The 93,045-nt window shown below is 60.8% G+C and carries 79 protein-coding genes and 1 pseudogene; 21 read left to right on the top strand and 59 right to left on the bottom strand.

Features of this window, described 5'->3' with window-relative positions; translation table 11 throughout:
* Positions 1-44: 44 nt before the first annotated feature.
* From KHO31_RS09825 to KHO31_RS09905, 17 genes are all read right to left on the bottom strand, one after another.
* Positions 45-1,922 (bottom strand): polysaccharide biosynthesis protein, encoded by a 1,878-nt coding sequence (locus KHO31_RS09825; RefSeq protein ID WP_211623155.1) that lies wholly within the window; start codon positions 1,920-1,922, stop codon positions 45-47.
* A 5-nt stretch (positions 1,923-1,927) separates the two neighbouring features.
* Positions 1,928-2,944, bottom strand: coding sequence for an MraY family glycosyltransferase (locus KHO31_RS09830; protein ID WP_211623157.1), 1,017 nt, complete (start codon positions 2,942-2,944; stop codon positions 1,928-1,930).
* On the bottom strand, positions 2,941-3,900 hold the full coding sequence (locus tag KHO31_RS09835; RefSeq protein ID WP_211623158.1) for a UDP-glucose 4-epimerase family protein: 960 nt from the start codon (positions 3,898-3,900) through the stop codon (positions 2,941-2,943). The genes KHO31_RS09830 and KHO31_RS09835 overlap by 4 nt, the downstream gene beginning before the upstream one ends.
* Positions 3,897-4,760 (bottom strand): glycosyltransferase, encoded by an 864-nt coding sequence (locus KHO31_RS09840; RefSeq protein ID WP_211623160.1) that lies wholly within the window; start codon positions 4,758-4,760, stop codon positions 3,897-3,899. Before KHO31_RS09840 ends, KHO31_RS09835 begins: the two co-directional genes overlap by 4 nt.
* 525 nt (positions 4,761-5,285) lie before the next feature.
* A complete protein-coding gene (locus KHO31_RS09845; protein ID WP_211623162.1) occupies positions 5,286-6,527 on the bottom strand; it encodes a glycosyltransferase family protein in 1,242 nt (413 codons plus the stop codon).
* Positions 6,524-8,059 carry a glycosyltransferase family 4 protein gene (locus KHO31_RS09850; protein ID WP_211623164.1) on the bottom strand — a complete coding sequence of 512 codons (1,536 nt, stop codon included), beginning with the start codon at positions 8,057-8,059 and terminating at the stop codon, positions 6,524-6,526. Before KHO31_RS09850 ends, KHO31_RS09845 begins: the two co-directional genes overlap by 4 nt.
* A gap of 253 nt (positions 8,060-8,312) precedes the next feature.
* Positions 8,313-9,467, bottom strand: a complete 1,155-nt coding sequence (locus KHO31_RS09855; protein WP_211623166.1) for a DegT/DnrJ/EryC1/StrS family aminotransferase — start codon at positions 9,465-9,467, stop codon at positions 8,313-8,315.
* Between the two features lie 258 nt (positions 9,468-9,725).
* Positions 9,726-10,961 carry a glycosyltransferase family protein gene (locus tag KHO31_RS09860; RefSeq protein ID WP_211623167.1) on the bottom strand — a complete coding sequence of 412 codons (1,236 nt, stop codon included), beginning with the start codon at positions 10,959-10,961 and terminating at the stop codon, positions 9,726-9,728.
* A complete protein-coding gene (locus KHO31_RS09865) occupies positions 10,958-12,352 on the bottom strand; it encodes a glycosyltransferase family 4 protein (protein WP_211623168.1) in 1,395 nt (464 codons plus the stop codon). Before KHO31_RS09865 ends, KHO31_RS09860 begins: the two co-directional genes overlap by 4 nt.
* A 746-nt stretch (positions 12,353-13,098) precedes the next feature.
* A complete protein-coding gene (locus KHO31_RS09870) occupies positions 13,099-14,598 on the bottom strand; it encodes a hypothetical protein (RefSeq protein WP_211623169.1) in 1,500 nt (499 codons plus the stop codon).
* 552 nt (positions 14,599-15,150) lie between these two features.
* Positions 15,151-16,239, bottom strand: a complete 1,089-nt coding sequence (locus KHO31_RS09875) for a glycosyltransferase family 4 protein (RefSeq protein ID WP_211623170.1) — start codon at positions 16,237-16,239, stop codon at positions 15,151-15,153.
* Positions 16,240-16,319: 80 nt separating this feature from the next.
* Entirely contained in the window at positions 16,320-17,399 is a 1,080-nt protein-coding gene (locus KHO31_RS09880; RefSeq protein WP_211623171.1) for a glycosyltransferase family 2 protein, read from the bottom strand.
* Entirely contained in the window at positions 17,396-18,481 is a 1,086-nt protein-coding gene (locus KHO31_RS09885; protein WP_211623172.1) for a DegT/DnrJ/EryC1/StrS family aminotransferase, read from the bottom strand. Before KHO31_RS09885 ends, KHO31_RS09880 begins: the two co-directional genes overlap by 4 nt.
* A gap of 112 nt (positions 18,482-18,593) precedes the next feature.
* Positions 18,594-19,229, bottom strand: a complete 636-nt coding sequence (locus KHO31_RS09890; RefSeq protein WP_211623173.1) for a NeuD/PglB/VioB family sugar acetyltransferase — start codon at positions 19,227-19,229, stop codon at positions 18,594-18,596.
* Between the two features lies 1 nt (position 19,230).
* Entirely contained in the window at positions 19,231-22,686 is a 3,456-nt protein-coding gene (locus tag KHO31_RS09895) for a glycosyltransferase (RefSeq protein WP_211623174.1), read from the bottom strand.
* Between the two features lie 531 nt (positions 22,687-23,217).
* Positions 23,218-24,135, bottom strand: a complete 918-nt coding sequence (locus KHO31_RS09900; protein WP_211623176.1) for a rhamnosyltransferase — start codon at positions 24,133-24,135, stop codon at positions 23,218-23,220.
* Positions 24,136-24,194: 59 nt separating this feature from the next.
* Positions 24,195-26,864, bottom strand: coding sequence for a glycosyltransferase (locus tag KHO31_RS09905; RefSeq protein WP_211623178.1), 2,670 nt, complete (start codon positions 26,862-26,864; stop codon positions 24,195-24,197).
* A 249-nt stretch (positions 26,865-27,113) separates the two neighbouring features.
* Between KHO31_RS09905 and KHO31_RS09910 the strand changes: the two genes are divergently transcribed.
* The 3 genes from KHO31_RS09910 to KHO31_RS09920 are packed head-to-tail and all read left to right on the top strand — an operon-like array spanning position 27,114 to position 27,971.
* On the top strand, positions 27,114-27,458 hold the full coding sequence (locus KHO31_RS09910) for a hypothetical protein (protein ID WP_211623180.1): 345 nt from the start codon (positions 27,114-27,116) through the stop codon (positions 27,456-27,458).
* A gap of 9 nt (positions 27,459-27,467) precedes the next feature.
* Positions 27,468-27,773 (top strand): hypothetical protein, encoded by a 306-nt coding sequence (locus KHO31_RS09915; protein WP_211623181.1) that lies wholly within the window; start codon positions 27,468-27,470, stop codon positions 27,771-27,773.
* A 24-nt stretch (positions 27,774-27,797) separates the two neighbouring features.
* Positions 27,798-27,971 carry a hypothetical protein gene (locus KHO31_RS09920; protein ID WP_211623183.1) on the top strand — a complete coding sequence of 58 codons (174 nt, stop codon included), beginning with the start codon at positions 27,798-27,800 and terminating at the stop codon, positions 27,969-27,971.
* Positions 27,972-28,087: 116 nt separating this feature from the next.
* On the opposite strand, the gene KHO31_RS09925 is transcribed toward KHO31_RS09920, so the two are convergent.
* The 9 genes from KHO31_RS09925 to KHO31_RS09965 all read right to left on the bottom strand — a co-directional run bounded on the left by KHO31_RS09925 (position 28,088) and on the right by KHO31_RS09965 (position 36,124).
* Positions 28,088-28,837: an ABC transporter ATP-binding protein gene (locus tag KHO31_RS09925; protein ID WP_211623185.1), complete on the bottom strand. Its 750-nt coding sequence runs from the start codon at positions 28,835-28,837 to the stop codon at positions 28,088-28,090.
* The gene (locus tag KHO31_RS09930; protein ID WP_211623187.1) at positions 28,834-29,646 is read right to left on the bottom strand and encodes an ABC transporter permease; all 813 of its coding nucleotides are present in this window, start codon (positions 29,644-29,646) and stop codon (positions 28,834-28,836) included. The genes KHO31_RS09925 and KHO31_RS09930 overlap by 4 nt, the downstream gene beginning before the upstream one ends.
* The gene (locus KHO31_RS09935) at positions 29,633-30,142 is read right to left on the bottom strand and encodes a GNAT family N-acetyltransferase (protein WP_211623188.1); all 510 of its coding nucleotides are present in this window, start codon (positions 30,140-30,142) and stop codon (positions 29,633-29,635) included. Before KHO31_RS09935 ends, KHO31_RS09930 begins: the two co-directional genes overlap by 14 nt.
* Positions 30,139-31,269 carry a DegT/DnrJ/EryC1/StrS family aminotransferase gene (locus KHO31_RS09940; protein ID WP_211623189.1) on the bottom strand — a complete coding sequence of 377 codons (1,131 nt, stop codon included), beginning with the start codon at positions 31,267-31,269 and terminating at the stop codon, positions 30,139-30,141. Before KHO31_RS09940 ends, KHO31_RS09935 begins: the two co-directional genes overlap by 4 nt.
* Positions 31,270-31,291: 22 nt before the next feature.
* Positions 31,292-31,843, bottom strand: coding sequence for a dTDP-4-dehydrorhamnose 3,5-epimerase (gene rfbC, locus KHO31_RS09945; protein WP_211623190.1), 552 nt, complete (start codon positions 31,841-31,843; stop codon positions 31,292-31,294).
* Positions 31,840-32,721: a glucose-1-phosphate thymidylyltransferase RfbA gene (gene rfbA / locus KHO31_RS09950; RefSeq protein WP_211623191.1), complete on the bottom strand. Its 882-nt coding sequence runs from the start codon at positions 32,719-32,721 to the stop codon at positions 31,840-31,842. The genes rfbC and rfbA overlap by 4 nt, the downstream gene beginning before the upstream one ends.
* Positions 32,722-32,754: 33 nt before the next feature.
* Positions 32,755-33,696 carry a dTDP-4-dehydrorhamnose reductase gene (gene rfbD, locus KHO31_RS09955; protein WP_211623192.1) on the bottom strand — a complete coding sequence of 314 codons (942 nt, stop codon included), beginning with the start codon at positions 33,694-33,696 and terminating at the stop codon, positions 32,755-32,757.
* Entirely contained in the window at positions 33,689-34,741 is a 1,053-nt protein-coding gene (gene rfbB / locus KHO31_RS09960) for a dTDP-glucose 4,6-dehydratase (RefSeq protein ID WP_211623193.1), read from the bottom strand. The genes rfbD and rfbB overlap by 8 nt, the downstream gene beginning before the upstream one ends.
* A 471-nt stretch (positions 34,742-35,212) precedes the next feature.
* Positions 35,213-36,124 (bottom strand): GDP-mannose 4,6-dehydratase, encoded by a 912-nt coding sequence (locus KHO31_RS09965; protein WP_211623194.1) that lies wholly within the window; start codon positions 36,122-36,124, stop codon positions 35,213-35,215.
* A gap of 193 nt (positions 36,125-36,317) precedes the next feature.
* Between KHO31_RS09965 and KHO31_RS09970 the strand changes: the two genes are divergently transcribed.
* Positions 36,318-37,208 (top strand): symmetrical bis(5'-nucleosyl)-tetraphosphatase, encoded by an 891-nt coding sequence (locus tag KHO31_RS09970; protein ID WP_211623196.1) that lies wholly within the window; start codon positions 36,318-36,320, stop codon positions 37,206-37,208.
* Between the two features lie 8 nt (positions 37,209-37,216).
* Here the strand turns inward: KHO31_RS09970 and KHO31_RS09975 are convergent, their stop codons facing one another.
* The 9 genes from KHO31_RS09975 to KHO31_RS10015 all read right to left on the bottom strand — a co-directional run bounded on the left by KHO31_RS09975 (position 37,217) and on the right by KHO31_RS10015 (position 45,463).
* The gene (locus KHO31_RS09975) at positions 37,217-38,077 is read right to left on the bottom strand and encodes a lysophospholipid acyltransferase family protein (protein ID WP_211623198.1); all 861 of its coding nucleotides are present in this window, start codon (positions 38,075-38,077) and stop codon (positions 37,217-37,219) included.
* 37 nt (positions 38,078-38,114) lie between these two features.
* A complete protein-coding gene (locus KHO31_RS09980; RefSeq protein WP_211623200.1) occupies positions 38,115-39,395 on the bottom strand; it encodes a dihydroorotase in 1,281 nt (426 codons plus the stop codon).
* Positions 39,396-39,409: 14 nt separating this feature from the next.
* On the bottom strand, positions 39,410-40,435 hold the full coding sequence (locus KHO31_RS09985) for an aspartate carbamoyltransferase catalytic subunit (protein ID WP_201080462.1): 1,026 nt from the start codon (positions 40,433-40,435) through the stop codon (positions 39,410-39,412).
* A 49-nt stretch (positions 40,436-40,484) separates the two neighbouring features.
* Positions 40,485-41,015 carry a bifunctional pyr operon transcriptional regulator/uracil phosphoribosyltransferase PyrR gene (gene pyrR / locus KHO31_RS09990; RefSeq protein WP_211623202.1) on the bottom strand — a complete coding sequence of 177 codons (531 nt, stop codon included), beginning with the start codon at positions 41,013-41,015 and terminating at the stop codon, positions 40,485-40,487.
* Positions 41,002-41,442, bottom strand: coding sequence for a Holliday junction resolvase RuvX (gene ruvX / locus KHO31_RS09995; RefSeq protein ID WP_201080466.1), 441 nt, complete (start codon positions 41,440-41,442; stop codon positions 41,002-41,004). Before ruvX ends, pyrR begins: the two co-directional genes overlap by 14 nt.
* A gap of 10 nt (positions 41,443-41,452) precedes the next feature.
* Positions 41,453-42,031 carry a YqgE/AlgH family protein gene (locus KHO31_RS10000; RefSeq protein ID WP_020069822.1) on the bottom strand — a complete coding sequence of 193 codons (579 nt, stop codon included), beginning with the start codon at positions 42,029-42,031 and terminating at the stop codon, positions 41,453-41,455.
* 260 nt (positions 42,032-42,291) lie between these two features.
* Positions 42,292-43,701 carry a hypothetical protein gene (locus tag KHO31_RS10005; RefSeq protein WP_211623203.1) on the bottom strand — a complete coding sequence of 470 codons (1,410 nt, stop codon included), beginning with the start codon at positions 43,699-43,701 and terminating at the stop codon, positions 42,292-42,294.
* 257 nt (positions 43,702-43,958) lie between these two features.
* Complete coding sequence (locus KHO31_RS10010) at positions 43,959-44,129, bottom strand: rubredoxin (RefSeq protein ID WP_006047743.1); 171 nt, start codon at positions 44,127-44,129, stop codon at positions 43,959-43,961.
* Between the two features lie 116 nt (positions 44,130-44,245).
* Positions 44,246-45,463 (bottom strand): RNA-guided endonuclease InsQ/TnpB family protein, encoded by a 1,218-nt coding sequence (locus KHO31_RS10015; RefSeq protein WP_211623205.1) that lies wholly within the window; start codon positions 45,461-45,463, stop codon positions 44,246-44,248.
* 583 nt (positions 45,464-46,046) lie between these two features.
* Here KHO31_RS10015 and KHO31_RS10020 point away from each other — a divergent pair.
* Positions 46,047-46,907, top strand: coding sequence for a hydroxymethylpyrimidine/phosphomethylpyrimidine kinase (locus tag KHO31_RS10020; protein ID WP_201080472.1), 861 nt, complete (start codon positions 46,047-46,049; stop codon positions 46,905-46,907).
* Positions 46,908-47,100: 193 nt separating this feature from the next.
* Here KHO31_RS10020 and groL read toward each other — a convergent pair whose 3' ends face one another.
* The 3 genes from groL to KHO31_RS10035 form a co-directional block, all read right to left on the bottom strand.
* The gene (gene groL, locus KHO31_RS10025) at positions 47,101-48,741 is read right to left on the bottom strand and encodes a chaperonin GroEL (RefSeq protein WP_172310826.1); all 1,641 of its coding nucleotides are present in this window, start codon (positions 48,739-48,741) and stop codon (positions 47,101-47,103) included.
* A 54-nt stretch (positions 48,742-48,795) separates the two neighbouring features.
* Positions 48,796-49,086 (bottom strand): co-chaperone GroES, encoded by a 291-nt coding sequence (gene groES / locus KHO31_RS10030; protein WP_007178996.1) that lies wholly within the window; start codon positions 49,084-49,086, stop codon positions 48,796-48,798.
* 381 nt (positions 49,087-49,467) lie between these two features.
* On the bottom strand, positions 49,468-49,695 hold the full coding sequence (locus tag KHO31_RS10035; RefSeq protein ID WP_201084794.1) for a winged helix-turn-helix domain-containing protein: 228 nt from the start codon (positions 49,693-49,695) through the stop codon (positions 49,468-49,470).
* 367 nt (positions 49,696-50,062) lie between these two features.
* Between KHO31_RS10035 and KHO31_RS10040 the strand changes: the two genes are divergently transcribed.
* On the top strand, positions 50,063-50,344 hold the full coding sequence (locus KHO31_RS10040; RefSeq protein WP_201080475.1) for a hypothetical protein: 282 nt from the start codon (positions 50,063-50,065) through the stop codon (positions 50,342-50,344).
* A 28-nt stretch (positions 50,345-50,372) separates the two neighbouring features.
* Positions 50,373-50,777: a DUF2471 domain-containing protein gene (locus tag KHO31_RS10045; protein WP_201080476.1), complete on the top strand. Its 405-nt coding sequence runs from the start codon at positions 50,373-50,375 to the stop codon at positions 50,775-50,777.
* Between the two features lie 123 nt (positions 50,778-50,900).
* Here KHO31_RS10045 and KHO31_RS39200 read toward each other — a convergent pair whose 3' ends face one another.
* From KHO31_RS39200 to KHO31_RS10060, 3 genes and pseudogenes are all read right to left on the bottom strand, one after another.
* The gene (locus tag KHO31_RS39200) at positions 50,901-51,200 is read right to left on the bottom strand and encodes an IS66 family transposase (RefSeq protein ID WP_268963804.1); all 300 of its coding nucleotides are present in this window, start codon (positions 51,198-51,200) and stop codon (positions 50,901-50,903) included.
* Positions 51,172-51,387: an IS66 family transposase gene (locus tag KHO31_RS39985; RefSeq protein WP_407945929.1), complete on the bottom strand. Its 216-nt coding sequence runs from the start codon at positions 51,385-51,387 to the stop codon at positions 51,172-51,174. Before KHO31_RS39985 ends, KHO31_RS39200 begins: the two co-directional genes overlap by 29 nt.
* Positions 51,388-51,654: 267 nt before the next feature.
* A pseudogene (locus KHO31_RS10060) lies at positions 51,655-51,867 on the bottom strand (AAA-type ATPase lid domain-containing protein); the annotation flags it as partial.
* A 230-nt stretch (positions 51,868-52,097) separates the two neighbouring features.
* Between KHO31_RS10060 and KHO31_RS10065 the strand changes: the two are divergent.
* The 3 genes from KHO31_RS10065 to KHO31_RS10075 all read left to right on the top strand — a co-directional run bounded on the left by KHO31_RS10065 (position 52,098) and on the right by KHO31_RS10075 (position 54,749).
* A complete protein-coding gene (locus KHO31_RS10065; protein WP_201080482.1) occupies positions 52,098-52,724 on the top strand; it encodes a phosphatase PAP2 family protein in 627 nt (208 codons plus the stop codon).
* Positions 52,725-53,061: 337 nt separating this feature from the next.
* The gene (locus tag KHO31_RS39205) at positions 53,062-53,664 is read left to right on the top strand and encodes a hypothetical protein (RefSeq protein ID WP_236071131.1); all 603 of its coding nucleotides are present in this window, start codon (positions 53,062-53,064) and stop codon (positions 53,662-53,664) included.
* Between the two features lie 80 nt (positions 53,665-53,744).
* The gene (locus KHO31_RS10075) at positions 53,745-54,749 is read left to right on the top strand and encodes a hypothetical protein (RefSeq protein WP_211623209.1); all 1,005 of its coding nucleotides are present in this window, start codon (positions 53,745-53,747) and stop codon (positions 54,747-54,749) included.
* Between the two features lie 48 nt (positions 54,750-54,797).
* Here KHO31_RS10075 and KHO31_RS10080 read toward each other — a convergent pair whose 3' ends face one another.
* Both KHO31_RS10080 and KHO31_RS10085 read right to left on the bottom strand, forming a co-directional pair.
* On the bottom strand, positions 54,798-55,877 hold the full coding sequence (locus tag KHO31_RS10080) for a glycosyltransferase (RefSeq protein WP_201080551.1): 1,080 nt from the start codon (positions 55,875-55,877) through the stop codon (positions 54,798-54,800).
* The gene (locus KHO31_RS10085) at positions 55,877-57,130 is read right to left on the bottom strand and encodes an oligosaccharide flippase family protein (protein ID WP_201080488.1); all 1,254 of its coding nucleotides are present in this window, start codon (positions 57,128-57,130) and stop codon (positions 55,877-55,879) included. The genes KHO31_RS10080 and KHO31_RS10085 overlap by 1 nt, the downstream gene beginning before the upstream one ends.
* A gap of 360 nt (positions 57,131-57,490) precedes the next feature.
* On the opposite strand from KHO31_RS10085, the gene KHO31_RS10090 reads away from it, so the two are divergent.
* Positions 57,491-58,681, top strand: a complete 1,191-nt coding sequence (locus KHO31_RS10090; protein ID WP_201080490.1) for a glycosyltransferase — start codon at positions 57,491-57,493, stop codon at positions 58,679-58,681.
* Positions 58,682-58,801: 120 nt separating this feature from the next.
* Here KHO31_RS10090 and KHO31_RS10095 read toward each other — a convergent pair whose 3' ends face one another.
* A complete protein-coding gene (locus KHO31_RS10095; RefSeq protein WP_201122931.1) occupies positions 58,802-59,950 on the bottom strand; it encodes an acyltransferase family protein in 1,149 nt (382 codons plus the stop codon).
* A 281-nt stretch (positions 59,951-60,231) separates the two neighbouring features.
* Between KHO31_RS10095 and KHO31_RS10100 the strand changes: the two genes are divergently transcribed.
* Both KHO31_RS10100 and KHO31_RS10105 read left to right on the top strand, forming a co-directional pair.
* Positions 60,232-61,725 carry a hypothetical protein gene (locus tag KHO31_RS10100; protein WP_211623210.1) on the top strand — a complete coding sequence of 498 codons (1,494 nt, stop codon included), beginning with the start codon at positions 60,232-60,234 and terminating at the stop codon, positions 61,723-61,725.
* Positions 61,722-62,936, top strand: coding sequence for a glycosyltransferase (locus KHO31_RS10105; RefSeq protein ID WP_201108263.1), 1,215 nt, complete (start codon positions 61,722-61,724; stop codon positions 62,934-62,936). Before KHO31_RS10100 ends, KHO31_RS10105 begins: the two co-directional genes overlap by 4 nt.
* A gap of 45 nt (positions 62,937-62,981) precedes the next feature.
* On the opposite strand, the gene KHO31_RS10110 is transcribed toward KHO31_RS10105, so the two are convergent.
* On the bottom strand, positions 62,982-64,724 hold the full coding sequence (locus KHO31_RS10110) for an FAD-dependent oxidoreductase (RefSeq protein ID WP_211623211.1): 1,743 nt from the start codon (positions 64,722-64,724) through the stop codon (positions 62,982-62,984).
* Between the two features lie 231 nt (positions 64,725-64,955).
* The gene (locus KHO31_RS10115; RefSeq protein WP_201108261.1) at positions 64,956-65,576 is read right to left on the bottom strand and encodes an LbetaH domain-containing protein; all 621 of its coding nucleotides are present in this window, start codon (positions 65,574-65,576) and stop codon (positions 64,956-64,958) included.
* 176 nt (positions 65,577-65,752) lie between these two features.
* On the opposite strand from KHO31_RS10115, the gene KHO31_RS10120 reads away from it, so the two are divergent.
* The gene (locus tag KHO31_RS10120; RefSeq protein WP_201080502.1) at positions 65,753-66,253 is read left to right on the top strand and encodes a hypothetical protein; all 501 of its coding nucleotides are present in this window, start codon (positions 65,753-65,755) and stop codon (positions 66,251-66,253) included.
* Positions 66,254-66,284: 31 nt separating this feature from the next.
* Here KHO31_RS10120 and KHO31_RS10125 read toward each other — a convergent pair whose 3' ends face one another.
* The 9 genes from KHO31_RS10125 to KHO31_RS10165 all read right to left on the bottom strand — a co-directional run bounded on the left by KHO31_RS10125 (position 66,285) and on the right by KHO31_RS10165 (position 78,705).
* Entirely contained in the window at positions 66,285-67,625 is a 1,341-nt protein-coding gene (locus KHO31_RS10125; protein WP_211623212.1) for a glycosyltransferase WbuB, read from the bottom strand.
* A 55-nt stretch (positions 67,626-67,680) separates the two neighbouring features.
* Complete coding sequence (locus KHO31_RS10130) at positions 67,681-68,823, bottom strand: glycosyltransferase family 4 protein (RefSeq protein WP_201122927.1); 1,143 nt, start codon at positions 68,821-68,823, stop codon at positions 67,681-67,683.
* 113 nt (positions 68,824-68,936) lie between these two features.
* A complete protein-coding gene (locus KHO31_RS10135) occupies positions 68,937-69,896 on the bottom strand; it encodes a GDP-L-fucose synthase family protein (RefSeq protein WP_201080508.1) in 960 nt (319 codons plus the stop codon).
* Positions 69,897-69,901: 5 nt separating this feature from the next.
* Positions 69,902-71,020: a GDP-mannose 4,6-dehydratase gene (gmd, locus tag KHO31_RS10140; RefSeq protein WP_201080510.1), complete on the bottom strand. Its 1,119-nt coding sequence runs from the start codon at positions 71,018-71,020 to the stop codon at positions 69,902-69,904.
* Positions 71,021-71,111: 91 nt separating this feature from the next.
* On the bottom strand, positions 71,112-73,346 hold the full coding sequence (locus KHO31_RS10145) for a polysaccharide biosynthesis tyrosine autokinase (RefSeq protein WP_201080512.1): 2,235 nt from the start codon (positions 73,344-73,346) through the stop codon (positions 71,112-71,114).
* A gap of 49 nt (positions 73,347-73,395) precedes the next feature.
* Positions 73,396-74,535, bottom strand: coding sequence for a polysaccharide biosynthesis/export family protein (locus tag KHO31_RS10150; RefSeq protein ID WP_211623213.1), 1,140 nt, complete (start codon positions 74,533-74,535; stop codon positions 73,396-73,398).
* A 65-nt stretch (positions 74,536-74,600) separates the two neighbouring features.
* Positions 74,601-75,986 (bottom strand): undecaprenyl-phosphate glucose phosphotransferase, encoded by a 1,386-nt coding sequence (locus tag KHO31_RS10155; RefSeq protein WP_201080516.1) that lies wholly within the window; start codon positions 75,984-75,986, stop codon positions 74,601-74,603.
* A 57-nt stretch (positions 75,987-76,043) separates the two neighbouring features.
* Positions 76,044-77,615, bottom strand: coding sequence for a sugar phosphate nucleotidyltransferase (locus KHO31_RS10160; protein ID WP_201108257.1), 1,572 nt, complete (start codon positions 77,613-77,615; stop codon positions 76,044-76,046).
* 103 nt (positions 77,616-77,718) lie between these two features.
* A complete protein-coding gene (locus KHO31_RS10165; protein WP_201080553.1) occupies positions 77,719-78,705 on the bottom strand; it encodes a helix-turn-helix domain-containing protein in 987 nt (328 codons plus the stop codon).
* Positions 78,706-79,504: 799 nt separating this feature from the next.
* Here KHO31_RS10165 and KHO31_RS10170 point away from each other — a divergent pair.
* From KHO31_RS10170 to KHO31_RS10185, 4 genes are all read left to right on the top strand, one after another.
* A complete protein-coding gene (locus KHO31_RS10170) occupies positions 79,505-81,802 on the top strand; it encodes a hypothetical protein (protein WP_201080521.1) in 2,298 nt (765 codons plus the stop codon).
* Between the two features lie 172 nt (positions 81,803-81,974).
* The gene (locus KHO31_RS10175; protein WP_211623215.1) at positions 81,975-82,124 is read left to right on the top strand and encodes a hypothetical protein; all 150 of its coding nucleotides are present in this window, start codon (positions 81,975-81,977) and stop codon (positions 82,122-82,124) included.
* 88 nt (positions 82,125-82,212) lie between these two features.
* Complete coding sequence (locus KHO31_RS10180; RefSeq protein WP_201080525.1) at positions 82,213-82,665, top strand: GDP-mannose mannosyl hydrolase; 453 nt, start codon at positions 82,213-82,215, stop codon at positions 82,663-82,665.
* A gap of 155 nt (positions 82,666-82,820) precedes the next feature.
* Entirely contained in the window at positions 82,821-85,202 is a 2,382-nt protein-coding gene (locus KHO31_RS10185; RefSeq protein WP_201122923.1) for a PIG-L family deacetylase, read from the top strand.
* 25 nt (positions 85,203-85,227) lie between these two features.
* Here the strand turns inward: KHO31_RS10185 and KHO31_RS10190 are convergent, their stop codons facing one another.
* Complete coding sequence (locus tag KHO31_RS10190; protein ID WP_201080529.1) at positions 85,228-86,313, bottom strand: glycosyltransferase family 4 protein; 1,086 nt, start codon at positions 86,311-86,313, stop codon at positions 85,228-85,230.
* Here KHO31_RS10190 and KHO31_RS10195 point away from each other — a divergent pair.
* On the top strand, positions 86,286-86,603 hold the full coding sequence (locus KHO31_RS10195; RefSeq protein WP_211623217.1) for a hypothetical protein: 318 nt from the start codon (positions 86,286-86,288) through the stop codon (positions 86,601-86,603). The genes KHO31_RS10190 and KHO31_RS10195 overlap by 28 nt on opposite strands.
* Before the next feature lie 549 nt (positions 86,604-87,152).
* On the opposite strand, the gene KHO31_RS39210 is transcribed toward KHO31_RS10195, so the two are convergent.
* Positions 87,153-87,548 (bottom strand): hypothetical protein, encoded by a 396-nt coding sequence (locus KHO31_RS39210; protein ID WP_236071133.1) that lies wholly within the window; start codon positions 87,546-87,548, stop codon positions 87,153-87,155.
* A gap of 16 nt (positions 87,549-87,564) precedes the next feature.
* On the opposite strand from KHO31_RS39210, the gene KHO31_RS10200 reads away from it, so the two are divergent.
* Positions 87,565-89,130: a glycoside hydrolase family protein gene (locus tag KHO31_RS10200; protein ID WP_236071135.1), complete on the top strand. Its 1,566-nt coding sequence runs from the start codon at positions 87,565-87,567 to the stop codon at positions 89,128-89,130.
* A 101-nt stretch (positions 89,131-89,231) separates the two neighbouring features.
* On the opposite strand, the gene KHO31_RS10205 is transcribed toward KHO31_RS10200, so the two are convergent.
* Together KHO31_RS10205 and KHO31_RS10210 are read right to left on the bottom strand one after the other, a co-directional pair.
* Positions 89,232-90,770, bottom strand: coding sequence for an amino acid permease (locus KHO31_RS10205; protein WP_211623219.1), 1,539 nt, complete (start codon positions 90,768-90,770; stop codon positions 89,232-89,234).
* Positions 90,771-90,846: 76 nt separating this feature from the next.
* Complete coding sequence (locus KHO31_RS10210; RefSeq protein ID WP_211623220.1) at positions 90,847-91,623, bottom strand: SDR family NAD(P)-dependent oxidoreductase; 777 nt, start codon at positions 91,621-91,623, stop codon at positions 90,847-90,849.
* 321 nt (positions 91,624-91,944) lie between these two features.
* On the opposite strand from KHO31_RS10210, the gene KHO31_RS10215 reads away from it, so the two are divergent.
* On the top strand, positions 91,945-92,928 hold the full coding sequence (locus tag KHO31_RS10215) for a helix-turn-helix domain-containing protein (RefSeq protein ID WP_074285288.1): 984 nt from the start codon (positions 91,945-91,947) through the stop codon (positions 92,926-92,928).
* The last annotated feature ends 117 nt before the right edge of the window (positions 92,929-93,045 follow it).

The raw sequence follows: 93,045 nt of genomic DNA on the forward strand, positions 1-93,045 counted from the left end.
CCGCCCCGTTGGCGTCCGAGCGAAATGGCTACAGCCAGTAACACTCAGGAAGCGCGCGTAACCGGTGCCACGCTGCGCAAGTCCGGCGCTGCAGCCGGCTGATATTCCGGCACCCACCGCCGGAGGTCGCGCCGAACCTCTTGGTCGCTCGGCACACGATGCTGCATCAACCAAGGAAGCAATTCGTCCAGTAGATTGTCGGGAGTTTCACGCGCCTGCGCAATGCGCAACTTGGGATGCGGCGTGCGAGTAGTCGCTTCGTCATCGGCCAGCAGTTCTTCGTATAGTTTCTCTCCCGGCCGCAAGCCGGTGAAGACGATGCGAATGTGCTCTTCGCTGAACCCATAAAGACGGATCAGGTCACGCGCCAAGTCGACAATTTTGACGGGCTCTCCCATATCGAGAATGAAAATCTCCCCTCCCTGCCCCATGCTAGATGCTTGCAGCACGAGTTGCGACGCTTCCGGAATCGTCATGAAAAAACGTGTGATCTCCGGATGCGTGACGGTGACCGGGCCGCCCTTCGATATCTGCTGCTGAAACTTTGGAATCACGCTTCCCGCACTGCCCAGCACATTGCCAAAACGGACGGTCTCGAACTGCGTACGCGTACTCGTTTGCTGCAACGCCTGGCAAGTCATCTCTGCGAGCCGCTTACTCGCCCCCATCACATTGGTGGGATTCACGGCCTTGTCTGTAGAGATCAGTACGAAGTGCTTTACGTCGTGACGAATTGCGGCGCGCGCAACCCGGTAGGTGCCCAGCACGTTGTTGCGCACAGCCTGCCACGCGTTCAATTCCTCCATCAGCGGCACATGCTTGTAGGCCGCCGCGTGAAATAAGATGTGAGGTGTATAGCGCGACAGTACCTGATCGAGAAGCAACGAATCTTTTGCATCGCCGATGACCGGCACGACTGAGAGCTTCGGAAAGCGCTCGTGCAACTCTTCCGTGAGGCGATACATTGCGTACTCGGATAAATCGAATGCGATCAGTTGGCCCGGCTCGAAGCGCAGAATCTGGCGGCAAAGCTCCGAACCAATCGAGCCGCCCGCACCGGTCACCATCACCACACGGCCACGCAGCAGCGCTTCGACGTGCGGCATGTCAATCTTAACGGGATCGCGTCCTAGCAGGTCTTCCAGATCTATCTGACGCACACGCGAGAGGAACGCCTCACCTTGCGTGAGCGTTGTCAAAGCCGGCAATACCATGGCTCGCACGCCAGCCCGAACGCAGAGTGTTGCCACGCGCCGCTGCGCATCCACCGATGCTGAAGGGATCGCGATGATCGCGTGTTCGACCTTCATGTCCGAGGCCCAGCGATGCAGATCGCCAATCGGCCCCCAAACCTTGTAGCCGTATATTTCTCGGCCTTGCTTGGCAGGGTCGTCGTCGAGCAGGCCCACTAGCCGCCACTCGCTCGAACGAGACAGTTCGCGGGCGAGACTGGCGCCTGCGTTGCCCGCGCCCAGCACCACCACAGGCTTGCCCTGCGCCACCAGGCCGCCGTAGAGATAGAACTCCTTGGATGCACGATAGAGCGCACGCGAGCCGCCCATGGCGAGGAACAGCAGAAGCGGAGAAACGACTAACACGGAGCGCGGGATGATCGGATCCGGCTGAACCATCACAGCGACCATCATCATCGCGAACGCGCCGGCCAGCACGGCCTTCGCGATGCGCATAAGGTCCGGCAGACTGGCGAAGACCCACATGCCTCGGTACAGGCCGAAGACACGGAACATCAGTCCGTAGACAGGAAGAAGCCAGACAAGTGTCTTGACGGCTCCGGACCAGAATTCGACCGGCACATAACCGTTGAAACGAATCAGGTATGCAGCCAGCCACGCACCCGCGACTGCGCACAGGTCGAACGCAAAGGCGCTAAAAGATAGCCACGAGGCTTTAAGTCGAAGCATCCGTTTTACACCTCAGGTTGTTCGCAATGTGCCAAATTGAATTGACGCCAGCGAGAATCGATACCGATGCCAATCAAGACGAGTACGATCACCCAAGCTCCAACGCTACACCACTGAACGACCGGGGGCCACCTCAAAATTATCACCGCAAGAATTGTGCCTGCTGCCATGACCAAATACCAGATCCTGGCTGTCTTCGCGTGTCCGAGTCCGCACCGGACCATGCGCTGATAATAGTGTTCGCGGTGAGCCTGCCAGATCTTCTCTCCGCGCAACAACCGCCTCAGCAGGGTGACCGAAGCGTCGCCGATAAACGGCGAGAACACCAGCGCCGGAAACCAGATAGGCCAAACCTGATCGCTCCACCCCAGATAGCCGAGTGCGCCGGCGAGGAAGCCCAGCGGAATCGAGCCCGCGTCACCCATGAAGACTTTGGCCGGGGGGAAGTTGAACAGCAGAAAGGCCGCCGCCGCGCCGGCCACCGCTGCGGAGGCCAACATGAGTTCGCGCGATGCATGCACGCTGATCATTGCCGCAATGGCATAGCCCGCAAAACCGAACACGGCCATCCCGCCGGCCAGCCCGTCCGCGCCATCCATAAAATTGTAAAGGTTGACCAGCCACAACAGTAAAAAAGACATGCCTACCAGCAGCCAAAGCGGCACGTGCGCCGGGTGAGCCCACACCAGCACCGCGACCGCAGCGAGATGGGCGGCGAACCTCACGCGCGCGGGCAGTCCGCGCCGATCGTCGACCTGAGATACCGCGGCGAGGAAGCACGCGCCGACTGCCGCGAGCCACAGCTTCGGCGCGGTGATCGCGATCGCCACCACCACCACCGGCACGATGCCCCAGCCGCCGACGCGCGGCGTGGGCAGCGTGTGAAGCGAGCGGTCGTTGGGAACGTCGGTCGCGAGGCGCCAGGCGATGCCGGTTTTCAGCAGCACGAACAGCATGAGCGCGCATGCCGCGAACGACGCGCCTGACACCCAGAGCGTTGCCGGCCAGTTAGCTAAATTCATGATGCGCGGCCTCGCTGCGTCGATCGGTACCATTGGGCGGTCTGAGCCAGACCTTCATCGACGGAGAATCGTGGCTGCCACTGCAACTTCTCGCGGATACGCGACGAGTCGACACGCAATGGTTCAACAAGTCGCTCGACCTGCGCCGACCGGCCGGTAAGCTTGCCCGCGGCAAGCAGCCAGTTTGCCGGCACCGGCGCCAGCCAGACGTGCTTGTGCAAGTGCCGCCCAAGCACTTTCGCCAGTTCGGCGACGGTAAGGTCGGCGCCATCGGTGATATGAAAGCACTCCCCCGCGGCACGTGGATCGGTCGCGCACAAAATCAGCGCGTCGGCAAGATTCTCGTTGTAGACGAGGCTGCGGCGCGCAGTGATAGCGCCCAGCGGAAGCGGCAAGCCTTTGGCGATGACGCTCATCAACTGCAGAAAATTCGCGCGAACTTCCGGGCCGTAGACCAACGGCGGCCGGGCAATCACGACCTCGAGCCCGGACTCCTCACCGAACCGAACTAGCGCCCGTTCCGCTTCGAGCTTCGACACACCGTACGGATCCTGCGGCTGCGGCGGGTCGTCTTCGCGCAAGGGGCGGCCGCCGTCTGTCTCCGCCAGTGCCTTGATACTGCTCACGAAGACCAGGCGCCGCACGCCGGCGCGATGAGCCGCTTCGGCGACCCTGAGCGCCCCAATCACATTGGCCTCGCGGAAAGCCGCCAGCGAGTCGGACGCATTCTCGCGCATGACATGCACGCGCGCGGCAAGATGAATCACGGCATCCGGCTTGAGGCCCGGGGGCCAGGCGGCGGCGCCTGCCTCGCCCACCACGCACTGCCTCACGCCGCCAGTTTCGCCCGCGCTGCGCCGGACGATAGCCGTGACCTCATGCCCGCGCGCCAACAGCGTCCGGACAACCGTGCGCCCGACGAAGCCATTTGCTCCCGTGACGGCGACATGGCTCATAGCCATCTCCATCCGAACCGGCTGAAGAACCGGACCATCGACGTGACAAACAGGCGCACATGCAGCCAGCCCTTGCGCGACGCGCCACCACCGTGGTGAAGGATGCGCACCGCCGGCAGATACACCACGTCCGACACGTCATGCGTGCGAAGCGACAGGTCGTAGTCTTCGAAATAGAGAAAGTAACGGTCGTCGAAGCCATTGAGACGCAGCAGAACTTCCGTACGAAAAAGCATGAAGCAACCGCTGACGATAGGCGGATTGATCACAGGGTCGCGCTCGTTGACCACGTCGCGCATCTCATAGCGCGCGAGACGCGAGGCAAACGGCGCACGCAGAGTCGCAGGGAAAAAACCTCGCACGAGCAGATCGAGCACCGTTGGAAAACGACGGCAGAGAAATTGCTGGTCGCCGGTTTCGTCGCAAATGTATGGCGTGAGTAATCCGTAGCCGGCGTTGGCATCGAGAAAAGCCAGCGCTTTCTCCAGTGCATCGGCGGCCAGTTCGACGTCCGGGTTGAGAACCAGATGATAGGTACTGTTCGATCGCACCAGCGCAAGATTATGGCCTGCCCCATAACCGACGTTGCCATGCCCCGCGATCACAGTAAACGGTATATCGAGCCCGGCAAATGCGCGAACTGTCGGCGTCATGTCAGGAGCGCCGCCATTGTCGACAAGGAAAACACTGGCGGATAAGCCCGGCGCAGCACGCCGCAGCACAGTCCAACTGTCGCGCAGCGTTGAAAGGGTGCGCTCGAGTTGAGCGACATCGGGTCGGTAGACCACCACGGAAACGGAGAGATTCACGGCCTGCGCGCGCCGCCCCTGGGCCCCTTGCGCAGCGCCTGATTGCCGCATCAAATTGCTGACATTACTTCGACCCAATTTACCCCCATTGCGAAGCCTCGTAGTTTGAAGGAAAAAGCGGATTTTGGGCAGTCCGATTGCGATTTGTTACCAAGAGCAGGTTCGGGAAACACTATGTGAGATACCGCCTGACAGTTCGGCAGGCCGTCAGGCCCACGTCGCAAAATGCAAGCCATTGAAAGGCAATAGATATTGCTCCACAGCCATTTCTTCTCGCACGTCCGAACTTGAATCGGGTTTCACATTAATAAATTCGTAGATTAATTATCTGAATTAAATCAAACAAGACATTAAACCCAGTTGATACAGAATTTCTGCGTGAGAGGCAGCAGACAATTGTGTCTGGCATATGTTGCCGCAGCCGGTAAGGTGAGGCAACAAAGCAGCGTCCCGCGGCTATCCGTGTGCGCATCAGTAGTATCGTAACAACAGCCCGTAGCTCCTCCACGCCGGGCAATCGACACATCGTCACGCTGCGCAACGATCGATCCCTCGCTTTTCCTGCTTCAGCTGGCTTCAGTCCGACTCCATCGCTCCCCACTGTGACAAGATGGTTTCCGCCAGGCGACGAGGTGAGAAGCGCTCATGCGCAACGCGCTCACCATTGTTCGCCATTAGTTGCAGATCAATGTCTCCAGCTAAAGCGCTCGCCAACAGTTTCGCCAGGTGATCGGGAGTTTTGTACGTCAACATGTCCCGTCCTTGCCGGAAATTGGTTTCGAGAACTTCATTCGGCGCGGCGAAGACTGCGGCCCCAGACGTAAAGGCAGCCAAGGGGCGCTCATGAAAGCCGGTGTGGTGAGGCAGCGGGCACAAAACGATCTTCGTGTCGCCCATGGCGTCGATCAGATCCGGAAATGGGCGGTCCTTCATCAACTTAAGATTTGAACCTGAAAACCGCTCCGATACATCGTGATCCGAAATGATTGTGACTGGCAGATGCGAGATCGCCCGCACGAGCCTGTCGCGTCGAGCGAACTTCACAAAATCGAGGACGGCCGTGATCAGGAAGCGCATGTCCGGATCGCGGAAATTCACGGCGATATTTGCGTCCTGACACGCGATGAGCGTCTGAGTCAACGGATCAGTCGCCAGATCATCGACCGCGACAGCCGTCACGCTTTCGAACAGTTCTCGGAATAGACGATCGCGGTACGAGACTGGTGGCTGGAATCTGTTGCGGACGGCTTGCGGATCGGAAAGCCCGACCGGGAGAAGAATTTCGATCGACCGGTCGGCAATACGTTTCAGCGGCGTTGTCACCGTCTGCGGAAAGGTGATGCTCGACACCGCCTGAACGCTTTTCGAGCCAAGCATCCGCGACAGGTGCGCATACGAATAGTCCGTGAACAGCGCCTTACGGAACTGTCCGACCGAGTTGAGCTGATGCTCCATTGATTCATGCACGGGGCAATCGTGCATAAGATCGAACAGCGGCTTGCGCCACACTTCAAAAGTGGAGTCGAGCTTGCCGGGCGTGCCCGACGCATTTACGAGCTCCGAACCGAAGCCATTGAAACAGATGAAGAAAGCGCAGTTCTCGTCGCGGATGGTTTCGGAGAGTTGCCGGACATCACGAACGTAATCCAGGCAGAGCATGCGCACGCCGAGCGACGAAAACGCTTCGGTCAACTCTCGCGCAAATGTTTGATTGTGCTTGTGCCGGTCTATGTCATCGCGAATAAGAAGGACCGCATAATCATCAGGAGAAAACGAGCGGACGGCGCCCACTGAAAGAGGAAATACTGCTCTGGTCATGACTGCTCTTGGTTCTGGACAATCAACTGTTGACGATTGGAGCTGGTAAGCCACGAATAGCCCGTACGGATCGACATCGAATACTTCGATCTGAGCATCCGGAGGATGCCCTTCTCGAGACGCCCGGATGCCGCTTCATGACGCTTGCTTTCCAGCAAATCGAGGTCATCCTTCATGCGCAAGAGGTTTTCATTAAGGCCGCCGACATTTTCGCGCAACGACACATTCTCGCGCTGAAGGCTCTCGAAGCCGCCCGCCAGAGTGCGGTATTCACCGAGCAGCCCTTCCTGTTGCTTCTCGTAGTATTCGGTTACCCGGTCGTACTCGGTCTTAAGGTCCCCATAGCCCGTCGCGAGCGTCTTGTATTCTCCGAGCAGATCGCCGTGCAGTTTCTCGTAGTAGTCGGTGACCTGACTGTAGTCGGCCCTCAATGCCTCATACGCTGTGGCGACCTTGTTGTACTCATCGAGCAGATTCCTGAAGTTGCGGCTCGCTTCCTCGACTCGATGGCGAAGTCCGTTGTCGCCGAATTCAGCATCCATCATGCTGCGGTTGGGCGCCGGACGGACAATGAGACTCTCAGTGCGCAAAAGCTCCGCGGTAATGACGCGCGTGCGACGCCACAACTGATGGTCCGTGTCGAACACCTCGAGAAATTTCTTCCAGTTCGCGTAGGCGATTTCGTAGAGACGTTCGGTGTTCTCAATTAGCGCCGAAAGCCGGCGAATCGTCTTCTGCGTGTCCACGTCGACGAGCACAAAATCGACGTCATCTGTAAACGCTACGTTGAGCTCCAGCGGGTCGCTGATGCAGTTGAGCACGCCGCGAAAACCCGCTTCCATGCATGCGCCCGTGGGAAATCCATCGAACGCGCCCTTGCCCGCTTCCGTCGGCCGGTTGACCGACAGAATCATGTCCATGCGCGCATAGAACTCCCGGAAAAAGGTGTTAGGTTGCTTGCCGTGAAATATTATCGTTCTTGCGGCAGCGCCCAGTGGAATCTGATCCGGCGTGTAGTCGCCCACGACATGGAAGCGCACCTGTTCATACCGCTCGCTCAGCGCTTGCGCGACCGCAACGAACTGGTCATAACCCTTCTTCTTTGTGTCGTTGCCGTAGCGATGCGCCACAAAGCAGATATCGACCGTGTCCTTGTGCATGCCAAAGCGTTGCTTGTCACGGGAAAAATCGAAGTCGTTGCGCGTGTCGTACACGCCGCCGTAGATGAGCTCAATTTTCGCGGGATCACATTTGATCTTGTCGAGCAAATAATCGCGCGAAAGGTTCTGCGTGACGATGATCTTCCGGCAGAGCGGCGAATGAGCGATTGCCATGAGCTTTTCATCGCTCGTTTCGACATTCGGCTCAAATCCGCCGCCGGGGTAAAGCTGCAGAATGAACGGAATTTTTCGCTCGGCCAGAGCCGGAAGCATTTGCCAAGCGTTGTGCAGGAACGTGATATACGCGAGCTTCGGCACCGTATCCTTGAAGAACGGAAACCGATGAATCCTCTCCTTGATCGACGAATCCATTTTGCTCGAAGCAAGGTGTTCCTCGAAGCGAAGATTCGACGCCCAGGAATGCCACCCCTCTGTGCAGATTAGCCGCCCCGTATTAAAGTGGGTCAGATAATGAGAATACTCGATCGTCCGGAATGGCGAGAAGTCGCACGGGAGCATTTCATCCACGATCAGAAGATCGCAGAAAACTGGCTCGCGGTTTGTATTCATGTGTGTCATGTCGATAATGTCAAGTGCGGCGCTTCTCCGTGGCGCCAGGGCGGACTCAAAGCGCCGTGACTTCCTGCTCGCTCAACTCATCGGCGAAGGAAGACGTGCTGTCGTTGTAATTTCGCTGTGGAAAGCACGCGACGATCCGGTCGAGGTCATCATCGGAGAGACCATCGTGGCACGGCACGCCGATCACGGTCGGCGCAAGCTTATCCGTGACCTCAAGACCGAAGCTCGGGCAATCGGCGAACGCGGGATGACGGTGACAACCGAGGCCCCACCAGTGACGCCATTGAATCTCCTGCGCATCGAGTCTAGCCAAGGTAGCTTCCACGTCTTCGGACTCGACGATGATGTTCAGGCTCATCGTGACCCAATCGCCTGCGCCGGCTTGCAGCCGCGCGCGACGCTCCGTCGCCTCGAGTCGCGTGCGGTATGCGAGCGCCACGTTACGAAGCATCTCAATCTTGGCAGGCAGCACATCGAGCGCGGCCAGCCCGACCGCGGCTGCGTATTCCGATATGCGATAGTTTCCGCCGCGAATGGCGGACATACGTTCCATGCCCATGAATCCGAAGCCGGTCATCGCGGTCGCGCGTTGTTCGAATTCCGCGTCGGAATTCAGGATCGCGCCGCCTTCGCCGATGCCGAGAACTTTCGTCGCATGCAGGCTCACGCACACGGGCAGGTTGCCGACGTTCGAGAGCGCAGAGATCGCTGCGGCCGCATCGAACACGACAGGAATGCCGGTGCGCGACTGGAACTGAGCCCAGACTTGCTGATCAATCGGCGCGCCGAACGCGCTGATCACAAGGACAGCGGCCGGCTGCTCCGGCAGTTGCGGCAGGACGCGCTCGACGATTTCTGGCGTCAGCACCAGCGAAACCGGGTCGATGTCAACGAAGACCGGCGTGAGGCCACCGTTACAAACGGCATGAGCGCTCGCCACAAACGTAAATGACGGCATAACGCACAACTTTCGACCCGGTAACGCCTTCAGACGCAAAGCGATTTCAATTGCTGACGTACCGTTCGACGTCAAAGTAACTGAAGCGGCACCTGCCAGCTTGCCGAGACGTTTGGCGAACTCAGTTGCAAGCGGACCAAAGTTGCTGTAAGTGCGCGTCACATCAATTTTGCGAAAATAGGGCTCGATCTGATGGGTCGACGGCAGCAACGGAACAAGTACCTTAATCGGTAAGTTTGACATTTAATTACTTACATTTAATTACATATTGCCTCCAGCGGGATTGTACTCGCCTCCTGGAAGTGCAAACTGATTTTTTTTAGTGTTCGTTTCAATGTTCTGACATCGCCTTGATTTGGTCATGATTTCGCTATTCAGCACGAGTAGCGGGATCACCGGCCCCGTTGGCCGGTGCGCGCGCCGAATGTGGTGATGTTTGATATTTGCATTAAGGCGGCTTCCCCTAGGCATCCTTCAAACCATTGCGCAACGTACGCGGTGTTAGCTGAGTTGACGCCGCCACACCGAGACGATCGTGTCGACGATCGTCGTGGAAGGAAATTGTGTGAGCGCGCGGTCGCGTCCGCTATGCGCCATGCTTTCGAGGTCGAGCCGGCCAGCGAGCACGTCTTCGAGTATGGCCGCGAGTTCCTCTTCGGACCGGTACGTCAGCATGTCGCGGCCCTGGACAAAGTGCGTCTCCAATATCTCATTGGGAGCTGCGATCACACTCGCGCCCGCCGTGAACGAGGCAAGCGCACGCTCGTGAAAGCCGGTCTGATGTGGCAGCGGACACACCACGCACTTCGCGTCGTTCATCGCGTACAACAGGTCCGGGAACGATCTCTGGCCGATGAAGTTCAGCTTGGTATGCGCGTAGCGCTCCCTTACGTCGTGGTCGGAGATGAGCGTCACCGGCAGGTGGTTGATTGCGCTGACGAGGCGATCTCGCCGCTCGAACTTCACAAAATCTAGGACGGAACTGATTAGAAAGCGCACGTCCGCATTGCGCATGTCGAAATGAATGCCACACTCCTGGCAAGCGAGAAGGGTCTGAATGAGCGGGTCGACATTCAGATCGCCAATCGCCGATTCCGTCACACTCTCGAAGATCTCACGAAACACGCGTCCTTTGTAAGCGCGCACCTCCGAGTATCGCTGGCGTGTATTGTCCGAACTGGACAAGCCGACTGGAAGCAGGATATCGAGCCCGCGCGACGCATGAGGGCGTTGCCCCTCGGTAACGGTGTTGGGAAACGTGATGCCGGACACCACACGCACGCTCTTCACCCCGAGCAACCGGGCAATATGCGCGTAGGTGTAATCGGTTGAGAGCAGCCTACGGAACTTGCCGACCGAATCGATCTGATGCGCCATCGACTCGTGCACAGGGCAATCGTGCATAAAGTCGAATAGCAACTTCCCGTAGTACTCGAAGATGGACTCGAGCGTGCCGGGCCGTCCTGCCGAGTGCATCAACTCCGAGCCAAAACCATTGAAGCAAACGAAAAAGAGGCAGCGATCGTCGCGAACTGCTTCCGCGACCGCCCTCACGTCGCGTAGATAGTCGAGGCTGCGCACGCGCAGACCTTGCGCCAGGAAACCCGGAGCAAGTTCATTGGCGAACGTCTCATTATGCCTGTGCTTGTCTTTATCACTGCAGGTGAGGATGACAGCATAGTCGTTGGAATCGAAATTGCGCATCGTCGTTGAAGCCGCATCGCCTTGTCTATTCATTTAGTGACCTTGCGTTTGCTGGAACCGCCCCTTGTCCGATTACCCGCCTGGGAGAACGTCGTGCGCAGCGACATGGCAAAGCGAGAGCGCAGTAGTTTGAACGCCACGCGCTCGAGCCTGCCACACGGAATCGCTTCGTGTGACTTACCTTCATTGTCCGCTGCGCCAATCGCCGGTAACAAACGAACGGGTGTTTCGGCCGAGACCTTGCATTCGTCCAAGACGCGCTGCAATTCACTCACATGCAGCGCTCTTGCCGCGTCCTGCGCCCGCATCGCCTCGAGTTCCGCCGTCATCGCTACGAGACTCGAGTTTAATGAAGCGTTTTCGCCGCTCACCGATTCGAAGCCCTTGGCGAGCATCGCGTAGGCGCCCACCAAATTGTCGTGACGCATCAATGCGTCTTGAAGATTGGCGTCGACCTGGCGCGACACTTCCTTTTGGATAGCGAGTTCCCGCCTTGCTTCGGCGCGGATCGGTTCGAAGATCGCGGAGTCGATCATGCTTGTCTGCGGTGCAGGACGCACGATCAACGCCTCGGTTCGCAATAGTTGTTCGGAGATGACCCGTGAGCGCGCCCATAGTTGGTGGTCCGTGTTGAATACTCCCACGAATCTCTTCCAGTTCGCATACGCGAGCGCATAGAGTTTCTCTGGATTGCAGACAAGCTCGGACAACTTCTCGATGGTTTTTTTTGTGTCGAAATCGACGAGAATAATGTTCTCTTCGTCGGTGAACTCAACGTTGAGGTCCAGTGGATCGCTCACGCAATTGAGCACACCGCGAAAGCCGGCTTCCATGCATGCGCCGGTCGGAAACCCGTCGAATGCGCCGCCGTCGAGATTAGACGGACGGTTCACGGACAAAATTATGTCCATGCGCGGATAGAATTCGCGAAAGAAACTATTCGGCTGCGTGCCGTGAAACGTAATGCGGTCCGCCGCTTGTTCAAGCGGTATTTGGTCCGGAGTGTAATCCCCCACCACGTGAAAACGCACGGCGGGAAATTGTGTGCTCAGGGCCTTCGCGACCGCCACGAATTGGTCATAGCCCTTCTTTTTTGTATCGTCGCCATAACGGTGCGCAACAAAACAGATGTCGAGCGTGTTCTTGCCTGCGCCGAAGAATTTCTTGTCCCGGTTGAAATCGAACTCGTTGCGCGTATCGTAGACGCCGCCATAGATAAATTCGATCTTCCTGGGGTCGCAATCGATCGTATCGCGCAGATAGTCCCGCGACAGTTTCTGGGTGACGATGATCTTGCGGCACAGCGGCGAATGAGCGATCTTGCGCAGCTTCTCGTCGCTCGAGTCCACGTTCGGCTCGAAGCCGCCCCCCGGATAAAGCTGCAGAACGAAGGGTATGCGGCGCTCCGTGAGGTGCGGAAACACCTGCCACGCGTTGTGCAGAAACGTGATATACGCGAGCCTCGGGACGATCGAAGCGAGACGCGAAAAACGGTCGATCTTGGCTTTCACAACCTCGTCAAGCTCGCTCTTCGCAAGCTGATCGTCAAAGCCGAGGTTCGACACCCACGAGTGCCAGCCTTCGGTACACAGAAGGGCGGATGAATCGAAATACGTCAGATAGTGTGCGTATTCGAGAGTTCGGAAAGGCGAGAAGTCGCACGGCAGCATCTCGTCGATTATTAATAGGTCACAATAGCGCAGTTTGTCGACTGATGGTGTATCGAACATGACCGGGGCATCTCGTGTACGAACGGTAGCGGTGTCTCGCAGGCGCTCCGCGAAACTTTTGCTGCCTTGCTTCGCGCATACGAACTAGTTGGCTCAATCAAGCACTATCTCGCCGACGATAGCCGGCCCTCCATTTGTCACGCTCCGGCCACTCACCGGTCTGGCAACGAATTTCCCGCCAGTCGAGCCACGAAGCAGGTAAACGCGTCGAGAGTATTCGCATTCCGGTTTTCAGCTCCGAAGTCGCACTCGTGGATGTATTTGTTCAATGCTGATCCGTTCTCCACACACCGGGGCGGATCGATAGAATGCCTCACTTGAGTCTACACCCCCATCGCCCGATCAGGTAGTCACTACATGCCCCATGCTGTGAAGCAGAATCCGTTGCGCCACGCGCATCGGAATGGGGACGTGGAAGCCGTTCCACATCAACGGCCTGACTACAAGCGCACCGCATTTGTTCGGTCGGTCGAATACAACGCGACGCCACTCCAGCGCACGCCCAGCCGTCCGTACGGCGCGTTCAACTCCTCCAGGAACTCGCTCGGAATCGCGTGGCCATCAATGTCGAGTTGAATGCCCGCCGCGCTGCGTGTGAGCCGAACCCGCCCACGCAGCGGCAAGCCCGCGATAAATTGCTCGCCTTGCGCGGCCCAGCCCCGTCCGTCGTGCAGCCACCTTGATAAGCTGGTTTCGGCGTCATTGATGCGCTGGATGAGCACCGCGCTCATATCAGTATCTTGACCTTTACCGCGATAGTCTACGACAGACAGATGCCCGCCCGCCGTAGACGCATCGAACTCGTAATCGAATTCAAGCCCGACTTCACTCGACTCCTTTGATTTCAGGTCGGACTGGATTATCAGACAAAGATGATCCGGGCCAACCTTTAACCCGCCATCGCCGCCAACTTCCGGCGTGCCAAAAACGACCTCGAACGACTTCCACGCCGCGCGCGACTGCTGTATGCGATTCGAGGCCAGAATGCGGCTCTGGGCCCGCTCCTTGTCGCGGTCACGCGCGAGGAGTGCCGCCGTCCCGGAAAACACGTGGCCATGATGTGCTTCATCGGGGACGTTCAGCAAGCGCACATCGTGCACGCCCCCATAGGGTCCGAGATGAATGAAATCGATCGGTTGCCATGTCTTCCGGTCGATCAACCACAGCCCGCTCATCGTCGCGCGCCGCATTTCCCGCGCCGATTTCTCGCTCTCGCCGACCAGCACGAAATCAGGCGTCGCAGCAACGCCGCGCGAATAGATCGGACGGCCGGACTCCCAAAGCACAGTGTTGGAATTCAGTTCGATCAGCGATCCGGATTCGCTATTGCAAGCGATACGCTGACCTTCGCCGGTCACCCAGATGTTGTGCAAGCCCGAGTGGTTCTTGACCGCCTCAATGCTCAGCAAATTCAGGTCGGGGTAACTGAACGTGACGAGCGCCGAGCCTTTGCTGTGACCGTGCGCGATCACATAGAGCACGCCGTCCGCCTCGAAAATGGAATTGAGGTGATCGCCGATGACACGATGTGTGTCCAGTCGATCCCAGCGCGCGGACGAAATCCGGGCCTCCTGAACAACATCGGGCCGCGCTAGGTCGAGCACGCAGATGGAGTTGCGGCCGGTGTTCGTGCAGATCACACGGCCATCGGAACCACACAGGATCTGATGCGGCTGCGAGAGGAAACCATGCGTCTGCCGGGCGCCTGCAGACAAAACGCCTACCTCGGATTGAGCGTAAGTCTCCACGTCGACGAGTTGAGCGTTATCGACGAGTGAATGCGTAAGAACGAGATCCTCGCTCCCCGGGAACCACGAGATGCCATAGTATTCTCCGCGATTCCACTCGAGCGCGGTCACACGTTTCGAATTTAGCTCAATCAACAACAGTGCGCGCGTCGACGAAACAAGCGCATATATTTCTTTCTCGGAACTGATCATTTATCTCTTCGGCACAAAGCGAGCATCAGGGGCTGAAACATGTCAGCACCCTCGAATGCTTGCAGAAACATTACCAAATTATAGGCAGTTTTCTTGTCATCGGGTCTTATCCATTGTTACTGGAAATTAACTCGGCTTGACTGGAGGAGTATTGTTTCGTGCGGCGCAAATCGACGCGCATGCTACCGGTCAGTCTGCCCATCTGAGCGATCTGGTTGCCAAGTTGGCCGCTGACGGGAGGCAATGAGGATCGTCCGTCGAATCGTGCGGCATAGATCCGTTCGTGGCTAAACAGGTCCTGCTGTCTATGGTGCCACCGGAAACGCCGCGGCCTTGCTGGTGGCAACAGTGGTACGATCAACGTTCCCAATTCACCGTCTCGGCGTGCTCGGAGGGAAGCGGGGTCACTCACACTCAGATCGTCGCAGACCGAGCGAGGCGCGCCGCAACGGGCGCACTCGACCGATTCGGTCTATAGGTATATTGCAATTGTCTCAGGACGGCACAAGCGGACCACTGGACAGACGCTGCGCAGCGGTCAGTGCAAGGTGCCTAAACCTGCCCTGCCGCTTCGCCAACGAAATTGCAAAAAGCATTCTCGTAGGCATCCAGCATAGTCGCGCGGCCGAAGCGCTCAAGCGCCATCTCGACAGATCTGCTCTTCAAACGCCGCAGCGTTTCCGGATGTTCAGACCATTCGAGCAGGAGTTCCGAGATTCGCTGTGTCTCCCCCGGCAAAGCGAGATCGCCGTTGCGCCCCACCTCGATCATCTCCGGCACGCCCCCTACCGGCGCCGCGATCACGGGCACGCCGCACGCGTTCGCTTCCATGACGATGTTGGGTCGTCCGTCGAACTTCGATGGCAGCACAAGTACGTCCAGGTTGTGCAGAGCATCAGGCGTATGCTCGACAAAACCTTTGTACTTGATGCGCGATCGCGCCTCGCTTTCCTCCACGCGTTGACGCACAAGATCGGCAATGCCGCCGCTGCCGTACATCTCGAACAACACGTTCGGCACGCGTTCGAAGAGTGCTTCGGCCATCGACACGAACCCTAGTGGGTTTTTTTCGTCTGACATGCGTCCAACGTAGCCGACGGTGAGCGGGCGTTTCACATCGCGCAGTTTCGCGGGCTGAAACACGTTGAGATCGACGCCGTTTGGCACGACAACCACGTTCGGGTCCTGCTTGAACGAGGAACGCTCAACGAAGCGACGCATGTACTCGCTCTCCACGATAACGCCGTCATAGCAGCTCTCGTAGAGAAAGTGGTTGATGGTGTGCCCGAATTCATTGTAAAGCGTGTCGACGAGGCGCACACCCGGCCGCCGTTCCTTGAGGTACGGCAACTGATGATAGAGATCGTCGGCGCCGATCTGCAAAACCAGATCGATGCCGCGACCGTCGATTTCCTTCAACAGCAGTTGCGGCCGCAGCGGATGATTCACGCCGATGAGGTCGATCGCGCATCCATCGGCGACGAAATCCTCCAGCGGATCCGGCTTGTAGACCGCCGAGGCGTCAGTGCAAAAGGCAATCGTTACTTCGAAGCCGCGTGCACGCATGGCGCGCATGACATTGATCGACAGTGCGCCCTGAACGAGAAAAGGAAGGAGTACGAGTATTTTCGGTTTGTTCATGATCCCGCAAGCGGAGGTTGACGGAAGATCCGACCGATTCCGGTCCACCTTGGAGTAGTCGATTGGACGAGATGAGCTACTCATGAAGCGTGTGCCGCGTTCAGGTATTCGCGCTCCCATGTCTGGCTGCGCTGTCGCCAATATTCGGCGGCGGCGACTTGCGCGGCCACTTCCTTGTGCAACGTCCGCACGTCCTGGTAAGGATCTGCGCCGTCGCTGAACAAGGCCATCGCGCGGCGTCCCGTCGTCGCCCATTCCGCATCATGGGTGGGATCGGAGAGCGCGGCCTTGAAGCTCGCAAAATCGCCGACTTCGGTCGCCTGCATCATCATGCCTATCAGCCGGTAGCGCTCGATGGGCAAAAGGCGGCTCAGTTCGTGATGCCGGCACACCCACGCCAGAATCCGCTGGATGGTCGGATACAGCGAGCGCCGTTCCGCAACCGGCACTAGGTTGCGCAACATGGCGTATGCGATCTCCAGCAGCGTACCGAGCGGATCGGCATGCGTCACGCCGCTCGAATGCAGCCGCAGATACGTGAGCTTTTCCGGCACCGTGGCTATGCCGCAGCCTTCGCGCAATGCACGCGTCCATAGCTCATAGTCGGGAGCCCGCGCCATGTTCGGATCATCCAGGCCGATGCGCATGTGCGCGGAACGCCGCATCATCACCGACGACCGGCACAGATTGTTCGTGCCGACCCACGTATCGACCCGGCCGAATTCGTGTGACTGGTTCACCGTGCCTTCCAGCACTTCGGCATTCGGATGCGGCGCGCCGTCGGCATCCAGAAACACGACGTAGCTACCGATGATGTCCAGATGCGGATTCTGCGCCGCGAACTCGAGCTGCGCCTCCGCCTTGTGGGGCGCGATCCAGTCGTCCGCGTCGAGGTTTACCAGCCACTCGCCCCGGGCTGCCGATACCGCGCGGTTATAGCTGCCCGCGCCGCCAAGATTCTTTTCATTGCAGAGCACCCGAATGCGCGGGTCCCGGAAGCTCCTCACGACTTCCACCGAATTGTCCTTCGAGCAATCGTCGACGACGACGATCTCGAAGTCCTGCACGGTCTGGCGCAGGATACTTCGGATCGTCTGGTCAATGTAGTGCTCGTAGTTGTAAGACAGAACGATGTACGACAGTAGCGGCGTATCGCTCATGGCAGGCACCGGGCGACTCGATCCAGATCGGTGTCGGAAAGGAGATTGTGGAAAGGTAGGCCGATCACGCGGGGCGAAACGGACTCTGTAGTCGACAGGTCGCCGCGAGGTACATCCGCGAACGCCGGATGTTTGTGGCAACCGAAGCCCCACCAGCGGCGCCATTCGACCTGCTCCTCATCGAGCCGTGCAATCGTCGCCTGCACCGCATCCTCCGGCACGATCACGTTAGGCGTCATCGTGAGCCAGGTCTCACCTATGCCTTCCTGCAAACGCGACCGCTTGTGTGCGCCGATACGCGTGCGGTAACCATCGGTTAGGCGCTGCAGTTCCACCAGCCGCGCGGGCAATGCATCAAGCACCGCCAGCCCGACCGCCCCGGCATATTCGGAGATACGGTAGTTGCCCGCACGAATGGCCGATACCCGCTCCGCACCGAGGAAACCGAAACCCGTCATGGCCGTGGCGCGCTCCGTCAGGCCCGTATCAGCACAAAGAATCGCGCCACCCTCACCGATGCCCAGCGCCTTCGTGGCGTGCAGGCTTACGCACATCGGCTGCTTGCCCACTTGCCTGATCGACGAGGCGGCAGCGGCCGCATCAAACACAACAGGGATGCCCGTTTCGTCTTCGAAGGCTCGCCAGGCGACCTGGTCGGGCGGGGCGCCGAACGCGCTCACGACCAGCACCGCTGCCGGTTGCTCGCCGAGATCGCGCAACGCCGCCTTCGCGATCTCAGGCGTCAGCGTGAGCGTGCGTTCAGACACGTCGAGCAGATAGGGTGTGAGGCCTGTGTTGCAAACGGCATGCGCGCTCGCGATGAACGTGTAAGAAGGCATCAGGCAGTAGCGGCGGTCCGGTATCGCCCGGATCCGAAGCGCCACTTCAATCGCCGTGGTGCCGTTGCTAGTGAACGTCACGCCCGCGGCTCCGGTCAGCTTGCCAAGTCGGTCGCGAAATTCGGTCGTGAGGGGACCATAGTTGCTGTAGGTTCGCTTCTCGTCGATGCGCCTGAGGTAGGGCAGGATCTCATCCGCCGAAGGCAGTTGGGGAATCAACACCTTGATCTTTTCGTTGCTCATTTTCACTCTGATATTCAATCAGGCGGGCGAGGTGCCCACTCTTCACATATTCACCAACCAGCCGCTCGGCACTTCCGTCGCGAGATGCTCACGCAAAACCGCCTTCCGCCCGTCATGCGTCCTTTGCTGGTTGTCTCCTGATAATTGGCCGCGCCGGAACTCCCACCACCGTGCTGCCCGGCTCGACGTTTCGGATCACCACGGCGCCCGCGCCTATAGTCGACCATGCACCCACGACGACGCCGGGCGCCACCACTGCGCCAACGCCGAGATTGGCGCCCTCTTCTATCGTCACCCTGCCGGCAAGCGAGACGCCGGGGCCAAGGCTCGCGAAGTCCCGAATTCTGCAGTCGTGCGAGATGTTGCAGCCGGGATTGATCAGCGCATGCCGGCCGACTGCAATATCGGTTGTCATGCTCACTCGGCCGATGACCATGGCGCCCGGCGAAATGTCGACATACGGACCAATGGTCGCGGCGGGATGAACAACGCACGCATATTCGGCACGCGGCCCCAGCGTCTGCACCAGCTTGCGGCGCGCTTCGTTGACGCCCACCGCCAGCACATAGCGAGCGTCACCTTGCGCGCCTTCGCCGCGGGCGATCTCGTGCACCGCGACGCCATGAACAGATTCCCTGATGAGTCCCGGTTCCACTAGAAAGCACAGTATTTCCTCGCCGAGCACGGAGAGCGCTGCGAATACTTCGCGGCCGAGCGCACCGGCGCCGACGATCCTGACCGGCTTCATCTCAACCCTCTAGGTCCGACGCCGAAGGCGTACCAAGATGACCGGGCGCATCGGCGATCAGCGCGTCGAACGCGCCGGCGTAAGCATTCAACATGACATTCATGTCGAATCGCTGTTCCGCGTAGCTGCGCGCCTTGCGCTTGAATTCGCCCAGCATACGCGGATTTACAACGAGCTCGTTCACGCGGTTCGCAAACGCCGCGTAATCGCCCGGCTCGCACAGATAGCCTACAACGCCGTCTTCCACCATCTCCGGCAATGCGCCGACGCGCGAAGCGACCACTGCCATGCCGCTGGCGAGCGCCTCCATGACGGCATTCGGCCTGCCGTCATGGCGCGACGGCAGGAGGAGCACGTCACAGGCTTGCATATATGGTTTCACGTCCTCGACCGGCCCGACAATGATGAACTTGTCGTTCGCCAGCCCCGCCTGCTGCACCGCATTGCGCACCTGGCTTTCCATGGGTCCCGTACCGAGCATGATGAAAGTAACGGGTAGATCGGCCGGCATCCTTTTCGCGATCTCAGCCACGGCGAGCGGGTCCTTCTCTTCCGACCAGCGCCCCGAGAATCCGACGACGACTGCACCCTTGGGAACACCGAGCTCGGCAAGAAAGGCCTCGTCCCTAGGGGCGGGATGAAAAGCTTCAAGATCCACTCCGCTCGTGATGAGTCGGATGCGAGCTGGCGACTCTCCCGCGTCGATCAGCCAGTGACGAACCTCGTTGTTCTCGACGAAATGTTTGTCGATGAGGCTCGCATAGCGCCGGTTGTTCGCCGTGTGGCCCACGGTATTAAAGAGCAGATCCGTGACCTTCAGATTGGGAAACCGGTGCTTCAGCGCGGGCAAATAATCATAGAAGAAGATGCTGCCGGCGTTCCACACGACGGAAATTTCGCGACTCTCAAAGAGATAGTCGACAAAATCCATCCAACGATCCTGCGTCAGGAAGCGCGGCAGATGATAGATTTCGCTCGTGTACGGCTGAAACCACTTGGTCGTGTCGCCGTGAATGGCGTCTACGGCCACGGTGGACACGATAATGACACGCCACCCCCGCTTCTTGAGGTGCCCGACGATCTTGCTCAAGAGACGCTCTGCGCCGCCGAGAATGAGACATGGCACCGTCAGCATAATGGTCGGACGGCTTTCGTCGGCCAATGGCACGCGCAAGAGGTTGCGCAGCGGGTTCGGCGAGCGTCGCACCATCGTGCTGCGTTGACGCGAGCAAGCGAGGGAATCGGACGAAAGCACATCCGCGTTGAACTTGCTGATGTAGTGCGCTTGTGTCTCGTTGTCGATTACAGCGTCGCTGTTGCTCAAGGTGCTGCCATGCGAGCGATAGAACAGAAGCGGCTCGTGGAAGTTGAGAAACCGTGCGCCCAGCGCGGCAAGTCGCGCCCAGAAGAGCCAGTCTTCGTGAATATGTCCGTATGCCGGATCCGAATCGCGAAAGCCACCTGCCGCCTTCCATAGCGCGCGTGGATAGACCGAGCACGTCAAGATGGAATTGGCCTTGAGCAGCGTGGCGAGATCCGGCTGATCCGCCGGCGAGAATACGTCCGCGCGTTCGCCGAAATACTTCATTCCCGGCGAAACGACGTCGTAACCGTAATATTCAAGCAGAAAGATGGCCTTCTCGAGGAACGTGGGATCGAGACGGTCGTCCGCGTCGAGACAGCAGACGTACTTGCCGCGCGCATGGCTAATGCCGAAGTTGCGGTTCGCGCCCGCACGCTGCGCTTTGTCCTGCAGGAGCACGCGTATGCGGACTGACGCGTCCTCGATCAGCGACACGAAATGCTGCCGCGACTGCGCCGAACTCGAGCCGCCCTCAACGACGATGATCTCGATGTCCTGAAAGGTTTGTGCTTCCACCGAAGCAATCGCCTCGCGCACGAGATGGCCGTAGTTGAAGCACGGAATCACGATGCTCACGAGCGGCCGCTCCTGCAGCCAAACGTCGCCGCGTACATCACTTTCCAGCTCAGGATGAAATCCCTCAGTGGGCAGCAGCCTGACCTCCGGACGTTCGACCGGAACCGCCTCACGGGCCGCGGCAGCCTGTTCCTCGGCAAATACCAGCCGGCGGCGCTTCACTTCGCGCAGGTTGGCGCGCAGCTTGAGCTTGGCGCTCCACCAAACAATGCGCGCGAATTGCCTCACCCTGCGCGCGGCCTGCGGATGGCGTACGAGGAAGTTGCGTAATGGCGACGTGGCGCGCCAGAACAAACTGTTGCGCATTGCCTCGTAGTCACCATAGATGGTCAGGAGTCGGTGCTCCGCCTGAATCGCTCGAAGCTCGGCACCATTCGCTCTTGCCTCAAAGATCGCGGACTTTTCCATCTCATAGACAACGGCTTGGTTCGCCTGCGCCGCGTTCAGCTTGCCGTCCCGCATGGTGACATCAAGCTTGGTCACGAGTCGCCGAGTCTGCGTCTCCAGTTGCTCCGATTTCTTTCGCCACGACTGCTCCCAGCGCAGGGCCCGATCGAATTGCTCGTCGCGACTCGCCTTGAGCGCCTCGATCTGCCCGGCATCATCGTGCAGTTGCTGCAGGTCGGATGCCCACAGCCGCGCGACCTCCGCGAGGAGCGCGCCGGTGACGTCGGCCCGGTTCAAGCATTCGAAATCGCGAACGACCGCTGCGTTAGCATACCGAAGATGGCTCAGATTGAAATACAGCCGCGCCAGCCGCTCCTCGCGCGGCAGGCTAGCGTCTGGATCGAGCAGTTTGTCGAACAAAGCCTGCAGGTGTTCAGCGCGCGCGGCATTCCTCGTGAGAAAGCCAACGAAAACCGGTGCGTAGCCAGACTCCGGCAAATCCGCGCCGACCAATTGACATCCATGCTCGTCTGCGACACGGCGAAGACATGCTTCTGTTGGATAGAAGCGCTGCAATGGCGCGGGCGTGCCGCCTTTTACCGCGCGCAGCGTGGGAATTTCCAACAGAGCGAAACCATTCGGCGCAATGCTGTCGACCAGTTGCCTGAACGTTTTGCGGAAATCTTCGGCATGCTCAAGCACGCCTACGCAAACGACCATCTCGCGCTGACCGCTCGCTCGGGTGGCGTGGCTCGTCACGGCCTGCCGCTTCTCGATGACCTGCTGGTCCGTGTCTCCGGACCTGCCGGCTGCGCCGAGACCCGAGCTCGCCGACGATTGCGCGGCGAACCGGCCTGACCCTGGCGCGGCACCGCCCGCACGCGCCATATCGAATACATCATCGAGCACTTGACCGCTCTGTCCGCTGGCGAGCATCAGGACGCAGTTGATCCATTCGGCACGCGGCCTGGCCGCGCGATCTTCCGCGTTTGTCTCGACGCCGCCTGAAACGCCGAGTCCGCAACTGCGGCACTGCATGACCGGTACGCCATCACTCCTGACGGCAAACAGGACAAGTTGCTGGCCTTCACAGTCGGCACAAGAAGAATAATTATTTGTCGACTGACTCATAGTGTTTCGTTGAACCGAATTGGAACGGAGACGCACAGAGCGCCTTTTCCCTATGCACGCGGCCGCCTGAAGCCTAGGTGGTACGCTGCGCCGCAACGTCGAACCTCGCACGCGATGCGAGTCCGTTCGAGCATTGCCAGCACGAAGGGCTTGAAGTAAGCGCAGCCTTTCTCGCAGTGAGTTCCGTGCAGGCTTGTCGGTACCGTACCGCGCGGCGGGCCGGCATGCGTGATTTTCCCTAACAAACTCGAATCACGCTACCGGACTACATGCTGAGGGCGTTAGCCCTCTCGGCTCTGGCTGAAAACTGCCCGACTTCGAGGGGTCACATCAGTTTAGCGAGCCGTTTTAAACCCACATTGCAAATCTAGCATGTGAACGGAAACCGTGGCAGGTCATTATGCTACTAGACACTTGCTAGGTTATTCCAAGTTTGTGTCAAAACAGTCATGCTGCATTTTCTTGTTGTTGACATGGCAAAACGCGCGTGTCAATTTTACCTCAAACACCACTCGATCCGGTCGAAATGCCTCACCACGAAGGTTTCCATTTTCCTTGTCGATTGAGAAGGCCATCGCGCAATCCAACCATCATGCATCTCAATCGCCGCAACCGGGGCGCCTGCGTCGCAACGAAAAAGACAATTGACGCTACGAGCCGCATTGAGAGAAATAAACGCCAACCGAACGACATATGGGCCGAGCGCAAAATAAGCAGCGTATTGCGGCACATGTAGTAGTCGCGTAAGGGTGAATGAACGAAGATCTCCCGCTTTCGTCCAACCCACACCGCCACGACTTCATCACCCAACGAGTGAATCAAACGCGCGTTGCACACGCCAAAGAGGGCGTATCCCGCCGCCTTGGCACGCAAGCACCATTCTGTATCGACGTGATCGATAAACAGCGCTTCGTCCATTCCACCAATTTCTTCGAACGTGTCGACACGGACGAGCGTACCGGACGATATGAGGAAATCGACGTCCAGTTGAGCACATCCGGGCTGGCATGGAATCCGTTTGACGAACAGATTGCTCGAACTGACAAAACGCCCCGTGGTTCCGGTGCGGTTATCCACGATCGCAGGACCGACAGCGCCAACGCGAACGCCTTGGTCTCGCATGCGGAGATCCGCGGCCAGCAGCAGGTCGACCATGCTCGTTTCTGGAATGCTGTCGTGATCGAGAAATAGCACGTAGCGGTCACCGGCGGACGAATTGCTTTCCCGCCTCGTGACAGCAGCAAAACCCCAATTCTGCGCGGCCCCGATGCCCAGATTCTCCGTGAGTGACTCGAAGCGGCAAGCGTACTCGTGAGCCAGTTGTGCAATCTGCTCCGCCCCGGTTGCGGCAGAAGCATTGTCCACGAGGACGATCTCCTCCACCTGCGCCTGCAACGCCTCGATCATCTTTCGAAGCGTCGCTATCTCGGGATTGAACGTGACGATCACGGCAGCGACGGAGGGCCGCGGCGCGCAAACGCCGTTACTTGCAGCGCAAGACATTGAACTCATCGGCCACGCCCACCGCTGAGGCGGCGGGCAAGCCCGCCCGCTCGCCGCCGAACACCCGCCATTCGCACGAGAACACGAATCCGTGTTTGAGCAAACCAGCGCCGTGCCCGGATTGTCGCAATGGTTCCCGGGGACGCGGTTTCACAAGGATCCGATGTCGAGTGATCTCGGGCAAAATTCTCCAAGAATATTTGCCACTGCTCCGCCACTATGGATTGGGCGTAGTTCGTCTTGATATCTTCATACGCTGCTTCAGCAATTCGCGTTCGAAGTTCACTGTCTACGACCAGTCTTTCGAGCGCATCGTACCAGGCGTCGACACTGTGACTGACGAGCAGCCCTGTTTCGCCGTCGACAACGCACTCCACATAGGGTGACGTTTTCGTATATATACCGGCGATTTTCAGCGCGCCGTACTCCCTGTACTTGTTATTCGTCTTGTATAGGTTCGCGGTTGAGCCGGCCATCGGCGCAAGGCCGATATCGAGTTGATGCGAAGCCTTCATCCTGATGAAGCCCGAATAACTGGCGACGTGCGGCACATACGTCACCCGCTCCGAGCCAACCAATTCGGGCGGACAATACCCAAAGAACGTCAGCGTCACGTTGCGATACCTGTCGCGGAGGCGCATTAGCGCGGGAAGAATTTCCACGAAGTCGTCTGCCCGGGTGATGCTGCCGGCAAATCCAACACGCACTTCCCCAGTCGGCTTGCCGAGCTGTTGCATTTTTTCGATCAGCGAAAAATCAAACGGCGCATTCAGAAATGTGACGTTCGCCCGTGGATAGCGGTCTTTGATGTACTGACCAAGACGTGGCGCATTAACAATCACTGTCCTGGCGTCCGTGATCGACACGTCGAGCGTGTGCCGGACCGGCGCACTTTGATAAAACTGCGCCAGCGGCGTATCCCCCTTCAACTCCCAGAAATTGTCGTCCACGTAGTATGCGAACGGCACATTGTGCGTCTTCATCCACTCGATCATGGGCAGCGAGGCCGGGCTTGCTGTCCGGCTCAGGATCACGATGCCGCCGTCGAACAGCGTGCTTGGCGTGAACTCGGAGAGCAGTAGTTTTTCCACCTTCCCACGCGAGCCGACAGCTTCGGCGAGCAGCCGCTCAATGATCTGATTCGTCGGGATGTCACCTTCGGTCACCAGCTTGACGTCGAGCGACGGCGCCGCGCTCGTGCCACGGGCTAATTGCAATGCCGCCGTCTGCGAACGCGCGAATTTGGCGCTGGCGGGCAACAGTTCCATGAACGGCGTCGGCACGGCATAGGACATCCCAAAGCGTCGCCGGTTGATGATTTCGTATACGTAGACCGGCACGGTTGTGCGGCTGCGCAGCCGCACCCGCCAGCGCCCGGCCTCCTGCATCACGACCGGGTCGAACGTGAAATGCACCGGCTGGTTCAGATCGACTCGACTGAGTTCGCGTGCCGCACGAGCAACCTTCTCACCGCTCGACGAAATCAACTCCACCACGACCGAGCCGTTGCGGGGTCCATCCACGGCCAGCGCAAAAGCGATTCCGCCCAGCGAGCCAGCGGGCAGCGTGACATCGTACTCACGCGCCGCGAGCGTATGGAGGCTGTCGCTGAATTCAAGCGTGCCGCCGGGACGGCGCCAACCGTACTTCAGTGCATCTCGTTGAAGCGCGTGGAATGCGGGGCCACAACTATCCCAAAGGTCGGATGGCCGCGAAAGAATCCGGTGCCGCCACGAATAGCGACGCATGTGGCGCATCGCAGACAGTTCGTCCGCACCTCGGAGCCACGACTCATCGCTGCCCTGATGCCGCGCTCGGCCTGTCTCGTCGCCGGTCGATGCCAGGGCGCGTAGGCGCCTGAACTGGAGTGGCCAGGACGCCATGCCGCCGGAAGATGCCATCACTTCATGAAGCACGCGGACGTTGACTTCCCCCGAAAATTCATTGGCGCAAAAGTCGCGATTGCGCTCCTTCACGCCGGCGACGTCCACATGACCGTCGACGATGTGCCGCAAGACGCGATACCAGCCATCACGCTCGAATGGTTGATCGACGATGAGCGCAACCGAGCCGTCCTCGATATCAACGTAGGGGGCGATCGCCGGCAGCACCGCAACCGCACCCACAAGGTGCGCCGTCAGCAAAGGGTGAAGCGTCTTGTACCTGTTGTTGGGTGTCTTGCTCGGCGCCAGCAGCAAGTACCAGGGAGACAGGGAAGCGAAGCGGCGGAGCGCGAAAATATAGCCAGGGTCCCACGGCAGCAGCGTCACGCGGATCGATGCCGGCAACGCATCCAGCAACTTGCTGTCACTTTTCATGCCCGGCGCGATGAAGTGGATTCGCTGCCCTTCCGACGCAATTTGCGCCAACGCCGGCAGGATCAGTTCCCAGACAGCCTGGGATCGGTGCAAGCCGCCCATGAAGGCGAACACGATCTCGTTAGTCTGTTCAGGCCGCCGCAGCGCCTCGAACCGGCTTCTGACCTGATCTTGTGTCGCGCAGACAACCGGAAAATGCAGTAGCCGCGGATGCAGATCATGTTGCCGGAAATACTCGATCAAATGCAAACTGCTTAACAGTACGCCATCGAACTGCTTAAGACTCTCCCGCAGTGATTCCGTACGAAAGTCCTCGCCCACCATGACCGCCTCTCCCGTCTCGGCAAGCAGCGGCATGTTGTCATCGAGAAAATAGTAGACGGGAACACCGAGTACGCGCGCGGTATCGATCCAGACCTGGTACGAGCGCACCGCGCGAGACACAATCACGGCCGTCGCCCGTGCCAACGCTTCGAGAGGAGGATTCGGTGTATTGGAAACGACACGAATCCGTTGCGCCAATGGCGGCGGTAACATGTCGAAGTAAAGCGCCGTCGATGCGTCATACTGAACGTTTACGATCAGCAGGTAACCGTCGGCATCCGCTTGTGCGTCCAGCGGCGTGACGGCCTGGAGCATGCGCTGGCCCAGCCGTCGGCTGGCAAGATCAGCGCACACTTCGCGGGTAGCGGCGCCGTGAGTCGGATCGGGCGCGTCGACATCGTAGTCGCCGACACACTTGAGCTTCAAACGGCTATTGCGCGGTGTGCGCATCCATTCTTCGGCTGCCCAAAGATCAATATCGGCCGCTTCCGCTTGCAAATCCTCGACATCGCAAACGCCAACGGCCAGATCCAGCGGCTTCATTTCGAAGCACTCGGAAATGCGACGCCACAGATCCCATTCCGCGCAGTTCGCCATCACCACGTGAGGATCGACGAACCCGACTGAGTCGATAGCGTGCCGCGGAATCAGCACGGCATTTCGAGCTATAAAATTGCTGACGCGCAACTCGACCATCGACTTGCCACGCTGCACATGTTGCCCGAGGACCTGGACCGCGCCCGAGTCGTCGCGTTCGACAACTTCGACATAGCCAAAACCGATCGACTCAGGATCCTGTTGCGCCTGAAACAACAATTCGCCGAGCGCGTCGGGGTTGAAATGGTCGATTTCCCGAGCAAGAAGGACCAAAGGTGCGCGAGCATGCTGAATGGCCTCAATCCACCCCAACGCCGGCAAACCAACCACATGTTGATGTCGTAGCACCCCCATGCGAGGACTGCCTTTTTGGGCAGCGTCAAGCCAGCGCGACACCTGCTCATCGCAGGTGTCGTCGACGACAATGATCTGAATGGCTTGGATCAGTTGCGCATGCAACGATTCGACGGCACGTGCGAGTTTCAGGACATCGCGTTTGCCGACGTACAGCAGTACCGACAGATCAGGCGTCGTAGCGTCTGATTCGGCAAACCCTTGAGTGCCACGGATTACCGTTTCGACCTTCATTCATTTTCCTTCGACACACCCTGAACCATATCCAGGATACGCACGCGACGAACGTCGGCGTGCCAGCGCAGTCACTGCCCGGCCTTGCTCTCGTACTCCGCTAGCACACGCTTGGCCGGGCCATCCATCACCACTTCGCCCTTGCGCAACCAGATGACGCGCTCGCAGAACGATTCGAGCATCTCAAGACTGTGGCTCGAGAACACAAGAATCTTCCCTTGCTCCATGAACTCGTGCATGCGTCGCTTGGCCTTGTTGGCAAACTGCACGTCACCGGCGCCCATGACTTCGTCAAGCAGCAGGATTTCGGGGTTGATCGCCGTCGATACGGAAAACGCGAGGCGAATAAACATACCGGCCGAGTAGGTCTTCACCGGATAATCGAGAAACTCTCCAAGCTCGGAGAACTCGCCGATCTGCTGGATCCGCTCCTCTACCTCTGTCGGCGTGAGTCCGAGCAGCATGCCGCGAATGCGGATGTTGTCCCAGCCCGTCTGGGTCATCTCGAACCCCGTCGCGAGTTCGAACATCGCCGAGACGTGCCCGCTAATGCGCGCTTCACCCGACGTCGGCGGATAAATGCCGGCCATTACTTTCAGGATCGTACTTTTGCCGGCGCCATTGAGGCCGATCAAGCCAACGCGCTCGCCGTGCTCGATCTCCAGCGACACCCCCTTGAGTGCGTGCACGACGCGACGCTCGCTTGTTTGCTTGTTACGCCGCAAGGCATTGGCCAGCGCCGATTTCAAGCTATCCTGCCGAGCGGATACGTCGAAACGCACACCCACGTCGCGCAGGCTAATCTTCAATTCTTGTGTCATAGCACGTACACGATCCGTTGCGACATCTTCTTGACGACGAGCGCCGCGATAAGCCCCATCACCACGCAATAGCCAAGGGCGACATAGATGACCTCAGCCGGCGGCGCGTCGCTATTGAGCAGCGGATAGCGAATGAGCTCCAGCAGGTAATACAGCGGATTGAACATGTAGACGAAAGCCATCCCGCGTTCCTTCAGCATCGTCACGGTGAAGATTACCGGTGTCAAATAAAACGCAATCTGGATCACGCTGCCGAGCAAGTGCGGCAGATCGCGAAACCGCACGCCTATGTGCGCGACGATTACGAGATGAAAGAAGTTGATCAACAGGAACAGCACGAAGCACGGCAGCACCCAGAGCGCACCCCATCCAATCGGACGCTGGTACAACGCCATGCACACGAAGAACACTAGGATGCCTACTAAAAAGATGACGACGAACGGCACCATCGCCCTGTAGAGATAGATGGTCTTCGGAAACGGAAATTGCTTGATGTAGCCTTCTGCGACGATGAATGCATTGGCCCCTTCCACGAGGGACGAGCCAATGAAAGCCCACACCACCAGACCCAGCGTGAGGAACGGCAGGAACTCGTTCATTGGCTGATGGAAGAGACGTCCGTAGATCAGGCCAATCGAGGCGATGATCGCGGCCAGATTAATGAGAATCCACGCAGGACCCAGAACCGAACTCCGGAAACGGCTCTTGACGTCCTGGAGTCCCATGTGAACCCAGACCCGCCAGAGCTTTGCAGCGCTGACAAACTCCGCCAGAGACGGACGAGCGCTGGCGCTGTTATACGTGATCATTGATGCTTCGCTCCATTGTGATCATGCCGTCGGCGCGCGAGACCTCGGTGAAACCTAGCTGCACATAGAGGCGCCGGGCGTGCTCGTTGGTGTCGCGCACCAGCAGGTACACCGACGCCAGTCCGAGCGCTTCGCGCGCAAACCTCATCAGCGCCTCGATCCCCCGGCGCATCAACCCCTGCCCCTTGAATTCCGGCGCGACTACAAAGCGCCCGATCTCAGCCTTGCTCGCCCCGGCGTCGATCCCATAGATCGCCACCTGGCCGATACGCGAGTGCGTCGCCGCATCTTCGACGATGAATACCAGATCGTCCGCTTTGTCGAGGTAACGCGTGAACCAGCCGGCGTGCTGATCCCACTGAAGCACGTCGGCGGTGCCGAATTGCTGACGCGCGCCGTCCCGGTTGCGCCATGCGAGCGTGGACGGCAGATCAGCCTCGTCGAGCAGCCTCAACTGGAGATTGCCAGTTACAAACGGCGGATAGGCTTGCTTCATGCCGCGGCGTAGCGACTCACGAGGCTCGCTACCAGCTCGACATCCTTGCGCGTAACACCCATGTGCATTGGCAGCGACAGGATTTCTTTGCTGGCCTGATGCGACTTCGGGCACTGACCCTTGCCGTGTGCGTACATCCGGTACTCAGTGTTATCGCGGTAATGCACGCCCGGATAGACTTCGTGCTCGTTCAGCGCGAGCATCAATTCGTCGCGATTCTTGACACGAATCTGGAACAGATGGCGTGACGATTCGCAACCCTTGGTGATCGGCACGAGACGCACGTTGGCGTGACCGCCCAGCAACTCTTCGTACCAGCTCGCCAATTGGCGGCGATACGAGTTGTCGTTGTCCAGATACTTGAGCTGCACAAGACCAATAGCGGCCATGATCGAGTTGCCGTGATACTTGAACCCGACTTCCTCGACGTCGTACATCCACTTGTACGCGCCTTGCGAAGCCGTACGCGCGTACGTGTCCTTGTTGATGCCGAGCCAGCTCATCTTGCGTGCGCGCGCATCGTCTTCCGCGTCGCGGAAGCAGATCATGCCCGAGTCAGCCGTCGGCAAGTTCTTGACTGCCTGGAAGCTGAACACTGTCACGTCCGCATCATGGCCGACATGCTTGCCATGGAAGCGCGTGCCCGACATATGCGCCGCGTCGAGAATCAGTGCGAGGCCGCGGTCGCGACACAACTTCAGCACGCGCTCATACTGGCCGACATTGCCGCCGACACCGACATAGATCACTGCGCGCGTACGATCGGTAATGCTCGCTTCGATGCTTTCCGGATCCAGACAGAGCGAATCGTCGACGTCGGCGAACACCGGTGAGAGTCGCGAATAAAGAATCGCGTGATTCGACGACACGAAGGTCAGCGGGGTCGTGATGACTTCGTCGCCATCGACCCAGTTGTGCTTGGTCTTCAGGAGTTCAAAGGCCAGGTGCAAGCCAACGGTGTTCGAGCTCAGAAAGTGCGCATTCGGTAAGCCCGTGTAGGCCTTCCATGCTTCTTCGAACTGATTGGTCTTGAAACCAAGTCCGGTCCAGCCCTTCTCGAGGCACTCCTTGATTTCGTCGAGGCATTCTTGAATGCGGAAATTTGGTACGAATAGCTGAATTGCCATGAAAGTCTCCTCGCGAGTCAGGCTAATTAAATAATTCGGCGTCGGCAAGCGCGGGCGCGGCAGCGTCTTTTTTGGACAGCACCGGCTCGCCCTCGAACGGCCATTCAATTCCAATCGCGGGATCGTTCCACCCCAGCGAACGCTCGAATTCAGGAGCGTAGTAGTCGGTCGTCTTGTACAGGAATTCCGCGAATTCCGACTGCACGACAAAGCCGTGCGCGAAACCCTCGGGAATCCACAATTGGCGCTTGTTTTCGGCCGACAGTTCGACACCCACCCACTTGCCGAACCGGGGCGAGCTGCGGCGGATGTCGACCGCCACGTCGAACACGCGTCCGCTCACCACACGCACTAGCTTGCCCTGCGGCTGACTGATCTGGTAGTGCAGGCCGCGCAACACGTTGCGTGCCGAACGCGAATGATTGTCCTGCACGAACTCTCGCGTAATTCCGGTGGCCTCTGCGAAAGCCCTAGCGTTGAAACTCTCGTAAAAGAAGCCGCGATCGTCGCCAAACACCTTCGGCTCGAGAATGACGACTTCCGGCAGCACGGTCGGAACGGCGGTCAGGTTCATGCAACAGACTCCTGAAGAATGCGTTGCAAATAGACACCGTAGCCGTTCTTGGCGAGGGGCTTGGCCAGCGCTTCGAGGTCTTCCGCGGAAATCCAGCGATTGCGGAATGCGATCTCTTCGGGGCACGCGACCATGAGACCCTGGCGCTTTTGCAGCGTGGCGATAAAGACGGCGGCATCCTGCAGCGAATCGTGCGTGCCGGTATCGAGCCAGGCGTAGCCGCGGCCCATGATCTCAACGTTCAAACGGCCGTTGCGCAGGTAGTGCAGATTGACGTCGGTGATTTCGAGCTCACCGCGCGCCGACGGACGAATGCCCGCCGCGATATCGCACACGTCGGTGTCGTAGAAATACAAACCGGTCACCGCGTAGCTGGAACGGGGCGACTTGGGTTTTTCTTCGAGCGAAACCGCGCGGAAGTCCTTGTCGAACTCGACCACGCCGTAACGCTCGGGGTCATGCACGTGGTAGGCAAACACGGTCGCGCCCTGCTCCTGCGAGGTGGCATGCTGCAACTGCCCCAGCAGATCGTGGCCGTGAAAAATGTTATCTCCGAGAATCAGCGCCGACGGATCGTTTCCCACGAAATCCCGGCCGATAATGAACGCCTGTGCGAGGCCATCCGGCGAGGGCTGCACCGCATACTGCAGGTTCAAGCCCCAGCGCGCGCCATCGCCCAGCAGTTCCTCGAACCGCGGCGTATCCTGCGGCGTGGAAATAATGAGGATGTCGCGGATTCCGGCCAGCATCAGCGTGCTGAGCGGATAATAGATCATCGGCTTGTCGTACACCGGCAGCAACTGCTTCGACACCGAACGCGTAATGGGATAAAGGCGGGTGCCGGAACCACCTGCCAGGATGATGCCTTTTCGTTTCATGATGGATCCTTCGGGTATGCGATGGAGGCACAATCAGCCGAGCAACCGGTGTCCCTCGACAAACGCGGCAAGCACGCGATCCACGCCTTCGCGCCAATCGGGGAGGTCGATATTCAAGGCCGCGCGCAGTTTCGACGTATCCAGCCGCGAATTGGCGGGACGCGCTGCCGCGCTGCCGTACTCGGCGGCTGCGATCGGCAAAATGTCTTCCGGCTTGACCGCAATCGGAACGCCGGCATCGGCGAGCGTTTCGACAATATGGCGCGCGTACCCGTGCCAGTTGGTTTCACCCTGAGCGGCAAGGTGGTACACGCCGCTTGCCATGAGCGAGGCGCCGTTCAGATACTGGTGCACGGCGAGCGCCGTCACTTCCGCCAGCAGCGATGCGGGCGTTGGCGCGCCGACCTGATCTACGACCACGGACAACGACGTGCGGCTGCGCGCGGCACGTGCGATCGACTTGAGGAAGTTGCCGCCCTGCAAGCCGAAGACCCAGCTAGTCCGGAAAATCCAGTGCGCCACGTCCACATTCTGTACCGCGATCTCGCCGTCGAGCTTCGAACGGCCATACGCGGACAACGGCGCAGTCGCGTCGTCTTCCAGGTACGAGCCCGCCTTGGCCCCGTCGAATACGTAATCTGTCGAGTAGTGAACCATCAAACCGCCGAGCGCCTTGGCCTCGGCCGCAAGCAGCCCCGGCGCCGTCGCATTGACGGCGTGCGCGAGATCAGGCGACGTTTCCGCCGCATCGACGGCGGTGTAACCACCGGCGTTGACGATGACTTGCGGCTTGACGGAACGCACCGTTGCCACAATCTGTTCCGCGGATGTCAGGTCGCAGGTGTCGCGCCCAACGGCAACCAGACGACCGACCAGCGATAGGCTCCGGCACAATTCCACCCCCAGTTGCCCATGGGCGCCAACTACGAGAATCGTGCCAGTCTCGCCATCAGACCGCGACTCAAGGTCACGCATAGTGCTGACCTACCCACTTCCGGTATTCGCCGGAAGTAACGTCGTTCACCCACGGCTGGTTATCCAAATACCACTGCACCGTCTTCTTAAGACCGGTCTCGAACGTTTCGGCGGGGCGCCAGCCGAGTTCACGCTCGAGCTTGCGCGCGTCGATCGCATAGCGGCGGTCGTGACCCGGGCGATCCTTGATGAAGGCCATCTGGTGGCGATAGGAGCCTTCGGCCTTCGGCTTGAGTTCGTCGAGCAGATCGCACAGCGTGTGGACGACCTCGAGATTCGTCTTCTCGTTCCAGCCGCCCACGTTGTACGTTTCGCCGGGCGTACCGCGCTCGAGCACTTGACGGATCGCAGAACAGTGGTCGGTCACATACAACCAGTCGCGCACGTTCTGTCCGTCGCCATAGATCGGCAACGCTTTGCCCGCTAGCGCGTTGGTAATCATCAACGGAATCAGCTTTTCCGGGAAGTGATATGGGCCGTAGTTGTTCGAGCAGTTTGTAGTCAGCGTGGGCAGACCGTACGTATGATGGTAAGCCCGCACAAGGTGATCGGACGCTGCCTTGGTTGCCGAATATGGGCTATTGGGTGCGTAAGGCGTTGTTTCGGAAAACTGCGGGTCTTGAGGCCCGAGCGACCCGAACACCTCGTCGGTCGAAACGGCCAGCATGCGGAACGCAGATTTCTCTGCAGCCGGCAAAGCGCCCCAGTATGCGCGGACCGCTTCAAGCAGCGTAAAGGTACCAACGACATTCGTCTGCACAAAGTCAGCGGGACCGTCGATCGACCGGTCGACGTGACTCTCTGCTGCGAAGTGCACGACGGCACGCGGCTTGTGCTCAGCGAGCAGCGAGTCAAGCGCGACACGATCACAGATATCGACCCGGGCAAATATATGCTTCTCGCTTCCTTGAAGCGACTTAAGCGTAGCTAGATTGCCCGCGTACGTGAGCTTGTCCACGTTGAGCACAGGTTCGTCGCACACACTTAGCCAATCCAGCACGAAATTCGCGCCGATGAAGCCGGCGCCGCCCGTTACGAGAATCATACAAATCCTTAAGGTGTATTCGTGCGCCGCAGTATAAGCAGCGCGCCCCGCCCCTCTGTCACTGCCGCTCGCAGCAACAGCCGACGCTCTATTTTTGCGGATCCGCGCTCAAACCGATATTGACCGGGGGCGGATGTGTCTTTTAGCAATCGAGCCAAAACACACCACAGCGGGGCGGTTTTTGACGCTTGGGGAGCGGAGATTATATGACACCCAGCCCTCAAAACAACGCCCACATACAACTTGATACATCGAACGGGTCGCAAAAGTTCGCGAGCCGGAGCACGAAGCACCTGCTGTCGGCGAGCAGCTGGCACGGTCCGCAAAATGTGCAACCGTCAGCGTGCTTTAAGGTCGCATTTACCTGAGACTCTTTCATTGACCACCGATCATCGCAAAGCGACTGCAATCATTTCGTAATTTTTATCGTCAGATGCAGCACGTTCGCGGACGATTTCAGCAGACGCCCGCCTAAGCCGCCAACATCCACCGCAGCGTATCCATAAACGGAATCGCCTCAACCTTCGGCACCAACGAGCGCAACTTCGCCGGCGACCCAGCCAGCATCTTCACATCCGTTTGTCGCACGAATGCCGGATTGACCTGAATCTCGAGCTCATGCCCCGTCAACTCGCTCGCCGCCGAGAGAATCTCGCGAAGCGTGAAAGGCGTGCCAGTACAGACATTGACCGTTTCCGCAGCAACCTCCGAGTCGAGCAGCGCCTCATACGCACTCGCCACATACCGCACGTCCGAGAAATCCCGTGCCACATCGATATTCCCGAGCTCGATCGCCGCCTCCCTCCGCGCGAAATGCTCAACGATCTTCGGCACGAGGAAGTTCGACGTCTGCCCGCGGCCGGTGTAGTTGAACGGCCGCACGATCAGGATGGGCAGCCGGTCGAACCAGGTCCGCACCATCGTTTCCATTGCCGCCTTGCTGGCGGCGTAGTGGTTCACCGGCGTAAGCGGGAAGGTTTCGTCGATGGCGTCGCTAGTGACATTGCCGTACACATTCGCGCTGCTAGCGATCAAAAGCTTGCGAGGCGTATGGCCGACGGCCGCACAGGCCTCCAGCAGATTCAGCGTACCCATCACGTTGACGCGGTAAAAGTCGAGCGGATCGTTGTGGCCCACGAAGCTGATTGCCGCCAGATGCACAATGTAGTCGGGCCGCACGGTTTCGATCACACGCCTGCACGCGTCAGGCGACGTAATGTCGAGCCGAAGCCGGGTTGGCGTTTCAGGCTCGTTGCGCCCGGCCACCGTTTCGATCACGGTATGGCCACGGCCGAGCAGGTTGTCAACCAGATAGCGGCCAGTGAAGCCACTCGCCCCGGTGACGAGCGTGCGGATAGGTTGCTTCGCATGAAAAGACGACATGCTTTCTCCGTTCACGAGGGTCATCCTGTTGTGTTGCAATATCGCGCGTGCCACTTGCCGTGCCGCTTACTGACGGCGCATGCCACGATATCTATGCATCAAACGGGCTATTATGTCACGCTAACTTGCTGCACTGCCCAACGCGACACGCCTGGTTCGTAACCGCGTGTATCGAACTGCACCGACTCCCCCGATGACATCCTCCACTGCTTCCACCGCCGCTTCTACCGCCCTCGCGCAGCCACATCCGCTGCCGCTTGCCTTCGGTGACCTGCAAGGCTGCCGCACGCCGTTCCAGCAACTGCTGGCCAAAGCCGCGCCGCCCGCCGGCACGCCGCTGTGGTTCGCGGGTGACCTGATCAACCGCGGATCCGAATCGCTCGCCACGCTGCGCGACATCATCGCGCTAGGCGATCGCGCGGTGCCGGTGCTGGGTAACCATGACCTGCATTTGCTGTCGGTGTCGGCCGGGATTCGCAAATCGAAGAAAGGCGACACGATCGACGATATTCTCGCCGCGCCGGACGCCGCCGACCTGCTCGAATGGGTCCGCCACCGTCCGCTCGCGCATTTCGACCACGGCATGCTGATGGTGCATGCGGGCGTATTGCCGCAATGGGACGCCGCCCTGACAATGGAACTCGCCGACGAATTGCAGCGGGCGCTGCGCGCGCCGAACTGGAAGGAAACGCTTGCGGGACTCTACGGCAACGAGCCGAATCGCTGGACGCCCGGCATCAAGGGCATTGAGCGGTTGCGCCTGACGTGCAGCGCATTGACGCGCATCCGCTTCTGCAATGCCGAAGGCGCGATGGATTTCAGCACCAGCGGCGGCTTGAATTCCGCGCCGCCGGGCAGCATGCCTTGGTTCGACGTGCCGTCGCGCAAAACCGCGGACGTCACCGTGGTGTTCGGCCATTGGGCCGCGCTCGGTTTGACCCTGCGCGACAACCTGATCGGCCTGGATTCCGGCTGCGTATGGGGCGAGAAACTCTCCGCAGTCCGCCTTGCGCAAAATCCCGCGGAGCGCGCGCTGACCCAGGTCGACTGCGAGGCTTGCGGTGTACCAAACGGCGGCAACTAAGCTGCCCGCTAAGCCGACCGACCGGCCTGATCGACTGGTTCAATCAGTGCCGGCGAGGCGTTGGAGGAGTCGGCGGCGTCGGACGCGTTGATCGATGTGATCGACGTCGCGATCGCAGCGCCGGATCTCGTCAAGCCGCCCTGCATCTCCCGCAACGCCATTGCAATCACCCCTTCCGCCTCTGCCGCCAGCATGCGCCTGTCCGCACCCGGCGCAAGCGGCGCGCCGACATACACGTGCGCGGTCAACCGGCCGCCGCGCAACAACATGTTCAGCGAATCGGCCAGCGTCAGATCGTCGATATAGGCAGGCGCGGTGGATTGCCGACCCTGCGCATCTTCATACATGATGCAAAGCGGCTGCACCGCCGCCGAGGCCGATACGGCCGCCTGAAACATATTCGCGTGAAACGGCAGCAGCCTCAGACCGTTCGACGTCGTCCCTTCCGGAAACACGCACATCAGCTCGCCCGCGCTCAGGCGGTTGGCCAGTTCATGCATGATCCGCTTCGCGTCGCTGCGCTTCTCGCGCTGGATAAACACTGTGCCCAATTGCTGCGCCAGCCAGCCGACCACCGGCCACTGCCGGATCTCGGCCTTCGAGACGAATGGCGTGGGCCGCCACGCATTGATCACGTAGATGTCGATCCACGAGATGTGATTGGCGACCACCAGCGCGCCACGGTCGAGCCGCGCGCTGTCGTTATGCACGACGAGCTGCATGCCGCATAGACGCAGCATTTTCAGCGACCATTCGCGGTTGAGCGTCTGCCGCCCATCTGCGCCGGCCTTGTGAAAGCGCGTCGCGACGATCCACATGCCGTGCAAAAGATGCGCGATGAGACGGGCCTTGCGTAACGCGAGCTTCATAGTCGGAGCTTTCCGTAACTGGGCAATGCCGCGGATATTAGCGCTGTTCGAACGCGACGTGGCCGGACACGATGGTCGCCTGCACGCGCGCCGGCAGTTCATAGCCGAGGAACGGCGTGTTGTGCCCCTGGCTCTTCAGTGCGCGCGGCTCGACGCGCCAATACGCGTTGCGGTCGAACACGCAGAGATCGGCGACGGCGCCCACGGCGATGCGGCCGGCCGCCTCCAGCTTCAGCACGTCGGCCGGCGCCGTGGTGATGCGGTTCAGCGCCTTTGCCAACGGCACGCCCACTTCGTCGGCCCATTTGACTGTTAGCGACAGGAACAGCTCCAGTCCCGTCGCGCCCGGCGTGGCTTCGGCAAACGGCAGAAGCTTTTCGTCGTCGTCGACCGGCGTGTGGTCGGAGCAGATCGCGTCGATCGTACCGTCGACGAGGCCCGCGCGGATCGCTTCGCGATCGCGCTGTTGGCGCAGCGGCGGATCGAGGCGAAATTGCGCGTCGAAGTAGCCGATGTCGAGGTCGATCAGATGCACATGATTCACGGTGACGTCGCACGACACCGGCAAGCCTTCCGCCTTGGCCGCGCGCATCAAATCGATACCCGCCGCCGACGACACATGCGACAGATGCACCCGCGCCCCCGTCACCCGGACCAGTTCGAAGATCGTATGCAACGCGATCGTCTCAGCCGACACCGGCACGCCCGACAGCCCAAGCCGCGACGCCAGCGCACCACTCGCGGCCACGCCACCCTTGCCAAGATACGCATCAACGGGACGCAGCCACACGGTGTAACCGTAGGTCCTTGCGTACTGCAACGCACGCATCAATATCTGCGTGTCGACCACCGGCACGTCGGCCTGCGAAAAGCCGATGCAGCCCGCTTCGGTCAGCTCGACCATCTCGGTGATAACCTGGCCTTTCAGACCGACGGTCAACGCGCCGAGCGGATATACATGCGCCTGGTTCAGATTGCGCGCGCGGAACTTGAGCATCTCGACGAGACCCGGTTCATCGAGCGTCGGATCGGTGTCCGGCGGACACACGAGACTCGTCACGCCGCCGGCGAGCGCCGCGGCCATTTCGGATTCGAGCGTCGCCTTGTGTTCGTAGCCCGGCTCGCGCAAGCGCGCGGACAGGTCGACGAGGCCCGGCACGATCGACAAACCTTTGGCGTCGATCGTCTTCTCTGCGTGGAAATCAGCAGGCGCGTTGCCGATGGCAACGATCTTGCCCGCCGCGATAAAAATGTCCTGCTGTTGTTCGGTGCCAGCTGCCGGATCGATCAGCGTGCCGCCTTGAATATGAATCGTCATGCGCTGCCTTGTGTTTAGTCGTGATTGCCCGCGACGATCCCCATCACCGCCATACGCACCGCGATGCCGAACGTGACCTGGTTCAGAATCACCGATTGCGGACCATCGGCCACCTGCGAATCGATTTCGACACCGCGATTCATCGGACCCGGGTGCATCACGATCGCATCGGGCTTGGCGAGCGCGAGGCGCTCCGGCGTCAAACCCCAGCTCTTGAAGTACTCCTGCGCCGACGGCAACAGCGCGCCGCTCATCCGCTCGTTTTGCAGACGCAGCATGATGATCACGTCGACGTCTTTCAGGCCTTCGTCGAGATTGTGGAACACGCGCACACCCATCTGCTCGAGACCGCCCGGCAACAGCGTGCGCGGACCGATCGCGCGCACTTCCGGCACGCCAAGCGTGGTCAGCGCATGAATGTCCGAACGCGCGACTCGCGAATGCAGAATGTCGCCGACGATCGCCACACGCAAATTCGTGAAATCCTTCTTGTAGTGGCGAATCGTGTACATGTCGAGCAGACCTTGGGTCGGGTGCGCGTGACGGCCGTCGCCGGCATTGATCACGTGCACGTGCGGCGCGCAGTGCTGGGCGATCAGGTACGGTGCGCCGCTCGATGCATGACGCACGACAAACATATCGGCGTGCATCGCCGAGAGGTTGTTGATCGTGTCGAGCAGCGATTCACCCTTGCTCGTCGACGAAGCATTGATGTTCAGATTCAGCACGTCCGCCGACAAACGCGTCGCGGCGATCTCGAAGGTCGTGCGGGTGCGTGTCGAGTTCTCGAAGAACAGGTTGAACACCGACTTGCCGCGCAACAACGGCACCTTCTTCACTTCGCGATCGGTCACGCTGACGAACTGGTCGGCGGTATCGAGAATGTGATTGACGATCGCTTTCGGCAAACCCTCAATCGACAGCAGATGTTTAAGCTCGCCGTTTTTCGTGAGCTGCGGATTGCCCTTCAGGAAGCCATAACGGAAGCGCTCGGTGGCGCTGTCGGCTGAATCCCTGGGGGCCTGGGTGGCGGTGTTCATGGTGTACCTGCTCTTATTGCTCAATGCGGCTCAATGCGCAAAGCCGCGTTCAATCGACGCGCGCTTCGGTGTGAAAAGTGAAACGCTGATTGCCGTCGACGGCGCTCGCTTCGCGAGCCAGCACGAGCGTCGCCTCGGCGGCCACTTGCACGACGCCGCCGACAAAACGGGCGGCCACCGGCAACTCGCGCCCACCGCGATCGGCGAGCACCGCGAGTTCGACCGATGCCGGCCGGCCGTAGTCGTACAGCTCATTCAACGCAGCGCGAATCGTGCGGCCGGTGTACAGCACATCGTCCACCAGCACGATAGGACGCTTGTCCACGGAAAACGGCAGCGAGGTCGGGCTCGCCTGCGAGTGCAGGCCTTTTTTTGCGTAGTCGTCGCGATGCAGCGCAACGTTCACCACGCCGAAGCTCGGTGCCTTCAGATCGCGTGCAAGGCGCTCGGCAAGCCAAGCGCCGCCGCTGTAAATTCCGGCCAGCACGGGGCCATCGGCGGCGCTGAACGCGTCGCCATAAGTCGCACGAATCTGCTCGAGCACGGCGCGATAAAGCGCTTCGGCGTCAATGGAACTCATGATCGTCGGAAAGTCCGTCTAGATATTGCTGGAGGATGATGCTGGCGGCTTCGGCGTCGAGCATGTCGGCGCGGCCTTTGCCCGCGCGGATTTCCGCCTTCGCTTCGACAGACGAATAGCGCTCGTCGATCCACGTCACCGGCAGATTGAAGCGGCCATTCAACTGATTACCGAAGCGCTTCGCGAGTTGGGTCATTTCGTGCGGCGTGCCGTCCGGATGCATCGGCAAGCCGACAACCAGTGCGTCCGGCTTCCATTCGGCGATCAGCTTGCCAACCGCCTCGAAGCGATATTCGCGGCTGCGGTTCTGCACGATTACGAGCGGCCGTGCGCTGCGGGTGAGCGAATTGCCCACCGCCACGCCGATCCGCTTTTCACCATAGTCGAACGCAAGCAGCGTCGCCTCACGTCCGGCCGGCGGACTCATGCGTCACCTGTCATGCGTGACCCGCTTCGCCCGACAGCATCGACAGCGAAATGCCGAGCAGCGCGAGCGCCGCTTCCAGACGCTCTTCGGCGGGCACGTCGAAAACGATTTTCGGGTCGGCTTCAACGGTGAGCCAGCCGTTCTTCGAAATCTCTTCTTCGAGCTGACCGGCGCCCCAGCCTGCGTGGCCGAGCGTGAGCAGGAAGCGCTCCGGACCGGTGCCGCTCGCGACGGCTTCGAGCACGTCTTTCGAGGTCGTCATCTCGAGCCCGCCCGGCACCGACATCGACGACGTGTAGGTATTGCCGTCTTTCGGATCGTGCAGCACGAAGCCGCGCTCGGTTTGCACCGGGCCGCCGAAATACACGGGTACATGAAGAAGGGGTTCGATCTCGAGCTTGAGATCGATGCGACTGAAGAGCGCTTCCAGGTCGATATCGGTCGGCCGGTTGATCACGAGGCCGAGCGCGCCGCGCTCACTGTGATCGCAAAGGTAGACCACCGTTCCTGAAAACGTGGGATCCGCCATGTTCGGCATGGCGATCAGGAACTGGTTGGTCAGATTGATGCGATCGGTACTCTTGGACATAGTTCGGATTTTAGCAAAGACGGTGCAGGATGGCGGGCTTTGAGCGCGGAACCGCGACGTGCGCGATGAAGTGCGCCGCGAGCCATCGACGGCGAATCAAGTTGCACTCTATCACGCACGCAGGCCTTGTCCACGGTGCGGCTTGGCGGTGTTTTATGGCACGCATATCGCGTGCCTCCGGGCTCCATCATTGCTACTCGCTGCTTCCGGCTGAGGAAGCCTACCGGCGCACAGTACATGCAAGCCGATACCGCAGCAGATCAGGCGCCGCCCTGTTCGATCGAACGCGTCAATGCGGCCAGCGCGGCGTTGCTCCTTGCCGGCGCGACGCCCGCAGCCACTTTGTGCAGCATCGCGCGCAACGCTTCGGCCGTGTGTTCGAGTGTGCTCGCCGCCGGTGCACCGACGACGACGTGGGAGCGCACCGCCGGCGTCGATACGCCGGCATGCGCGCGGCGACGCCACGCAAGCCCGAGCGCATCGGCAACCAGCGCGACGTGACCGAGGCCCAGCGCACATGCGGCGGCGCCGAGCCGGTAGGCGGCGTCGCCCGCCTGCAGCGCTTCGCTCGGATCTGCTTTCTCAGGCTGATCCGCCGCACGGGCATGCTCGGTCAGCGCGGAAATCGAGGCATCCGCGGATTGCAGGAAATCCTCATAGGCGTGCGCGTTGACCGTTAATACACCGAGCTCACGCGTCAGCGTACTGCGAGTCGCGCTGATCGCTTGCGCCTGCACGGCGCCAGCTTCCCAAAGCATTTCGGATGCCTGGGTGCCCGCGACGTGCCAATCGACCGTCAAACCATAGTCGTGCAGCACTTCGACCTGATCGGCGTCTTCCGCCGCGGCGCCGAACAGCGCGTAGTCGCGCCACAGCAGCGCCAGCGTCGCGCGCACCAGCGAACGCGGCGCGCGCTCGATGCCGCGCGCATGATCGGCCAGCGTCAGGTTGCAGCGCGCATAAAAACGCCGCGCATCGGCTTCTCCAGCGGCGCGGCCGCTGACGCGCAGCGCTTTGGCGCAAGCTTTGGCGAGGCGCCAGAAATCGTACGGGTCCGGGCCCGTGAGTTCGGTCAGGACGGCGTCCAGTTCGTCGAGCGCCGCGTTCGTGAACGCCAACGCGGCGCCACTGTTATCGGGCTGCGCGCGCAACACCGGCAGCAACGCGCGCTCGTAGCGCGCCCGCAAATGAGCCAGTTGATCCGCGGACTGGCCGTGCAGCGACACCGGCGGCACCGGGCGGGCGCTCAGCGCGAGGTCTTCGAAAGCGACGGTCGAACCGGGCGTGTGCTCCGACAAATGGGTACAGAGCGCGCGATAGTGATCGAACAGGGTGGGCGAGCAGGACAGCTCGCGCAGATTGTGGCGCTCGAGCGCCGCGCGGAAATCGCGCAGCGCCGTGCCGAACACGGGGCGTGCGCTATCGGTGTCGGCCGGATCGCCCTCGGCCAAAGGCGAAAGCCGCACCAGCGCGTCCGCGAAGCGCTGCGCGCTCAGCCAGCCGGCCTCGCGCAATGCGTGCGACGCGCGCAGCAGCGCCGAGGTGCTCTCGCTGTGTTGTTCGAACGCCAGCAGCGCCTCGGCCAGCGCAAGCTCCGCGGGACGGACTGCGCCGCCGCGCGGATTCGGCAATGCGTCGAAAGAATCGGGTGCAGCGGATAGAAGAGTCATGAGCAGGCGACAGGAAGCTGACGGGCCGCCGCTCGGCATCGCACGCAGACTGATCGGCTAACGCGCGAACTGGCGACAGGACAATGACAGACTACCGCTGCGACACGGCGCAACCGGAGGACGTTCCGCGTCGACGCGTTGGGGCAGCGTTCCGGGCGCGGGAACCGCGTTCGATCCGGCGACGCCGTCTGCAAAACCCCGCGCCACAGGCACACGGCGTGGCACTCAGCTGGACACCGCCGTTTGCCCTTCGGACCTCAGATCTGGACCATCTCGAAGTCTTCCTTGCGCGCTCCGCATTCCGGGCAGGTCCAGTTAATGGGAACGTCCTCCCAGCGGGTGCCCGGCGCAATGCCTTCGTCCGGCAAACCGGCTTCTTCGTCGTAAATCCAGCCGCAAATCAGGCACATCCAGCTTTGATATTCCATTCTTGTGTCGCGTCGTAGAGTCCGTGGAAACGGGAGCCACGATGGTACCGTGTTGCCGCCCCAATGCCTAGCATTGACATCCTCTCCGCCATAAACGACGGGGATTCCTACGGCGCTCAGGCGGTTTCTACCTGAGTCGCTTCGGCGGGTTCCTGCTTCACGGAGCGGCCTGACTGCGCCGTCTCTCCACAGGCTAACAAGCACTGTCCGCGCTCTAAAACGTTGATCGCGCCGACCACGTCGGCGTGATTCTCATATCCACATGACATGCACGCAAACCGTGATTGCGTCTGGCGGTTGTCCTTTGACACATGGTTGCAGACGAGGCACGTCCGACTCGTGTTCTGCGGCGGCACGACGATGAGGTAGCCGCCATTCCACGCCAGCTTGTAATCCAGCTGGCGGCGAAACTCGAACCATCCCTGATCGAGAATGGCCTTGTTCAGGCCAGACTTGGCCCGAACGTGTCTGCCCGGCCGTTCAGTGCTGCCCGCTGCCGTTCTGGACATGTTCCGAACCTGCAGGTCCTCGACACAAACCATCGCGTGGTTTTGGCTGATCGTGGTCGTGGTCTTATGCAGGTAGTCGCGACGGGCGTTACCGATGCGGGCATGAATGCGCTGGACGCGGGCTCTTGCTTTCTTCCAGTTTTTGCCAAACTTTGCCTTGCGGCTCATGGCCCGCTGGGCTTTACGAAGCCGTGCCTCGTACCGCCTGAAGCTGTTTAGCGGGGCGTAGAACGTGCCGTTGCTTAGGGTCGCGAATCGGGTGATGCCCATGTCGATGCCAACCATGCCGGCCGCCTGCGGCACAGGTTGGCCAACCTCGCGCTCGGTCTGGATTGACACAAACCACTTGCCGCATGACTGGCTGACGGTAACATTCTTCGCCGTGCCCAGCGCGTCCCGGCTATTGCGATAGCGTAGCCAGCCGAGTTTGGGCAGAAAAATGCGGCTATTCGCTTGGTCGATCCTGAATTGCTTCGCGTCGGGATAACGGAAGCTGTCTGACCGCCCCTTCTTCCTGAAGCGCGGGAAACCTGCGCGCTTGGCGAAGAAGTTCTTGTAGGCCCGCTCAAGGTCTTTTAAGGCGTGTTGCAATGGATGAGTCGGAGCGTCCTTGAGCCACGGCGTGCCAGCACCATTACGCCATGCCGTCAGTTGCTTCGCCATCTCGACATAGCTGATGAATTTTCTGCCTGCTTCGTAGTTCTCCTTTTGCAACATCAGCGCCTTGTTAAACACGAACCGGCATGAGCCCGCGAAGCCGCGCATATCACGCGCCTGCCCGGTAGTGGGCATGAGTTCATATTTGTAGGCCTGAAGTCGGATCATAGCCACGACTATATTACTGGTCTATAAATACTGACAACGACCTTCGGCACGGCAGGCATTCAGTTTTGCGACGCGGTTGTATTGGGTCTTCCTGACCAAGCACCAGCATGGCGCTTTCACCAATGAGATTCTTGATGACACGCGCAGCGTTTTGGCAACGTATGCGAGTTCGACGGTGAGGGCAAGCACGTGCACCTGTTGATCAAAAGGATAGGTGTCCGTTTTGGCGGGTCAACTTCAGGTTCCCGACCTACTTGTGCGGGTCGTAGCGACGGTGCGCACATTGTCGTCTAGCGCCAGTAGCAGACGCCGCCCTTACAGGGTTGGGGCCGGTTGCGAAGTCCGCACTATCATTACCGGGCCTGAATACGAAGATTTGGCGCGCACTGGATCAGGGGCCGTCAAACGTAGGACGCGACGACCTCGGACTATGCGGATCGCGTCAATCCGTATCATATTGCGACTCAATGGCGCCCTCGCCGCCGAAGAATAGGAAAAAACGCCTTCCCGACGGTTTAGGCCGCATAATTGAGCCGATTGCGCACCGTCTGCGCCTAAATACAGCTCCTTTTCGTAAATTTTCATGCCCAGCGACACGCCTCCGATCGTCCTCACCTTCGGCCTTTCCGATCCCACCGGCGGCTCCGGCCTGCAAGCCGACCTGATGACCCTTGCCAGCATGGGCTGCCATGGCGTCTCCGTGCTCACGGGCTATACCGTGCGCGACTCGGCAAGCTGCGACGAAGTCACCGGGCTCGATCCTGAAGTGGTCGCGACCCAGGCCAGGATGCTCCTCGAAGACATGCCGATCGCCGCATTCAAGGTCGGCGCATGCACGCGCGCAGAAGTGGTGAGCGCCATTGCGGAGGTGGTCGCCGATTACGACGACATCCCGCTGATTCTCGCCCCCGACTTCACGCTCGACGACGAACACGTGCTCGCCGCCGACGAACTGCGCGAAGCGATTGCCGACCTGCTGGCGCCGCAAACCACCTTGCTGGTCGCCGATTCGGCCACGCTGCTTGCCCTCGCCCAGCCGGATGGCGACGCCGAATCGCCGAGCCTCGACGCAGCGATTTCGCATCTGCTGTCACAAGGCTGCGAATACATTCTGTCGACGGAAACCGGCACACATCGGCTCGTCAATACGCTGTTCAGCGAAGACGGCCAGTTGCGCCAGGATATGTGGGACCGCGGCAGCCATCGGATCATGGGGATCACGGATACGCTCGGTGCCGCGATTGCCGCCTTGCTGGCCAATGGCCAGGAACCGGCGGAAGCCGTGCGCGAGGCGCAGGAGTATCTGTACCAGGCGGTGCGCAGTGCATTCCGCCCAGGAATGGGCGCGTATATGCCGGACCGCTTCTTCTGGGCCCGTAGCAGCGACGACGACACCCCACCCGCCGCCGGCAAGGACGTAGCGCCGGGCGAAGCACGGCATTGATTCGACACGAAGCGCCTGCGGCGTGAGCGGCAGGCGCCCAACAAGCGATTCCGCTTTGGCTTTGGCCTCGGCCAAACAACGCCCATAAAAAAACCCGCATTTCTGCGGGTTTTTTCTTTTAGGAAGCACGCCTCGCGGCGCACTGCCCCATGTGCTTCGAACTGGGCCTCTAACGGGAGAGGCCCAACCGAAATTACATGTCCATGCCCATGCCGCCCATGCCGCCGGGCATACCGCCGCCCATCGGAGCATCTTCCTTCGGCAGTTCGCAAACAGCTGCGTCGGTGGTCAACAGCAGGCCAGCGACCGAAGCTGCGTTTTGCAGCGCCGTGCGCGTCACCTTCGTCGGGTCCACGACACCTGCGTCAACCAGGTCGACGTACTCGCCAGTTGCTGCGTTGTAGCCGTAGTTGCCCGTGCCAGCTGCAACAGCTGCCACCACGACGCTGGCTTCTTCGCCGCCGTTCGTGACGATCTGGCGCAGCGGCTCTTCCATTGCGCGCAGCACGATCTTGATACCTGCGTCCTGATCGGCGTTAGCGCCCTTCAGGCCAGCGATTGCCGTACGTGCACGGATCAGTGCGACGCCGCCACCAGCAACGATGCCTTCTTCCACAGCTGCGCGCGTTGCGTGCAGTGCGTCTTCGACACGTGCCTTCTTTTCCTTCATTTCGACTTCGGTCGCAGCACCGACCTTGATCACTGCAACACCGCCGGCCAGCTTGGCCACGCGCTCTTGCAGCTTTTCACGGTCGTAGTCCGACGTTGCTTCTTCGATCTGCGTGCGCACTTGCTTCACGCGCGCTTCGATCGTTGCAGCTTCGCCAGCGCCGTCGATGATCGTCGTGTTTTCCTTGCCCACTTCGATACGCTTCGCTTGACCCAGTTCAGCCAGCGTTGCCTTTTCGAGCGTCAGGCCGGTTTCTTCAGCGATGACTTGACCACCGGTCAGGACAGCGATGTCTTCCAGCATGGCCTTACGACGATCGCCGAAGCCCGGAGCCTTGACAGCAACAGTCTTCAGGATGCCGCGGATGTTGTTCACAACCAGCGTAGCCAGCGCTTCGCCTTCGACGTCTTCTGCGATGATCAGCAGCGGACGGCCAGCCTTAGCGACTTGTTCCAGGACCGGGAGGAGGTCACGAATGTTCGAGACCTTCTTGTCGTGCAGCAGCACGAACGGGTTCTCGAGCACTGCAACTTGCTTGTCCGGGTTGTTGATGAAGTACGGCGACAGGTAGCCGCGGTCGAATTGCATACCTTCAACCACGTCCAGCTCGTCTTGCAGCGACTTGCCGTCTTCAACCGTGATGACGCCTTCCTTGCCGACCTTGTCCATCGCTTCTGCGATACGGTCGCCGATCGACGAATCGCTGTTCGCCGAAATCGCGCCGACTTGAGCGATTTCCTTGTTGGTCGTGCACGGCTTGCTGATCTTGCGCAGTTCTTCGATCGCGGCCGTCACAGCCTTGTCGATACCGCGCTTCAGATCCATCGGGTTCATGCCCGATGCGACATACTTCATGCCTTCGCGGACGATCGACTGAGCCAGAACCGTTGCGGTCGTGGTGCCGTCACCTGCGTTGTCGCTGGTCTTGGAAGCAACTTCCTTGACCATTTGCGCGCCCATGTTCTGGAGCTTGTCTTTCAGTTCGATCTCTTTCGCGACCGAAACACCATCCTTCGTGACCGTCGGGCCGCCGAAGCTGCGTTCCAGGACAACGTTGCGACCCTTCGGGCCCAGCGTGACCTTCACAGCGTTCGCGAGGATGTTCACGCCTTCAACCATCTTGGCACGGGCGGAATCACCGAATACGACGTCTTTAGCTGCCATCTTCTAACTCCTTGAATTCTCTGGGATATGACCGGGAAAAGTAGCGACCAGCGCTTACTTCTGCACCACGGCCATGATGTCTTCTTCGCGCATCACGAGCAGTTCGTTGCCGTCGACCTTGACGGTCTGGCCTGCATACTTGCCGAACAGGACGCGGTCACCAACTTTCACGTCGAGTGCGATTTGTGCACCCTTGTCGTCACGCTTGCCCGGGCCGACTGCCAGAATTTCGCCTTGATCCGGCTTTTCTGCTGCGGCTTCGGGGATCACGATGCCCGACGCAGTCTTGGTTTCTTGATCCAGACGTTTGACGATCACGCGATCATGCAAAGGACGAAGGTTCATACATACTCCTCTCTTGATTGAGACTGAAGAACGCTGAGAAAACCCGGCTGGCTGAGCCAACCGGCGATGTTGTTAGCACTCTCGTGCAGCGAGTGCTAATTATATGGACGGGTGGTGACAAATTCAAGAAGGGATGTGGTGTCGATGTCGATGTCGAGATTCGCTTAACTTCGAACTCTGTTCACTTAAGCTCGAACTTCCGGGCGGCACTCGGCCGCCGTCGCGGCAAACGATTCCCAGCAAAAACAAAAGCTTATAGCCGAATCTGCTATCCGCTATGTAGTGCGCGCAGTACGACTCAATGCTCTATCTAACTGCATTCGTTTGCGCGTGCTAGCGGCTTTCGCCACCCAGGGAAAGCCCCTATAAAAATCGCAATCATCAGTCGCGCTCTGGCAGATCGAAGAACATGATGCGACCGACCGTCGCCGGCCTATCGGTCTCAATAGCCGAGACCTGAACGTAAACGTTACTGTCTTCGACCACCGTGTCGGGCCATACCGCACGCATGATGTCGTTTTTGGAAACCACGGCGTTATTGGCCTGGACAAGGAGAACAAGCACATCCATTGCCCCGCCCGCCGAGAACGGCCGGCTTCCCGTCGACATACGCCTCACGGGTTTCAACGGAGACGTCGACATTTCCGACACGCGTCATTGCCAGCCCCCATGCGTTGGATGTGCACGCTCAATTCAGCGCAATATTGAATTGACCGCCGTTTGATTTGTGGAACCGACCTGGCGCCAAAGTCGCGCTTGCTGAGAACAACGGTGGACAGCTTGCCGGAGACTCCGCCGTCGCGCTGGTGACCATTCTTTCGACGTAGTCGTTCCTACGAAGATCAACGGATGTGGAGTGACAGATTGTGTAGCTGTGCATGATCTGTCCGCCTGGCCCAACGTCCTGCGAATTAACTTGCATCCTGGATAAATACTGTATAAATTCACAGTACTGTTTTTATATACAGGATCGGTCATGAACCAGCTCATCCGCATCTTGAACGACGGTGACCGCGAAACGCTTGCGTGGTTGTGCAAGCATGTCGGAGACGTGCGCGTGGCTGCTGCTGCGCGACATCTGGGAGGCAACGGCAAACCGTACGTGTCCGCTGTGTGCCGCTATCTCGGCGTACGTCCACCAACGCCCCATCAACATAGCCGGCCTGTTGAAGACTGCACGGTCGGCGATAACTATCTTGCCCAGATCCGCCAGTTGTTGGCACAGCGAAACCAAGCATTGTTGAAGCATCAACTTTGATGCTGCGAGTCTTCAGGAAGATAACCGTATGACTAACGAGCCTGGTCTTGATATGGATGTCCACGACGTCAATCCTGTCGCCCTCGAACGCGCACTCCGCAGCGCGTCGCTCGACCTCCAGCAGATCATTGCCACAGTCGCAGGTCGTTACCTCGACAATGGCCGTCACCGCTACTCAAGTGGCGCGCAATTGCCGACCTGGCGCACGCTGCTGACAATCGATGAACAGGTCTTTGAGAATCGGGGCTTCCGGGCGAGGCACAACGAGACAGTACGCTCGACGTTTGTCCGGTTTGAGGACAGTCGTTTGTCCGGAATGGATCTCGACGAGCCCGTCGACTGGCGACGTGACGACGACAACTTGCCAGCCGTGTACCTGCTCGTGCGCGCACTGGTACAGGCCGACGCTACCGATGTGGCTACACAGGACTAGCGCGCCAACATCGACCGTTAGCCGTTATATTTTTGAATGCGCTCCAGAAAGTTCAAAGTTAAACGAACCAAACTCCAGATAGTTCCAACTGAAGTGAGCCGCAGGTTCAGAGTTGGCTGAGCGTCACGCCCTACATCCGACCTCGACGAGGCCTCCGGTTTCGTAGCGTGCGCCATGTCCGCTGTACGCGTCCGCCTGCAGGTAACCTTTGTACTTCTGCAGGCACCGCAGCGGATGCGAACCGGAGCGCGATTCCGCGAACTCGAACACGACCGCCGGCGGGTGGTCGACCCAGACACCGTTCTCCTCGCGTTGGCCGGCGCCAAGATAGCCCCATAATCGCGCGGTACGTGTCGCCGTGCGACCCTTATCGAGCAACTGCAGCGTCGTCGTGTCATCCACGTGCATGCGGGGGGCCTGCAACTGGTAGCCCGCAGCGGTAGCGGCCGCACTTCGAGCAACTCAGCCGCCGCCAGCTTCCATTCGCACAGCGTTGCCGGGGCAGGTGCGCACCACGTCGTGCATAGCGCATCTCCTGCCGGTTCAAAGGCAGGTGATCGACGTAGGTGTTGACCAAAATGTTAGCCAGCAGGCTCGCGCTCGCATTGATCTTCGGCCGAAGACGACATTGTCAGGTTCGAGGAAAACTACAAACGCATACCTTCATGACGCGCTCAGTCTTTACGCCGGGCGTTGCCCACGTTGGCGTAGCGTGCCTTCCATTCTTCCTGACCCTCGTTGCATGCGGCAGGGACATTAGCGGGCCGCGTGGAAACAGCAATGCTGTTCTGATGCGCACGGTCACCGAAGTTCGCCATTAGCCGGTAAAGCGTCGCCCGCGAGATCTCAAGCTCGCGGGCTGCGTGTAGTGACCGGCCGCGCGGCGGACGCGGTTCACAAGTTCGCGAACATTGCCAGGCCAGCTATGCGCACACATCGTCTTGATCGCTTCGTCGGAGAATCCGCGGATCTGATGAGTGGCGTCGGAACGGCATTTTTCCAGCATGTGATACGCGAGTGCCTCGATATCCTCACCGCGCTCCCTGAGCGGCGGTTCCGCAATGCGCAGCACACCGGCAAGTCGATATAGCGTATCGGTCGCTGTCGGTTCCAAACCGCACGGAACAAGTCACTCGATCATGTTATACGGAGAAGAAATGGAACAACACGTGACGGGAGCGAGCGCCCGGAAGAGCGTGACCACAGAGTGCAACACTAACGCATGCGTAGCACGTGGTATGCGCGGAGTGCCAATTTGCGCCAGATCGCGCAAGTGAGCTAGTAACAAGTCAACCGGCCTGTCCAACATAGGGAGTTTCTGTGCGGCTGCTATCTTATATAACCAATTTCGGCGATCCGTACCTGACATCGCTCCTCGCCGGAGTCATCATATTGTGGCTTGCAGCGACGCGGGCGTGGCGACCACTGCTTGCCTGGACGAGCTGTTTTAGTGTCGGGGTATTGGCCGTGGCAGCAAGCAGGCTTGCCCATGCAGGATGGGGAGTCGAAATCTCTGCACTGAACTTTGCGGTCATCAGTGGTCATTCCATGCTGGCCAGCGCAGTCTATCCAACGACTTTTGGCCTCTGCGCGACTCAGGCAAAACCACGCACTGCCAGGCTGGCTTACCTGCTCGGCTTCGCTTGCGCATTGGCGATCGGCGTGTCGCGGGTCCTCCTGGGCTTCCATTCAACTGCCGAAGTCGTGACCGGGTGGCTGCTCGGCACGCTTATCGCGGGCATGACATGCAGCCTGATGTCTCGGTCACGTGTCCGCACCTTTTCAGTCGGGAAGTTTTCGATGCACGACTCCACGCCGTTCGCAGCGACCGCAATGGCGCTCATCGTGATTTGTCACGGCAAGATCGTGCCCGTTTCCAACTGGATCGACAGCAACGCGTCCGAAGTGACGCAATGGAGCAAACCGCAAGCGGTTGAAACTCGCTAGACAGACCCGCGGCACCGACCGCTTTCGGTACAGGGGAGATCTTTTCGTCTGTGACGGGGTCAAGGCATTGTGCAGACAGATTGGTCCGGACACGGGGTGTCACGGTTGCCTGGCTTCTCCGACGTAAAACGCATGCGAATATGTCGTGATTCGACTGCAGAATGGCGTTTTCGCGCGCTATGCGGCGCATTCTGCCGACGAGACCCAGTGTTACGCTCAAGCAAGAAGCCTTCGCGGCAGTGAGCCGCCGTTCAGCGGCAGACTCAGCAGCCATCAGAACATACCGCGAAGCGCGATTGCCGGCGAACGGCGAAACATCGCTGCGGGAGCGACTGCGATGAGAATCAGAACATATACAGCGTTGACGCTATGGGTGTTTAGCAGTGCTGCCATCGCATGGCAGCCGGTCACCTATCCCATCCGAAGTCAAAACGCTTATCAGCGCAGCATCGACAACGCGATGTGCTACGCCACGGCCAACAAGCAGACCAAGGTCAACATGGCGCACGAATCGCAGCTTCCGCCGCGCCAACCAGCGGCCACCAAAACGTCGTCGACCGGTGCGCCGTCGCGGCCACCCTTGCCGTCCAGCAGTTTTTCAGCGACCCCGCCGGGCACGAGCATGCCAGCGGCCGCATCCGGTGCAAGCGTGCCCGCCGTGAGTACAACGACGGCCAAGGCAACGACCGCGGCGGCGACGAAGACGGCAAGTTCGACCACGGCTACGAACGCGACCGCAACGACCGCGGCGGCTACGCCGGCATCGGCAACCATCGCAGATAACGGCGCCTCGGAGACAGCAGCGGCGGGCGCTGCGCCGACAGCATCGGCATCTGGCGTGAAGCTGCCGCCCTTGCCGGCACCCGAACCGCCAATGACACAGTACTGGGCCGCGTGGGGCGCGTGCATGCAGGCTCGGGGTTACGTCGTCACACAGTAATCCCGCTTGCCAGCCTCGTTGCGGTGCCTCGTTTTTCTTGATTGTGGCGCCGGCATTCGACGCCCATTTGCGAAACGGCAATGCTTAGCGACGTTAATTCAGATCAGCATGATTACCCCCAATGCGAGCACTGCGGTGCGCCGCTAGCCGGCCGCTTTACGCCGTGCCCCCAATGCAACGCGCGTCCGGTTGATTCGTTCGGCGCGCGCATCACGCTTCCACCACCCCTGAAAGTCCCGCTGGAAAACACCCAGCCGATGCTGCCCGCCCGGCTGATCACGCCACGCATCTGGCGCCCTTCCTCAAGAGAGTTAACCGATCCGTACGCCGTCACCAAAGAGTCGCCGGTCACCGCCCCCGTCTCGCAGAGACTGCGCCAGCCTCTCGTGCTGGGCGCGTCGGTGGTGATCGTAGCCTCCGCCGTCTACCTGGGCTTCATCCACAGCAACGATTCGGTCGACGGCACCCCGATCGCGGTATCCGGCAAGGTGAAAAGCCAGAACGCCAAACCGCCAGTTGCGGTTGCTCAGCGGTCGCTGCCTGCGTTCGTCGCGCAACGGCCGGTGAGGCCCACACCCGTGCGAACGCCTCCTACCCCGCCACCGCCGTCTACGCTGCCGGCGCCAGGCCGCACGGTGACCGCATCGGCCGAGGCAAAGCACAATCCGGGCGGCCAGACCAGCAAGCCGCCCGACAAACCTCGCGTGGATGCCTCGAAGCAGATGAGAGCCGCCCGCGCCAATCTGCAACAGAACAATCTGTCTGCGACGAAAGCGCGCCTCGCGGCGGCCATCGCGGTACAGCCGGACAACCCCGAGGCGCTGCGCTTGCGCGCAGCCGTGGCCGAGCGTGAACAGCAGCGGGACGCGCTACTCAGCATAGCGCGCGGTTGTGGCTATATCGCGCGATGGGCGTGCGTCTGGCACAAGGCCGGCGACGCGCTGCAGCTCGATTCGAGCAGCAAGGAAGCCCAGCTTCTTGTCTCGCTCGCCTTGCGCGAGTCCGAACTGGCGAGCTCGTGGCCGCCGGCATCCGCGCCCGAGGCCACACCCGAAGAGCGCAGTATCGCCATCAGCCACCATTGAACGCGACGCGCACGGTAAGCGAAATCTTGCCAGGGTGGTCAGGGTGAACTAACGGGCCGGTACAGCCAAACGACGACTGACCTGATGCGCGATCGCCCGATAGCGCGCCGCCGTATCCCTGAGCGTGAGGCCGGCAAGCGGGCGTTGCGCCCGCGCCTGCCCTAGCGCCGCGACAACAGCCTCCGCATAGCACGGCACATCGTCTGTATCGACCAACTGCACGCCGGGAAATCCACTCGCAAACGCAAACGACGGAATCTTGCTCGCGACGATCGGAATCCCGGAGGCCAGTGCTTCGAGAAACGCCACGCTATGCGCCTCGCAGCGCGAGGGCATGACGAACACGTTCGACTCCGACAGCACGCTCGCCACGTCGGAGCGCGGCCCCGCCACCACGACACGGTCCACGAGTTCCAACTTCCGCACGAGGTGGATAACCGCGCGCTGGTAATCCGGATCCTCGACCACGCCGTACAGTAAGAGGCGCGCGTCTGCCACCCGCTTGAGCACCTCGCCGAAGGCATGCACCGTCAGAAGCTGATTCTTCACCGATGCATACCGCCCGATCTGCACGACTTGCGGCGCCCGGCCGCTACACCCGGCGCCGTCGGTAAACGCGAAACGACCGAGGTCGACACCGTTGGGCACCACGGTCATGGAAGGATGCGGCCCGATGGTCTGCACGTAGTCCATCACCCCTTGCTGGGATACGCCGATCACGACGCGGGCACGTCCAGACAGCATATGCTCGATGCGCCGGAACAATGGCCGCTCGAAGTCGTTGATCGCCGAATGCATGACGTACACGACCGGCGTGCGCAGCGGCAACGCGCGCGCATAAAACGAAGGAATCGTCGCGTGCGCGAAAATCACGTCCGGGCGAAATCGCCGCACCGCGAAGAACAGATTCCACAGTTTGCCGGCGATGCGTTTGCGCCGCTGCGGAAACCAGCACTGCACGCCGTGCCGCTGCAGTTCGTCCTGCAAGGGCAGGAATTCGGCATGCGCCGGTAGCAGCGAGGCCACGCACACCGCCATGCCCTCGGCGCCTTGATCGATAGCCAGGTCCTTCGCGAGAACTTCGGCGCCCGACAAACGCGGCGCCAGAACCAGATGTAAAACACGCATCATGGAATCCTTGCGGCCAGCGTCCTGAACAGCATCCACGCCGCGGCGCAGCCAAGGCCAACGGTCATCGACCAGGCAATGCCCGTCACGCCCCACCAGTGAACCGCCGGAGGCACGCTGACCAGCAGCACGACAACCTGAATCAGCGACGCATGCACGGTTGCCTTCGCATCACCCACCGCGCGCAGATAAGCGACCAGCACGGCGATCAACGCGCCGATCGCCATATTAATCACCAGAATTCTGAACAACGGCACCGCAGGCAACCAGGCCGCGCCGAGAATCAGCGAGAAGAGCGGCTCGGCGATCAGTCTCAGCACCTCGACGAACGCCGCCAGCCCCACCGCGATCACGAGAAGGTAGATCTTGATGAGCCGCGATGCCGACTGCGGATTCCGGCGATGACGCGCTGCAAAGGTGGGGAAGAGGTATTGCGACATGGCGATCGCGGCGTCGGCAAGCAGCATCTGCGCGAGCCGCGACGACATCTGATAGCCGCCCAGTTGCGCCGGGCCGAGCAGTTTGCCGACCACGACCTTGTCGAACTGGTTGAGCAGCAGATTGACCACGCTGCTCGCCCAGATCCACCGACTGAAACCCACGTAATGACCGATGCCCGACCAGACCGCGCGGATCGGCGGGCGCGGTTTCATCGTCGCCCAGGTCAGCGTGCTTTTCAGGCTTTCACCGGCCACGAGGCCGATCAGCACCGAGGCCGCACCGGCGCCGAAATACGCGAGCGCCAGACCGACCGAGCAATCGACGAATGACGCCGCCACCTCGACGCCGGCAATATGCTGGAAGCGCCGCTCGCGCTGCACGAGGTAGTACGTGGGCGATGCCAGACCACGCAAGAGCGGCAGTAGCGCGGCGAGCTGAATCAGCACCAGTGAGCCGTTCAGATGAAACTGGCTGCTCAGCAATGGCGCGAGCGCGACCAGCAGCAGTGAGATGAGCACGCCGCGCGCGGTGAGCGTCGTCCACACGGCGCCGAGTTGCGAGCGCGTCGGAGGATGTTCGCCCTGAATAACCGCTTGCGCGAGACCCGTGTCCGATAATGCCTCCGCAATCGCCACCGCGAGCAAGGCCACGCTCACGCTGCCGATTGCCGCCGGCCCGAGCATCCGGCCAATCGCAAGAAATTTGATCGCTACGAGTCCACGCACGGCGAACTGCTGCAACAGCACCCACGTCGCTGCGCTCGCGCCGAAGCTGGTCGCCATCGAGAGCGCCGGAAGCCTGATCGCCCGCAAGCTGTATCTCCGTCGAATCGGCGCGCCGCTGAGTCGGCCACACGCAGCGATTCAACGCATCGCTGCGTACGCCGCCGGCGCATAAATAGTTAGGTTGCACCAGCAAGCTGGCGAGCTTTTTCATTGCTGCTATGCACGACCTTACCGCGAGAGAATCGGCGACAACCGCCATCAGCTAGGCCCGTTCAGCCGAACCCATTGCGCGCTAGTACGTTTAGCCACAGAACGGGTCAAATAGACAGGTCCGCTCGCGCCGCCGATGCTAACGTTGTTCAGCTAGCGCGCCCGAAGGCAGGCGGGGTGAGCGTGCTCTTCCGCAACGCATTCGACCACTGACGACCACTGACGACCACTGCATCGATGGAACAAGACTACGTCCTGATTGTGGAACCCAACCTCACCGGCCATCGCTGGCGCTATGTCGAATGGATCATGCAGGCCTGCACGGAAGCCGGCTATCCGTGCATGCTCGCGACGGAGTCCGCCAACGAAGACCATCGGCTCGCCAGACAGATCGTCGCCGCGAACCGTGCGGATCTGCAGATCGCGTTCGTCGATCCGCAGGAGCGGCCACGCGGCCTGCTGGGCCAGTCGAACCAGTACTCGCGCTTTCACCGCTATTTCAAGCGCGTACATAGAGTCGTCAGCCATGCGCAACCGATCAGGCTGGTGGTTGTGCCCTACGTCGATTACTTTTTCTATGCTTTGCCGTTTCTCGGCTCGCCGTTTCGCAAGACACCGTGGATCGGCATCACCATGCGTTCGACGTTCCATCATCACAAGGTCGGCATCAAGTCGCCTGATCGTCCGATCGTGAATGCGATCAAGGCACTGCTTTTCAAGCGCGCAATCCAGACCCCCGGCTTGCGCACGCTGCTGACAATCGACCCGACGCTGCCGGAATGGTCGGCGCACAACGCCTCGAAGAACAGCGCGGCCGTCGCCTACGTGGCGGACCCGTTTCCCGACGAGCGAGCGGAAAATCCGGTGCTGGCCCGCGAGCGGCTCGGACTGGACCTCACGCAACGTTATCTGCTGGTGTACGGCTCGATCACCGAACGCAAAGGCATCTACGAACTGGTTCACGCGCTGACCCGTCTGGAGCACGCGCCCACGCTGATCGTTGCGGGCGAGCAGGACGCGGGCACGCGCCATTTCATGCGCAATCATGTGCGCAGCCTCACGCCCGCGCCAGTGATACTGGATTCGTTCATTGCGAACGACGTCGAGCGCGATCTGTTCTCCGCCTGCGACGCAGTCTGGCTAGGTTACAAGGGACACTATGGAATGAGCGGCGTGCTCGTGCAGGCGTACCGCTTCGGCAAGCCCGTGATTGCAACAGAAGACGGACTGATCGGCTGGTTCAGCCGGCGCTGCGAACTGGGACCGATTCTGAGCGACCTGAGCTCCGCTTCGATCGGCCGTGCGATCACGGAGACGATGACCTCGTGGCCGCACGCGCCGCAAGCCGTTCCGGCGGCACGCGAAGATCTGCTGTCACGGCATACGCTCCGGCAATTCAAGCAGACCCTGCTTCAGCAGATGGCCTGATCCGGCAACACGCCCTTCGACGCACCATCACCTCGGCAGACAGACGAGACTTAGAGGCTCGAATGGCTCCATGCGCCATTCTCTGGCCGGCAGCGGGGCCGGCCGCACGGTTGAGCATACTCAGGATAACTGGCCACCCGCAACAGGCACTTCTTCCCGCACCGAACTGTTGCGCTTTTCAGGGAACAGCGCATTACGCATACGCAGGAACGGATACTCGATCGCGCGGGTTGTGACATAGCCGATCGCAATCGCGAAAGCGAACTGCGCGGTGAGCGCCACAATCCAGATCACGCTCGGTGCAAGACCCATCGCGGTTGCTTTGCGAATCAGCATGTCGCCCGGGGCGAGCGCAAGCGAATGCCACAGGTAAATGCCGTACGAATAGAGGCCGATCCAGGCAATCCCGCGATACACCCACGACGAACGAAGCGATCCCGAATACTCCAGCACGAACACAATCAGCGCGGCGAAACCGATCGCCTGAATCGTGTAACCGATGCTTTCGTCGAGCGCGAAGTGTGGCGTCGCAAAGGCGAGCCACGCGCATAGCGCCACGATGCTGGCGACCAGCAGCCACTTGCGCTTCGCGAGTTGATGGTAGACACCCGGTTTCATCCAGTAGATCGCGGACAGGATCACGCCGACCAGCAAACTGTCGATCCGGTATTGCGTGTACGCGAATGCTCCTTCCAGGTTGCCGCCCGCCACCGCGAAGCAGCGCGCGGTGAGCACCACCGCGCAGATTCCGGTGAGCACGCCGACAATCGTCCATGCGCCGAGACGCCAGCGCGCGAACAGCAATAGCAGCGCTGGCAGGACGAGATAAAAGTGTTCTTCGACCGCGAGACTCCAGGTCTGGGTAATCGAGGTGCCCAGATAGTTCTGCAGGTGGGTCAGGTTCTGGAACAGAAACGTATTCCACGGATGGCGCCCGGCCAGCACATGAAAGGCGATCAGGATGTAATACGCGGGCCAGATGCGGAAAATCCGCCGGATGATAAAGCGCTTGGCGTCGACGTTACCTGTTTCGGCGTACTGCCGGAGCAGCAGGCCGCCAACCAGAAAGCCGCTGAGCGTAAAGAACAGATTGACGCCTTCACGCCCAAAATTCTTCAGGGGGTACTCGACGATATGGATCAGGAAGTTGTCAGTATGAACGGCGTGAAAATGAAAGCCCATCACCATGATAATCGCGATGCCGCGCACGAAATCCAGCTCGATGGCTCGCTTGCCTGTTGCGGGTCCCGCCCCGCCGAATAATTTCATGTTTTTCTCCCCTGTCACCATTCGCGGGCGCATGTCCCTTTTTGCATCTTCGGTGGCGGCACGCGTGCGTGCGCGCCAACATCAAGGCATTGGCCGACAACATAAGGAAGTGTGCGCGCGTCTTGCAGTGACCGCCCTTGCCACTGTCGCCAGAATCCAGGCAATCGGCGACGAAACCGGACACGCGCAACGGCCAAGCGCGCAGTTTCCCGCACAATGACCCGATGCGAGACCGTCCGCTTAGACCGACGGCGGATCGACAGCACGGGGAGGAATCAGCAATGCGCCATCAGTATGCGACGCTCTGGATATGGTTTTTACTGTTACCGCTTTCGCTGGACTATAAAGCGACCGACGCCAACGTAGGCCACTTCGCCCAATCCGCGCTGGTGATCCCAGCAATCGCCGCGGGCCTCGCCCTCGTGCTGATCGCACCACGCTTTCACGACCGCTCGCGGTTACGCTCGGCGGTCACTTTCAGCATGCTGCTGTGTGTGTTCGGCAGCATCGTCGCCCAGCTGGTTCAGGATAACGACACCGGCAACTATCTGCGTGTCCTGCTGCCGTTCGCACTGTTTGCGCTCGGCTATTTCGTGGCCTGCCGTCCGTGGAGCGAATACAGAATCTCGCAGTTCGAGAGAGCCCTGTTCTTCGCCAACGTGATCAGTCTCGTGTTCACCTTAATCTACGGCATGGCGACCGGGGGCGATCTCGAAGACGTCCGCTATCGCATCATCTCGGTGACGTTGCTTGGGCTGCAAGGCGTGCTGCTGCACGAATTCATCGTCGCCAAACGCTATTCCTTTTTCACGATCGCTGTGTTCGCCGCCAGTGTGATCGTCGAGTTGCTGAGCGTCACGCGCAGTTTGCTGCTCGGCACTGTATTGCTGTTCCTGATGGCTATGGCGCTGTCCGCGCCGTCGATCCGGCAGGTTTGGCGCGCGGTTGCCCGTACGGTGATCGCGGGCGCCGTGCTGGCCGGCGTGGCCGGGGTCGCGGCGCTAAGCTTTCCGACCGTCGCCGAGCACTGGACACAGCGTATATTCGCGTCAGAGGAAACAGTCACCGGCAAGGATCCGACCACCATCACCCGCCTCGCCGAGATGCGCGATCAGTATGACCAGGTGACGGCGTCGCCGGTAACGCTGCTGTTCGGCGCAGGCTACGGCCACTACTACCGCTATTCCCCCGCCTACCTGCCGGACCTCGCCGGCCAGATCAGCGAGAAAGACTTCTACGCGATCAACGAATGGGCCGCGGGCCACAACTTCTGGGTCTATCAACTCTTCGCGGGCGGACTGCTGTTCGGCATCGCCATGCCTTTGGCGACACTCGCCGCGCTGGCGATCTGCTTCTTCTCGTATCGCTACTGGCGCTCGGTGGTGCCCGACGCGCCCATGCTTCCGGTGCTAGGTCGCGCCATCATGCTGTTTGCCGCACTGCCCGCCACGTCGATCGGCGGCAATCCGCTGGGGCCGCGTTTCTCAGGACTGGTATTCGGCCTCGCCCTCGGCCTCATGATCGCCACGCACGCGCGATTGCAGCGCGCACTGCCTGCGCGGGTGAAGCGCACGCCGGCTCCACGGCATTTGCGACCGGCCGCGATGCCTGAATTGCCGGGCAGAATCCAGCCCGGCATGGGCCGCGCCGATCTCGCGACGACCCTCGGCATGTCGCGCACGGCAACCGCCGCGCCCGGCTCCAGCCGGTTCGGCGCCCTCGTGTCGCGCACCGCGTCGACGCCACGCTCCAATCGACCGAATATCGCCCGATGAAAATCCTCCATCTGCTTGCAAGCATCGATCCACGCGCAGGCGGCCCGGTTGAAGGTGTTCGCCGCAGCGGCGCGGCGATGCAGGATGCCGGGCACCAAATCGAAGTGGCCACCTGCGATGCCCCTGGTGACGCCTACCTGGCGGCCTTTCCGTTTCCGGTCCACGCGTTCGGCCCCGTCAACAGCCGCTACAGCTACAGCGCGCAACTTGCGCCGTGGCTCGTCGCCAACGCGAACCGGTTCGACGCGGTCATCGTGCACGGCTTGTGGCAGTACCACGGCTTCGCGGCATGGAAAGCGCTGCATAAAAGCGGTGTGCCCTACTATGTGTACGTGCACGGCATGCTCGACCCGTGGTTCAAACAGGCTTACCCGCTCAAGCATCTGAAGAAGTGGCTGTACTGGCCATGGGCCGAATACCGGGTGTTGCGCGACGCACGCGCCGTTATCTATACGACCGAGGAAGAGCGCGCACGCGCCCGTCAATCGTTCTGGCTATACCGGGCGCATGAACAGATCGTGCCGTACGGCGCGACCGTGCCGCCGCTTGAAGCCGCGCCCTTGCGCGAAGCGTTCCTGCAAGCCGTGCCCGGTTTGCGCGGCAAACGCATCGTGCTGTTTCTCGGCCGCATCCACGTGAAGAAAGGCTGCGATCTGCTGATCGATGCGTTCGCGCGCGTCGCCAGCCGCGATCCGTCGCTGCATCTCATGATTGCGGGTCCCGACGAGACCGGCTGGGTGGCAAGTTTGCGCGCCCAGGCCCAGGCAGCCGGCATCGCGCACCGCATCAGTCTGCCGGGCATGCTGCAGGGCGATCTCAAGTGGGGCGCATTTCATGCAAGCGACGTGTTCATTCTGCCCTCGCATCAGGAAAACTTCGGCGTAGCAGTTGCTGAAGCGCTCGGCTGCGGACTGCCCGCGCTGATCTCGGACAAGGTCAACGTGTGGCGCGAGATCGAAGCGGACGGCGCAGGAATGGTTGCCGCCGACACGGTCGATGGTACGGAAAAGAATCTCGTGCGCTGGCTCGAACTCGACGACAGCACGCGCGCCACCATGCGCGCTCAGGCGACTCGCACTTTCGAAGCACGCTTCCGGGTCGAAACCATGGTCAGCGCGCTGACCGCTCTGCTGGAAACTAAGGGCGGTGCCGGCGAAACGCGTGAAAGCACGCCCCCCACGCTGCGCGAAGCCACTCAACCGAGCCGGTAACCGGGCCGGTGACCGTGCGCCGCCAAGCGCAGTCACCGGCGGTCTTCATTGCTCTTTCATCAACGGTGTCAAGGTCGAGGCTGCAATCGGCAGGTTTTCGGCTTGAGGCTGCTGCGGCTGAGTCGACATCAGCGAACTGTTGGCAGCCTCGACCCGTGTGTTGCCGACCACATCCGGCACGTCCAGTTGCCGCACCAGATGACCCGCGAGCCGCAGCGAAAGCGCGGCGATCGTGATGGTCGGAAAGTTGGCGCCGACGGTTGGAAACACCGAACTGCCCGCCACGTAGAGATTGCTCATCCCATGCATCTTGCAATCGCGATCGACCACACCTTCACGCGGTGAATCGTGCATGCGCGTGGTGCCCATGTGGTGCCACGTGCCCTCCAGCTTCGCGGGCCAGGGGCGGCCTTCGAGCGGCGCATCGAGTTCGACGTCCGCGATGCCGGCCAGCTGCAACTCCTGCGCGAGCAACGAGAAGGTCTTGTCGAAGGTGCGCTGCACCTGTTCGCCCAGACGCCACTCCACCTTCACGCGCGGCATGCCGAACCGGTCCCGCTTATCGGCCGACAACGTGACCCGGCTATCCGGATTGGGCACCGCTTCGACGATTGCCTGCAACGTCACGTCGGTGATCAGCAACGGCCATTGCAGGAGCCGCGTCAAACCGTAGCCCACGGTGTGCAGCGGGTGCGCGATCATCGTGGCGATATCGTTTTTGAGCCTGCGGCCCGGCTGGTCCTTCTGCAGTAGCGCTTCCTTGCAGTGGATCAGCGCTTCGGACCCCGCGGTTCCTTCACCGTACCAGCGCGAATAGATCCACACACGTGAATTCAGCAGCTTCTCGCGCTCCATCAACTCCTGCTTTGGCGCGAACTGTGAGGATATCTTCGTGCCGTGTGCGGATACCGCGGCATTCTGATAGTGGTACTTGATGTCATACAGTTTGTTGCGAGCGTTGCCTGGACGAAAACGCACCTTTCCGCACATCATCCGCGGATGATCCATGAAGTACCGGCCTACCAGATCGTTGGCATTGCCAAGGCCCGTTGCGTGCACGTTATTCGAGGCGAGCAGAAGCCGCGCGTTCTCGATGCCACCGGTGGCCAGCACGAAAATCCGGGCGGTCACCGTCATCTTGCGTCCACTGATGGTCGCCACCTGCAGCCGCGAAATGGACGTGCCCTGAGCATCGGCGTCGATACTCTGCACATTCGCATACAGAAACACGCGCACCCGCGGTGAGCGCGACAGCTCGTCGCGATAGACCTTACCGAAACGCACTGGCGGGCTGAACTGCGCAACGGTATCGCGCATATCGCCGGTGCCGAGCGGTATGCGGCGCACGTCATGGCGCCCGATCTCACGCTCCCAGTAAGCGGGGTCGAAATTCTGCGGGCCGAGCTTCAACAGTTCATGCGTACGCGCGTAGTACGGCGCCAGTTCTTCGAGGCCGAACGGCCAGCCGCTGTGCGGGATCCAGTCGCGCTTCTCGAAGTCCCACGGATCGAGCGGGCGGCACCATCCACCCCAGCAGTTGCTGCTGCCGCCGAAGTAGCGGCTGCGCGAGCCGTCCGCGAACGAATAGGGAAGCCCGGCGTTCTCGCCGCGATAAAGGTCGCGGGTTTCGTCGTCAGGCCCGAAGCCCCCGCTTTCAAGCATGCAGGTGTCGACCCCGGCCCTCGACATCTCCAATGCAAGCGTAATGCCGGCGACACCTCCGCCGATGATGCAGACCGTCGTTTCAATGACCGTGTTGTGTTCAACAGTGCGAGTATCGATGAACATCCCTACTCCCCATCGTCTTCCTGCATTCTGAGTGCGTCAATTCGGCTACTCATCCAACCGGGGCTGGCGAGCAAACCACGCAGATGTCGTTACCGAACACGTCATCAGCATCGCCGCGGGCGTTGATCAAAGCAATCGATCGACAACAATCCCATTGCGGCCGCCGACATACCGGCTTGTGAACGACTTGGCCTCGCCAGCGTATAAACGCTGTGGTTTTCTATCTGTGCTTCAGGTCACGGAACCAAAACGTTTCCGGATAAAACGACAGGGATTGCCGCCGTACACGCCCTCGGGATCGAGCGAACGATGCACGACGGACAAAGGTGTCACCACGGCCGAACGGCCAATCGTCACCCCCATCTGCACAACACATTTCGACGTGATCCAGACGCCGTCCTCGATGACGATCGGCGCCACGCGCAGATCCATCGTGGTGCTCATGTCGTGAGACCCGGCACTCAGGAACGTGCCCTGGGAAATGCAGACGTTCGATCCGATGCGGATCAACGCCTGGTTATAGATCCAGACGTCGACGCCGAACCAGCAGTTATCGCCCACTTCCAGATTCCACGGCGACTTCACGCGCAGGGGATGCACGAAGCGGCAACCCACGCCGATCTTCGCGCCGAACAGGCGTAACAACGCCACCCGAACCGACGACAGAGGCAGCAGCTTGTTGTTGATCACGCAGGCTTCAACGACAAACCAGATGAGCTCGACCAAGGCACCGCGCTTCGCGCAATAGTTTCCCTTTCCGGCCAGGCTCAGATCGATGACACGGCCATTCTCACGGACGTCTTCGACTTCCGGTATGCGGCCGATGTGCGGATCGTCGGCAACGTTACCCATCAGATTTCTCCTGACCACGAACGGGAGTCGACATACTCGTGCGTCGTTGTTACATTATGTTTCGACTCCTTACTAAATGTAGCATCATGGCCGTACAGGGAAGCGTTTTGGCGGCTACACACGTACTGGTTGGCGCACGATAGCTCTATTGAGACCGCATCTTCCTGGGGAATACGATGACCATCTCGTTCCGGCATACAACCACCTCGCTGTTTCTCACCATCGCCACGTGTGCCGCACCGGCGTTCGCGCAGAACGCAGCGCCCGCTGCACCGACCCTTGCCGCTACGGCTGCGACCAGCTACGGCACCCCTGCCCCAGCAGCACCCGCCAACCCTGGCGCAGCGCATCGCAACAACGAAGCAAAGTTGCTGGGCGCCCCACGCGACTACGGGTCGCCCGACGCACAGCAAGGCAATACCGCCGACGCCCAGCAGGCAGCGCTGCTCGACGAACAACGCATGACGGTGTTGGGCGGAGGGCAAGGCGGGCAGCCGGCTGTGGGCAAGGGCCAGCGCAACAAGGCGCAGGCCGCCGCCAACGGCAAGGTGCGCGTGGCCGGCCAGCCGGGCGGTCCGAATGCGGCCAACGCCTTGATGCCCGAGGGCGCAGCGAAAACCACTTACGCCGATCCGTACGATCCGGGCAAGCACGCCGTCTACCGATCCCCGTGGTGATATCGCATTCATGAGATGGCCGCGTACCGGATCAATCCGGCGCGGCTTCCTCCGCTGTAGCCGATTTTCGCCGCCGCGAGGCCACCGCGGTTGAAGATCCCGCCGTGCCATTGAAATACGGCGCCTCCGCGTTTCCACGTTTGCCGGCGGGTTCACGAAGCAGCGTCGCCATCCGCGCTTCGAAGGTGCCAATCGTCGACTCCGGCGATAGCGTGCGCTCCGCATAATTGCGTGCGGCCTTGCCGAGCGCCGCGCGGCGTTCGCGGTCGCTCGCCAGCACCGTGATCGCCGCCACCAAAGCCTTGACGTTGTCCGGCGGCACGACCACGCCGCGCGGCAACACCGCGTCGTAGAGCCCCGTGCCGCGCCGCGCCATGGCCACCACGGCGCGCCCGCTTGCGAACATGCCGGTGAGCTTCGAAGGCATCACCAGATCCGCGGCATCGCCACGTTGCGGCAGAACATGAATGTCGGCGAGATTGAGCAGTTCGTTCAGGCGCTCCACCGGTTGCAGCGGAATAAAAACGCAGTTCGTCAATCCCGCGCAGCGCTCGAGCAGGCTCTCTCTCGCGGCGCCGCTGCCACAGAAAACGAAGGTGACATCGGCACGTGCGGCAAGCATCGCCGCCGCATCCGCGAGCGTTTCGATGCCCTGTTTCGCACCCATGTTGCCCGAGTACAGCACCACCTTCTGGTCAACCGGAATGCCCAGCAGACGCCGGTAGTCGCTCGCGCGCGCAAGCGGAAAGATGGTCGACACATCGACCCAATTGGGCAGGCACACGACCCGCGATGGCTCGACTCCCTTGTCCACCGCACGTGAACTCATCTGCGGCGTAATCGACGACACGGTAGCGAAGCGCCGCAGCAGCGTGCTTTCGATCCAGCGCGCCACGCGGGCTGCGCGCGAGCTTTTCAGAAGGCCCAGATCGAAGGCCGCATCGACCTCGAAGTCCTGAATATGCAACCAGGCACTCGCGCGCGCGAGACGTGCGAGCGCCAGCGTAGCTGGCGCGCACATCAGGGTCGGCGCGATCAGCATCACCGCATCGGGGCGCCACAGCACCTGCCGCGCGAGTAGCGGCAACGAGCTAGCGGCGAAGCTCGCGAGATGCAGCATCCGCTTCAGGCCGCTGGGACGCGACGGCACCCACAGTGGCGCACGCCAGATCGTCACGCCGTCGCGCATCTCGCGCTGATACCGCCAGGACACATAGTTCGCAGCAACGCGCCACTCAGGGTAATAGGGCGGCGCGCACACCACACGAACCTCGTGGCCACGGCTCGCCAGCAGCACAGCCATCTCGGCCGTGTACTTGCCCACTCCCGTCAGTTCAGGCGCGTAGTTGAGGCCGTAGATCAGAATCTTCATTGTGGCTGCCAGAACGTGTTAGAGCTTCGCATGCGCAACGGGGCCATGAAGGGCTTCAGTCGCTGAGCATCAGCGCGCAGCCACGAGCGATATTGGCGGCGGCGGAAGGCGGATCGAAACGGCGAATCACATCCATGCAACGGCGCGCCGTGCCGCCGGCGTCGGCGAAAGCCTCCATCGCCTTGAGCATCGTGCGCTGCAGTCCGGCGACGTCGCCCGCTGTGAATGAATAGCCGCTCACGCCGTCGATCACCAGTTCCGGCACGCAACCGCAACTCTCGCTGACCACCGCGGGGCAGCCGTGCGCGAGCGCCTCGTTGACGACGAGTCCCCACGGCTCGCTGTAGCTCGGCAGCACCATGCAGGTCGCGCCGTAGTACTCCCGGGTAAGCGGCTCGTCCTGCAAACTGCCGGCGAAGGTCACTGCGTCGCCGAGTTCGAGTTCTGCCACCTTCGTATGCAACATGTCCGCCATCGGACCCGTGCCGACAATGCGCAACTTGGCCGCTGGAATACGCCGCTGCAAGCCGGCGAACGCCTCGATTAGCGTGCCGATGCCCTTCTCTTCTGAAAGACGGCCGACATAGAGAAAAATTGGAGGATTGCCGGCGCGTGCCGCAATCCGCTCGACCAGCGCGCGCTCCGGCGAGAACGAGCCGGGCAACGCGGCAGCCTGACAGGGCACGAAAATCTTGTCGCGCTTCGCGCCGAGCGAAAGCAGATACTCGCGGCTGCGCTCGCCGAAACCAAAATAGCCGTCGCAGAGCGAGAAGAACACGCGCTTCGGAATCGACGTCAGCAGCTTCTTGGGCCGGTCGCGCGCGGTCGAATCGCAGAACACCGCACGCCGCTTGCCGGTCACGATGCACGCGGCCAGCATCGCCCAATATTCCGGACGGTGGTAGCCCGGCAGAACGATCAGATCCGACTTGGTCCGCAGGACTTCCCAGGTGAGCCGCGCGATCATCTTCATCGTCGGCACATCTTCGTAGCAACCGTCGAACAACTTTTGCATCGGATAACGATGGTACGAATAGTCGACATCCGAAAACCCGATGCGGTCGTGCTCAGTATCCGCAATCTGCACCATCGAGTAGCGAATCGCGCCAGACGACGAAATGTTGTGCAAGGCGGAGAACACGACACCTTTGTGGCGCGACCATACGACGTTGTGGAAGATCGTGACTGACGCGGTCATCTTTATTCAACTCCTTGAAAAATCGTCGCTGTGTGCATTAGACGCTACGCGCGCAAAACGCCCCACGCGTCCCTTCAATTCCGGAATCGCGCTCAACGGCCTTCAGTGCGCGCCTATGCCTGCATGGCGGCGGCAGGTGTCGAGCCGGCGTGTAATTCAACGAATTCCCGATACGTGGACGCGATGCCCTCTTCGAGGCCAATGGTCGCGTGCCAGCCCATTTGCGCGAGCCGCGATACGTCGAGCAGCTTGCGCGGTGTGCCGTCGGGTTTGGAGGCGTCGAATACGAGTTCGCCCTCGAAGCCGGCCACTCTGCAGATGCATTCGGCCAGTTCACGAATCGACAGGTCTTCACCCACCCCGACGTTGAACAGGCCTTCCGTCACGTTATGCTCGAGCACGAAGAGCGTCGCTGCGGCGAGGTCGTCGACGTGCAGAAACTCTCGGCGCGGCGTGCCCGATCCCCATACCGTCAAGGTCGCGGAGCCGTTCACTTTCGCTTCGTGCGCCTTCTTCAGCAGCGCCGGCAAAACATGGCTGCTGTTCAGGTCGTAGTTGTCGTTAGGGCCGTACAGGTTGGTCGGCATCAACGAGACGTACTGCGTGTTGTACTCGCGGTTGTACGCCTCGCACAACTTGAGACCGGCGATCTTCGCAATCGCGTAGGCGTCGTTGGTCGGCTCGAGTGGCGAGGTCAACAGATACTCCTCGCGGATCGGCTGCGGACATTGCTTAGGATAAATGCACGACGAACCGAAGAACACCAGCCGCTCGACCTGAGCACGATACGCGGCGTGAATCACGTTCGTTTCGATCACCAGGTTTTCATAGATGAATTCACCCGGCTGCGACGCATTGGCGAGAATGCCGCCCACGCGCGCGGCCGCGAGCAGCACCACGTCGATCCCTTCCTGCTCGAAGAAGCGGTTCACGGCAGCCTGATCCATGAGGTCGAGCTCCGCTCTCGTGCGCGTGACGACGTTGTGGTAACCCTCGGCATTCAGCCGCCGGACCAGCGCGGAGCCGACCATGCCACGGTGGCCCGCGACGAAGATGCGTGCTTGTTTGTTCATCGCCGTTACTCGTGATGTTCCAGCGCCGTGAAGCCGGCCAGCGTGACTAGCGCGTCACGTCTTGCAATCTGATAGTCCGCCCGCACCATTTCCTTGACGAGCGCGCTGAACGGCGTAGTCGGCTTCCAGCCGAGCTGCGCATGGGCTTTCGACGGATCGCCCAGCAGCGTCTCGACCTCGGCGGGCCGGAAGTAGCGCGGATCGACACGCACGATCACATCGCCCGGCGACATCTTGATTTCGCGCCCTTCCACCTTTTCGACAATGCCGACTTCATCCACGCCGGTGCCTTCGAAACGCACCGTGACACCCAACTCGGCGGCGGCGTGCTGAACGAACTCACGCACGCTGTACTGCACGCCGGTGGCGATGACGTAGTCCTCCGGCCGCTCCTGTTGCAGCATGCGCCATTGCATCTCCACGTAGTCGCGCGCATGGCCCCAGTCGCGCAACGCCGACAGATTGCCGAGATACAAGACCTTCTGCATACCCACCGCGATGCGTGCCACGGCGCGCGTGATCTTGCGCGTGACAAAGGTCTCGCCACGCACCGGCGATTCGTGATTGAACAGAATCCCGTTGCAGGCATAGAGGCCGTACGCCTCGCGGTAATTGACCGTGGTCCAGTACGCAAACAGCTTGGCGACCGCATAGGGACTGCGCGGATAGAACGGCGTGGTCTCGGACTGCGGAACCTGTTGCACGAGGCCATACAGCTCCGAAGTGGAAGCCTGATAGAAGCGCGTCTTGTGCTGAAGATCCAGAATGCGGATCGCTTCGAGAATCCGCAAGGCGCCAAGGCCGTCCGCATTGGCCGTGTATTCCGGTTCCTCGAACGAAACCGCCACGTGGCTCTGCGCCGCGAGGTTGTAGATCTCGTCGGGCTCCACGCGCTGGATCACGCGCAGGATGCTGGTCGAGTCGGTCAGGTCGGCGTGATGCAGAAAGAGTCGCTGGTCCGGGTCGTGCGGGTCGCGATAGAGATGATCGATCCGGTCCGTATTGAACAGTGATGACCTGCGTTTGATGCCGTGTACGTCGTAATCCTTGGCGAGCAGCAGCTCGGCGAGATACGACCCGTCCTGTCCAGTAATGCCGGTGATCAGCGCGACCTTGCGTTTCATGAAGCTCTCCCCTCGTTGAACTTTGTGATGTCAGTGCCATAGCACGATCGAGTGGGCGGCCCCGTCCATGGGGCCGCCGCTGCATCAATCCTTAGCCGGCGATGCTGTCGTATCCGTAATAACCACCTTGATAGCCGGAACCGAGGAATGCCCCTTCCTGTGGCACGTCGGTCAGCAGTACACCTCTGAGCGATACGCCACCGTTGAGCAGCCGCTTGGCGGTCTCGGCAATCTCGTTCAGCGGATGGCGGCCATGGCGCACCACCAGCAGGGTCGTGCCGGCGTACTTGCCGATCACCGTCGAGTCGGTCACGGCGAGCACCGGCGGCGTGTCGACAATCACAATGTCGTAGTGCGATTTCAATTCTTCGAGCATCGTTTCGAAACGCTTGCTCATCAGCAATTCGGACGGATGCGAAGGCAGCGTGCCCTTGGCGAGCACGTCGAGTCCAGGCAGCACGTCGCGCTGGATCATCGCCCCGAGATCGCCACCGCTCAGCACGTCCGAAAGCCCCGGCTGATGGCCGATGCCGAAATGCGAATGGACGTCGCCGCGCCGCATGTCGCCGTCGATAATCAGCACCCGCTTGTTCGCCGACGCCACCAGCGCCGCCAGATTCACCGACAGGAACGACTTGCCGGTGTCGGGCCGCGAACCCGTGATCATCACGATGTTGTTCTCGGCGTGATCGAGCGACAACTGCAACGAGGTCCGCAGATTGCGCACGCCTTCCACCGCGATGTCTTCCGGCGCCTGCTGCGCGAGCACATGCAGCCCACGACGGCGCAGCATGACGTTTTCCTGCAAACGCAGCTGCGTCTGGCTGCGCGGCACGATCGCGAACACCGGCACGCCGAGCACCGCTTCGAGTTCGTCCGGACGTTCCACGCCGCCATACATCGCGCGCTTGAAGAAGGTCAGCATGATGCCGATCAGCAAGCCGCCGCCGAGCGAGATCAGGATCGCCAGCACGCGTTTCGGACGCACCGGCTCGTCTGGCGTTTCGGCGAAGTCCACCACGCGCACGTTGCCCACCTGGCCGGCTTTCGCCACCCGCAGTTGCTGTGCGCTGTTCAACAGATTGGTATAAAGCTCCGTATCGACGTGCACGTCGCGCAGCAGACGCAAGGCGGTCTGCTCGGTATCCGGCATCACGGCCACGCTGCGGTTCATGTTGGCCGCCGCGCCCTCCAACGCCGCGATCTGCGCGTCCAGGGCGGCTACCGCCGGGTGATTCGGCGTGAAGCGCTGCAACATCTCCGCGCGTTGCTGCTGCAGATCGAGCAGCTTCGTCTTGTTGTCGACGACCTGCTGGAGCAGCAGCCGGCTTTCCTCGCCGAGATCGACCGTGCCGTGCTGGTTGCGGAACTTGTTATAGCGCTGCTCGGCGTCGTCGAGTTCCTTGCGCAAGCCGGGCAGTTGCTGATCGAGGAAGGCCAGCATGTGCTCCGCTTCGCTCGAACGGCTCTCCACATCCTGGCGCACGAATTCGCGCGCCATGCTGTTGACGATCGCCGCGGTCAGCGCCGGGTCGCCGCCCTCGAGGCTCGTGCGGATCACGCCGGACTGCAACGTGGTCTCGGCGACCACGAGCGCTTTTTGCAAGCGGTCCACGGTCCCCAGCGTCGAGGCGCGTTGCAGTTCAAAACGCGAGCCGGGCGCGCCGACCAGCTTATCGACGTGCAACGCGATCGGGCCGTCGGCGGTGTCGGTTTCCACGGTCTCGCCGACATGGCCGGAGAGAATCGCGATACCGTTCTTGTCGCGCAGCACGTACGACCCGCCTTCGCCCGAGGTCAGCGTGAAGGTCGTGTCGTAAAAGTCCTTCGACGTGTCGAAGCGCGACACGGCAATGCTCTCGTTACCCCACGCGTAACCCGACAGGTTGATGAACGACGGCAATTTGAAAAACCATTGCCCGTTCACCAACCCCGCGATCATGCCGCCGATGAACGGCAAGGTGCGCGGACCGGCCGTAATGTCGAGGTGCAAGCTCTTGACCGTTTCCTCGGTGACGAGCCGCGACTTCAGCAACTCGATCTCCGCCGCCGTCGTGGGCTTGGTGTCGAACATGCCGGTGAGCGGCGGCAAGGAATCCTTGTTGTTCGCATTGGCGTTCGCCGTCTTGTCCTCGACGTGGAACAGTACATCCGCGCGATACGTCGGCGGCGCGAGGAACGCATACGCGCACCCCAGCGCGAGTGCGATCAGCGTCACCATCACGATCGTGCGCCAGCCCCTCACGATCGTACGCAGATAGTCCGACAGATGCAGCTCGTCCGGTCCGGACACGTCGGTATAGCGATTTTCGAAGTTAATTGCCATTTTGTTCACCCAACAAAGCCCGGCGGTTCAAGGTCATGTTGCACGGTTGTTATTTCGCAAGAACGGCGCCCGTCACAGCCGCGTTGATCGCCGGCAGCAGCAGGTTCAGCACACGGTTGAAGCGGACCAGTCCACCTTGACCGACATACACGACGTCCTTCGGCTGGAGCTCGAACTGATTGGCGAGCACCATGGACACCGGCGAGGTCGCATCGAGGTGGTAGACCTCCGGCGCGTCGCTTGTCGAATTACGGATTACGAACAACTGCCTCGGCGCCGACGTGTTCGAATCGAAGCTTCCGCTATCGGAGATGGCTTGCGCAAGCGTCAGCGAACCGTTACGCATCGGCTGGATGGTCGCCGGCTTGTTGACCTCGCCCATCACATACACGCCGCTGTCTTCACGCGATGCCACACGTACAATGTCGCCCGCTTGCAGGTAGATGTCCGACGGATTGCGGCCACGCTTGATCAGATCGTCCACGTTGATCGGATACGTCACGCCGTTGCGGATCAACTCCACCCGGCTACGATCCGCAGCCGGACTGAAGCCGCCGCCCTGGTTGATCACACTCGTCAGCGACATCGGGATGTCGTTGACCGATTGAGCCCCAGGTGTACGCACTTCGCCGTCGACGTAGACCTGCGCGTTCCGGAACGAGGCCACCCGCACCGTTACCTCGGGCTTCTGATACACGTTGCTCAGACGCTTATGCAGCTCCTTCTGGATCGACGCGACGTCTTTGCCTGCTACATGCAAGTTGCCCGCGTACGGAAACTGGATGTCGCCGCTTTCGTCGATCAGAAAACCGGGCGCGGCATCAGTCGTTTTCGTGTTCTGTGCGGGCTGGCCAAGCGCGGCGGCGAGTTCCGGGTGATCCCACACGACGATCTGCAACACGTCGCCAGGGCCGACCTTGTATGCGGTCGGTTTGCCGAACAGTGCGAGCGTTGCAGGGGCGATCTGTGCGGACGTCTGCGCCGTGTTCATCTTGCGCAGCAGCGCGAGGTTGATATCGGTAATCTGTATCTGCTGTTGCTGTGATGGTTCGGTGCTGTAATCCCCACCCGTGTCCTGAATCGCGGCTGGGGTGATCATCCGTTGGCCCGGAACGATCCCGCATCCGGAAAGCAGCGTTGCAACTGTGAAAATCACGAGACTTCCCGTGCGTATACCAAGCGAGCTCATGGTGTTTCCTCCGTATGCCAGGACCTGTCCTCGGGGGAGGTCGCGCCCAGCGTCTTGTTAACTACTTAGTAAGCGTTTCGATGCACCAGTCCGGCGACAATCGTCGCGCCGATAATCCGCATATCGAGCGCGAACGACCAATGCCCCAGGTAGTACAGGTCATGTTCGACGCGACGCTCCATCTTCTCGATGCGGTCGGTTTCGCCACGAAAGCCGTTGATCTGCGCCCAACCCGTAATACCCGGCTTGATCCGATAGCGATTGATGTAGCCGGCGACCACTTTCTGATAGAGGTCGTCGTGCTCGAGTGCATGGGGACGCGGTCCGACGACCGACATGTCGCCACGCAACACGTTGAAGAATTGCGGCAGTTCGTCAAGGCTCGTGCGGCGTAGAAAGGCGCCGACTCTCGTGACGCGCGGATCGTCGCGCGTCGCCTGCTTGACCATGCCTTTTTGCTCGGGATGCAGACGCATCGAGCGGAATTTGTAGATCGTGAATACGCGGCCGTCCGCGCCCTTACGCTTCTGCTTGAAGAGCACCGGGCCGCGCGACGAGAGCTTCACCGCGATCGCAATGGCGAGCAGGATTGGCGCGAGGCCCATCAACGCCGCAGCGGCGAACAGGCGGTCGAAGATTTCCTTCTTCAGCATCGAACTGGCCGACAGGGGCGACGCAACGAGGTTGATCGCCGGCACGCCGAGCAGATCGATCACGCCGCTGCCATCGAACAATGCGATGCTGCGCACATCCGGTATGAAGCGGATATTCACCAGATCGTCGCGAAACTCGCTGATCAGCTTGCAGATCAGCGGCTCTTCGGCGAGCGACACCATCAGCCAAAGCTCGTGCACGTCGTTGCTGCGAATGTAGTCGGCAAGCGCATCCACCGTCTCGCAGACAGGCACCCGCGCGCTGGTAACAGCAGACACATCCGGTCGCGTGTTGTAGACGGCCGTGGCGCGAAAGCCAGTGCCGGGCTCCGATTCGATCCGGCGAATGATCGCGTCGCATTGCGAGCCGCTGCCGACAATCGCGACCTGATGCAGATTCAGCCCGGCACGGCGCGCACGCGCCAGCACCGCATGCGTGATCAGCCGGTTCGCGATCAGCAGGCCGCCCGTCACAGCGGTCCAGTACGAGAACCACAGCCGCGAGACGAAGTCGATGCGGTGCAGCGAATACATCAGCACGAGGGCACTTACCTGCACCATCAACCATGCAAGCGACACCTGCCCGGCCAGCGAGAGCTTGGAGCGGCCGCGCCATGATTCATACACGCCGAACGCTGGAAAGATGGCCAGTGCGAAGGCGGCGGAAAACATCACGAGCGCCCAATAGAACCCGGATTGAGCGAGGTAATCAAAGCGGATCTGCGACGCCACCGCCGCCCCCGCGAGTACCAACGCGACATCGAAAACTCGCGCGAGCAAATCCTGAAACTTGCGCATTTTGCTTACCTCGTTCTTGCCGTCCGTTCTTTTCCGTAAATGATTCCGGCAGCGCTGTTAGGAGCAGCGGCCGTAGTTATCGTTGAACCTCACAATGTCGTCTTCACCGAGATAGGTGCCAGACTGAATTTCGATGATTTCGAGCGGTACTTTGCCGGGATTCTCGAGCCGGTGACGCGTACCGATCGGAATGTAGGTCGATTCGTTTTCGCTCAGCAGGAACTGATCTTCGCCGCGCGTGACGAGCGCCGTGCCGCGCACGACGACCCAGTGTTCGGCCCGGTGGTGATGCAATTGCAGCGAAAGCTTCGCGCCCGGCGTGACGACGATGCGCTTCACCTGAAAGCGCTCGCCGTGGTCGATGGAATCGTAGAAACCCCAGGGGCGGTGCACCTTGCGGTGTGCATCGGCCTCGGGCGCGTGCTGTGCCTTGATGCGTGACACGAGGCCCTTGACGTCCTGCACGTGCGAACGGTCGACCACCAGCACGGCGTCTGCTGTTTCGACGACCACCACATTGGTCGTGCCGACACAGGCGACGAGCCGGCCTTCGGAATGCGCGTAGCTCGACACCGCGCCTTCGAACGCCACGCGGCCGCGCCCGGCGTTGCCATTGGCGTCCTTCTCCATCGCGGCCCAAACGGCGTCCCAGGAGCCGAGATCCGACCAGCCGGCATCGAGTCGCACGACCACGCCGGACGGACTCGCGCCGGACTCTTGCGGATCCGTGCCGTCGGTCGCGGCCACCTCGTCCACGTCACTCACTCCCGTCAGACGCTCCATCACCGCATAGTCGATCGAGTCAGCGGGCGAACTCAGGAAAGCGTCCACCGACGGACGGAAATACACGCCGTCGATGTGGCCGTCCACAAACGCACGTTCGCAGGCCGCATGCATCTCGGGCTGCATGCGTTTCAGCGTATCGAGCCACACACGTGCCCGCACGACAAAGATCCCGGCGTTCCACCAATACGTGCCCGCGGCGACGTACTGCGCGGCGATTTCCTCGGCCGGTTTCTCGACGAAACCGTCGATCGCATGACCGCCATCAGGCAATTCCGTGCCGATGCGGATATAGCCGAAGCCCGTATCGGGGCGCGTAGGCGGCACGCCCAGCGTGGCGATTGAGCCCTGCTCCGCGTATCTGGCGGCACGTTCCAACGCACCTTGCAGCGCGGGCACATCCGCAATCGAATGGTCGGCCGGCATGACGATGAGGATGGCGTCGTCGCCGTCCGCGCACGCGAGCGACGCCGCGAGCGTCAACGCCGGCGCCGTATCGCGCCGCGCAGGCTCGACGATCAGACGCGCTTTCACGCCGTTTTCGAGAAGCTGCTCGGTAATCACAAACCGGTGTTCTTCGCCGCACACGATGATCGGCGACACGTCCACCTTCCAGCCGGCGGGAAATCCGTCCATACGCCGCGCGGTCGCCTGCAGCAGCGAGTCGGTGCCGACGACGTCGATCAGTTGCTTCGGATAGTTTTCACGCGACACCGGCCACAGCCGCGTGCCCGAGCCGCCGGCAAGGATGACCGGGACGATGTGCGCGCAACGCGCGCCAACGGCCCCGGCATTGGCGCCGTCCGGGTTCACCGATGCAACGCTCACAGCTCCCTTAGTCAACATATTCGCATTCCTTATAATTCCGTGAAGCCAACGAAATATTTACCGAAGCACTGCGTGAAACTACTGCTTAATAAGCGCGGTCAACCGGTTCGCGGCGCGTGCGCTATCCGCCGACCATACGGCGGCTTTGAATCCGGAACTCAGTGGGGGAAATTCTCATCCGCTTGCGGAAGACCTTCGCGAGGCGGTCACCGTTACCCATACCGGTGCGCCGGGCAATCTTGTCCACCGGCAACTCCGACTCGGTCAGCAGGCTGCAGGTCACCGCGAGGCGCTCATGCAGCAGGAAGCTCGAGGGTGTGATACCCATTTCCATCTTGAAGCGGCGCAGGAAGTTGCGCTCGCTCATCGCGGCGAACTGAGCCGCATCGGCAATCGAAATCGACTGCTGACAATTTTCTTGCAGCCAGCGGGCTGCCGCGCGCACTTTGTCGCCGGGGCTCAAAGCGCCGTCTTCACCAAGCAGCGGCGCGAGGTTCGAGCACGAATCGGCGAGCAGGCGCTCGGCCACGGTGCGGGCGGTCGCGCCGCCGAGATCGCGCTTGATCATGGCGAGCGCGCTTCTCATCGATTCAAGGCGGTCGCCCGCATCGCCGTTCTGCTCGGTCTGGCGCGATGCCACCGGCTGCTGCTGGTGGAGATCGCCGCTTTCCTTGCCGTCCGGCACGTAAGCCGCCTCGAGCAGCGCGCGCCCTTCGGCGATCGGCCGGATCATGCCGGTATTGCGTCGAACGCGTCGCAACCAGGCGATCAAGCGCTCGTCGCCGGCTGCGGCGAATGCACCTTTGCCACCGGCGACATACAACGCGTCGAAGCCGCTGTAATGCCGCGCATCGAGTCCGTCGGTCCAGACCCGCAGTGCGGATGACGAGGTCACCATGCCGCCGTCGGCTGACAGAAAGGAAACGTCATACAACCAGCCGCCCGAGCCGGACGATGCCAGTTCGTTCGCTGCCTGAAACACCTCGGCAACCACGCCCGCGCCCTGCAGCGAGCAGTCGTTGAACATCAGTATTGCGATGCGACGCATACCCTTGTTCGGTGCGTGCACCCAGCGCAGCATTGCAGACTCGAAACTCGCGCAGGTCATAGTCATCCTCTCACCAGAAAACGGATCTACTTTTCAACCTTCAACGCCGACACAGAGGCATGCTCTGTGCAGTGCATCATAGCCATCAGCAATCAAGCATTTAGCCGCCATGACCGAAAGTGCAGACAAGTTGGCGTTTGGGCATAGTGGCCAACCACTCATTTTCAGAACAATCCCGCCACCGCTTATTTTTCAAAGAATTAATTGCCGATTCCGCATATGAATGAATTTACGTTCTGCGAATCTTAATGCCAATTAATGAAATTTTTCGTTCGCTGGCACACATACAATCGCTACTCGAAGTGCTCGAGTTGCAATTTGATTTGCCCGTCATTCCGCAGATTTGAAGTAACTTCTTTCCATCGCATCGTCGGAACGAGGGCAGCCGCCTTACACGCATCAGCTATTGCTTTTACAACGTGCCGGACGGGATTTCTTCAGACGATATATTCGGTCGGCAGAGACATGTAAAACAGCCTCCAATATAAACACTTTTGGAGCGACAAGATTATTTAATTCGTTGTTATTGGATCTGGAGAATATAAACAGGACGATTAATGTTTCAAACGTGAAACACGGCAATAAGACAACTTTAGACCGCCGGGCAATAGGCGGGCCAATGGCGGATTCTGTCGGATGAGAACCGGTACGATTCCGCCACTCAATTGCGGAAATAGCCTATGCGGTTTCCGCAACACATTGCGATACTAGGTAGCCCGAGGCGGGTCTGGCCTGGTCAACTAGCACTTCAGCGACGCCTTGTCGCCGGAACATAGATGTCGAACGACGCGGGGAACACATGTCGAAGGTACGCAAATATCGCACGCGGCGACCACTCGCCGTCGCCTCTGCCGCTCAATGCTTAGCGCTGCGCGTCGCTGCCTCGACTGCGGCGTTTGTCATGCTGGGGCTTGCGGCCGTCCCGTGCAGCGCGGCAGCCGCTTCAGCCGGCCCGGACGGCACGAGCAACGCCGATCTGACGGTCGACGGCAGAAAGTGGACACCCTGCGCGGCGGAATACGGCACCTGTCGGTTCAGCGGTACGCGTGACGTGCTATACGGCACAGTCGAACAGCATGTAGTGAAGACGTTTTCGAACAGCGCCGATTGCAATAACGGTGTGTTCGGCGATCCAGCGCCCGGCGTGGAGAAGCGTTGCGCAGTCGCGGTCACCGCGGCCGATGCGGGCACGGCAGCCAAGGCAGCGGCGGCAAGCGTAAACACCGCGCCTGCTGCCGCGCTGGAATCGACGCCCGCCGTGCCCACTGCATTGAAGGCACCACCCGGACAGGGCCTGCGCTGCGCCGCCCCCTCCTCACAGGTACGCGCGGCCGCGGACGGCGATCTGCTGGAAGCGGACACGCCGAGCGACGGCACGCGCCTGTTCGCAGCGGACAAACCGTTCGCGCTCGTCTTCACAACACGTCCGACGCAAGGCGATACGCTCAACTGGCAGATCCGTGACAGCTGGAATGCCGTGCGCGCCAGCGGCCGCTTCCCCGTTGCAGCAGGCGCCACGCTATCGACCCTCAATTGCGCGTCGACCATTGCCGGTTACTTCGCCGTCTCCGCTTCACTGGAACGCGCACACAGCCAACTCGAAGCGCGCGGTACACGTCCTGCAGGCATCGCCACCTTCGGCGTACTGCCTGACACCTCCACCGCTTTACCAGCCGTACGCTTCCCCTATGAAGACCTGCATCGATTCGGCGGACAGGGCACCGCCTACCTTGCGCCCGGTCAGCATTGCTGCGACGGCGACGGGTATCGGCCGGTCTATACGGCGCTCGGCCTTTCGTGGGCAAACGACAACCGCAACTGGTATATGGAAGAGCCGAAAAAAGCGGGTACGTTCGATCCTGCGAGCAAGCAGTTGCTCCCCTATTTCCGGCGTGGCGACATCATGCGCCTGATCCAGCTCGACGGCATTCCCCAGTGGGCAAGCCCCACCGGCAAAGAGACGCACAGCTACGCGCCGACCTCGCTCGCGCAAATGAAGGACTACATGGCAAAAGTCGGCGCCGAGTCCAACCGTACGCGGATGACCTACTTCCCCAAACAGCGCGACAACTACTATCAGGTGACATGGGAGCCGGACGCCGATGGCGGACTGCCGTGGCGCGATTCCGACGCAAACTTCATCGCGATGTATAAGGCCGTCTGGGAGGGCATTCATCAGACGGACCCGCATGCCGTGGTGATGGGTGTGACGTACGCCTCGGTGCAGGCAAACGTAACGTGGATGCGCCGTCTCGGTCCGCAGGGAATCGGCCGCTATATGGACGGTATGACGATTCACGGGTATTACGATATCGGCACCACACCGTCGCACCCACCCGAGCGCGTCGCCGATCCCGGCAACCAAGGCACCGTGCAAGGCGCGCTGCCCGCCGCAATGCGGGCACTGCGCCATGAGCTTCGCCAGTATCTGAAACCCGGTGCGCCGCTGTTCGTGACCGAAACCGGTATCAGCTACGACATCGGTGAGGCTTACGGCAAAAACTACCCGGGCGCGAACGTGCTGTATGCACAAGCCGCCGTCGTGGCGCGCACGCATCTCATCCTGCTGGGCGAAGGCGCGGATATGACCTATGTGTTCTACCTCGCGGACATGCCGGACGCCGCGCCCGGCTACGGGCTTTTCTTCGAACTCGATCATCCGAAGGGCGCCTACGGCCCCGCCCGCATCAGCCCTAAGCCTGCCGCGCTGGCGGTGGCGGCGATGACACGGATCATCGACGGAACGGATACGCTCGGGCCGCTCAAAGGAACGCCCAAAGGCGTTTACGCGTACGCATTCCGCCGGCTCGGCGGCGGCAAGATCGTGACCGCGCTGTGGACGCATGACAACGACGCATGGAACGCCAGAACCGGCTTCAGCGCCAGTCAGAGCGCGGACTATCGTCTGCGGGTCGACGCGCCCGGCACGTCGGGTGAAGTGACGGTGTTCGACATGATGGGCAACGCGTCGGCACTGGCGTATCGCGACGGTGTCGCAAGTCTCAAACTGTCGCCAACGCCCATCTATGTGGTCTCCGACAACGCCGGTGTGTTCAAGGACGCGGTCATGACCCCGGAGGGTTACGTTCCTCGCTAGACGGGCCGCGCATGGCGCGCATCGTGGCCGTCGTAGGCGTTTCGTTAGACACCGCTCGCTGTCGCGATGCGCCGATACTTCGGCGTGATGTGACAGGGCAGCCCGTTGTTTGCACACGTAGAATCCAGGCGGGTGCTGGTTCGGATGCATATCAACGCGTTGGAGCCGTGAGATGAACGGCCTCGCATGGACAATGCTGGTGCTGGCCGCTATGGCCGGCGCGTTTCTGTTCGCCACGGTCGGTGCGATTCTGGTCGCACTGCTGCTGGCGAATCTCTCAAATCGCCTCACCCGGGACGATGCGCACCACCACGACTACTAGCTAATAGCGACTAGCGCCTTCGGGATCGTCCTCGACTCACTTCGCGATCACCCGGCGCTCAACCTGCGCAGGCCCCACAGGAGATGACATGCTGACCGAGATCGATTTCCTGGATGTGGTGCGTCTGACGCCACTGGTCGCAATCGATCTGATCGTCAGCGACGCCGAGGGGCGCGTCTTGATCGGCCATCGGCGCAACCGCCCTGCCCGCGGCACATGGTTCGTTCCTGGCGGGCGCATTCATAAAGACGAAACGCTCGACGCGGCATTCGCACGCATTGCCGACGCCGAATTGGGCATCGCGAGGCTGACGCGATCAGCCGCACGCTTCGAAGGTGTGTTCGAGCACCACTACAAAGACAACTTCGCCGCCGAGCCAGACGTGTCGACGCATTACATCGTGCTCGCCTACGCCCTGCAGTTCACCAGCACAGTCTCAGTCGGTCGACTTGACCAGCACAGCGAATATCTCTGGCTCGCGCCTTCGGAGCTGCTCGCGCGCGCCGATGTTCACGAGAACACCAAGGCTTATTTCCGCTAACACCAGCGCCAGAGATTCCCCTTGCGCCAACAGCCTTGGCGCCCGCATGATCCCCCCATTGCCGGCGCGCAACGTGAGGCCGACTGTGAGTTCGCCAACGTGGGGGCCCATGTCGATACAGTATGATCGAGCTCACCTTCAGGGCTCGAATCAACATGCGATCATCGGCAGCCAGGCTCATTCGCGATTCATCCATTGCGTTTCTAGCGCTACTTTTCTTCGCTTTTCTTCCCGGCTCGGCGCGCGCGGCCAATTGCAGCGCCGGCACCCTGGTCACGGTCGTTGCCCACCTCGATGACGATCTGCTCTTCGTGGATCCCGGCATCAGCGAACGGCTCGATGCCGGCTGGTGCATCGTCACGGTGCATCTGATCGGCGGCGCCAACGGTGCGAATTTCGCCTACGTGCAAACCCGCGAGCGGGCTTCGCGGCTCGCTTATGCGCGCATGGCGGGGGTGCCTGACGAATGGATCGAAACGAATATTCCGATCGCCGGCAAGCTCGTCCATCAGATGGTGCTGAAGGCTAAGCCGCAGGTCCGGCTGCTTGAATTCCGGCTGCCCGGCGGCGCCGTGCGCGGCGGCCGCGAACCGCTCGGCCTCCTGTGGGAACAGCGCGCCACGCTCTCGACCTATCCGATGAATGCCGACGGTTCCGTGCGTGTGCAATACGATCGGGCCTCGCTGTCGGCCACGCTGAAGGTGATCCTCGCCGAGGCGTCGCAGATCTACACGCTCAATCCGGACACCGTACCGTTTCTCGAGCATCCCGATCACATCTACGCCGCGCGCATCACACGTCACGTCGCCCTGACGTTGAACAAAAGCGTGCCGATCGTGTACCACGTCACCTATCCGACCGGCGACTGGCCCGGCAACGTTCCCGCAGCCGAAGTTCAGCGCAAGCGCGACATTGTCGCCACTTACTTTTCTGTCGACGGCAGCGAGTTTTCGCACGTATTCGGCGAGTTTCAGTGGGACGGCAACTGGGTCGCGCGCCGCTATGCATTTGCCGATCTCAGCGATCACCGCGTCGCGGATTTCCAGTCGCATCCCATTACGCTATTCAATGCGGCGGCGAACCGCTGTCTAACCTCCGCGGGCAGCGGCCAGGCGCCGACACTCGCCGCATGCACGGGCTCACTTGCGCAACAATGGCGCTGGGATCCGCTGACCGTCTATCCCGGCAATACACGCAATGCCGCGCTCGTCAGCGTCGCGACTTCGCAATGCATCGCCGAACGCGACGGCTATCTGATCTCCGAGACCTGCGATCAATGGGACATGGCGCAGCGCTGGACGCCGTGGGACTTCGGCCTCGTCTATACGCCGCTGCGGCATTGCCTCGGCGAAAACGACGGCAGGCTCACCATGCGCGGCTGCACCTCGCTCACCACGCGCTTCCGTTGGGCGACGACGCAACACACCCAGGCCACTGACCTGCGGCTCGCCACCGCGATGGTTGGAGACATCACCGGCACCGGCGACACATCCGCGGTCTACGTGCAGCGCCAACATGATGGGCCCGGATTCAACGTGTACGCGGCGTCGCTTGCGAAAGCGTCACGCCCCGCCCTTTGGTACGCCAGCACCGTCTCGTTCGACCCGAATGCCACCGCGCCAAGTTGCGCGAATGACAAACTGTGCTTCGACAGCGCCCGCTTCCTGCTCGGCGACTTCGACGGCAACGGCAAGGCCGACTTGATGGTCATCACTGCGCGCCAGGGCGGCACTGCGTTCTGGTTGCTTCGCAGTACGGGAGAGCGCTTCGAGGCACCACGTCTGTGGCTCCAAACCAGCAATGCGTTCGTGCCTGAACTGACCCAGCAGTATGTAGCGGCGGATTTCAGTGGAACGGGACGAGCCGGCGTGCTGATCGCGCAGAAGCGAACCGACAGCGGGCTCGATCTCTGGACGGTGTCTTCCACGGGATCCGCCGGCTCGGCGCCGACCTTAATGGCGCAGGCAAAAAACCTGCAACAGAACGTCAATCTTCTGCCGGTACAGGCTGCTTCAGCGCGTGCGTCACTGGTTGCGCTGGACGGCGCGGACGGACGGCTCGCGCTCACGCCCATCGTCAACGACGGCACGCGCATGACAATCGGCGAGCGCAAAATCTTGCCTGCGAATTTTCTGCCAGACTTCGTCAAAGTGACAGTCGGCGCCGTGCATGGCACAGCGAGCAACACGCTGATCCTCGTGACGCCGCATCTCGATGGCACGAACGACGACGCGCTGATCGACGTTGCCACCCTCGACACCACGGATGCGGCAAGTGTGCCTGTCAAGGCAGCGACACTGCGCGGCATGTCATGGTCGGACGTCTTTCCGGCGTTCGTGCGTGATAAGCGCGATGCGGCGCTCGTGCTTTATCGAAGAACCGATGCGACGCTCGGCGACTTCTATTTCACCGGCGGCGCACCGGCGCTGACGCGCTATCCGGTCGGAAACGGTTTCGCCCTGGGCCCGGCCCAGGATCTCGGTGAACTGCCGGGGTTGTTCTCGGAGACGGTGCGGATCGATCGGTTGGCGCAGTAGCGCGAGCCGGTCGATCCGACGCCATTCAGGTCGAAACCCGCAGCGGCTGGACGAATTTCCGCGCGATCGTCATGTAGCGATCTGCCGTGTCATGCAATGTGTATCCCGCCAGTTGCCGGTTCGCACGCGGCGTGTCGAGCGCCTTGAGCAGTGCACGGCCATAGACCTCCGGATCGGCCGTATCGACGAGATTGACGCCTGCAAATCCACTGGCAAAGCCGAACGACGGAATCCGGCTTGCCACGATAGGAATGCCCGAGGCAAGCGCCTCCAGAAAACCGATGCTTTGCGCTTCAAAGCGCGAAGGCATGGCAAAGACACGCGAGGAGCGAAGGATCTCGGCGACATCCGTGCGCGGCCCGCACACCGTCACACGGCTGTCCAACCCGAGTTGATGAACGAGCGACAGCACCGCCTCGTGATAGGGGACGTCCTCGACGACTCCGCACAGCAGCAAACGCGCCTCGGGCTCGCTCTGCACCACACGCGCGAACGCGCGGATCGTGTCCAACTGGCTCTTACCTTCTATATAGCGGCCTAGCTGAACAATCTGCTTGGCAGGTACGCCGATATCCGGCTCCGGTGTGCCGTTGTCCTCCGCGAACAGCGACGCGTCGACGCCATTCGGGATCACGACCAGGGCCGGATGTTTGCCGATCTCTCGCAGGTAGTCGTCGATATTTTGCTGCGACACCCCGATGATCGCTCTCGCCCGCCGTGACAACAGGCGCTCGGCCTGCTTGAGCGCGCCGTTCTCGAAGTCGTTGACGCCAGAGTGCATGACCCAGGCGATCGGCGTATGCACGGGCAGAAGACGCACATAGAGTGCGGCGAGCGTGGCGTGAGCCACGATGAAATCGGGGCGGAATTGACGCACCACGCGATACAGGTGCAGCAGTTTACCCACCCTGCCGTAGCGGGTGCTCGGGAACAGGCAGGTGACACCCGCGGCCTGGAGCTCCGCGCGGATACCGGCGAAATCATCCTGCTGTGGAAGCAGCGATGTAATGCAGACCTCATGGCCGCCGCGTTGATGATGAATCGCGAGCCCCTTTACAAGTACCTCTGCCCCGGACAGCCGCGGTGCATGAATCAACTGAAGAATTCTCACGATTTATCTCTCTGGATAACCGCCTTTTTTGCGCAGCGGATGGACATGCCGAACAGCAAGTACCGGCCCCAACAAACATCGGCACCCCATCATGGTTTATCTGGCGCACCCCCGTTGAGGGGCGCGGCCTCGTCTTCATAAAACAGCGACAGTTCCGCCGCGAAGCGACTATCGCGAAGAAACCTTACACCGAAGGCCAAGCACTTTTCCGCCAACTCCAAGGTTCCATCGGCTATGGAATGAGCGCTATCGCCCATTTCTCGGCGGATTACACCGATTCACATAGTTAGGCATCCATTGCAAATCTTTTCGACCCCAATTCTCTATGGCGGATAAAAACTAGTCTCACCATACATACTTTGTGGTGCGGCCAACGCAATTAGTACTGCATTATTGTTCATACGTAACGACTCGTTACTTCTTTTAAGCATACTAATGCGTATTGTTGCGGTCGATTCTTCCCATCAGGGCCCCTATTGCTTACAGAACAGTAAAAAATTCATCGAACGGTGCAATGAATTCAGGCACTGCGATGTGAATTGCGCTGTTTCCCAAGACGTTGGTTGTTTTCGTCACACCTTCCCGGTCGTCCGATTCCGCCTAACCCGCCATGACGAGCGGCGCGGATTCGTACGACAAGAATTTCTCTGCAGAGAAATGCGTTTGGGGCCGACAACCCGGGAAGGCATCCCCTTCGCGCAACCGAACTGTTGCGCGCCCAAGGCAGCCAGTTTCGAAGCCTCGGTCATCGGCTGGCTTGCCATTGAACCCAGATGTTCGCTCCGTCTCCCGACGCGCTTCGCGCGAAGAGGCAAACGAATGTTCAGCTCACGCATTGGTTAGAGATTGATGAAATCGCAACTACTCCTACTCTCGACACTTTCCCTGGCACTGGCAGGTTGCGGCGGCGGTGGCGGCGGTAATGGCTCCAGCAACAACCCGGCAACCCAGCTCAACGGCACCGCGAGCCCATCCGGCGCATCGAGCCCGTCCAACTCGACTGCGGCGGGCAACAGCAGCACCGGCAGCACGGCCACGGTGAACGGCGCGAGCAACGCCGCCGTCGCGGCACTAAGCTGCACATCGCCGGCCATTTCGGCAGGCTCCGGCAGCGCCACCATTTCCGCCGATACGCCCAGCGCGGACGGCACACGCATCTTCGCTTCCGGCAGCACCTTCCAACTCGCCTTCACCACCAACGTGCCGAGCGCCGACACGCTGAACTGGGCCGTCACGGACACCCTCGGCAGGGTGGCGGCTAGCGGTAGCACCGCCGTACCGACCGGTTCGAATTCCATCACGCTCAACTGCACCTCGACGCTCGCGGGCTATTTCTCCGCAACCGGCACGCTCGCGCAGAACGGTGGCCAATTGCCGCAAGCCGGCACGCGTCCGGTTGGCATTGCGACCTTCGGTGTGCTGCCGAACCTGTCCGGAGTCGTGCCTGCCGTCACGTACGCGCATCAGGAGCAGCACCGCTTCGGCATGCAGGGCGCGAACGACAACGGCCCGCTGCTCGCCGACCTCGGCATCTCGTCGACGATCGACGACCGCCAGCTCTCGACGATGGAACCGAGCGGAGCGAATACGTTCAATCCGGCGGCCAACAATCTCGACCCGTTCTACACGACCGGCAATGTGATGCGCCTGATCCGCCTCGACGGGATTCCCGCGTGGGCGAGCAGCACCGGCGCGTTCCAGGATGACACGAGCGTGCCGACCAGTCTTTCGTATTACCAGAGCTACATGAGCCGCGTCGGTACGGAATCGAACACGATTCGCACGACCTATTTCCCGCAGCAGTCGGCCAACTACTATCAGGTGACGTGGGAGCCCAACCAGTTCTGGACCGACACGGACGCCAACTTCGTCGCGCTCTATAAGTCCGTCTATCAAGGCATCCATTCGACCGATCCGAACGCGGTGGTGATGGGCCCGACCGATGCGTTCCCGAGCCTGACCACGACGCGCCTGCAGCGCATCGCGTCGCTCGGCTTCGGCCAATACATCGACGCCGTCTCCACGCACGGTTACTACGACGCGGGTACGTCCCCTTCTCATCCGCCTGAGCGCTACGATGCCGATCCGTCCACGGCTTCGGGTTCGCTGCGCGGCCAGATGCGCGGTCTGCGCGCGGAAATGGCCACCGATTACCGTCCGGGCATGAAGCTGTTCTCGACGGAAGCCGGCATCAGCTACGACCTCGGGACCTCGTACGGTCCGAACTATCCGACCTCGAACGTGTTGTACGCGCAAGCGGCAGTCGCAACGCGCATGCACATCATCACGCTGGGTGAAGGTGCGGATCAGACCTACGTGTTCTATGGCGCGGACTACCCGGGCGAAGTCGGCTACGGTACGTTCTTCGATCTGAACGACGCGCAAGGGGCCTTCGGCGCGACGAACATCAGTCCGAAGCCGGCCGCGATGGCGATCAGCGCGATGACGCATACGCTCGACGGCACCCACACGCTCGGACCGGTGAACGGCACGCCGACCGGCATTTATGCCTACGCGTTCCAGCAGGTCGGCAACGGCGCTGTAATCACCGCTTTGTGGACGCACAACAACAGCGCGTGGAGTGCGAGCGCCGGCTTCAGTTCCACCTACAGCGTGCCGTATAGCCTCGCCGTGGATGCGCCGGGCACGAGCGGCACCGTGAAGGTGGTGGACATGATGGGCAACGCGACGAGCGCGAGCTACAGCAACGGTACGCTCACGCTCAATCTGACCGAGTCGCCGGTGTATGTGGTGTCGAACAACGCGTCGGTTGCCAAGGCCAACGCGATGGTTCCGGTGGGATATGTCGGTATCTAACTGACTAGCTCCGCATCATGTCGTAGACGTAAAAACGTCAGCCGGCCTCAGGGTCGGCTGACGTTGCTTTTTTGGGGCATGTCGCGCGCGAGCAAACCTCCTCAGCTTTCCCCCAGTTGTCCCTCCATTCCGCTCAACTCGCGTTCACGTTCGGTCGACACCTTGCCGATCGGCGGGCCCGCAAAGCTCTTGCGCACACCGGCGCCGTACCAGATCGCGAGCAGTGCCGCGAGCAAACCGACAATCACGTACACCACTTTCTGATTCGGCGGCTGCATGCCGACATAGGCGAGCACGAGTGCGCCGAACACCGCTGCGACCGCGAACGGCTTCGACAGCATGCCCAACTGGAACGGCCCTTTTTCCTTCCACGTGCGCCCTTCGGCGAAAATGCCGGCTGCAATCGGCATCGCGTAGGAAATGAACAGGAACACTGCGCTACCCGCGCTCAGCACCGTGAACGCATCGCCGTACAAGGTCACCACGATCGCGAGCACCGCCGAGGTCCAGATCGCGGCACCCGGCGTGCGATGCGCCGCATTCACTTTGCGCAACCACTTCGAGCCAGGCAAGCCGCCGTCGCGGGCAAACGCGAACATCATGCGCGAGGTCGAGGTGACGGCCGCGAGACCGCATACGTAGTTGATGAAGAACATCAGCAGTTCGATCAGGATGCGCAACGGCCCCGGAATCGGTGCAAGAATCGCTTCGAAGAATCCGGTGCCCTGCTTCACCCCCGCGACGATATCCGGCATCATCAGCACGAATGCGCACACCATCACGTAGCCGAATGTGGTCGACCAGAACACGGAGCCGATTATGCCGCGCGGTACATTGCGCGCCGCCTGATGCGTCTCCTCCGAGGTATGCGCGGAAGCGTCGAAGCCCGTGATCGTATAGGCGGTCAGCAGCAGGCCGGACAGAAACGCCATGGCGATGGTCTGCTTGGGCCACGCGCCGCCGTCGACACCCGTGAAGTTGGTGAAGGTATAGAGCCGCGACAGATCGATCTTGACCGGCGAATACACCAGCAGGGAAACCACCAGCATGATCGTCACCACAAAGATCAGATAGCCCGACAGGTCCGTGATCTTGCTGGTGATACGAATGCCGCGATGATTCAGGAACGCCTGCGAAGCGGTGATCACAGTCAGAAAGAGCGTTTGCTGCCACCAGCCGAGCGAATCGGGATTCACGCCAAACATCGGCGCGATCAGCGTGCGAAAGAACGGGTCATAGGTACCGTAGTTGATCGCGGCGACCACGAACACGAGACCCAGCAGATTCATCCACGCGGTGAGCCAGCCCCACAATTTTCCGCCGAGAATCGAACTCCAGTGATAGAGACCGCCGGCCGTCGGATACGACGACGCGATCTGCGCCATCGCCGCCGCAACGATCAACGCGAACAGCGAGCCGAGCGGCCAGCCGAGTCCGATCGACGCCCCGCCCGCTGCTGACAGGCCCATCTGGAACGACGTGATGCCGCCCGACAGAATGCAGATCAGCGAGAACGACACTGCGAAGTTCGAGAACGCCCCCATGCGCCGTGACAGTTCCTGCGCGTAGCCCATCTTGTGCAACAGCTTGACGTCGTTGTCGGCGGAGTCCGCCGACGGCACGGCCGTGTTGATGTCCATGACGCGATCCTTTGAACAGGGTTATGACGAAGCGGCTAAGCGATGCAGAGGCGTGACCGCGCGACGAAGGACCGGCTCACGCAGCCGTAAAGCAGTTATCCACGTACAGGTGCGCGCCGTTGACGAAACTGGCGTCGTCGCTGGCGAGAAAGAGCGCGGCGCGCGCGACTTCTTCCGGCGCGCACAGACGGCCCTGCTGCACCGACAGCGCCGCTTCGCTCGCATCGAAGCCATACTTCGCGAGCGCACTGATCTCACGGCGCCCATGCGGCGTATCGATGAAGCCGGGGCACACGGCATTGCAGCGAATGCCACGGTCGCGATACTCGACGGCAATCGAGCGCGCGAACATGGCGCATGCGCCTTTGGTCGTGCAGTACAGCACTTCGAGCGGCGTGGCCGCCACTGACGAAATCGACGCCGTGCAAACGATCGAACCGCCACCCATGGCGAGCATGTGCGGCAGCACCGCGCGCGTCATCATGAACATGCTTTTCACGTTGACGTTCATGAGCCAGTCGTAGTCTTCGTCAGTGGTATCGATGAACGGCTTCACGACGATGCTGCCGGCGTGATTGAACAGCACGTCGATGCGCCCGAAGCGCGCGATGATGTTCGCCACGGCGGCGTCGACGGCTTCGCGCTTCGACACATCGGCGGCAAACAGTTCGGCTGTGCCGCCTGCCGCGCGAATTCGGGTGACGACTTCTTCGCCTGCATCGGTATTGATATCGACCACGGCGACCTGCGCGCCTTCCTGCGCGAACAGCAGCGACGCCGCGCCGCCCGCGCCGGTTGCGCCGCCTGACACGATTGCAATCTTGCCTTCCAGCCTGCCTGCCGATCTGCTCATGCGTGACTCCCGTTCCAGTGTCTGGTGCATTGCATTGCGTAACGTTGTGCACAAAGTAGGGGCGGCAAAAAGTGGCGACTATCCAAAATTGGCAAAAAGTAAAAATCCCGTAAAAATCCGGGTTGCTAACAAATTCATTACATTCGAGCCAAATGCTTGCCGTATCGGACAGCCGCCGTGTTCGTGATCTGTGCGGACACAGGCAGGAAGCCGCCTGTGTGCGGGCGGATAGGTCGCTCCAACACTGCGACGTAAATTTTTTTTCGCATACACTGATCGGCACGAGGCTTTCGGGGAGCGCCACCAGAATCGGGAGAAGCTATGCAGCCGGTCAATCAGACAAGCAGCGCCGTCGAGATTCGCTGTTGCCGGAACATCGACGAGCAGGCGATGCTGCTCGACGCGTGGAACCAGAGCTATTGCCAGATTTCGCGCGGCGCCTTTGACGGCTCGGTGAGTTCTTTCGCCGCGGGCGGTGTGCGGGTGCTGGTGGAACGCTTGAACCGCACGGTCTATCAACGCGGCCAGGTGGCGCGGTCCAAGCTCGCCGTAGGCATTCCATTTCAACTCGAAGGGCATGCACTACTGTGCGGGCAGACGAGCCATCGTGACGGCCTGCATGTGTTTTCCGGCGATGGCGGGTTTGAGTTTTTGTCGCCGGACAAGCACGTCGTGGTGAATCTGGAGATCGAGCCTGGCGCGATTGGTGATGAACGGGTGCGCTCGCAGCTCGATGAAATTACGTCGCTGCTGGGCGCGAAGCCTGGCGTATTGAATGTCGATCCTGCGAGATTGCAGGGCTTTCGCGAGGTCCTGAAGCATTTACTCGATGCCGTGGCGGCGACGCCGACGTTGCTCGAGGATGCCGGTGTTGCGGCGTCGTTTGAGAAGTCGGTGATCTTCGGTCTCGCTGAGACATTGCAGGGCATGCAGCATGCGGACCCGCACGGGAATCTCGAGGCACGTACCGCGCGGAATTGGCAACTCGTGAGAGGGATTCGCGAGGTGGTGGAAGAGTCGCCGGATTGCCCACTGTCTGTTGCCGAACTATGTGCGCGATTTCACGCGAGCCGGCGAACGTTGCAATATGCGTTTGAGGATACCCTTGGGGTGAATCCTTCAGCGTATATACGAGCGGTTCGGCTTGATCACGTGCGGCGCGAACTAAGAGGCGCCGCATCCGTTACCGAGGTCGCTACCCGATGGGGGTTCTGGCATTTTGGGAATTTCTCGAGCGAGTATCGCGGGCAATTCGGGGAATTGCCATCGGAGACCTGGCGCAGCAGCAAGCGCCGCGCAGATTGAAGTTCGGTTCATGCCGACCGCCAAGCTTGCCCGCGAGAAAAACCGCAGGAGGCAATAAAAAAGGCGCGATTTGAACGCGCCTTCTTGGCTGCGGCGACGCGGCGGCCGTTATTGTTG

The sequence above is a fragment of the Paraburkholderia domus genome (assembly GCF_905220705.1).
GTDB lineage: Bacteria > Pseudomonadota > Gammaproteobacteria > Burkholderiales > Burkholderiaceae > Paraburkholderia > Paraburkholderia domus.

Bases quoted from the DNA above. Each gene is read 5' to 3' on its own strand.
- KHO31_RS09825 (WP_211623155.1), bottom strand. From the start codon at position 1,922: ATGCTTCGACTTAAAGCCTCGTGGCTATCTTTTAGCGCCTTTGCGTTC.
- KHO31_RS09830 (WP_211623157.1), bottom strand. From the start codon at position 2,944: ATGAATTTAGCTAACTGGCCGGCAACGCTCTGGGTGTCAGGCGCGTCG.
- KHO31_RS09835 (WP_211623158.1), bottom strand. From the start codon at position 3,900: ATGAGCCATGTCGCCGTCACGGGAGCAAATGGCTTCGTCGGGCGCACG.
- KHO31_RS09840 (WP_211623160.1), bottom strand. From the start codon at position 4,760: ATGCGGCAATCAGGCGCTGCGCAAGGGGCCCAGGGGCGGCGCGCGCAG.
- KHO31_RS09845 (WP_211623162.1), bottom strand. From the start codon at position 6,527: ATGACCAGAGCAGTATTTCCTCTTTCAGTGGGCGCCGTCCGCTCGTTT.
- KHO31_RS09850 (WP_211623164.1), bottom strand. From the start codon at position 8,059: ATGGATTCGTCGATCAAGGAGAGGATTCATCGGTTTCCGTTCTTCAAG.
- KHO31_RS09855 (WP_211623166.1), bottom strand. From the start codon at position 9,467: ATGTCAAACTTACCGATTAAGGTACTTGTTCCGTTGCTGCCGTCGACC.
- KHO31_RS09860 (WP_211623167.1), bottom strand. From the start codon at position 10,961: ATGAATAGACAAGGCGATGCGGCTTCAACGACGATGCGCAATTTCGAT.
- KHO31_RS09870 (WP_211623169.1), bottom strand. From the start codon at position 14,598: ATGATCAGTTCCGAGAAAGAAATATATGCGCTTGTTTCGTCGACGCGC.
- KHO31_RS09875 (WP_211623170.1), bottom strand. From the start codon at position 16,239: ATGAACAAACCGAAAATACTCGTACTCCTTCCTTTTCTCGTTCAGGGC.
- KHO31_RS09880 (WP_211623171.1), bottom strand. From the start codon at position 17,399: ATGAGCGATACGCCGCTACTGTCGTACATCGTTCTGTCTTACAACTAC.
- KHO31_RS09885 (WP_211623172.1), bottom strand. From the start codon at position 18,481: ATGAGCAACGAAAAGATCAAGGTGTTGATTCCCCAACTGCCTTCGGCG.
- KHO31_RS09890 (WP_211623173.1), bottom strand. From the start codon at position 19,229: ATGAAGCCGGTCAGGATCGTCGGCGCCGGTGCGCTCGGCCGCGAAGTA.
- KHO31_RS09895 (WP_211623174.1), bottom strand. From the start codon at position 22,686: ATGAGTCAGTCGACAAATAATTATTCTTCTTGTGCCGACTGTGAAGGC.
- KHO31_RS09905 (WP_211623178.1), bottom strand. From the start codon at position 26,864: ATGCCGCTGCTTGCCGAGACGGGAGAGGCGGTCATGGTGGGCGAGGAC.
- KHO31_RS09925 (WP_211623185.1), bottom strand. From the start codon at position 28,837: ATGACACAAGAATTGAAGATTAGCCTGCGCGACGTGGGTGTGCGTTTC.
- KHO31_RS09930 (WP_211623187.1), bottom strand. From the start codon at position 29,646: ATGATCACGTATAACAGCGCCAGCGCTCGTCCGTCTCTGGCGGAGTTT.
- KHO31_RS09935 (WP_211623188.1), bottom strand. From the start codon at position 30,142: ATGAAGCAAGCCTATCCGCCGTTTGTAACTGGCAATCTCCAGTTGAGG.
- KHO31_RS09940 (WP_211623189.1), bottom strand. From the start codon at position 31,269: ATGGCAATTCAGCTATTCGTACCAAATTTCCGCATTCAAGAATGCCTC.
- rfbC (WP_211623190.1), bottom strand. From the start codon at position 31,843: ATGAACCTGACCGCCGTTCCGACCGTGCTGCCGGAAGTCGTCATTCTC.
- rfbA (WP_211623191.1), bottom strand. From the start codon at position 32,721: ATGAAACGAAAAGGCATCATCCTGGCAGGTGGTTCCGGCACCCGCCTT.
- rfbD (WP_211623192.1), bottom strand. From the start codon at position 33,696: ATGCGTGACCTTGAGTCGCGGTCTGATGGCGAGACTGGCACGATTCTC.
- rfbB (WP_211623193.1), bottom strand. From the start codon at position 34,741: ATGATTCTCGTAACGGGCGGCGCCGGCTTCATCGGCGCGAATTTCGTG.
- KHO31_RS09965 (WP_211623194.1), bottom strand. From the start codon at position 36,124: ATGTCGTCTTTTCATGCGAAGCAACCTATCCGCACGCTCGTCACCGGG.
- KHO31_RS09970 (WP_211623196.1), top strand. From the start codon at position 36,318: ATGACATCCTCCACTGCTTCCACCGCCGCTTCTACCGCCCTCGCGCAG.
- KHO31_RS09975 (WP_211623198.1), bottom strand. From the start codon at position 38,077: ATGAAGCTCGCGTTACGCAAGGCCCGTCTCATCGCGCATCTTTTGCAC.
- KHO31_RS09980 (WP_211623200.1), bottom strand. From the start codon at position 39,395: ATGACGATTCATATTCAAGGCGGCACGCTGATCGATCCGGCAGCTGGC.
- KHO31_RS09985 (WP_201080462.1), bottom strand. From the start codon at position 40,435: ATGAACACCGCCACCCAGGCCCCCAGGGATTCAGCCGACAGCGCCACC.
- pyrR (WP_211623202.1), bottom strand. From the start codon at position 41,015: ATGAGTTCCATTGACGCCGAAGCGCTTTATCGCGCCGTGCTCGAGCAG.
- ruvX (WP_201080466.1), bottom strand. From the start codon at position 41,442: ATGAGTCCGCCGGCCGGACGTGAGGCGACGCTGCTTGCGTTCGACTAT.
- KHO31_RS10000 (WP_020069822.1), bottom strand. From the start codon at position 42,031: ATGTCCAAGAGTACCGATCGCATCAATCTGACCAACCAGTTCCTGATC.
- KHO31_RS10005 (WP_211623203.1), bottom strand. From the start codon at position 43,701: ATGACTCTTCTATCCGCTGCACCCGATTCTTTCGACGCATTGCCGAAT.
- KHO31_RS10010 (WP_006047743.1), bottom strand. From the start codon at position 44,129: ATGGAATATCAAAGCTGGATGTGCCTGATTTGCGGCTGGATTTACGAC.
- KHO31_RS10015 (WP_211623205.1), bottom strand. From the start codon at position 45,463: ATGATCCGACTTCAGGCCTACAAATATGAACTCATGCCCACTACCGGG.
- KHO31_RS10020 (WP_201080472.1), top strand. From the start codon at position 46,047: ATGCCCAGCGACACGCCTCCGATCGTCCTCACCTTCGGCCTTTCCGAT.
- groL (WP_172310826.1), bottom strand. From the start codon at position 48,741: ATGGCAGCTAAAGACGTCGTATTCGGTGATTCCGCCCGTGCCAAGATG.
- groES (WP_007178996.1), bottom strand. From the start codon at position 49,086: ATGAACCTTCGTCCTTTGCATGATCGCGTGATCGTCAAACGTCTGGAT.
- KHO31_RS10035 (WP_201084794.1), bottom strand. From the start codon at position 49,695: ATGTCGACGGGAAGCCGGCCGTTCTCGGCGGGCGGGGCAATGGATGTG.
- KHO31_RS10040 (WP_201080475.1), top strand. From the start codon at position 50,063: ATGAACCAGCTCATCCGCATCTTGAACGACGGTGACCGCGAAACGCTT.
- KHO31_RS10045 (WP_201080476.1), top strand. From the start codon at position 50,373: ATGACTAACGAGCCTGGTCTTGATATGGATGTCCACGACGTCAATCCT.
- KHO31_RS39205 (WP_236071131.1), top strand. From the start codon at position 53,062: ATGAGAATCAGAACATATACAGCGTTGACGCTATGGGTGTTTAGCAGT.
- KHO31_RS10075 (WP_211623209.1), top strand. From the start codon at position 53,745: ATGCTTAGCGACGTTAATTCAGATCAGCATGATTACCCCCAATGCGAG.
- KHO31_RS10080 (WP_201080551.1), bottom strand. From the start codon at position 55,877: ATGCGTGTTTTACATCTGGTTCTGGCGCCGCGTTTGTCGGGCGCCGAA.
- KHO31_RS10090 (WP_201080490.1), top strand. From the start codon at position 57,491: ATGGAACAAGACTACGTCCTGATTGTGGAACCCAACCTCACCGGCCAT.
- KHO31_RS10095 (WP_201122931.1), bottom strand. From the start codon at position 59,950: ATGAAATTATTCGGCGGGGCGGGACCCGCAACAGGCAAGCGAGCCATC.
- KHO31_RS10100 (WP_211623210.1), top strand. From the start codon at position 60,232: ATGCGCCATCAGTATGCGACGCTCTGGATATGGTTTTTACTGTTACCG.
- KHO31_RS10105 (WP_201108263.1), top strand. From the start codon at position 61,722: ATGAAAATCCTCCATCTGCTTGCAAGCATCGATCCACGCGCAGGCGGC.
- KHO31_RS10110 (WP_211623211.1), bottom strand. From the start codon at position 64,724: ATGTTCATCGATACTCGCACTGTTGAACACAACACGGTCATTGAAACG.
- KHO31_RS10115 (WP_201108261.1), bottom strand. From the start codon at position 65,576: ATGGGTAACGTTGCCGACGATCCGCACATCGGCCGCATACCGGAAGTC.
- KHO31_RS10120 (WP_201080502.1), top strand. From the start codon at position 65,753: ATGACCATCTCGTTCCGGCATACAACCACCTCGCTGTTTCTCACCATC.
- KHO31_RS10125 (WP_211623212.1), bottom strand. From the start codon at position 67,625: ATGAAGATTCTGATCTACGGCCTCAACTACGCGCCTGAACTGACGGGA.
- KHO31_RS10130 (WP_201122927.1), bottom strand. From the start codon at position 68,823: ATGACCGCGTCAGTCACGATCTTCCACAACGTCGTATGGTCGCGCCAC.
- KHO31_RS10135 (WP_201080508.1), bottom strand. From the start codon at position 69,896: ATGAACAAACAAGCACGCATCTTCGTCGCGGGCCACCGTGGCATGGTC.
- gmd (WP_201080510.1), bottom strand. From the start codon at position 71,020: ATGAAACGCAAGGTCGCGCTGATCACCGGCATTACTGGACAGGACGGG.
- KHO31_RS10145 (WP_201080512.1), bottom strand. From the start codon at position 73,346: ATGGCAATTAACTTCGAAAATCGCTATACCGACGTGTCCGGACCGGAC.
- KHO31_RS10150 (WP_211623213.1), bottom strand. From the start codon at position 74,535: ATGAGCTCGCTTGGTATACGCACGGGAAGTCTCGTGATTTTCACAGTT.
- KHO31_RS10155 (WP_201080516.1), bottom strand. From the start codon at position 75,986: ATGCGCAAGTTTCAGGATTTGCTCGCGCGAGTTTTCGATGTCGCGTTG.
- KHO31_RS10160 (WP_201108257.1), bottom strand. From the start codon at position 77,615: ATGTTGACTAAGGGAGCTGTGAGCGTTGCATCGGTGAACCCGGACGGC.
- KHO31_RS10165 (WP_201080553.1), bottom strand. From the start codon at position 78,705: ATGACCTGCGCGAGTTTCGAGTCTGCAATGCTGCGCTGGGTGCACGCA.
- KHO31_RS10170 (WP_201080521.1), top strand. From the start codon at position 79,505: ATGTCGAAGGTACGCAAATATCGCACGCGGCGACCACTCGCCGTCGCC.
- KHO31_RS10175 (WP_211623215.1), top strand. From the start codon at position 81,975: ATGAACGGCCTCGCATGGACAATGCTGGTGCTGGCCGCTATGGCCGGC.
- KHO31_RS10180 (WP_201080525.1), top strand. From the start codon at position 82,213: ATGCTGACCGAGATCGATTTCCTGGATGTGGTGCGTCTGACGCCACTG.
- KHO31_RS10185 (WP_201122923.1), top strand. From the start codon at position 82,821: ATGCGATCATCGGCAGCCAGGCTCATTCGCGATTCATCCATTGCGTTT.
- KHO31_RS10205 (WP_211623219.1), bottom strand. From the start codon at position 90,770: ATGGACATCAACACGGCCGTGCCGTCGGCGGACTCCGCCGACAACGAC.
- KHO31_RS10210 (WP_211623220.1), bottom strand. From the start codon at position 91,623: ATGAGCAGATCGGCAGGCAGGCTGGAAGGCAAGATTGCAATCGTGTCA.
- KHO31_RS10215 (WP_074285288.1), top strand. From the start codon at position 91,945: ATGCAGCCGGTCAATCAGACAAGCAGCGCCGTCGAGATTCGCTGTTGC.